100 protein-coding genes and 11 pseudogenes (1 of these 111 only partly in view) are annotated in these 115,343 nt (G+C 58.7%); 71 read left to right on the forward strand and 40 right to left on the reverse strand.

Annotation, left to right across the window (positions count from 1 at the left end; all coding sequences use genetic code 11):
• The 4 genes from CK224_RS25365 to CK224_RS25385 form a co-directional block, all read right to left on the reverse strand.
• Positions 1–507, reverse strand: partial view of a LacI family DNA-binding transcriptional regulator gene (locus CK224_RS25365; RefSeq protein WP_095783654.1) — the start only. 525 nt of this gene lie to the left of the window's left edge; the window shows 507 of its 1,032 coding nt (coding positions 1–507); the start codon lies at positions 505–507; its stop codon lies beyond the left edge, outside the window.
• Between the two features lie 421 nt (positions 508–928).
• Entirely contained in the window at positions 929–2,362 is a 1,434-nt protein-coding gene (locus CK224_RS25375; RefSeq protein WP_095783655.1) for a dicarboxylate/amino acid:cation symporter, read from the reverse strand.
• Between the two features lie 950 nt (positions 2,363–3,312).
• Positions 3,313–3,879, reverse strand: a complete 567-nt coding sequence (locus CK224_RS25380) for a DNA-binding protein (RefSeq protein WP_095783656.1) — start codon at positions 3,877–3,879, stop codon at positions 3,313–3,315.
• Between the two features lies 1 nt (position 3,880).
• Entirely contained in the window at positions 3,881–4,225 is a 345-nt protein-coding gene (locus CK224_RS25385) for a hypothetical protein (protein WP_095783657.1), read from the reverse strand.
• A 552-nt stretch (positions 4,226–4,777) separates the two neighbouring features.
• On the opposite strand from CK224_RS25385, the gene CK224_RS25390 reads away from it, so the two are divergent.
• Positions 4,778–5,071: a transposase gene (locus CK224_RS25390; RefSeq protein ID WP_095783658.1), complete on the forward strand. Its 294-nt coding sequence runs from the start codon at positions 4,778–4,780 to the stop codon at positions 5,069–5,071.
• A gap of 158 nt (positions 5,072–5,229) precedes the next feature.
• Positions 5,230–5,372: pseudogene (locus CK224_RS25395) on the forward strand (acyltransferase); the annotation flags it as partial.
• A 788-nt stretch (positions 5,373–6,160) separates the two neighbouring features.
• Here CK224_RS25395 and CK224_RS25405 read toward each other — a convergent pair.
• The 12 genes and pseudogenes from CK224_RS25405 to nifS all read right to left on the reverse strand — a co-directional run.
• Positions 6,161–7,072 (reverse strand): SIR2 family protein, encoded by a 912-nt coding sequence (locus CK224_RS25405; protein WP_095783659.1) that lies wholly within the window; start codon positions 7,070–7,072, stop codon positions 6,161–6,163.
• Positions 7,073–7,112: 40 nt separating this feature from the next.
• The gene (nifT, locus tag CK224_RS25410) at positions 7,113–7,325 is read right to left on the reverse strand and encodes a putative nitrogen fixation protein NifT (RefSeq protein ID WP_095783660.1); all 213 of its coding nucleotides are present in this window, start codon (positions 7,323–7,325) and stop codon (positions 7,113–7,115) included.
• The gene (locus tag CK224_RS25415; RefSeq protein ID WP_095783661.1) at positions 7,322–7,648 is read right to left on the reverse strand and encodes a nitrogen fixation protein NifZ; all 327 of its coding nucleotides are present in this window, start codon (positions 7,646–7,648) and stop codon (positions 7,322–7,324) included. Before CK224_RS25415 ends, nifT begins: the two co-directional genes overlap by 4 nt.
• Positions 7,649–7,738: 90 nt before the next feature.
• Positions 7,739–7,933, reverse strand: a complete 195-nt coding sequence (locus CK224_RS25420; protein ID WP_095783662.1) for a 4Fe-4S binding protein — start codon at positions 7,931–7,933, stop codon at positions 7,739–7,741.
• A 32-nt stretch (positions 7,934–7,965) separates the two neighbouring features.
• A complete protein-coding gene (nifB, locus tag CK224_RS25425) occupies positions 7,966–9,447 on the reverse strand; it encodes a nitrogenase cofactor biosynthesis protein NifB (protein WP_095783663.1) in 1,482 nt (493 codons plus the stop codon).
• 256 nt (positions 9,448–9,703) lie between these two features.
• Positions 9,704–11,464 (reverse strand): nif-specific transcriptional activator NifA, encoded by a 1,761-nt coding sequence (gene nifA, locus CK224_RS25430; RefSeq protein WP_095783664.1) that lies wholly within the window; start codon positions 11,462–11,464, stop codon positions 9,704–9,706.
• A gap of 143 nt (positions 11,465–11,607) precedes the next feature.
• The gene (locus CK224_RS25435; protein ID WP_067318654.1) at positions 11,608–11,907 is read right to left on the reverse strand and encodes a ferredoxin family protein; all 300 of its coding nucleotides are present in this window, start codon (positions 11,905–11,907) and stop codon (positions 11,608–11,610) included.
• Between the two features lie 12 nt (positions 11,908–11,919).
• The gene (locus CK224_RS25440) at positions 11,920–13,227 is read right to left on the reverse strand and encodes an FAD-dependent oxidoreductase (protein ID WP_095783665.1); all 1,308 of its coding nucleotides are present in this window, start codon (positions 13,225–13,227) and stop codon (positions 11,920–11,922) included.
• 11 nt (positions 13,228–13,238) lie between these two features.
• Positions 13,239–14,345 carry an electron transfer flavoprotein subunit alpha/FixB family protein gene (locus tag CK224_RS25445; protein ID WP_095783666.1) on the reverse strand — a complete coding sequence of 369 codons (1,107 nt, stop codon included), beginning with the start codon at positions 14,343–14,345 and terminating at the stop codon, positions 13,239–13,241.
• A gap of 19 nt (positions 14,346–14,364) precedes the next feature.
• Complete coding sequence (locus CK224_RS25450; RefSeq protein ID WP_095783667.1) at positions 14,365–15,216, reverse strand: electron transfer flavoprotein subunit beta/FixA family protein; 852 nt, start codon at positions 15,214–15,216, stop codon at positions 14,365–14,367.
• 183 nt (positions 15,217–15,399) lie between these two features.
• Positions 15,400–15,783 carry a nitrogenase stabilizing/protective protein NifW gene (nifW, locus tag CK224_RS32055; RefSeq protein ID WP_280952280.1) on the reverse strand — a complete coding sequence of 128 codons (384 nt, stop codon included), beginning with the start codon at positions 15,781–15,783 and terminating at the stop codon, positions 15,400–15,402.
• Positions 15,784–15,843: 60 nt separating this feature from the next.
• A pseudogene (gene nifS / locus CK224_RS25455) lies at positions 15,844–16,986 on the reverse strand (cysteine desulfurase NifS); the annotation flags it as partial.
• Between the two features lie 695 nt (positions 16,987–17,681).
• Here nifS and CK224_RS25460 point away from each other — a divergent pair.
• The 4 genes from CK224_RS25460 to CK224_RS25475 all read left to right on the forward strand — a co-directional run bounded on the left by CK224_RS25460 (position 17,682) and on the right by CK224_RS25475 (position 21,274).
• Complete coding sequence (locus CK224_RS25460) at positions 17,682–19,577, forward strand: ABC transporter ATP-binding protein (protein ID WP_245426227.1); 1,896 nt, start codon at positions 17,682–17,684, stop codon at positions 19,575–19,577.
• Positions 19,578–20,112: 535 nt separating this feature from the next.
• The gene (locus CK224_RS25465; protein WP_095783670.1) at positions 20,113–20,316 is read left to right on the forward strand and encodes a CCE_0567 family metalloprotein; all 204 of its coding nucleotides are present in this window, start codon (positions 20,113–20,115) and stop codon (positions 20,314–20,316) included.
• On the forward strand, positions 20,313–20,624 hold the full coding sequence (gene fdxB / locus CK224_RS25470; protein WP_095783671.1) for a ferredoxin III, nif-specific: 312 nt from the start codon (positions 20,313–20,315) through the stop codon (positions 20,622–20,624). Before CK224_RS25465 ends, fdxB (CK224_RS25470) begins: the two co-directional genes overlap by 4 nt.
• The gene (locus CK224_RS25475; RefSeq protein ID WP_095783672.1) at positions 20,621–21,274 is read left to right on the forward strand and encodes a nitrogen fixation protein NifQ; all 654 of its coding nucleotides are present in this window, start codon (positions 20,621–20,623) and stop codon (positions 21,272–21,274) included. The genes fdxB (CK224_RS25470) and CK224_RS25475 overlap by 4 nt, the downstream gene beginning before the upstream one ends.
• Here CK224_RS25475 and rpoN read toward each other — a convergent pair.
• Both rpoN and CK224_RS25485 read right to left on the reverse strand, forming a co-directional pair.
• Positions 21,271–22,725 carry an RNA polymerase factor sigma-54 gene (gene rpoN, locus CK224_RS25480; protein ID WP_095783673.1) on the reverse strand — a complete coding sequence of 485 codons (1,455 nt, stop codon included), beginning with the start codon at positions 22,723–22,725 and terminating at the stop codon, positions 21,271–21,273. The genes CK224_RS25475 and rpoN overlap by 4 nt on opposite strands.
• 73 nt (positions 22,726–22,798) lie before the next feature.
• Positions 22,799–23,344: a peroxiredoxin gene (locus CK224_RS25485; RefSeq protein WP_095783674.1), complete on the reverse strand. Its 546-nt coding sequence runs from the start codon at positions 23,342–23,344 to the stop codon at positions 22,799–22,801.
• Here CK224_RS25485 and CK224_RS30945 point away from each other — a divergent pair.
• From CK224_RS30945 to CK224_RS25505, 5 genes are all read left to right on the forward strand, one after another.
• Positions 23,334–23,633, forward strand: coding sequence for a hypothetical protein (locus CK224_RS30945; protein WP_141245873.1), 300 nt, complete (start codon positions 23,334–23,336; stop codon positions 23,631–23,633). The genes CK224_RS25485 and CK224_RS30945 overlap by 11 nt on opposite strands.
• Before the next feature lie 702 nt (positions 23,634–24,335).
• Entirely contained in the window at positions 24,336–24,716 is a 381-nt protein-coding gene (locus tag CK224_RS30950; protein ID WP_141245874.1) for a hypothetical protein, read from the forward strand.
• A 102-nt stretch (positions 24,717–24,818) separates the two neighbouring features.
• A complete protein-coding gene (locus CK224_RS25490) occupies positions 24,819–26,036 on the forward strand; it encodes a cytochrome P450 (protein WP_095783675.1) in 1,218 nt (405 codons plus the stop codon).
• 43 nt (positions 26,037–26,079) lie between these two features.
• Positions 26,080–26,325, forward strand: a complete 246-nt coding sequence (locus CK224_RS25495) for a ferredoxin (protein WP_082980413.1) — start codon at positions 26,080–26,082, stop codon at positions 26,323–26,325.
• 193 nt (positions 26,326–26,518) lie between these two features.
• Positions 26,519–27,058, forward strand: a complete 540-nt coding sequence (locus tag CK224_RS25505; protein ID WP_095783677.1) for a nuclear transport factor 2 family protein — start codon at positions 26,519–26,521, stop codon at positions 27,056–27,058.
• Positions 27,059–27,310: 252 nt separating this feature from the next.
• On the opposite strand, the gene CK224_RS25510 is transcribed toward CK224_RS25505, so the two are convergent.
• Positions 27,311–27,919, reverse strand: coding sequence for a DUF6088 family protein (locus CK224_RS25510; protein WP_095783678.1), 609 nt, complete (start codon positions 27,917–27,919; stop codon positions 27,311–27,313).
• Between the two features lie 427 nt (positions 27,920–28,346).
• On the opposite strand from CK224_RS25510, the gene nifH reads away from it, so the two are divergent.
• The 11 genes from nifH to CK224_RS25565 all read left to right on the forward strand — a co-directional run bounded on the left by nifH (position 28,347) and on the right by CK224_RS25565 (position 40,178).
• Positions 28,347–29,240 (forward strand): nitrogenase iron protein, encoded by an 894-nt coding sequence (gene nifH, locus CK224_RS25515; RefSeq protein ID WP_095783679.1) that lies wholly within the window; start codon positions 28,347–28,349, stop codon positions 29,238–29,240.
• Between the two features lie 104 nt (positions 29,241–29,344).
• Positions 29,345–30,850 carry a nitrogenase molybdenum-iron protein alpha chain gene (nifD, locus tag CK224_RS25520; RefSeq protein WP_095783680.1) on the forward strand — a complete coding sequence of 502 codons (1,506 nt, stop codon included), beginning with the start codon at positions 29,345–29,347 and terminating at the stop codon, positions 30,848–30,850.
• A gap of 128 nt (positions 30,851–30,978) precedes the next feature.
• Positions 30,979–32,520, forward strand: coding sequence for a nitrogenase molybdenum-iron protein subunit beta (gene nifK, locus CK224_RS25525; protein ID WP_095783681.1), 1,542 nt, complete (start codon positions 30,979–30,981; stop codon positions 32,518–32,520).
• 62 nt (positions 32,521–32,582) lie between these two features.
• Positions 32,583–34,073: a nitrogenase iron-molybdenum cofactor biosynthesis protein NifE gene (gene nifE, locus CK224_RS25530; RefSeq protein ID WP_095783682.1), complete on the forward strand. Its 1,491-nt coding sequence runs from the start codon at positions 32,583–32,585 to the stop codon at positions 34,071–34,073.
• Positions 34,074–34,082: 9 nt separating this feature from the next.
• Positions 34,083–35,465, forward strand: coding sequence for a nitrogenase iron-molybdenum cofactor biosynthesis protein NifN (gene nifN / locus CK224_RS25535; protein ID WP_095783683.1), 1,383 nt, complete (start codon positions 34,083–34,085; stop codon positions 35,463–35,465).
• Positions 35,431–35,928, forward strand: coding sequence for a nitrogen fixation protein NifX (nifX, locus tag CK224_RS25540; protein WP_095783684.1), 498 nt, complete (start codon positions 35,431–35,433; stop codon positions 35,926–35,928). The genes nifN and nifX overlap by 35 nt, the downstream gene beginning before the upstream one ends.
• A gap of 17 nt (positions 35,929–35,945) precedes the next feature.
• Positions 35,946–36,425 carry a NifX-associated nitrogen fixation protein gene (locus CK224_RS25545; protein ID WP_095783685.1) on the forward strand — a complete coding sequence of 160 codons (480 nt, stop codon included), beginning with the start codon at positions 35,946–35,948 and terminating at the stop codon, positions 36,423–36,425.
• 75 nt (positions 36,426–36,500) lie between these two features.
• On the forward strand, positions 36,501–37,226 hold the full coding sequence (locus tag CK224_RS25550; protein ID WP_280952281.1) for a response regulator transcription factor: 726 nt from the start codon (positions 36,501–36,503) through the stop codon (positions 37,224–37,226).
• Between the two features lie 98 nt (positions 37,227–37,324).
• Positions 37,325–38,167 carry a universal stress protein gene (locus CK224_RS25555; protein WP_095783687.1) on the forward strand — a complete coding sequence of 281 codons (843 nt, stop codon included), beginning with the start codon at positions 37,325–37,327 and terminating at the stop codon, positions 38,165–38,167.
• A 258-nt stretch (positions 38,168–38,425) separates the two neighbouring features.
• Positions 38,426–38,947 (forward strand): hypothetical protein, encoded by a 522-nt coding sequence (locus tag CK224_RS25560; RefSeq protein ID WP_176478019.1) that lies wholly within the window; start codon positions 38,426–38,428, stop codon positions 38,945–38,947.
• A 64-nt stretch (positions 38,948–39,011) separates the two neighbouring features.
• Entirely contained in the window at positions 39,012–40,178 is a 1,167-nt protein-coding gene (locus CK224_RS25565; protein ID WP_095783688.1) for an FAD-binding oxidoreductase, read from the forward strand.
• 565 nt (positions 40,179–40,743) lie between these two features.
• Here the strand turns inward: CK224_RS25565 and pyrE are convergent.
• Positions 40,744–41,340: an orotate phosphoribosyltransferase gene (gene pyrE / locus CK224_RS25575; protein WP_095783689.1), complete on the reverse strand. Its 597-nt coding sequence runs from the start codon at positions 41,338–41,340 to the stop codon at positions 40,744–40,746.
• Positions 41,341–42,632: 1,292 nt separating this feature from the next.
• Between pyrE and CK224_RS25585 the strand changes: the two genes are divergently transcribed.
• From CK224_RS25585 to CK224_RS30970, 13 genes are all read left to right on the forward strand, one after another.
• A complete protein-coding gene (locus CK224_RS25585) occupies positions 42,633–44,129 on the forward strand; it encodes a SidA/IucD/PvdA family monooxygenase (protein ID WP_245426200.1) in 1,497 nt (498 codons plus the stop codon).
• A gap of 200 nt (positions 44,130–44,329) precedes the next feature.
• Entirely contained in the window at positions 44,330–45,109 is a 780-nt protein-coding gene (locus CK224_RS25590) for a phytanoyl-CoA dioxygenase family protein (RefSeq protein ID WP_095783691.1), read from the forward strand.
• Positions 45,110–45,422: 313 nt separating this feature from the next.
• Positions 45,423–47,423 (forward strand): class I tRNA ligase family protein, encoded by a 2,001-nt coding sequence (locus CK224_RS25595; protein ID WP_095783692.1) that lies wholly within the window; start codon positions 45,423–45,425, stop codon positions 47,421–47,423.
• 732 nt (positions 47,424–48,155) lie between these two features.
• Positions 48,156–49,310 (forward strand): TlpA disulfide reductase family protein, encoded by a 1,155-nt coding sequence (locus CK224_RS25600; RefSeq protein ID WP_176478020.1) that lies wholly within the window; start codon positions 48,156–48,158, stop codon positions 49,308–49,310.
• 461 nt (positions 49,311–49,771) lie between these two features.
• On the forward strand, positions 49,772–49,999 hold the full coding sequence (locus tag CK224_RS30965; protein ID WP_280952277.1) for a DUF269 domain-containing protein: 228 nt from the start codon (positions 49,772–49,774) through the stop codon (positions 49,997–49,999).
• Between the two features lie 25 nt (positions 50,000–50,024).
• Positions 50,025–50,228 carry a CCE_0567 family metalloprotein gene (locus tag CK224_RS25605; protein WP_095783693.1) on the forward strand — a complete coding sequence of 68 codons (204 nt, stop codon included), beginning with the start codon at positions 50,025–50,027 and terminating at the stop codon, positions 50,226–50,228.
• Positions 50,225–50,542 (forward strand): ferredoxin III, nif-specific, encoded by a 318-nt coding sequence (fdxB, locus tag CK224_RS25610; RefSeq protein ID WP_095783694.1) that lies wholly within the window; start codon positions 50,225–50,227, stop codon positions 50,540–50,542. Before CK224_RS25605 ends, fdxB (CK224_RS25610) begins: the two co-directional genes overlap by 4 nt.
• 38 nt (positions 50,543–50,580) lie before the next feature.
• On the forward strand, positions 50,581–50,901 hold the full coding sequence (locus tag CK224_RS25615; RefSeq protein ID WP_095783695.1) for an exopolysaccharide production repressor protein: 321 nt from the start codon (positions 50,581–50,583) through the stop codon (positions 50,899–50,901).
• A gap of 1,718 nt (positions 50,902–52,619) precedes the next feature.
• On the forward strand, positions 52,620–53,264 hold the full coding sequence (locus CK224_RS25630) for a hypothetical protein (protein WP_245426202.1): 645 nt from the start codon (positions 52,620–52,622) through the stop codon (positions 53,262–53,264).
• Position 53,265: 1 nt separating this feature from the next.
• Complete coding sequence (locus CK224_RS25635) at positions 53,266–54,282, forward strand: S8/S53 family peptidase (protein ID WP_245426204.1); 1,017 nt, start codon at positions 53,266–53,268, stop codon at positions 54,280–54,282.
• 350 nt (positions 54,283–54,632) lie between these two features.
• The gene (locus CK224_RS31515) at positions 54,633–55,460 is read left to right on the forward strand and encodes a S8/S53 family peptidase (protein WP_245426206.1); all 828 of its coding nucleotides are present in this window, start codon (positions 54,633–54,635) and stop codon (positions 55,458–55,460) included.
• A gap of 403 nt (positions 55,461–55,863) precedes the next feature.
• Positions 55,864–56,877: a 1-aminocyclopropane-1-carboxylate deaminase gene (locus tag CK224_RS25645; RefSeq protein ID WP_095783757.1), complete on the forward strand. Its 1,014-nt coding sequence runs from the start codon at positions 55,864–55,866 to the stop codon at positions 56,875–56,877.
• A gap of 1,132 nt (positions 56,878–58,009) precedes the next feature.
• A complete protein-coding gene (locus CK224_RS30970; protein WP_141245876.1) occupies positions 58,010–58,660 on the forward strand; it encodes a hypothetical protein in 651 nt (216 codons plus the stop codon).
• A gap of 73 nt (positions 58,661–58,733) precedes the next feature.
• Here the strand turns inward: CK224_RS30970 and queC are convergent, their stop codons facing one another.
• From queC to CK224_RS25675, 6 genes are read right to left on the reverse strand one after another with little or no spacing between them, the layout of a single operon-like run.
• Positions 58,734–59,471: a 7-cyano-7-deazaguanine synthase QueC gene (gene queC / locus CK224_RS25650; protein ID WP_095783697.1), complete on the reverse strand. Its 738-nt coding sequence runs from the start codon at positions 59,469–59,471 to the stop codon at positions 58,734–58,736.
• Positions 59,472–59,475: 4 nt separating this feature from the next.
• On the reverse strand, positions 59,476–59,829 hold the full coding sequence (gene queD / locus CK224_RS25655) for a 6-carboxytetrahydropterin synthase QueD (RefSeq protein WP_095783698.1): 354 nt from the start codon (positions 59,827–59,829) through the stop codon (positions 59,476–59,478).
• Positions 59,826–60,461, reverse strand: a complete 636-nt coding sequence (gene queE, locus CK224_RS25660) for a 7-carboxy-7-deazaguanine synthase (RefSeq protein WP_095783699.1) — start codon at positions 60,459–60,461, stop codon at positions 59,826–59,828. Before queE ends, queD begins: the two co-directional genes overlap by 4 nt.
• A 3-nt stretch (positions 60,462–60,464) precedes the next feature.
• Positions 60,465–60,701 carry a hypothetical protein gene (locus CK224_RS25665; RefSeq protein ID WP_095783700.1) on the reverse strand — a complete coding sequence of 79 codons (237 nt, stop codon included), beginning with the start codon at positions 60,699–60,701 and terminating at the stop codon, positions 60,465–60,467.
• Complete coding sequence (locus tag CK224_RS25670; protein WP_095783758.1) at positions 60,698–61,156, reverse strand: iron-sulfur cluster assembly scaffold protein; 459 nt, start codon at positions 61,154–61,156, stop codon at positions 60,698–60,700. The genes CK224_RS25665 and CK224_RS25670 overlap by 4 nt, the downstream gene beginning before the upstream one ends.
• A 26-nt stretch (positions 61,157–61,182) precedes the next feature.
• Positions 61,183–61,503, reverse strand: a complete 321-nt coding sequence (locus CK224_RS25675; RefSeq protein ID WP_095783701.1) for an iron-sulfur cluster assembly accessory protein — start codon at positions 61,501–61,503, stop codon at positions 61,183–61,185.
• Positions 61,504–61,745: 242 nt separating this feature from the next.
• Here CK224_RS25675 and CK224_RS25680 point away from each other — a divergent pair, with 242 nt between their 5' ends.
• The 4 genes from CK224_RS25680 to CK224_RS25695 all read left to right on the forward strand — a co-directional run bounded on the left by CK224_RS25680 (position 61,746) and on the right by CK224_RS25695 (position 65,510).
• Complete coding sequence (locus CK224_RS25680; RefSeq protein ID WP_095783702.1) at positions 61,746–61,931, forward strand: hypothetical protein; 186 nt, start codon at positions 61,746–61,748, stop codon at positions 61,929–61,931.
• A gap of 552 nt (positions 61,932–62,483) precedes the next feature.
• Positions 62,484–63,743, forward strand: coding sequence for a diaminobutyrate--2-oxoglutarate transaminase (ectB, locus tag CK224_RS25685; RefSeq protein WP_095783703.1), 1,260 nt, complete (start codon positions 62,484–62,486; stop codon positions 63,741–63,743).
• Positions 63,733–64,575 (forward strand): hypothetical protein, encoded by an 843-nt coding sequence (locus CK224_RS25690; RefSeq protein WP_095783704.1) that lies wholly within the window; start codon positions 63,733–63,735, stop codon positions 64,573–64,575. Before ectB (CK224_RS25685) ends, CK224_RS25690 begins: the two co-directional genes overlap by 11 nt.
• A gap of 143 nt (positions 64,576–64,718) precedes the next feature.
• Positions 64,719–65,510 carry a LuxR family transcriptional regulator gene (locus tag CK224_RS25695; protein WP_245426207.1) on the forward strand — a complete coding sequence of 264 codons (792 nt, stop codon included), beginning with the start codon at positions 64,719–64,721 and terminating at the stop codon, positions 65,508–65,510.
• A 296-nt stretch (positions 65,511–65,806) separates the two neighbouring features.
• Here CK224_RS25695 and CK224_RS30975 read toward each other — a convergent pair whose 3' ends face one another.
• Together CK224_RS30975 and CK224_RS30980 are read right to left on the reverse strand one after the other, a co-directional pair.
• Positions 65,807–66,049, reverse strand: coding sequence for a hypothetical protein (locus CK224_RS30975; RefSeq protein WP_141245877.1), 243 nt, complete (start codon positions 66,047–66,049; stop codon positions 65,807–65,809).
• Between the two features lie 3 nt (positions 66,050–66,052).
• Complete coding sequence (locus tag CK224_RS30980) at positions 66,053–66,328, reverse strand: hypothetical protein (protein WP_141245878.1); 276 nt, start codon at positions 66,326–66,328, stop codon at positions 66,053–66,055.
• A 733-nt stretch (positions 66,329–67,061) separates the two neighbouring features.
• Between CK224_RS30980 and CK224_RS25710 the strand changes: the two genes are divergently transcribed.
• Both CK224_RS25710 and CK224_RS25715 read left to right on the forward strand, forming a co-directional pair.
• Positions 67,062–67,991, forward strand: a complete 930-nt coding sequence (locus tag CK224_RS25710) for a 2-oxoglutarate and iron-dependent oxygenase domain-containing protein (RefSeq protein ID WP_095783708.1) — start codon at positions 67,062–67,064, stop codon at positions 67,989–67,991.
• A 189-nt stretch (positions 67,992–68,180) separates the two neighbouring features.
• Positions 68,181–68,600, forward strand: coding sequence for a DUF2267 domain-containing protein (locus tag CK224_RS25715; protein ID WP_095783709.1), 420 nt, complete (start codon positions 68,181–68,183; stop codon positions 68,598–68,600).
• A gap of 191 nt (positions 68,601–68,791) precedes the next feature.
• Here the strand turns inward: CK224_RS25715 and CK224_RS32525 are convergent.
• The 5 genes and pseudogenes from CK224_RS32525 to CK224_RS32080 all read right to left on the reverse strand — a co-directional run.
• Positions 68,792–69,068: pseudogene (locus tag CK224_RS32525) on the reverse strand (ATP-binding protein); the annotation flags it as partial.
• A gap of 172 nt (positions 69,069–69,240) precedes the next feature.
• Entirely contained in the window at positions 69,241–70,320 is a 1,080-nt protein-coding gene (locus CK224_RS25725) for a C45 family peptidase (RefSeq protein WP_141245879.1), read from the reverse strand.
• A gap of 1,236 nt (positions 70,321–71,556) precedes the next feature.
• Positions 71,557–71,877, reverse strand: coding sequence for a transposase (locus CK224_RS32070; RefSeq protein ID WP_348628412.1), 321 nt, complete (start codon positions 71,875–71,877; stop codon positions 71,557–71,559).
• Entirely contained in the window at positions 71,793–71,987 is a 195-nt protein-coding gene (locus CK224_RS32075) for a transposase (protein ID WP_245426209.1), read from the reverse strand. The genes CK224_RS32070 and CK224_RS32075 overlap by 85 nt, the downstream gene beginning before the upstream one ends.
• The gene (locus CK224_RS32080) at positions 71,899–72,084 is read right to left on the reverse strand and encodes a hypothetical protein (RefSeq protein WP_245426239.1); all 186 of its coding nucleotides are present in this window, start codon (positions 72,082–72,084) and stop codon (positions 71,899–71,901) included. The genes CK224_RS32075 and CK224_RS32080 overlap by 89 nt, the downstream gene beginning before the upstream one ends.
• 300 nt (positions 72,085–72,384) lie before the next feature.
• Here CK224_RS32080 and CK224_RS31520 point away from each other — a divergent pair, with 300 nt between their 5' ends.
• Positions 72,385–72,531 carry a hypothetical protein gene (locus CK224_RS31520; protein WP_176478016.1) on the forward strand — a complete coding sequence of 49 codons (147 nt, stop codon included), beginning with the start codon at positions 72,385–72,387 and terminating at the stop codon, positions 72,529–72,531.
• Between the two features lie 148 nt (positions 72,532–72,679).
• On the opposite strand, the pseudogene CK224_RS25735 reads toward CK224_RS31520, so the two are convergent.
• A pseudogene (locus tag CK224_RS25735) lies at positions 72,680–72,811 on the reverse strand (oligopeptide ABC transporter ATP-binding protein); the annotation flags it as partial.
• Between the two features lie 99 nt (positions 72,812–72,910).
• On the opposite strand from CK224_RS25735, the pseudogene CK224_RS25740 reads away from it, so the two are divergent.
• From CK224_RS25740 to CK224_RS25750, 3 genes and pseudogenes are all read left to right on the forward strand, one after another.
• Positions 72,911–73,979, forward strand: a pseudogene (locus tag CK224_RS25740) (IS630 family transposase).
• A gap of 605 nt (positions 73,980–74,584) precedes the next feature.
• The gene (alr, locus tag CK224_RS25745) at positions 74,585–75,736 is read left to right on the forward strand and encodes an alanine racemase (RefSeq protein WP_095783711.1); all 1,152 of its coding nucleotides are present in this window, start codon (positions 74,585–74,587) and stop codon (positions 75,734–75,736) included.
• A 259-nt stretch (positions 75,737–75,995) separates the two neighbouring features.
• A pseudogene (locus tag CK224_RS25750) lies at positions 75,996–76,373 on the forward strand (transposase); the annotation flags it as partial.
• Positions 76,374–76,539: 166 nt separating this feature from the next.
• On the opposite strand, the pseudogene CK224_RS25755 reads toward CK224_RS25750, so the two are convergent.
• A pseudogene (locus tag CK224_RS25755) lies at positions 76,540–77,659 on the reverse strand (IS630 family transposase).
• 582 nt (positions 77,660–78,241) lie between these two features.
• Here CK224_RS25755 and ehuB (CK224_RS25760) point away from each other — a divergent pair.
• The 8 genes and pseudogenes from ehuB (CK224_RS25760) (at position 78,242) to CK224_RS25790 (ending at position 86,935) form a co-directional block, all read left to right on the forward strand.
• Positions 78,242–79,090, forward strand: a complete 849-nt coding sequence (gene ehuB, locus CK224_RS25760) for an ectoine/hydroxyectoine ABC transporter substrate-binding protein EhuB (protein ID WP_245426211.1) — start codon at positions 78,242–78,244, stop codon at positions 79,088–79,090.
• A 437-nt stretch (positions 79,091–79,527) separates the two neighbouring features.
• Positions 79,528–80,802, forward strand: coding sequence for an FAD-dependent oxidoreductase (locus CK224_RS25765; protein ID WP_176478022.1), 1,275 nt, complete (start codon positions 79,528–79,530; stop codon positions 80,800–80,802).
• 293 nt (positions 80,803–81,095) lie between these two features.
• Positions 81,096–82,238, forward strand: coding sequence for a Xaa-Pro peptidase family protein (locus CK224_RS25770; RefSeq protein ID WP_095783714.1), 1,143 nt, complete (start codon positions 81,096–81,098; stop codon positions 82,236–82,238).
• Positions 82,239–82,807: 569 nt separating this feature from the next.
• Positions 82,808–82,939, forward strand: a complete 132-nt coding sequence (locus tag CK224_RS32400) for a hypothetical protein (RefSeq protein ID WP_280952279.1) — start codon at positions 82,808–82,810, stop codon at positions 82,937–82,939.
• Positions 82,940–83,023: 84 nt separating this feature from the next.
• Positions 83,024–83,320: a hypothetical protein gene (locus tag CK224_RS31695; RefSeq protein ID WP_210199678.1), complete on the forward strand. Its 297-nt coding sequence runs from the start codon at positions 83,024–83,026 to the stop codon at positions 83,318–83,320.
• Positions 83,321–83,429: 109 nt separating this feature from the next.
• Positions 83,430–83,766: pseudogene (locus CK224_RS32085) on the forward strand (IS21 family transposase); the annotation flags it as partial.
• 288 nt (positions 83,767–84,054) lie between these two features.
• Entirely contained in the window at positions 84,055–85,188 is a 1,134-nt protein-coding gene (locus tag CK224_RS25780) for a hypothetical protein (RefSeq protein ID WP_095783716.1), read from the forward strand.
• Between the two features lie 466 nt (positions 85,189–85,654).
• Positions 85,655–86,935, forward strand: a complete 1,281-nt coding sequence (locus CK224_RS25790; protein ID WP_095783717.1) for an FAD-binding oxidoreductase — start codon at positions 85,655–85,657, stop codon at positions 86,933–86,935.
• A 382-nt stretch (positions 86,936–87,317) separates the two neighbouring features.
• Here the strand turns inward: CK224_RS25790 and CK224_RS31525 are convergent, their stop codons facing one another.
• Positions 87,318–87,470: a hypothetical protein gene (locus CK224_RS31525; RefSeq protein WP_176478023.1), complete on the reverse strand. Its 153-nt coding sequence runs from the start codon at positions 87,468–87,470 to the stop codon at positions 87,318–87,320.
• A gap of 449 nt (positions 87,471–87,919) precedes the next feature.
• On the opposite strand from CK224_RS31525, the gene ectB (CK224_RS25795) reads away from it, so the two are divergent.
• Entirely contained in the window at positions 87,920–89,248 is a 1,329-nt protein-coding gene (gene ectB, locus CK224_RS25795; protein WP_095783718.1) for a diaminobutyrate--2-oxoglutarate transaminase, read from the forward strand.
• An 80-nt stretch (positions 89,249–89,328) separates the two neighbouring features.
• Here ectB (CK224_RS25795) and CK224_RS25800 read toward each other — a convergent pair.
• Positions 89,329–89,985 (reverse strand): annotated as a pseudogene (locus CK224_RS25800) (IS21 family transposase); the annotation flags it as partial.
• A 1,214-nt stretch (positions 89,986–91,199) separates the two neighbouring features.
• Between CK224_RS25800 and CK224_RS25810 the strand changes: the two are divergent.
• Together CK224_RS25810 and CK224_RS32090 are read left to right on the forward strand one after the other, a co-directional pair.
• Complete coding sequence (locus CK224_RS25810) at positions 91,200–91,943, forward strand: class I SAM-dependent methyltransferase (RefSeq protein ID WP_245426213.1); 744 nt, start codon at positions 91,200–91,202, stop codon at positions 91,941–91,943.
• 10 nt (positions 91,944–91,953) lie between these two features.
• Positions 91,954–92,195 (forward strand): annotated as a pseudogene (locus tag CK224_RS32090) (transposase); the annotation flags it as partial.
• 437 nt (positions 92,196–92,632) lie between these two features.
• Here CK224_RS32090 and CK224_RS32405 read toward each other — a convergent pair.
• Positions 92,633–92,854 (reverse strand): MFS transporter, encoded by a 222-nt coding sequence (locus CK224_RS32405; protein ID WP_095783719.1) that lies wholly within the window; start codon positions 92,852–92,854, stop codon positions 92,633–92,635.
• A 1,617-nt stretch (positions 92,855–94,471) separates the two neighbouring features.
• Here CK224_RS32405 and CK224_RS25820 point away from each other — a divergent pair.
• The 7 genes from CK224_RS25820 to CK224_RS25850 all read left to right on the forward strand — a co-directional run bounded on the left by CK224_RS25820 (position 94,472) and on the right by CK224_RS25850 (position 102,474).
• Entirely contained in the window at positions 94,472–95,221 is a 750-nt protein-coding gene (locus CK224_RS25820; RefSeq protein ID WP_095783720.1) for an electron transfer flavoprotein subunit beta/FixA family protein, read from the forward strand.
• A gap of 23 nt (positions 95,222–95,244) precedes the next feature.
• Positions 95,245–96,174: an electron transfer flavoprotein subunit alpha/FixB family protein gene (locus CK224_RS25825; protein ID WP_095783721.1), complete on the forward strand. Its 930-nt coding sequence runs from the start codon at positions 95,245–95,247 to the stop codon at positions 96,172–96,174.
• Positions 96,175–96,241: 67 nt separating this feature from the next.
• Positions 96,242–96,442, forward strand: a complete 201-nt coding sequence (locus CK224_RS25830) for a hypothetical protein (RefSeq protein ID WP_095783722.1) — start codon at positions 96,242–96,244, stop codon at positions 96,440–96,442.
• 188 nt (positions 96,443–96,630) lie between these two features.
• Complete coding sequence (locus CK224_RS25835) at positions 96,631–97,098, forward strand: formyltransferase family protein (RefSeq protein WP_348628413.1); 468 nt, start codon at positions 96,631–96,633, stop codon at positions 97,096–97,098.
• A 648-nt stretch (positions 97,099–97,746) separates the two neighbouring features.
• Positions 97,747–99,045, forward strand: a complete 1,299-nt coding sequence (ectB, locus tag CK224_RS25840; protein ID WP_095783724.1) for a diaminobutyrate--2-oxoglutarate transaminase — start codon at positions 97,747–97,749, stop codon at positions 99,043–99,045.
• 161 nt (positions 99,046–99,206) lie between these two features.
• The gene (locus CK224_RS25845; protein ID WP_095783725.1) at positions 99,207–100,679 is read left to right on the forward strand and encodes an aldehyde dehydrogenase family protein; all 1,473 of its coding nucleotides are present in this window, start codon (positions 99,207–99,209) and stop codon (positions 100,677–100,679) included.
• Positions 100,680–100,752: 73 nt separating this feature from the next.
• Positions 100,753–102,474 carry an FAD-dependent oxidoreductase gene (locus tag CK224_RS25850; RefSeq protein WP_095783760.1) on the forward strand — a complete coding sequence of 574 codons (1,722 nt, stop codon included), beginning with the start codon at positions 100,753–100,755 and terminating at the stop codon, positions 102,472–102,474.
• Between the two features lie 248 nt (positions 102,475–102,722).
• On the opposite strand, the pseudogene CK224_RS32100 reads toward CK224_RS25850, so the two are convergent.
• A pseudogene (locus CK224_RS32100) lies at positions 102,723–102,899 on the reverse strand (transposase); the annotation flags it as partial.
• 25 nt (positions 102,900–102,924) lie between these two features.
• Between CK224_RS32100 and CK224_RS32105 the strand changes: the two are divergent.
• From CK224_RS32105 to CK224_RS25895, 8 genes are all read left to right on the forward strand, one after another.
• On the forward strand, positions 102,925–103,182 hold the full coding sequence (locus CK224_RS32105; protein ID WP_095783727.1) for a hypothetical protein: 258 nt from the start codon (positions 102,925–102,927) through the stop codon (positions 103,180–103,182).
• 644 nt (positions 103,183–103,826) lie between these two features.
• On the forward strand, positions 103,827–104,711 hold the full coding sequence (locus CK224_RS25865; RefSeq protein ID WP_245426217.1) for a transporter substrate-binding domain-containing protein: 885 nt from the start codon (positions 103,827–103,829) through the stop codon (positions 104,709–104,711).
• A 79-nt stretch (positions 104,712–104,790) separates the two neighbouring features.
• A complete protein-coding gene (gene ehuC, locus CK224_RS25870; RefSeq protein WP_095783729.1) occupies positions 104,791–105,462 on the forward strand; it encodes an ectoine/hydroxyectoine ABC transporter permease subunit EhuC in 672 nt (223 codons plus the stop codon).
• Positions 105,459–106,127: an ectoine/hydroxyectoine ABC transporter permease subunit EhuD gene (gene ehuD / locus CK224_RS25875; protein ID WP_095783730.1), complete on the forward strand. Its 669-nt coding sequence runs from the start codon at positions 105,459–105,461 to the stop codon at positions 106,125–106,127. The genes ehuC and ehuD overlap by 4 nt, the downstream gene beginning before the upstream one ends.
• 106 nt (positions 106,128–106,233) lie before the next feature.
• The gene (gene ehuA, locus CK224_RS25880) at positions 106,234–107,010 is read left to right on the forward strand and encodes an ectoine/hydroxyectoine ABC transporter ATP-binding protein EhuA (RefSeq protein ID WP_280952283.1); all 777 of its coding nucleotides are present in this window, start codon (positions 106,234–106,236) and stop codon (positions 107,008–107,010) included.
• A 307-nt stretch (positions 107,011–107,317) separates the two neighbouring features.
• Complete coding sequence (locus CK224_RS25885; protein ID WP_095783732.1) at positions 107,318–107,686, forward strand: hypothetical protein; 369 nt, start codon at positions 107,318–107,320, stop codon at positions 107,684–107,686.
• Positions 107,687–108,236: 550 nt separating this feature from the next.
• Positions 108,237–110,711 carry an FAD-dependent oxidoreductase gene (locus CK224_RS25890; RefSeq protein WP_095783733.1) on the forward strand — a complete coding sequence of 825 codons (2,475 nt, stop codon included), beginning with the start codon at positions 108,237–108,239 and terminating at the stop codon, positions 110,709–110,711.
• A 448-nt stretch (positions 110,712–111,159) separates the two neighbouring features.
• The gene (locus tag CK224_RS25895) at positions 111,160–112,926 is read left to right on the forward strand and encodes a N,N-dimethylformamidase beta subunit family domain-containing protein (RefSeq protein WP_141245881.1); all 1,767 of its coding nucleotides are present in this window, start codon (positions 111,160–111,162) and stop codon (positions 112,924–112,926) included.
• Between the two features lie 813 nt (positions 112,927–113,739).
• Here CK224_RS25895 and ehuB (CK224_RS25900) read toward each other — a convergent pair.
• Positions 113,740–114,618 carry an ectoine/hydroxyectoine ABC transporter substrate-binding protein EhuB gene (gene ehuB, locus CK224_RS25900; RefSeq protein WP_095783735.1) on the reverse strand — a complete coding sequence of 293 codons (879 nt, stop codon included), beginning with the start codon at positions 114,616–114,618 and terminating at the stop codon, positions 113,740–113,742.
• Positions 114,619–115,343 lie beyond the last annotated feature (725 nt).

Genomic DNA, 115,343 nt, shown 5'->3' on the forward strand with positions numbered 1-115,343 from the left:
GAGGCCGATGTAGCCCTCACGAACTCCTTCGGCGAAATCGGAAAGCAGCGAGAAAACGGGGATGCCTTTTGCCTTGAGTTCTTGGACGGCTGCCGTGATCGCCGGATGGTCCGGCGCCACCATGGCGATCGCGTGGCAGCGCGCGCCGAATTCCTTGAGCAGTGGAACAAGGTCGCACGGCATGTGCGACGGCGCGAATTCGATGAGCGAAGTGCCATGGAAGCACTTCGCCGCGTTGACCGCCGCTTCAACCTCACGCGCGAGGCGCTGGTAAAAGTGGTGAGTCGGTTTTCTCAGGATGAAGCCAAGCCGATATTGCGGCAGGTCCCGCTGCAGGCGCTGCTTGATAAGACCTGCGGCGTGATATCCGATGGCCTGTGCCGCCGCTAAGACCCGCTGCGCAGTCTCCTCCCGCACCGGATGACGGGCATTCAGAACTCGATCAACGGTGGCAACACTGAGCCCGGCTTCCCGGGCGATATCAGCAATTGTGGGTCGCTTCGCCATGGTCCCGTCTGATTAAAAGGACATTAGGAAGAAACCCGGTAAAGGTAAGATTCAGTAAAATCTGTCATTCCTGCATTGATCCTGTTCGCTACCGGAACTCTTGTCGTGGCGTGGTGCGAGGCAGAAGCCAAACGTGAACGACGCGCCTTCCGACCGTCTTCGACATCATCGATGCCCATAGATCATTGATCCCTCTATGCCAAGGTCGCTTTCGTTGCGTAGAGCGTGGGCGAATTGTTCAGCCGTGCCTCGACGAGAGCTGACCGCGGGGCCCCCGATCGAGCTCCGCGCCCGGTTCCACGAACCGTCGCAATCTTCGTAAGCATCAAGCGCATCGTCGATGGCTTGTGTGTCGTGACCAGTGCGGGACCTTCGCAAGGCGCACAGATTTTGCACTCACTGCATTTCGGGATTCTTGATTTCATCGGCCGGCGCGAGGCCGTTTGGACCCCGCGGCTCGATTGTCGGGCGTTTGCGACCAGCCAGGCGATTCAACCGGTAGCGATGCTGCCGCCTTGCACGGCGCGGGCGCTGTCAGTGGCTGGCCGGTTGATGTCTCGGCAGGCTGGTGGCCGCAGAAGGCAGCTTGCAATTGCGCCTGATCCAATTCGCCTTCCCAGCGGGCGACGACGAGCGATGCCACCGCGTTACCGATCAAATTGGTGAGTGCCCTGCATTCCGACATGAAGCGGTCGACGCCAAGGATCAGCGCCATTCCAGCAACGGGAACAGACGGCACTACGGACAGCGTAGCGGCCAACGTGATGAAGCCGGCACCTGTGACACCTGCTGCCCCCTTCGAGGAAAGCATCGCGACGAGCAACAGGAGGACCTGATCGCTAACTGACAAATCCGTATTCGTCGCCTGCGCAATGAAAAGGGCCGCCAGGGTCATATAGATATTGGTGCCATCCAGATTGAAGGAATATCCGGTCGGGATGACCAGGCCCACGACCGAGCGCTTGGCCCCGGCCTTTTCCATTTTCTCCATGAGAGAGGGCAGCGCGGCCTCGGAGGAGGACGTTCCGAAAACCAGCAGCAGCTCTTCCTTGATGTAGCGGATAAGAGAAAAGATCGAGAACCCGTTGTAACGGCAGACTGCACCGAGAACCCCGAACACGAAGAGAAAGGCCGTGAGATAGAAGGTCCCGACCAGCATCGCAAGGTTGGCCACCGAAGCGATGCCATATTTGCCAATTGTGAAGGCCATTGCTCCGAAAGCGCCGAACGGCGCGGCTTTCATGAGGATGCTGACCAATTTGAAAACGGGTGCAGTGAGGTCCTGAAGGAAGGAAACAACCGATCTGCCCGATTCTCCGACCATCGCCAGCGCGATGCCGAAGAGGACGGAGAAGAACAACACCTGGAAAATGTCGCCTTCCACGAAGGCGCCGACAATCGTGGTCGGGATCATATTCATCAGGAAGCCGGCCACGGACTGCTCATGGGCCTTCGCGGCATAGCCATTGACGGCCTGGACATCGAGCGAGGTCAGATTGATGTTGAGGCCGGCGCCAGGCTGAATGACATTGCCGACGATGAGGCCGACGAGAAGCGCGAGCGTCGAGAAGGTGACGAAATAGACCATCGCCTTGCCGGCAACACGGCCGACCTTCTGAAGATCGCTCATGCCGGCAATTCCGGTGGCCACGGTCAGAAAAATAACGGGCGCGATGATCATCTTGACGAGCTTGATGAAGGCATCGCCGAGCGGCTTCAGGTGTTCTCCGATTTGCGGATAAAAATGCCCAACTGCAACTCCGAGGATGATTGCGACAAGCACCTGCACGTAAGGCTTGGCACAAAGGGTCTTGCGGGATGCGCGGTTTTCGTTGGGGGCCAGTGGGGTCAACATGTAAGTTTTCTCTCCCTGACCGGTTTGGGGCGGGCTCTTTCTCCCTTCCCGCGCTTCTCCCATCGCGGCGCTCCGGTCGAACGCTGCTTCAATGCTGGTCGCAACAGCCGTGCCAAGCCAAGAAATCGCCGGGTCTCAGGTATTTGCTACAATTGAAGAGCTAGATTTGTGTGGTTTTCTGCATTGATCGCTGGCGGAGACCCAAAGTTCCGAACGAGCCCGCTTGCATTGATCTCCTGCGATTCCAGCCTGGTTAATTCCAGCGACGCAAAGTTCTGACTTTGAGGGAACAAAGTTCCGAACCTGAGGCGTGCACATGCTTCTGCCAGGCGGACAACAGGTCGTCCTTAGACGGTGGTTCGCCACGGTGGGAATGCTCCGGCGTAGAGGCGGGCGAAACTCCGAGCGAGCGCTTCCTCGCTATGCTCGAGATGAGCAGCCCTCAGGTGTTCGCAGTGAGTACGCAGTTGACCGTCCTTCCGCCGCTACTAGCGCACTCCATTCCTTCCAAGCGACAGCCAAGATCGACATCTCCGTCGGAAAACTGGCCTTGCCGCCGTGGATTTGGGCCGCTTGTCCGGGGTCGAACCCTTTTTGGAAACAGACGACAGGGTCCGCGAAGATCATTCTTTGGTTTTAAGGGAGAGCCTGGACGGCCGTTCTCTGCGGGAGATGACAGCGTTACGTGGCTGGAGCATCGCCACGACTGGGCCGAGATTAGACGAGGAAAGCCCAAGACGAATTGCGGAAAATGCGGTAACGACCCGCGGAAAGAGCTGAATCAACCGTCGTCTCGAGGCCCTCCCGTCCCCGTGCTGTCCCCCATCAACGGCAACAAACCTATGGCAAGGATATGGGGCTGAAAACACATCATGCATTAACTTGACCAGAGTCATAAGAGGTAGCAAAAATCGCCAGATTATAATTAGAACCGCTGAGGGGAGCTATATTCAGATTGGCCGATACATCAAAGCCCGACCCGTCGGAATTAGCTGCAGTAGATAGTCGAAGTCGCTGATGTTACCCGTTAGAACGGTAAACCCCAATTTCTGCGCATGCAGGAACAACACACAGTCCTGAAGTGCCCGAAGCCTTGAATCATGCTTGTAGCCTTGGAGGCGACACAGCATTCCAGACAGAAGGGCGGCTCGGCCCAAGACATCGGGATCTGGCGCAAAAACCCGATGGGGAGGCATATCCTTGATCATGGTCCCGATCTGCTTGATAGCCTTGCCCGTGCCCGAATGTTTCGGGTCAAGGACACCGACGGTGTGCATCAGCTCTTGGATCGCTACGGTGGAATGGTTGACTTGCCTGACATCGAGGAGGTCGGCGACTGCTTCAGGCGCCCGGCCTTGCAAACCGTCGATGTAGACGCAGGTGTCCAGCAGCAGTTCTTGCCCCGCCCCGGCGAGGTTGCCGATGATAGGCAGCTCCATGTCGGGGCGGCGGCTTAAGGTTTTTTGGGGATCAAATCGCGACCATGTTACGGCCGCACCAAAGTCGAAATCGGCCAATTCAGAATCCGAGCTTCAGCGTCGGATCCACAGTTCCCCGTGTTTTCCTGAAGGTCTCGGCGAAGTTGTCTTCCAGAGCCACATTAGCCAACGCAAATTCGACGAGTTCGGTATCAGACGTTAATCCGGTTCGAGCTTTGGCCTTCTTGATTAGATCAGCACTCACCCGCCCCGCAATCCTGGCGTCCTTCTCAGCGCGCAGGCCGGATTCTTCCGCCCTCTGCAGGACGGCCTTAATCCTGGCCAAGCGGCGGACCTGCAATTTCTCAGCCAGTTTGGGAAGGGTTCTCGTCCGCTTGCCCACGGACCCTCGGCCGCGACGGATACGTACAGCAGTCTTCGTCATCGGGGTTCCTCACAGGTGCGTTCAACAAAATTCGATTTTAGACAACATAGCAGGCAAGGTGAATTTTTCAAATACCCCGAAATAAAAGGCGGTTGTTGGCCGCCCGGAGGTTGCTTTGCTGAAGCTCTCCAAAAGGGGGAACGTCACGGCTCCAACCGATCCGATGGCTGGTCTACGCGGGAGCACCAGGTCGGTAGGCGCTCCCGGGCCAAGCTCGCAGCGTGAGTTTTCACCTCGTCCGAGCGGCCCGGCAGAACACTACTCGGTGTAAGCGGTGGTCGCGCTTCCCCAACTCCCACATGGATCGTTGAACCAGAGAATGCGATGGCAAAAGAAGCATTGGCAAAGGGCGCCTTCCAGCGAATGTATTGACGCTCCGCATCCCGCCGCTTCCCGAAAGGCGCGAAGCTATCCCGATCCTCTCGCCGCGAGCTGAGGCAAGGCCCGCCGACTGATGCCGGTCAACAACGCCTCCTGGACCGCCAATGGCGAGCGCCGGGGCATCTGATGGAGAACGCACACAGGAGCGGCCGGGCTATCTCTCAGTGATATATGGCCGCACCCCCGTCCCCAGTGCTTGAGCTGCGGGTTCCCCAGGATCACGCCGCCCGTTTCTCCACCGAGTGTTCGAAGCGCCTTGGTGGCCACCCTAGCGGAGATGTATGTGCAGGGGTGTCGACCAGGAAAGTCAAGGCGATCATGGCTGAGCTGTGCGGCCATGCGTCCTGGGCCTCATCAAGCGTGGCCATCAACAAGCGGCTGGATGAGAGCCTGAAGACCTTTGCCGAGCGCCCGCTTCGTGGGCCGTTTGCCTACTTCGACGAGCAGTCTGTCACTTATCCATAGGGTGGATGCTCGCGATCTAAACAATCGATTTTACCAATCCGAGCCTGTCATTCATAGACCGGCTAACTGACATGCATCGCTGCTGCTCTATCGCGTGAGGTGCACAAACGAATCCGAAAAAGAGGAAGTCTTCGCATACGCTCTGACATGGGTGGAGGTTGTGCTGGGAACATGAGTTGCAGCTTGCCGAACACCTCGAACTCTCTGAGTTCTTGAGAACACCTGCGAGCCGACCGGGGTCTTCAACGCAAAACCGTTCGGAGGCTCTCGAAGTTGCCCCGGTGCGGGGCCGGAGGTCCGGTGAAACCATGCTAGCAGACCTGCTCAACTGAACGACGCCGGCAGACCAGGCGTGAAGTTCTCGCAAAGGAGCGGGGGCAATTGCGGAAGCAGTGCTGCGTTCCTGCTCGCATCCATCAACACAGCGGCCAAGGCGAGGTGGCGGAACTCGTCAAGGCGGCGGTCGGCTGGGAGGGCAATTTGGTATTCGACACGACGAAGCCAGACGGTACTCCGCGCAAGTTACTGGACGTAACGCGCATGCGTAACCTTGGCTGGAAAGCCAAAACGTCCCTTGGTGCCGGGTTGCGAGCGATGTATGAGGATTTTCTCCGCGTTCATGCGGCTTGATGATGATGCGCGCATCCTGGTTGGACTGCGTGGCCGAGCGGGTGCAAGCTTGTTCAGTCATGCCAAACAGACGAGAGGGACGCCATACATGCCTAGGCGGCCACAATATTGGCCTGCGCTAACGGTGCAAACCGGACCCTTTTGCGGCCGGCGATGCGCAGAGGATCAGTCGGAACCTTGCCCAAATGGGGAGGCTGCATTACCGGCCGCACCTGGAGGCTGTGCGTGAGCGCAGTTGACTCAAGCCGCCAGTTAGAACTGCTGCCGCAGCTTAGGAACCTGCCATCGGTACGAACGCCAACCGGGGCCCGCCATGCCTCGGGCAGACCTTATCGCAAGGCGGTACATGCGGTAATGGCGGGCGTGGATGTATGCTGCTCGCAGCCGCAGGCGGGATCGTGTCCCCCTAGGTGGTGTAGCTGACGGCTTTGATCGCCGTGCTCTCCGTCTGGGAATGGATCAAGCGATTGCACTTTTGCATTCATGCAATGTCTTGCCCAGTCCGACCAGACGAGCCGCCGCTTGACCCGTAGGCATGTCAATGACCGTGATTGCCCTTTCTGCAAGGAAGCGCCGCTCGTTCCTGGTCAGCGTTGCTGTATCGATTGCCGCAAAATGTGGGCCATGGGAGCGCTTCATAATCTGTCGGGCATAGGTGCGCAGCATCTGATCGTTGAAGCGGCAGCCGAGGAAGAAAAGACCACGGCTGGTTCGCCGTTCCTTCACCAGGTCAGGGATCGGCGTTTGGATGTCGATTTCGCTCAGCACTTCAACGTAGTCGGAATCTGCGACGAGGAAGTTTGCGGCCGGCCTGGCACCGCCGTGAGGGGCGTAGAGAACCGTCTTCGCCGCTGGTGCGGATTCGAGTAATATCCCGGACAAATCGTAGGCTTTCGTCCAAATGTCACCGATCTCGTGCGCCCGTGTCACGCCCTGTATTTCGACGACGTCCATTCGGCGGGCCTGTATTAGAGCCGCGCGCATAGCACCGTCGTACCAGCTGTCAATGATCACGGAGAGCGGCAGCGTTGCAAGCCAGGCATGCAAGATGGTCGGCACCACCGGGCCCGCGAATATTTCGGCCATCCAAACTTGAAGGGTCCGGCGGTGCCGGCGCTGTTCGATATACTGCGCCACCGACCACATGTTGGTGCGAATCTTCGAAGGGGCTGGCGTGCGCTTGTTGAGCGCTGCGGCAACGGCTTCGGCGGTATGCGGTACGGGCGGTCCCGCGGAGCGGATCTCAAGCAGACCTGGGCCGAGATAGGGGATGACCTCGTCGGCCGCGAGCGCTTTCTTCAAAAGGTCAAGCTGCCTTTCGGCAAAACTGTCCCGAACGACCACGAGGTGGCCCGAGGTCATTGTGTTCATGCTCGTATCCCTTTGCCGCTCTCTTGTGTCAACCCGACGGTCAGTCCTCGTCGGAAATCTTTCTTGCCTCCACGGTAATCGGCAAAGCCGTATCCCACGGAAGGTCGGGCAAGACTAACCGCCAGCCGTTCTTCAGCGTCACAGCCCCACCCCACAAGTGTTCGTTGTCGACCTTGATGATCGGCTCTTCGAGATCCTTTTTGGGAATATATGCCGACAAGCCAGCACCGGTCCTGCGGATCATTACCCTCATCCGGTCGTTCCTTCGTCAAACCCAGCACCGATTTCGGCAGTGCAAGGCATCACGGCCGTCTCAAGGCTCATGAGTTCACGCGCACGCATGCCGACAATGGTGCCGCGATCGACCCATTCGACCGCATAGATGTAGAATTGCTGGAGAAAGGTGCCGATGTCGCGCACATAGCCCTCGTCGCCTTTGCGCACCAGGTTTTCACCGATCTCCTTGCCTGGATAGGTGCCGTCATTTTTTATGTGGCGTGTGGCGCGGACCCGCTCACCCGGCATGAATCGTGGGGGTGTACGGATTTCGATGTCCTGTTCGCGTCCGAGGCTCATGGCCGTTCCTTTCTCTCGGCTGCAGCTTTCCAACAGGAGGTGATGGTCCTTCGGAGTGCGCCTCGACCCTGTCGGTTGCCGAAATGGAGGTCAGGCGGGAACGCAAGTCTTCGACACCGGACACACCGAGGCGCATTGCTGCGTTTCGAAGGCCCCCTCGCATTCGGTGCACTTTTTTGGATCGATCACGTAGCTCTCGCTCTTGAACTTGATCGCGCCGGAAGGGCATTCGAACTCGCAGGCGCCACACTGGGTACATTGGGAAGCGATGATCTTATAGGCCATTTTCAACTCCGGTTCGGCTGGAACGAGACGGCTCAGGCCGTCGCAGCCAGTAGTTCACCCCCAAACTCGGCGGCGTAAAGCGCGCCGATGGCGGTCTCGATGTAGTCATACCCGTAAGCATCCGTTGCTCGGATACCGCCTTCCTTGAGTCGATCCTCGGGGCAATTTCCAATTCTCGCGCACAGCACGATGTCTACGCCTTCGAGCGTAGAAATGACGCCGTCGAGGCTCGTGTCCTCGGCGCGGCCGCCGAGGCAATACTGCTCGACCTTACGATGACCGACGAAGCTGATGCCTTTCGGCGAGGCCTCGTAAACCTGGAATTCCTTCGCATGGCCGAAATGCTCGTTGATGCGGCCGCCACCCTTGGTCGCTACCGCGACCAGAAGCGACTTGCCGGAGCCCGCGGTCTTGACCATCCCGAGCGCCTCGCTCTTGGCCGCCGTGCGATCGCCCCGCTCGCGCGCGACCACCGTGCGATAGGCCTCGCGCTTGCTGGCGTCGTAGGTGACCTTGTCGGGAAGCCGGTCGAGCGTGAATTCCTGGCCACGATCCTCGCCGAGCAGGCCGACAGCATCGGCCCGGCACTGCCGGCAGTGGCGCATGAGCTTGGCGCCGCCTTCGAGACGATCCTGAAGGGTCTTCAGCTCCATTGCCGTGGGGCCGCACTGCCCGCTCAGGCCGTAGTGCGTACCGTGTGCCGGGTCGGAAATCAGCGGCATGACATTGTGCAGGAATGCGCCGCGCTCGTTGACCCACTTATTCACCTCGATCAGGTGCTCGTCGTTAACGCCGGGGATCATGACCGAATTGATCTTGGTGAGGATGCCGCGCGCCGTCAGCATCTCCAGCCCCGACATCTGTCGTTCGTGCAGGATCGTGGCTGCCTCGAGGCCGGTATAACGGCGGTGATCATAAAAGATCCATGGGTAGATCTTGGCACCGATCTGCGGGTCGACCATGTTGATGGTGATCGTCACGTGATCGACATTCATTTCGGCAAGCTCGGCCACGTGGTCTGGAAGCGCGAGTCCGTTGGTGGAGATGCACAGCTTGATGTCGGGGATTTCCTTGGCGACCAGTTCAATTGTCGCCTTCGTGTTCTTCCAGTCGTAACAGGCATCGCCCGGTCCGGCGATGCCAAGTACGGAAAGCTGCGGCACTTCGTTGGCGACCTCGATCACCTTGCGTAGCGCCTGGTCGGGCGTCAGCCTCTCCGAGACGACCCCGGGCCGGCTTTCGTTGGCGCAGTCATATTTGCGATTGCAGTAGTTGCACTGGATATTGCAGGCCGGGGCCACCGCCACATGCATGCGCGCGAAATAGTGGTGCGCTTCCTCTGAAAAGCAAGGATGATCTTTGATCTTCTCCCAGACAGCTGTGTCGATCTCGTGCGGCTTTGCGGAGGAGCCGCAGGATGAAGATGCGCAGCCAGCGGACCTTGCTCTCGCCGGCAACTGATCGAAGGCTGTCGTGCCGGAAAGGCCCTCCAGCGAAATCATCGGTGCGGACATTCAAGGGCTCCGTGCGTGGTGTGAACTTCGCACGTCAAAGCGCAAGAGATATGCCAACTCCAAAAGCGGTTTTTGTCCGTCAATGTTGGCTTTTACGTCGGCCTTTGTGCCCCACTGTGTCCGTTTTGCTGCGACACGGTTATGTCGGGCCCCCGACGACGGACAAAACGTGGTCGCGAAACGTACCCGTGTTTGTCTCAGTTTCACCTATTGCGGGGAGCAGCCGTGCCCCCAATGTGGTGTCATCAATGACGTTTTAGAACTTCTTCACGCCGATACGATGCCGGCGCAAAGCATAGCCGACCTGCCGCGGCGTGAGACCGAGGAAACGAGCCGCCTTGGCCTGAACCCAGCCGGCTTTCTCCATCGCATCGATTAGTCGGTCGCGTTCCGTCAGACGCGGGTTCATTGCAGGGCAAGCGGGATGGTTGGGGTCGCAGGTCTTGCCGGGCGATGCATCATTGTGGGAAGCGCCGCTACGCATGGCAGGCAGCGGCGATCCAACCGGCATCATATTGCCACGTGCGAACTCGTCGACGGCATAGCCGCCTTGCGAACGGCCGTCTCCTTTCCACAGAAGCGAAGAAAGGCACTGGCTGTTCTGGCAAGCGAAATCCGCCGGAGTTATTGTCGTTGAACGCGCAAGTGTGGCCGTCCGTCGCACACAATTCTCCAACTCACGCACGTTGCCAGGGAAATAGCATTGCGAGATCAGATCAAGCGCCGACGGCGTGAAGACAAGGTCGCGACGGTTCTCCTTGTTGAATCGGTCGAGGAGAGATTTCGCAAGGCGTGGAATATCGTCCGGGCGTTCTCTGAGGGGAGGCAGGACTATTGGCACCACATTGATGCGGTAATAAAGGTCGGCTCTGAACTCTCCATTCCGGACAGCCGTCTCGAGGTCCTTGTTGGTGGCGCATATGAGCCGCACGTCAACCTTTAGGGTCCTGGTGCCGCCCACTCGCTCCAGTTCTCCTTCCTGCAAGACGCGCAACAGCTTGGCTTGAAAGGCAGGCGAAATCTCGCCGATTTCATCAAGCAGCAGGGTTCCGCCATTAGCCAATTCGAACCGGCCGGCGCGCTGCAGGATAGCCCCGGTGAAGGCGCCCTTCTCGTGGCCAAAGAGCTCCGATTCCAAAACGCTTTCGGGCAGTGCGGCGCAGTTCAATTTGACGAAGGATTTCTCCCTCCTATGCGAAAGCTTATGGATGGCCTGTGCAAAGAACTCCTTTCCGGTACCGCTTTCGCCTCGCAGAAGCACGGTGGAATTGGTCCTGGCCACGACCGAGACGATCTCGAGCACCTGCTTGAGCGCGGGACTTTCTCCGACGATTCCGTCGATCTTGACATGGGGATGCCGGGCCGGATGGGTCCCGTCCTCGTCGAGCGACTGCTCTGGTCTCGGTTGCTTTTCGATAAGTGACTGACGAGCTGTGCTCAAAGTGCGATGGAGGCGGATGGTCCGAGCGACCAGATTGGCGACCATGGCCAGGAAGCGTAGGTCCTCCTCGCAGCGGAACCTGGTAGGACCGTTCTTGACGCGGTCGATCGACAGTGTCCCGAAGATCTTTTCCTCAGCCTTTAGCGGGACACCGATAAAGGCAGTTGCGATCGTATCGCTGCTCGATTGAGGATCAGCCTGGAATAGGTCAGACGAGCTTGTGTCTTGTATGACGATCGGCCCTCCAGTAGCGACGATTTTGTCTATTACGGCCTGGGGTACGACGCTGCCGGCGCCTGATTGAGGTACAGTGCCGCCGCTAGTTGCGCTAATCTGCGGGTGTCCTTCAGCGCCCAGGACTACGATTGCACCATGACGCATATGCATAAACGAGGAGAGGACATTCGCGACATTGGCAAGCGTAATCTCCAGCCGGGCCGGGGCAGTCAGAACCTTCGATATCTCGTAGATTCCCCTGAGCAAGCTGTCCGCATCGCGCACCGCTTCGACCGCAGGTTCAGGCGGAGTGTTTCGTGATGCAATTTCACCGACCTGATCTGGAGGCATGTGAGCCATGCGAACACCTCAAGGTTGTCTAAGGTGTCCCTCCCGAGCCCTTTTTTGTATTTTGAGTTCTAGAAACATAGCAGGTAATTGCGAACAATATTGACGGTCTTGACCGCAATTGCGAACCTTTCGTTTCTCGCACTGTGCGCCAGTCATCCGAACTTGAAGAGAACGCCGAACCCGCCGCGCGGGTAATTCCACACGATCTCACCGCTGGCCTCGCACAGCACGCGACACGTGCCGCATTCCATGCAGCCGTCGGAAGTGGTCTCCACCTGGCCCTTGTCGTTCAACTCATAGCACTTGGCCGGGCAGATGTGTGTCAGCGCGAGCAGGTTCGCGCTCGGCCTCTCGTGCGGCTGCACTTTGATATGCGGGCGGCCCGGATCGACTAGATAGCGATTCTGATAAAGCTTCTCCTCGACGCGTAACTTAGTCACAGCGATCGTCATGCTGTTTCTCCTTCAGCGCCATGCGAGTGCCAGGCGGACCACATCGCTGATCAGCCCCCAGCGCGAACGCGCCTTGATGAAGGCAGCAGTGGTCGCCTTTTCCTTCTCGATTTTCGGAGTGCCGTCGACGCGCATGAAGTTCTGCGCGGCCTGCGACATCAACTGCGGGTAAGTCATGAAGAAATTGCGGGAGTTGGTGTGTATCAGGGCCGGCATGTCCTTATATTTCCTCAGGTCTTTGACTACGAAAGACTTGTCCAGCATGGTCTTGTAGAGGGCTAGGTTCCTCCTGATCATCGGCTGGTTGCGGCCCTTGATCTCAATGATCGCCTCGCCCGCGATGCGACCGGAAGTCATGGCAAGGTTCGAACCCTCGCGGTGAATAGCGTTGTTCAGTTGGGCGGCATCGCCGACCGCGACCCAACCGTCGCCGAAGAGCTGCGGAATTGCCTTGTAGCCACCTTCGGGAATGAGATGCGCGGAATACTCCTTGACTTCCGAGCCCGCGATCAGCGGCCGGATCGAAGGATGGTTTTTAAAGGCATCGAGGAGGACATATGGGCTCTCCATTGTCTTGGCGAAATCGGAGACGAGGCAGCCGATACCCAGAGAGATCGACTCCTTGTTGGTGTAGAGGAACGCAAGTCCAGCCATGCTGCGGGAGATCGTGCCCGCCGCTTCGATCACGCAGCCTTCGTCCCCTTGGAGGCCGAACCGCTGCTCAATGACCTCATCGGGTAGGAAATGCATCTCCTTGACAGCGAGCGCCACGCTTTGTGGCTTCAGCATCTTGCGCAGGCCGGCCCGTGTACCGAGCAGTCCGTTGACGCCTTCTGCGAGCACGACGACGTCCGCGTAGATCGGCCCGCCAGCCCGGTCGGTGCGCACGCCGATCACCTTACCTTTGGCATTGCGGACGAGGTCGGTCACTGTCGTCTCGCACAGAACCGTCGCGCCGGCCTCGCGCACCTTGCGCGAAAACCACTTGTCGAACTGGGCGCGGATGATGGTGTAGCGATTGGGCTTCGCCTCGTTGAAATCATCCGATCGATACTGCATCCCGGTGTGGGAGGTGTCGTCCATCAACCAGAATCGCTGCTCGACCAGATGCCGCTCGAGAGGCGCATCATTCCGGAAATCCGGGATGATTTGCTCCAACATGTCGGCGTACATGATGGCGCCCTGGACATTCTTGGAGCCCGGATACTCGCCGCGCTCCAACTGCAGCACCGTCAGGCCCTGTCTTGCCATAGTGTAGGCGGCCGCGTTTCCGGACATACCGGCGCCGACGACGATGGCGTCGAATTCTTCCTCGATCATGGCCGTCTTCCTTAGCTCGCAAGCTTGTCGTGGCTGTGCGGCGACAGCCGCCGGGTGAAAGCTTCCGTCAATGCCGGCAGGAAACGGATCGCATCGGTGACGATGCCGAGGTGGGCAAAGTCGAAGATCGGGGCATTCGGGTCGGTGTTGATGGCTACGATCAAATCAGCCCCCTCCACGCCAACCCGATGCTGAATGGCGCCCGAAATCCCGGCCGCTATGTAAAGCTTTGGCCGGATGGTCTTGCCCGTTTGGCCAATCTGCCGATCGGCCGGCATCCAGCCCTTCTGGACCAGCGGGCGCGAACAGCCATATTCGGCGCCGATTGCGCGCGCTAAATTCGTCACAAGCTGCAAATTCTCCGCTGAGCCGAGGCCGAGGCCTCCGGCAACCACGATGTCGGCGTAGGCGAGATTTGCCTTTGCCGATTGGCGATCGAGGTTGAAGCCAAGGACTTTGGTGATGATCTCTTCCTCCGTCATCGACAGCTTGTGCCGGATGACGTGCCCAACCGGCTTATCAGTCCGCGGTGGCATGGCCATGACCCTCGGTCGTACGGTGGCCATCTGCGGCCGGTAGTTGAGCGTATAGATCGTGCATAGCAAGGAACCGCCGAAAGTCGGACGGGTCGCGGCGAGCGACCCGTCGACATCCACATCGAGTTCGGTACAGTCGGCTGTGAGCCCTGTCAGCAAGGTCGTCGCTACTGAGCCGGCGAGGTCCCTGCCGAGCGTGGTCGCACCGAGAAGCAGGATCTCCGGTTTGTGGGCATTGACCAGATCCGTCATTGCCTTGGTGAAAGGCTCGTTGCGATAGTCAGCAAGCAGCGGTGCCTCGACGAGGTAGACAAGGTCGGCGCCGTAAGCGAATGCCTCGGCAACGGCATGCTGGGTGGCATCACCCGGCGGTCCGAGCACGATCCCCGCAAGCTGGATGCCAAGCTTGTCGGCGAGCTTGCGGCCTTCGCCGAGCAGTTCGAAGGAGACGGGATGGACCTCGCCGCGTTCCAGTTCGATGAAAACCCAGACGTGCCGATAGTCCTTAAAGTGCTCAGGCAATTCCTTCTTGATGCCGCCACGGCCTGCGGAAGGAGGGGCTTCGCGTTTCGCCTTCAACATCTCTCTCCTTGCCATCCCGTCACTGGCCGCCGTCGAAGGCGAGTTCGTGTTCCAGCGCTGGCTGGCGGGTGAAGATTGCGGCGATCAGTTCGTCAGCGACGCCATGCTGCGTCTTGTCGGTCATGTCGATCTGCGTCGCCTTTTCCGCCCGGGTGGTAGGGGCGAAAACGCGCTTGACGACCGTCGGCGAGCCGCGCAGGCCGCATTTGGTGAGGTCCTCAATGCCAGCTTCGGCCGCGCTCCACTTCACGATTTGGCTGCGTGCGGCGCGCAGGGCGTCGTCGAGCGAGCCCCTGCGGATTTCGTTGGTGCCTTCCAGCATTGTGATGAGGCAAGGCAGCCTGCTTTTCAGCATCTGCATACCGCCTTCCGAACGGCGCTTGACGGTGATCTCGCGCGCGTCGAGATCGATAGAGGCGATCTTCGCCACATAGGTGAACTGCAGGAGACCGAGGCGCTTGGCGATGCCGGGCCCGACTTGGGCGGTATCGCCATCAATCGTCTGCTTGCCGGCGAAGACGATGTCCGGCGCGCCGAAGGTCTCGCCAATTCTCACGATTGCCCGAGAAAGCGCAAAGGACGTCGCCAGCGTGTCAGAGCCGGCAAAGCAGCGGTCGGTCAAGAGTACCGCGCGGTCGGCGCCATAGGTGAGCGCCTTGCGCAGCGCATCTTCTGCCATCGGCGGACCCATGGTAAGCACGGTGACCTCGCCGCCATGGGCGCCGCGCAATCTGAGTGCCTCTTCGAGGGCGAACAGGTCGTAAGGGTTGATGATGGTTGGCACGCCCTGGCGCATGATCGTGTTCGTCACTGGGTGGACACGTATCTGCGCGGAATCCGGCACCTGCTTGATACAGACTACAATGTGCATTGCTTCCCTCTCGGCTCTAGTCCGCAAGCCGCCCTGGCGTTCATCTCCTAAGCAGCATCATTCGTGCCAACCGTTCTACGCTGCTCTGTTCTCTTTGAGATCGGGTTGTTTTCTTCCGAAGGTGCCGTCGTGATGTCCGGTTTTGTCGGCTTTCGTCATTGTCGCGTCGCAACTTTGTCGCGCTCATTCTGTCCCGAACCGCCTCAGGATCGAATCGAACGGGACAAAGGCGCGGTCCTGAGTGGCTGGTTTGTCCGGATCGTGATCTTTGAGCACCTTGAAGACCCGTTGCGTGAGTGGCGAGGATGTCGCGAAATCCTCATAAGCGCGTTCCAACGTCGCACGCGCCCGCGCGGCGATCACCCCGTCGGGAAGACCGGCGAAATCCTCTTCAGCGAGGTACTGGCCCATGCGCTTCATGATATGGAGCCGCGAGACGTTGAGCACCTTCGGATCATAAGAGATGCCAAGGACTGCGAAGAACTCCTCCGCAGCCGACAGCCTCATCAGCCGGGCGAGGATGTCGGTGACATCGATGGCAAGGCTTTCAGCAAAACAGCTGCGCATTGCGTTTTCCTTGGCCGGAAACGGCGGTCGGGGTTGCGCCGTCGCTGGCGGAGACGGGGAAAGGTCTCGCAGCTTCTTAACGATCCCGGGCATGACCTCGAGCACCCGGTCGACGTCCTCCTCGCCGTTGTTGCGCGAAAAGGAGAAACGGATTGCGCCGTGTGCCGCGTTACCGGGGGTATTCATCGCCACCAAGACATGGCTCGGCTCCAGCGAGCCGGAGGCGCATGCAGAGCCGGAGGAGCAGGCGACGCCCTCGCGATTGAGGAAATGCAGTATGCCGTCACCTTCGATATGTCCAAAGGCGATATTTGCAGTGTTCGGCAACCGCGCTCGTAAATCGCCGGCCACGAAGGCGTCTGGGATGCGCTGGAGAAGTTCTTTCTCGAGGCGGTCTCGCAATGCCTTTACCCGTGTGTTCGCGTCGTCCATGAATTTCAAGGCAAGATCGGCTGCCACGCCGAGGGCGACGATGCCTGGCGTGTTCTGCGTGCCCGCGCGGCGATTGCCCTCCTGGCTTCCCCCCTTGATCAGCGGACAGAAGTGCACGCCGCGCTTTACATAAAGTGCGCCGACCCCTTTCGGTCCGTGTAATTTGTGACCGGAGAGAGACAGCATATCGATTGCGGTCGATTTCAAGTCGATCGCAAGCTTGCCCACCGCTTGCACCGCGTCGGTATGGAAAAGGGCGCCGACGTCCTTGGCTAACTCAGCAAGCTCGACCACCGGGAAGATCGTTCCGGTCTCGTTGTTCGCCCACATGATCGAGACGATCGCCACGCGCGGGGTGAGGGCGGCCCTATAGGTGTCGAGGTCGAGCCGGCCGTGGCGATCCACCGGGATCCTATGCACCTTGATGCCGCGCGTCTTCTCAAGGTGGGCACAAAGCGTCAGCACGGCCGAATGCTCGACTGCGGAAGTGACGATCTCGGTGCGCTCAGGCGTCAACTCGAGCGCCGAAAGGATCGCGGCGTTGTCGCTTTCTGTCCCGCCCGAGGTGAAGGTGATCTCGTCGTCGAACTCCGCGCCGATCAGCGTTTGCACCTGCAGGCGCGCCTTTCTCACCGCCGCCCCGGCGGAAGCGCCAAAATCGTGGCTCGACGAAGGGTTGCCGAATTGCTCGGTAAAAAACGGCAGCATTGCTTGAACGACTTCAGGATCGACCCGTGTCGTTGCGTTGTTGTCCAGATAAACAGGCCTCATGGATGTGATCCTTCTCCTGAGGGCAATCACGCAAAGCGCACGCCCGGTCTGTCATGATGATGGCTAGCCGAAGGAGTTGCCGCGGCCATATTCGGCCCGCGCTTCTTGGGGCCGGCGCGGCCGCTCGCCTCGACTTAATGCGCCAGCCCTGCGCCGGCCTGGGAAGGCGCGGTCTTTAGGCCACGGCGGGTTTCGGTGCGCTGGGGCGTGGACCGTTTCTCCTTCAGGCCGGGAGGCGTTCTCGAACAGCTACGCATGGACCGTGCCAAACAAGGAGATCATTTCGAAACAATAAGATGGCTCCAACACTGCTATGTCGCCTGTCCGACATCGGCGGGCATGTTCGACGGTGAACGCCGTTGAATTGGGTGTGAATTCCGCTTTGCGTGAGGAGCAATCCGTCGGCCGGCCGCCAAGGATGCCAGCGTCACCGATGCGTCCTGTCGGGTTTGTCGAGTGCGCGACGCGGCGCTGTCCGCCCAGTTGCCTGCTGAGCTCTCGTTGTCATTGAAGAATATGCAGAAAGTTCTTCTGGGCTTCTTTCTGAGCCTTTGGCACGCCTATTGCGGTTCTCTCCTCGTAAGGCAGCGCGTGCCCGCGGCCGAATATTCATCTCGCTGGTGACATCGCGATCGATGGAACGAAGGAAAGAAAGCAACATGTCAGGTCCAGATCGGCCACCCGCGTTCCGAGCGATGTTTTCGTCCTCACGCAGACCTTCCATTTCAGGTTTCTTGAGACCGGGCGTCCTGGTGCGCTCGTTCAAAGCCAGGCGTGGTTTTCACATCGATCTGCGCGGCGCCGCCTTTCGCGACGTTTTCGCCTTCACCATACGCCACTGGAGCAGGCAGCCGGTCCGGCTCGCGATCATTATGATCGCGGTACTTGGCGCAACGCTCCTTGACGTTCTGACGCCGCTCTATTCCGGACGGCTCGTAGACGCGGTCGCCCAAGGAACGGCAGCCGACGCGGTCGTGTGGGATGCGGCACTCGCGGCCTTTTCAATGTTGATTGCGCTCGCACTCGGCGCCGTCGTCATGCGCAACATCGCCTTCATTGCCGTCAATGACTTCATTCTGAAGATGATGTCCGACATCGCCAGCGACGCGTTCCATCGCGTCCAGCGCTTTTCGGCCGATTGGCATGCGAAAACCTTCGCCGGCTCGACGGTGCGCAAGATCACGCGCGGCATGTGGGCGCTCTGCGCCCTCGACGACACGATCCTTTTCGCGTTGTTCCCCTCGCTCATCATGCTCATAGGGTCGAGCGTTCTGCTCGGCTGGTATTGGCCGACGATGGGGCTGATCATCGCCTGCGGCTCGGTTGGCTATGTGGCGCTGATCATTATCCTGTCGCTCGGCTATGTGGCGCCAGCGGCAGGCCTTGCCAACAACTGGGATACGAGGCTTGGCGGCTCGCTTGCCGACGCGATCAGCTGTAACGCGGTGGTCAAAGGCTTCGGCGCCGAGGTGCGGGAAGATCATCGCCTCGCGAAAGTCATCTCCAAGTGGCTGCACCGCACCCGCCGGACCTGGGTGCGCGGGGTAATCAGTGCTGCTTTCCAGGGAATCATGCTTCTTGCGATGAGAGCGGCTTTGATCGGCTATGCCTTACTTTTGTGGTCGCGCGGCCAGGCTACCCCAGGCGACATCGCCTTTGTGCTCGCGTCTTTCACCGTCCTGTATGGCTACTTGCGTGAGGTTTCCATGCACGTGCGCAACATCCAGCGCTCCGTAAACGAGATGGAGGAACTGGTCAAAACCTGCAGCCAGCCGCCCGACGTGGCCGATGTTGCGGGCGCCAAGCCGATCCGGATCACGAAGGGCCACATCGATTTTGAGAGCGTCCATTTCCACTACGGCAATCATTGGTCGCCATTCTACAGCGACTTGTCGATTTCGATTGAGGCCGGCGCACGGGTGGGTCTGGTCGGCCCCTCTGGCTCCGGCAAGACCACCTTCGTCAAGCTCATCCAGCGGCTTTACGACCTGGATGCAGGACGAATCTTGATCGACGGGCAGGACATCTCGCGGGTGACGCAGGCCTCGCTGCGCTCGCAGATCGCGATCGTGCAGCAGGAGCCCCTCCTGTTCCACCGCTCGCTGGCCGAGAACATAGCCTATGGGCGGCCGGGTGCTTCTCGGTCCGACATCGAGCAGGCGGCACGGCTCGCCAGCGCGCATGACTTCATTGCCCGCCTGCCGAACGGCTACGGTACGCTGGTCGGCGAACGCGGCGTGAAGCTTTCAGGCGGCGAGCGCCAGCGTGTGGCGATAGCGCGCGCCTTCCTCGCCGATGCCCCAATCCTGATTCTGGACGAGGCGACATCGAGCCTCGACTCGGAATCGGAGGTGCTGATCCAGAAGGCGATGGAGCGGCTCATGGTCGGGCGCACCACGCTCGTCATTGCGCACCGGCTCTCGACGGTGCGAGCACTCGACCGGCTGCTTGTCTTTGACCGTGGTTGCATCACCGAGCAGGGCGACCATGCCGCACTGATCCGTCGCGACGGCATCTACCGCCGCCTGTTCGAGCGGCAGGCCTTGGAGCTGACAAAGGGTTGGGATGAGACCAACGTGCAACGTGGTTGAAGGCGGCGTGACTTCAGCTTGCCTTCGCCAGCAATCCTGTCGGGCTGTTCCTGAAAAGGCGGCCGCCAGCTCTCGTCGGATCTTTGGAATCCAAGACAGGCCTGGGGCCGACCTTTCTCCTTCCGCGCTCTCGAGTAAACCGATGAATGGGATGCAGACAATTTTTTATGAGCTTCGTCCTGCGTTCCCGTCGCGGAGGTTGAGACTTCCTCCTAAGACGGCAGCCGCGCGATCATTTAGCTTCTGGTTGATGCGATCAATGGAGCCAAGGAAAGCAACGCGCCGCGTCCGCGCCAGATACGCCTTCTATGGCATAGAGACGCCAAGATCGACGCCCTCCCGGCGATCGCTCACCGCCCGCGTCGACATCGGGCACAAGATCTTGAATGTCGGCTGCGCCCCACCGCTCTTATGCCGAACTCGAGACATTCTGGAAAGTCGCCGAGGCCGGCACGCCGGCGATGCGGTCGCGGCCATCGAAGCGCCTCCCGAGATGGCGCGGGCGTAAGAAAAACCGGCTTGCGAGGAAGGGATCATGTCAGAGCTTGAGATGTTGCAGAAGAAGCTCCGCAAGCTGCAGGCGCGCGCCGGAGACGCCATGATGGACTTGCACGACCTTGCCGAGGACCTGGCGGTCAACTGGACCGAGATCAAGGCGGTCGCTCGGAAAGCCTTTGAGATTTTTGCCGAGTTGGATGCGGCAAAGGAACAACTCGAGGCGTTGGAGAATTCACAATGACGGGCGTCACACGCGACGGCTCTCCCTGGACGCCGCACTATCTTACCGCGATCGATGGCGCGACCTGCATCGGCTGCGGCCGCTGCTTCAAGGTCTGCTCGCGCGAGGTCATGCACCTTCATGGCGTCGATGACGCAGGCGAAATCCTCGGCATTTGCGCCGGCGAGGATGACGACTTCGACGGCGAGCTCAACCGCATGGTCATGGTTGTCGACCATGCCGGCCGCTGCATTGGCTGCGGCGCCTGCGGCCGCGTCTGCCCGAAGAACTGCCAGACCCACCTTGCGGCCGACAAGCTTGCTGCATGAGCTGGGGAGACGACCAGGAGAACGGCGCCACAGTCGCCGATCACCGTGGTTGTATCAGCACCAGCCAATGGCCGCCGACAGGCCTAGGGGCGGCGTTCGACCGGCATGCGCTTGCCTGTGTTGCCTACCTCGCGTTCGAGGAGGTCGAGGCCGGCAAGGCGACCGCGACCGAAGCAACCGGCCTTTCGCGTGCCGACCTGCGAGATATCATGACACGCTATTTCCCGGCTGTGCCCGTCAACGCCTTCGCGCTGGAAAAGCTGGCCGATCCTGAGCCGGATATGGAGGAAGAGCTTCTGCGCGGCCTGCTCATTGGGCATGCCAGGCCGGGCGATCCGGCGAGCACCCTCTTCGCCAAGATCATCGCCAGGCGTAGTTTGCGCAATGACCATCTGTGGCAGGACCTTGGCCTTTTCAATCGGGCCGAACTCAGCCGCTTGATCGCCAGGCATTTCCCGGCGCTGGCGGCCGGCAACACCAAAAACATGAAATGGAAGAAGTATTTCTATCGTAAGCTCTGCGAGGCTGAAGGCTTTTCGCTATGCACCGCACCCAGTTGTCAGGAATGCCGCGATTTCGAAAGCTGTTTTGGCCCGGAGGAAGGCGAAAGCCACTTGGCACGGATCAAGAACGGGTTCGCTTTGGATTAAGAGCCGCGTTCGCCGCCGCCACCGCCTGGGCTTGATTGGCATCGAAGCCGCACGCGCTTTTCGCGGCGACGTCGCGCGGAGGACGGGATGTTCAGCGCCTCACGATATTTCGCAACGGTGCGGCGAGCAATGTCGACCCCGGTGTCCTTGAGCCGGGTGGCGATGTCGTCGTCGGAAAGCACCTCGTCGGGCGATTCCACGGCAACCATCGCCTTGATTTGATGGCGGACAGCTTCGGCGGAGTACGCGTCGCCGCTTTCGCAGGAGCCGATCGCGACGGTGAAAAAATACTTCAGTTCGAACACGCCGCGCGGGGTCAGCATGTACTTGTTCGACGTCACCCGGCTTACCGTCGATTGGTGCACGTTGATCGCATCGGCGACAGTCCTGAGATTGAGAGGCCGCAGGTGGGCGACCCCATGTTCAAAAAAGGCGTCCTGCTGGCGGATGATTTCAGCCGTTACCTTGAGGATCGTCTTGGCGCGCTGATCAAGGCTGCGGATTAGCCAGTTCGCGTTTTGGAGGCATTCGTTGAGAAATGACTGATCTTTGGAATTTTGGGCGCTAAGGCGGGAGACTTCGGCAAAATAGTTTTGGTTCATCAGCAGCCTGGGCAGCGTGTCTGGATTGAGTTCGATTTGCCACCCACCTCCGGGAGAGGGCTGGACCAAGACGTCGGGTATGATCGATTCAGGCCCTCCGGATTGGAATTGGTTTCCAGGCTTGGGATCGAGCGCGCGGATTTCGTGCAACATGTCGAGAAGGTCGTCTTCATCGACACCGCAATGGCGCTTCAATGTTTGAAAATCGCGTCGCGCTAGCGCTTCAAGATTGGCGACCAGCGCTGCCATCGCCGGGTCGAACCTGTCTAGCTGCCGCAACTGTATCTCAAGGCATTCACTGAGAGTTCGCGCAAAAATACCCGGTGGATCGAACTGCTGCAAGGTTCCGAGAACCCGCTCCACGTCAGCCTCCCGGACATTCAGGCTGCGGGCCAGTTCCGAAAGGTTCACCGCAAGGTATCCGGTGTCTTCCAGATGACCGGCAAGCTCGCCAGCTATTCGCCGTTCCAGCGGCGCGAATGCGCTGAGAGCGATCTGACGAGCGACATGGTCGTGCAATGTTTCGATGGACGTGCCGTAATCTTCGAAAGCATGGTTTCCCCCCGGTGCGACATTGTTTTTGCCGCGGATTGATTTCCACTGCGAGGCCCGATCCGACATACCGCCCGTGGTCGGCCCGATGCGCAGGTTCCCGGCCGAAATCGAGGGAATATCCTTCGGCGCCCGGTTTGGTACCCGTTCCAGAAAGGGGTTCTTCTCGATTTCCTTCTCGACGAACTGATGCAGTTCGGGATGGGCCAGTTGCAACAGGCGAATGGATTCCATCATTTGCGGCGTCAAAACCAACGATTGCTTCTGACGCTGAAGCAGGCTTGCTGAGGACTCCATGGTTACGTGAAACTCCTCTCCGAGCGACCCTGGGCTTATGCAAGGGGATGTGGGAGACGTTGACTCCTCTAGCTCATGCAGCCGTCGCGGCTTTGGCTTTCAGCGCTTCAAGGACGTTCTGCGGCGACGATACGCCATAGGGGTCGGTCTCGCAGTTGTCGCAGAAACCGTCCTCCTCAAACCACTGCTCCACCACGCCATTGTTGATCACGGCAGCGTAGCGCCAGGAGCGCATGCCGAAGCCGAGATTGTCCTTTGCAACCAGCATGCCCATCTTGCGGGTGAACTCGCCCGAGCCGTCTGGGATGAGTTGGACCTTCTGCAGCCCCAGGCCTTTGCCCCAGGCATTCATGACGAAGGCATCGTTGACGGAAACGCAGTAGATCGCGTCAATTCCCTCCTTCTCGAACTCCTCGTAGAGCGTTTCGAAATCGGGCAACTGGAAGGTCGAGCAGGTAGGCGTGAAGGCACCGGGCAGCGAGAACAGGACGACGCGCTTGCCGCTGAAACAATCGTCGGATGTCTTGTCTTCCCAGCGGTACGGGTTTGGCCCCTCGATGGAATCATCGCGAACACGCGTGTGAAAGGTGACGAAGGGAACTTTTTTCTTGACGGTCATCAATGTGCTCCTGGAGGAAAACTGGTGCGCTGCTTTTTGGCTTGAGACTGACGCGGCATCGACCTCGGCCGGGAATTCCGCCGAGCGCCGCCACGGCATTGGATCAGCCATGGGAAAACCGCTCGCGAGCGCGTTTGAAGAAACGAGATCTCGATTTGCGGCGGCAACGAGAACGGTTTCACTACGCGCTTGTACGGGGCGTCGCGATGTCAGCAATGGGCTTACTCCTGGCCACCTTGTGATGGGTTCTGCCGAGTACGACGCAAGCGCCATGCCATTTGATTTTTAGGCTGGGGTTCACACTGTTTTTTGCAGCGACACTCTTTGTCTTGAGCGGCCAGTATCCTGCCTTCGCCGAGACCGAGCGCGCCCATAATCACCTGATCGTGAGCTCTGGGTAGAAGGGCATCGCCTTTTTGCGTTCCAAGCCGCGAACCTCTTTGTCCGAAGCTGGACAAAAATGTCGGAACTCGGACCGGAGGGTCGCCGGATCGCACAGAGCATAGGTGGCTCGAATTCGGAGCGAGAATCTGGGCTCATAGTCGGGAGGAGGGACAGGAGTCGATCGGGGCTAACCTGACGAGAGTCCCTGTGGCCTTCGTTCCCGAGGATTGAGACGGGCCTTACGCGCTTCGCCCTATCGACGCCCTCCAGACAGCTTCGAAATCGGCAGTGGGTACAAAAAAGCCAGCACGTCCATTAGCAGCTCGCCATGGGCATCTTCCTGAACTGCGCCTGCGCGAGGCGGGCACGGTGCCGAGGTGACGGGAAACCGCTTTGCACTCGCGCAGCATTTTGAATCTGCCGCGACTTTGCTGTCGGCTTTGTCAGGTCCGCGACACGGCTGCGCGCCGCCAGGCTTGCGGCTGCGCATTCGATCAAACTGTTGAATGATATGTAGAAATCTTCTGCAGGGCTCTTTCCGCGCCGCTGGCACGACTTTTGAAGCTCTCTCGTGAGGCGGCGGCAGCTACCGACTGGGGTTCATGTTGTGGGTACCATCGCGATCAATGCAGCCAAGGAAGACAACATGTCGGGTCCGCGTCGAGCCGATCTGTCCAAAGGCACTGCCTGTGAAAGCCCGACCGGCGTGGCTGGCGTGGACACCAGCAGTTCGCCTGGCACCGGCCAACGGCCATCGATCGAACAGGGCATGAGATTCGACCCGCATGTTTGCTCATGCCCACATCGCGTGCGCTCGCGGAAATCGGCGAAAGCGATGTCGACGGGTACGGCCTCTCGCGTGCCGCGCTACGGACATCCTGAAGAGATGACCGGCCTGAAGCCGTTGTGGGGAAGAGCTTCATTTCCGGCTCGCCGTTCGAAGCTGGAAAATGCCGCGTCTCCGACGATTTCGCTCGTCGCTCTTTAGCGGGCAGGCAGCGGTCTGGCCAAGACGGTTACAAGCTTGCCGGATGGCCAAGATGCCATTCCGAGCCGCCTTAGTCAGTGGTTAGACGGTAGGAGAAGTCCAATGGCGATCAACCCGGTTCCAGATCATGTCCCGCCCGAAATGGTGAGGGACTTCAGCCTGTTCACGTCGCCAGGCATGCCACCAACGCCCAACGGGGATCCACACGCAGCGGTAGCTTGCGCACATGACGGGCCTCCGATCTTCTATTCCCCCTACAACACGCAAGATGGCCGGGGCACCTGGGTCATCACCCGCGCCGCAGACCAGCGTAAGGTGCTGCAGGACACTGAAACTTTTTCCAGCCATCGCAGCATCTTCTCCTCCGTACTGGGCGAAACCTGGCCGACGATCCCGCTTGAGCTCGATCCACCGGCCCATGGCGCCTTTCGCTCGCTACTTAGTCCGCTGCTTTCGCCCAAGCGGGTGACGGCACTGGAACCGGCTGTCCGTGAGCGAGCGATAACCCTGATCGACGGGATCACCGCATCGGGCACGAGCTGCGACGTCATGAAGGATTTTGCCTTTCCCTTCACTGTCGGCATCTTCCTTCGCTTTCTGGGCTTGCCGGATCAGGGCCTCGATACATTTGTCGGCTGGGCGAAAGATCTGCTCCACGGCAACGATGTGGAACGACCTGTGGCTGCCCGCAAGATCGTGGCTTTCATCGATGAACTTGCAAACAATCGCCGCAAGGATCCGGTCGACGATCTCATGACCTTCATCGTGCAGGCACAGGTTGAGGGCCGCCGGCTAACCGACGACGAAATCCGTGGCATCGGCGTGCTTGTCTTCGTCGCGGGACTTGACACCGTCGCAGCAGCTATAGGCTTTGATCTGGCTTATCTAGCGCGCAACATCAAGGATCAGGAACTGCTGCGCAGCGAACCGGACCGCATCGTGCTCGCAACCGAAGAATTGCTGCGGGCCTATCCGCCCATTCAGTTGATCCGCGTGGCTACGAAAGATATCGACTTCGAAGGCGCGCCGATCCGAAAGGGAGACTATGTTTCCTGCGCCACGATGATTGCAAATCGTGACCCGGAGGAATTCGAATCCCCCAACACGGTCGATCTGGCGCGAGAGCACAACCGCCACGCCGCCTTTGGCTATGGTCCCCATCGTTGCCTTGGCTCACACCTTGCCCGGCGCGAGATCGTCATTGGCCTGGAGGAGTGGCTGGCGCGCCTCCCGACCTTCCGGATCAAGGAAGGTACAGCGCCCATCACCTGTGGCGGCCATGTGTTCGGAATCGAAAATCTGATCCTGGACTGGTCATGACCATGGCCGTCCCGAGCTATGGCAAGACAATGGAGGCAGCGCTATGCGCATTATCGTCCACAATGCCAAATGCCAGGGTCACGCGCGATGCTCGGCGCAAGCGCCAAGCATTTTCACGCTAGATGATGAGGGATACGTCCTGCGTGGCGATATCAATGTCGCGCAAGGGGACGAACTGCTCGCGTCACGGGCCGTGCGATCCTGCCCCGAACGCGCGCTGGAAGTCGATAGCTCATCGGCCGCCCGGTTCGATCCAGCCGCCATTCAACCAAAAGCTGGGGAAGCTTAGGAGCCCACACCGCAAAGCAACATGTCCGGCCGCTTGCCTGCCTGCCTCCTCTGCGGCATCGAGGCCTCCATGACTCGCTTGCTACACGTGAAATTCGTCTCCGTTCTGCGTCTTCAGTTGCCGATCGGTTCGTCTTTGGATGCATCTAGAGGCACGAAACGCCTCTTCCAATCTCAGATTTTGCGAGAGAGCGATGGGCCATGCAAAAATCACCGAACTGGGCGACCGCGAGGCGATCCGCGACTGCCTTTATCGGTATTGCCGCGGCGTAGACCGCGCCGATGAGGCTGCGCTGCGCAGTGCGTATTGGCCCGATGCGCATGACAATCACGGCGCCTATTGTGGCTCAGCCGAGGGCTTCATCGAGTTTGCGCTTGGTGTCTTCAACACCGGACCGCGCTTAATCCACCAGATCACGAACGTATTGATCGAATTCATCGACCCGACGGAGGCCTTGGTCGAAAGCTATTTCACCGGGCTGCAACGCGGACCAGACGAAGACGGAGAAGCACGTCAGGTGCTCCTCTGCGGCCGTTACTGCGATCTGTTTCAGAAGAGGGAGGGGGCGTGGCGCATCGCCGAACGCACCGTGGTTTACGATTGGTTCGAAGAGCAGACCCCGCCAGCGGTCCCCGAGGCAGAACGGTTCGGCCTACGGCAACCGATCGGAGCAGCGCATCCCAATGACCCGGTTTACGCGCTCAGAAAGCGCCGCAGCTCGTCATCAAACTGAAAAATGCAACGCATGTCACCACAATGCCTTCCAAGGCTCCCAAACGGGAGCCGCATCGCGGGAGCGGTCCCGGAAGGCAACACGTCTACCCGGTATGGAAACTTGTAGTCACAGGACGCCTTGCAATACCGAGACCGGTCTTGCGGCTGGCTCGCGTCCAGATCGCTAACGCTGGCTGCGGAGAGGTTCATATGAAGCAGGCAGAACCCATCGTCATCCATTAAGGGAGCGGCAGGCGGGATCGGCCGTGCGCTAGTCGATATCGCCTCCGCCATGTGCGGCCTTGCCCACGCTGCGCGCCAGCCAGGTCGGAAGCTGCGGCGCTACCGCGACCAGCTCGCTGAAGGCACCCGGCGGGAGTTTCCGCTTCAGTGTCTGGAGGGCGGCTTCAGCCTTCTCCGGCCCAAGCCAAGCCAACGCTCGCACTGCCTCGCCAGCGGGCCGATGCGCCATGGCGAGCTGCCAACGAGGCGCGTGGCGAAGCTCGACGACCTGCTTGCCGAGGCTCATCTTCCGGGTGCGGCCGGAAGTCAGATAGACCGACCGGACCGGCACCTGTGTCGTGAGACCGAGGATGTTGGCGGCAGCGGCCCCACTCGGGACGATGATCTCCCCGCTCTGGCTGGCAAGCGCCTCGACCGCTTGCTCCACGGAGGGAGCCCGGATGCCGAACCTGCTCGTGACCGGAAGGACATAGACGCCGCGACCCGCCCGGATCAACTGCGTCCGCTCTGCTAGACGCGACAATGCCTGATCCACCGCGGCGCGATTCCCGAGGTGAAGCAAGCTCTTAGCTGCGACCGGCGTGCCCTCTGGCAGCCCTTTCGCGTGGGCAAGAATCTGTTCGGTCAACCTTCTCATAGCCATGCTCCTGTCAAATTTGATTTTTTGACAGCTTTCAAGGCGTGATGGTGCCTCGTTCCATGGGTGCCCTCTCTGTCTTGGTCGATTCTGGCAATCACTAAACTGGCACATCGCCATGGCGTCGGGAGGGGGCTCCATCAGATTTTGACATTTTGCTTCTTTCCGGCCTCTGCGGCCGACGTCTCACTCATCGCCATCCGACATCTGCTGTCGCCTTTGTCAGGTCCGCCACACAAGTTCATTTAGCCAATTTAATATTTTTGCCAAATGTTAAATAGCTGGAAAGCAAACATAAAATTTCTTCTTCGATCCAACAGGCCGAATTGGCACGAGTTTTGAGACGATCGGTGCGAGGCGCCGGGTTCTGCCGACCGGACTTCAAGTCGGATAGCCGCTATGGATGGAAAGAAGGAAGGAAAGCAACATGTCAGGTCTGCGTCAGATCGCATTCTATGGAAAGGGAGGCATCGGCAAGTCCACCACCTCTCAAAATACGCTCGCCGCTCTGGTCGACCTCGGACAGAAGATCCTCATCGTCGGCTGCGACCCCAAAGCCGACTCTACCCGCCTGATCCTGAACGCAAAGGCGCAGGATACGGTTCTGCATCTCGCCGCCGAGGAAGGTTCTGTGGAGGACCTCGAACTCGAGGACGTGCTCAAGATCGGCTACAAAGACATCAAGTGCGTGGAGTCCGGCGGCCCCGAGCCGGGTGTCGGCTGCGCCGGCCGCGGCGTCATCACCTCGATCAACTTCCTCGAGGAGAACGGCGCCTATGACAATGTCGACTATGTCTCTTACGACGTGCTGGGCGACGTGGTGTGCGGCGGCTTCGCGATGCCGATCCGCGAAAACAAGGCCCAGGAAATCTACATCGTCATGTCCGGCGAGATGATGGCGCTCTATGCCGCCAACAACATCGCCAAGGGTATCCTGAAATACGCCCATTCGGGCGGCGTGCGGCTCGGCGGGCTGATCTGCAACGAGCGCCAGACCGACCGCGAGCTCGACCTCTCCGAGGCGCTGGCCGCCAGGCTCAATTCCAAGCTCATCCACTTCGTGCCGCGCGACAACATCGTCCAGCACGCCGAACTGAGGAAGATGACCGTTATCCAATATGCGCCGGACTCCAAACAGGCAGGGGAGTACCGCGCGTTGGCGCAGAAGATCCATCTCAATTCGGGTCAGGGCACCATCCCGACCCCAATCACCATGGAAGAGCTCGAGGACATGCTGCTCGACTTCGGCATCATGAAGAGTGACGAGCAGATGCTTGCGGAGCTTCAGGCCAAGGAAGCGACATTGGCCGTCGCTCAGTAGCGGACCCTACCCGACAGGGGCGCCGACCGTGATCTGGCGCCCCTTTCTACGAAACAAGGCCTCGTTGGCGAGGCGTTACCCGAACCTTGAAAGGGGCAGGTCCCATGGGCCTCGACTATGAGAATGACGGCGCTTTGCATGCGAAGCTTATCGAAGACGTGCTGTCGCAATATCCAGACAAGGCGGCGAAGCGTCGCAAGAAGCACCTCAGTGTCGCAATGAGCAAGGACGAGGCCACAGCGGAGGACAAGGGCCTTTCCGAATGCGACGTCAAATCGAACATCAAATCCATTCCGGGCGTGATGACAATCCGCGGCTGCGCCTATGCCGGCTCCAAGGGCGTGGTGTGGGGTCCGGTCAAGGATATGGTCCACGTCTCGCACGGGCCGGTCGGCTGTGGGCAATATTCCTGGTCGCAACGCCGCAACTATTACGTCGGCACGACGGGCATCGACACGTTCGTGACAATGCAGTTCACCTCCGACTTCCAGGAGAAGGACATCGTTTTCGGCGGCGACAAGAAGCTGGAAAAGATCATCGACGAGATCGAGGACCTGTTTCCGCTCAATGGCGGCATCTCGGTTCAGTCGGAATGCCCAATCGGCCTGATCGGGGACGATATCGAGGCAGTGTCGCGCAAGAAGGCCAAGGAGCACGAAAAGACGATTGTACCGGTGCGCTGCGAAGGTTTCCGCGGCGTTTCACAATCGCTCGGTCACCACATTGCAAATGATGCGATCCGCGATTGGGTCTTCGATAAGAAAGATGGCAAGTTCGAGTCCGGCCCATATGACGTCAACGTCGTCGGCGACTACAACATTGGCGGCGATGCGTGGGCGTCGCGAATCCTGCTTGAGGAGATTGGGCTTCGGGTGGTCGGCAACTGGTCGGGCGACGCCACGCTCGCCGAGATAGAGCGCGCGCCCAAGGCCAAACTCAATTTGATCCACTGCTACCGGTCGATGAACTACATCTGCCGGCACATGGAGGAAAAGTACGGCATCGCTTGGATGGAATACAATTTCTTCGGCCCCTCCCAGATCGAAGCCTCCCTGCGCAACATCGCCAAGCATTTCGGCCCGCAAATCGAGGAGAAGACCGAAAAGGTCATCGCCAAGTACCGGCCCTTGGTCGATGCCGTCACAGCCAAGTACCGACCGCGACTCGAAGGCAGTACGGTGATGCTCTATGTCGGCGGCCTGCGCCCCCGTCACGTCATCACTGCCTATGAGGACCTCGGCATGGTGATCGTTGGCACCGGCTACGAATTCGCACACAACGACGACTATCAGCGCACCGGCCATTACGTGAAGAATGGCACGCTCGTCTATGACGACGTCACCGGGTACGAGCTGGAGAAGTTCATCGAAGGCATCCGCCCTAATCTCGTTGGCTCCGGTATCAAGGAGAAGTACCCGGTGCAGAAGATGGGCATCCCGTTCCGCCAAATGCACTCCTGGGACTATTCCGGCCCGTATCACGGCTATGACGGCTTCGCCATTTTCGCCCGCGACATGGATTTGGCCATCAACAACCCGGTCTGGGGTCTCTACCGCGCGCCGTGGAAGAAGATAAAGGACGCGCCGCCGACGGCGGTCGCCGCCGAATGAGGACTTGGCCTCCCTGCCAGGCAGAGAGGCCGACAAATACTTTGGGCACTCGATCCACGCGGAGGCCCTTAGCGTCTTGATGTCCCTGTGCTGTCGCTTGGCGCGGCCAGATGGAAAAGGTAACCACCATGCCGCAATCGGCCGAAAAAGTTCTCGACCATGCTCCCCTGTTCCGCGAGCCGGAATACAGACAAATGCTTGCCGAGAAGAAACTGAATTTTGAATGCCCGCACCCTGATCAGATCGTCACCGACCAACGCGAATTGACCAAGACTTGGGAATACCGCGAAAAGAACCTCGCTCGCGAGGCGCTTGTCATAAACCCCGCCAAGGCATGCCAGCCGCTCGGCGCGGTGTTCGCGGCCGCGGGCTTCGAGCGGACCATGTCTTTCGTCCATGGTAGCCAGGGCTGCGTTGCTTACTACCGCTCGCATCTGTCGCGACATTTCAAGGAGCCTTCGTCAGCGGTTTCCTCCTCGATGACCGAGGACGCGGCAGTGTTTGGCGGCCTGAAGAACATGGTCGACGGGCTCGCCAATACCTACAAGCTCTACGACCCCAAGATGATTGCCGTCTCGACCACCTGCATGGCTGAAGTCATTGGCGACGACCTGCGCAGCTTCATCGAGAACGCCAAGAACGAAGGCTCTGTCCCGGGCGACTTCGACGTGCCTTTCGCTCATACGCCGGCCTTCGTCGGCAGCCATGTCGATGGCTATGACGGCATGGTGAAGGGCGTGCTGGAGCATTTCTGGAAGGGCAGCGAGCGCTCGCAACTTACTGGCACCATCAACATCATTCCAGGCTTCGACGGATTCTGCGTCGGAAACAACCGGGAACTCAAGCGCCTTCTCGACCTGATGGGTGTCACCTATACCTTCATTCAGGACGCTTCCGACCAGTTCGACACGCCGTCGGACGGCGAATACCGCATGTATGACGGAGGCACAAAAATCGCAGACGTGAAAGGGGCACTCAACGCGGAGGCGACACTGTCGCTGCAGCGTTACAACACCCGCAAGACGCTGGAACATTGCGACGAGGTCGGGCAGGCGACGGCGTCCTTCCATTATCCGCTAGGTGTCCAGGCGACTGACGAATTCCTGATGAAGGTCTCGGCGATTTCCGGCAAGGAGATCCCCGAGACAATCCGGATGGAGCGCGGCCGACTGGTTGACGCCATGGCCGACAGCCAGTCATGGCTGCACGGTAAGAAGTACGCAATCTATGGGGATCCGGACTTCGTCTACGCCATGGCCCGCTTCGTCATGGAGACCGGCGGCGAGCCGACACATTGCCTCGCGACCAACGGCACCTCGGCCTGGGAGGCCGAGATGAAGGAATTGCTTGCATCCTCGCCTTTCGGCCAGGATACCCAGGTCTGGGCGGGCAAGGATCTCTGGGCAATGCGCTCGCTGCTCTTTACAGAGCCGGTCGACCTGCTGATCGGCAATTCCTATGGCAAGTATCTGGAGCGCGATACCGGCACGCCGTTGATCCGGCTGACGTTTCCAATCTTCGACCGGCACCATCACCATCGCTTTGCGCTGATGGGCTACCAGGGCGGTTTACGCGTGCTGACGACGATCCTCGACAAGATATTCGACAAGCTCGATCGCGAGTCGAGCGAGACTGGCGTGACGGATTATTCCTATGACCTCACCCGCTAAGAGCCGGTGCCGGCTTTTCGCCGTGGCCGCCCATCGCCCAATGGACTTCGTAGACTGACGCAATGACCCCGCTCAGTGCCAAGATCCAGGATGTTTTCGACGAGCCCGCCTGCGATAAAAACCGCAGCAAGGATGCCAAGGCGCGCAAGGAGGGCTGCTCGAAGCCGCTGACCCCCGGGGCGGCGGCCGGCGGCTGCGCCTTTGACGGCGCCAAGATCGTCCTGCAGCCGATCACCGACGTTGCGCACCTGGTCCATGCACCCCTCGCCTGTGAGGGCAATTCCTGGGACAACAGAGGCGCAGCTTCGTCCGGGCCAACCCTGTGGCGGACAAGCTTCACGACCGACCTTACCGAGCTCGACGTCGTGATGGGGCAGGGCGAGCGGAAGCTGTTCAAAGCGATCCGCCAGATCAAGGAAACGTATGCGCCGCCGGCAATCTTCGTCTATTCGACTTGCGTGACGGCGCTGATCGGCGACGACATTGATGCCGTGTGCAGGCGCGCGGCCGAAAAATTCGGCTTGGCCGTGGTGCCGATCAATGCGCCTGGCTTGGCCGGCTCCAAGAACCTCGGCAACAAACTCGCCGCCGAAGCGCTGCTCGATCATGTCATCGGCATGGTGGAACCAGACGACGCCGGGCCCTACGACATAAACATCCTTGGCGAATTCAACCTTTCCGGCGAATTTTGGCTGGTGAAGCCGCTGCTTGATCGGCTCGGCATCCGGGTGCGCGCCTGCATCCCGGGCGATGCGCGTTACATCGACGTTGCATCCGCGCACCGCGCCCGGGCGGCTATGATGGTGTGCTCAAGCGCACTCATCAATCTGGCCCGCAAGATGGAGGAGCGCTGGGACATCCCGTTCTTCGAGGGCTCCTTCTACGGCATAACCGACACGTCGGAAGCACTTCGCAAGCTTGCGGAGCTGCTGGTGAGGAAGGGCGCCGATGCGGAGATCCTCGATCGCACAGACACGCTGATTGCTGAGCAGGAGGCGATTGCCTGGAAGAAGCTCGAGGCCTACCGCCGGCGGCTGCAAGGCAAGCGCGTGCTGCTCAACACAGGCGGTGTGAAGTCCTGGTCAGTCGTCCACGCGCTGATGGAGATCGGCATGGAGATCGTCGGCACCTCGGTCAAGAAATCCACCGTCGAAGACAAGGAACGGATCAAACGCATCCTCAAGGACGAAAACCACGTATTCGAGCAGATGGCGGCGCGCGATCTTTACGCCATGCTCTCAGAAGGCAAGGCTGACATCATGTTGTCGGGCGGGCGCACGCAATTCATCGCCCTGAAGGCCAAGACACCCTGGCTCGATATCAACCAGGAGCGACAACATCCTTATGCCGGCTATGACGGCATGGTGGAACTTGTACGGCAGATCGACCTCGCCATTCACAACCCGATCTGGGGCCAGGTGCGGGAGCCGGCGCCGTGGGATTGCCAGCCTGCCGTGAAGGACGATCTGGCGAGCACGAAGAACGGAACCGGGACTGTGAACGCTCTCGATGAATTCGCCGGCGCGACGGCTCAGCGCTTAGGCGAGCGTTGAGGAAATCCGATGGTCCGCATCCTTCGCAATACCAAATCAGCGGCGGTCAACCCGCTGAAGTCGTCACAGCCGCTGGGTGCCGCCTTCGCTTTTCTTGGAGTCGACGGTGCGATGCCCCTGTTCCACGGCAGCCAAGGCTGCACCAGCTTCGCGCTCGTGCTCTTCGTGCGGCATTTCAAGGAAGCGATCCCCTTGCAGACAACGGCGATGGACGAGGTGAACACCATACTCGGCGGAGCGGACCATCTGGAAGAGGCGATCCTTAACCTCAAAATTCGCACTAAGCCAAAGCTGATAGGAGTTTGCACGACCGCGCTGGTCGAGACCCGTGGCGAAGATTGCGCGAGTGATATCGCCAACGTCAAGCTGAAGCACGTGGAAGAGCTCGCGGGGACGGAGGTCGTGCTGGCCAACACGCCTGATTTTGACGGCGCGATCGAAGACGGCTGGGCCAAGGCTGTCGCGGCGATGATCGAAGGGATTACACGGTCGGGCGCACGGACCAGGCAACCGAAGAAGATCGCAATCCTGCCCGGATGCAACCTCACTGTCGCTGACGTTGAGCATTTGCGTGACATGGTTGAAAGTTTTGGCCTCAAGCCGATCATCCTGCCGGACGTCTCCGGCTCGCTCGACGGTACGGTCCCTGACCGCTGGGTAACGACTACCTATGGCGGCACCAGCGTTGAAGAAATCCGCGAGCTTGGCACAGCCGCGCAATGCATCGTCATCGGCGAGCACATGCGCCACCCGGCGAAAATGCTGCACGGGTTGACCGGCGTGCCTTACGTGGTGTTGCAGTCGCTGACCGGATTGAAGGCTGTCGACCGGTTCGTCTCGGTGCTGTCGGCGGTTTCGGGCGCGGCGGTGCCGACCCGGGTGCGCCGTCGCCGGGCGCAATTGCAGGATGCTTTGCTCGACGGACATTTTCATTTCGGAGGCAAGAAAATTGCAATCGCTGCTGAACCAGACCAACTCTATCAGCTCGCAACCTTCTTCGCCGGCATGGGCTCCAAAATCGCGGCGGCGGTCACGACGACCGATATGTCGAAGATTCTGGAAAAAGTACCGGCGGAGTGGGTTCAGATCGGCGATCTCGGCGATTTGGAAGCTCTTGCCGCGGGCGCGGATCTTCTCGTTACTCACTCCCACGGTCGCCAGGCTTCGCAACGCCTTGGCATTCCGCTCATGCGCGTCGGCTTCCCGATCTTCGATCGGCTCGGCAGCCAGCACAAGCTCACAATCCTCTATCAGGGGACCCGCGACCTGATCTTCGAGGTTGCCAACATCTTCCAGGCCAATCAGCACGCGCCGACGCCTGAGGCGCTTGATTCATTCCGGAAACGAGAAATGCCAGATGAGCTCCGTTCGTCGCCTCTCACTCGTCACTGACGAGGTTCGCGCACCGATGGCTGAACGACGAGCAGGCGCATTGCGCGTGGCAATCGCCACGCATGACATGAAGGGTCTCAATGCCCATTTCGGGTCGGCCAGGCGCTTTGCTGTCTACGACGTGACGCGCGAGGAGTGGCATCTCGTGGAAGCCGTGGCCTTCGATGACGTTTCCGATGAGAGCGGAAAGCGTCGGACCGAGGGCGATGACCGCATCACGCCGAAGGTGGAGGCGCTGAAGGGCTGCCATCTGCTGTTTTGTCTGGCCATCGGCGGGCCTTCGGCAGCCAAGGTTGTTTCTGCCAAAATCCATCCGATCAAGGTGCCGCAGCCACAAACGATCCAAGAGGTGCTGTTGCGCACGCAGATGATGCTGAGGACATGTCCTCCGCCCTGGCTGCGCAAGGTGCTGGCCGACGCTGGCGTCGCCGAAAAGAAACCCTCCTTCGAGGACGAGGACTGAAACGAGGAAAGAGCAAAATGTTTGAAGTCGCGATCAGCCCTGCTGCCGATGATGACGAGGCAGCCCTTGCCAGCCCGTTCGTCAAATGCCTCGTGCGATTGATCCGTGCTCAGGATTCGCACGGGTCCTGGGACGGCAAAGCGGACGCCGAGTTGCTGGCCGACTTCATCGTCAGCAAGGAACAGCGCCGTGCGATTCCGATCATCGGCGATCCCGATCCGGACGTGCTGTGGAGACTCGACAAGTTCTACACTGCGGTCGCCCTTGCGATCGAGGAGCGCTCCAGCCTGATGGCATCGCCGATGATCGAAATGAGCCACGAGGGCTTCGGGCGCGTGCTTTTCACCGCAGGGCGGCTGGTCGTCCTGTCCAAGACCCTGCGCGACGTCCATCGGTTCGGCTTCGAGACGTTCTGCAAACTCGCCGCAGCCGGTACGAAACTGGTCGACGATGCGATCGCAGCCATCGAGGCCTATCCCGAGGTGGCGCGGGCATGAAACCCATTTTCGAGCAAGAGGATCATGTCAGGCCTTGAGGAGCCGCGACGGCCAGCCGACGCGTTCGAGGCCAATATGGTTCTCGGGGTAGCGCTGATGAAGCCACGCGTCCTGATCTGTTCGCAAGATGCAGAGTTCTATCTATTCCTCAGCCACATACTGGAGGTGGACGGCTTCGTCAGTGAGCCGGCAGGCGGCGCCAAGGAGGCGCTTGCAAAGGCCGACGAACGGGAATTCCAGGCCGTCGTGCTGGACTGCGGTCCAACAAGCCTTACCGGGTCCGCAATCTGCGCCCGGCTCAAGCGAGAGCCCCGGACCGGGGGCGTGCCAATCATTGCCCTGATCGCGCCCGGCGCAGAGAACCAGCACCTGGATCTATTGAAGGCAGGCATCGACGAGAACTTTGTGCGGCCGATCGCGCCGGCCAAGTTGCTCGACTGTTTGCGGTCGAAGCTGGGGCTGGCGAAGCCGGGTTCAAACGGGGTTGAAAACGGCAGCTGGCTTTCTTTTGGCAACGTTAAGATGAATCTCGATGCCCGCCGGGTTTGCGGCAATGGCCATGACATTCATCTCGGACCGATCGAGTTCAACTTGCTGCGGCATTTGCTCGAGACTCCCGGCAAGGTCTTCAGCCGGGACGAGATGATCGGCGCGGCCTGGCCGGCCAATATCCATGTCGGTGAACGGACCGTCGATGTCCACATCAGTCGGCTCAGAAGGGCGCTGGAGACGGCCTCGACCGATATCGTCATCCGTACAGTGAGGTCGTCCGGCTACTCGCTCGAGAAGCTGGACGGCTGAATCAAGTCCCGGGTGTGGTGCCACTCCCTTTTCCTCGCGCTTTGAGCCGGTCTTGCGGCCTGAAACGCCGTGAACGAATACTCAGGAAGAAGCAGGAAATGGCCTATAGAACCGTACTCTGTTTGACCGGCGCTGACTATTCCGATCAGGACGTCAGAACTGCTGCCGGCTTGTGTGCGGAAATCGGCGCTCATCTTTCCGCACTGATTATACCCCCTCCGACGCTCCTTATGTGGCATCGGATCGGAGATGGTGTCCTCGAGTGGCCGGTAGGAATCGATCGATTTGCACAGGACGCGGTCAGGCTGGAAAAGCGCTCCAGCGATATCCAGAAACTGCTGGAATCTATGTCGCTCACCTATGACGTTGACACCGTCTATTGCGATCCGGCCAGCCTCGGTGAAGTAGCACGACAGCGGGCGCTCTGCGCCGACCTCACGATCATCGGACCAGGGCTCCTCAACGACGAGAATCTCGGACCTCCTGTGGTCAACGGCTGCTTGTTCGATACGGGAAAACCGGTGCTCGTTGTGCCGAAGGGTGCTGAGGCGACGCTGTGGCCACGACGTGTCCTGGTCGGTTGGGATTCGCGAGTCGAGGCGTCCCGTGCGGTTCGCGAAGCGCTGGGTCTGCTATGCGTTGCTGAGGAAGTTCGTGTCGCCCTGGTCGATCCGAAGGCCAACTACAACGGGAACGGGGCGGAGCCCGGAGCCGACATCGCTGCCTATCTCACCCGGCACGGTGCTCGGGTGTCGGTTGATCTACTGCCAGGTGCCGGCAAATCGGCGGCCACGGTGCTTGCGCAGCACGCAATCGACATTTCTGCCGACATGATAGTCATGGGCGCCTATGGCAGCCGTCGGCTGCGTGAGCGGCTCTTTGGCGGTGTGACCAGATGGATCTTTGACAAGCCGACATTGCGGCTGTTTTTGGCCCGATGACGGTTCCGAAGCCGCACCGATGCCGTTCGAAGCTTCACTGTGCCTGTGACATTCGCAATGCCCAATGCGGGTCGCTGCGAACATTCCGCTGAGTTGGAAAACACTCCCACAGGAGCAAGATAAGTGGAGCTCTTTTGCATTGGTATCGGTGCTGGCCCATCCACTTTAAGCCTTTGCGTGTCAGATACACGAAGAGATTGCGCAAGGGGCACTGTTCCTGGATCGGCAGGTCGATTTCCGCTGGCACCAAAGAGCGCAATGGATGAGGCTAAGCGGCGGCGGTGTTCGAACAATATCGTCACCGACGCGGGGCGGCTTAATCTGCTGGTGCCCCGCCTGCTCGACCTGGCGCGCCGAAAATCTCGCGCCAGTAGCGAAAGCAGGTCGATTGGTGCCGGGCTGGCACTGCTGCAGGCCCAGGACAGGCCGGCACTTCGGGTCGAGGCCGGCGGAGAGACCGGCCTGCGCATGTCGGGCGAGAATGCGGCGATCTGCTCGCCAATCTCATCGACAATTCGGCGAGGCATGGCGCCACGCTGGTTTCAATCACAGCGGCGACGGGGACGGCAAGGCCATTGTCCTGGTGAGCGACGAGGGCGGCGGTATTTCGCCCAGCAACCGGACCGGCATTTTCCGAGCCATCTGCACCACACGACGCGATTTCGGCGCCACCGGCATGCCTGTCTCGGCATCGTGCTGGCCCTCCTGAGAGCGCATGGTGGCATGAACCGCCTAGTTGAGCGCGCTACGCGCTTCGAGATCATCGTGCCGGTTATTTGAATGGAGCACGCCTTTCCGAAAACCGGCTTTCGGGATCATGCTCTAGAACTGGAGAAGCGAAAAAATGCTCTACGACATCGCCATCATCGGAGGAGCCATCGTCGGCTCCTCGATCGCTTACTATCTGCGCGAGGAAGGGTTTTCCGGCTCGGTCGCGCTGGTCGAGCGCGACCCGCAATTTGCTCATGCGGCAACGACGCTGTCCTGCGCTTCGATCCGCCAGCAGTTTTCGATTCCCGAAAACATCCGCCTGTCGCAGTTCACGCTGAAACTGTTCCGGCGGCTGAGGGAAACTTTTGGCGCCGACGCCGATATCGGCTTCCGCGAAGGCGGCTATTTGATCCTTGCCGGCGACAACGGATTGCCGATCCTCAAGGCCAACCACGAGACGCAGATGGCCGCGGGCGCCGACATCGTCCTTGAGGATGCGGAGGCGCTCGTCCGCCGCTTTCCATGGCTGTCGGCCGAGGGCATCACCGCCGGCGCCTATGGCCGCAGCGGAGAGGGCTGGTTCGACGCGCATGCTATGCTGATGCTGTTTCGCAAGGCTCTGCGGGAGAAGAAGATCGATTTCATCACGGCCGATGTGACCGGCATCGAACGGCAAGGCGACAGTGTTACCGGGGTAAGCCTCGACAATGGCGAGCGGCTCGACGCGGGCATCGTCGTCAACGCCGCCGGGCCGAATGCCGGCAAAGTTTCAGCAATGGCCGGACTGGCGCTGCCAGTGGAACCGCGCAAGCGCAATGTCTTCATCTTCGAGGCACGCGACAAATATGACGATATGCCGCTGCTGGTCGATACGACCGGCATCTACGTCAGACCGGAAGGCTCGGTCTACATCACCGGCGGCGCCGAGCCGGAAGAGGGCGACGGCCCTGCTGATCCTGCCGATTTCGAGCCCGACTGGCCGCTGTTCAAAGAGGTGATCTGGCCGGTGCTGGCCACCCGCATTCCAGCCTTCGAGGCGATCAAACCGACGCGCGCCTGGGCCGGCCATTACGACTACAACACGCTCGACCAGAACGCGGTGATCGGCCCGCATCCTCAGGTCAGGAATTTTCTCTTCGCCAACGGTTTTTCCGGCCACGGCCTGCAGCAGGCGCCGGCCGTCGGCAAGGCGCTGGCCGAGCTGATCGTGCACGGCGGCTACCGCACGGTGGATTGCTCGGCGTTTGGGTACAGCCGCGTCGCGGAGGGGCGGGCGTTCAGGGAATTGAATGTGATCTAACACTGGCGGGACAGCACCCCCCCTCTGCCCTGCAGCATAATGCTGCGGAATGGCAACGCACCATACTTGGGCACAGGGCCCCGAGCCGACGCCATCGCGCCAATCGGCGTCGTCACGTTCGAGATTCAGCACCGGCTGCTCGGCGCTTTTACGCTCGCATATGCGCCGGCATGCCGCTCGCGATCGATGACTCATTTGCCGACGAGGGCTGCTCGTTCCACGAAAAAGCGATAAGCGCGAGATTAATGGGCAACCTCGTCGGGACCGAAAAGAGCGCTAAACCGGGTTGCTAGATCAATCCAGGGTGCCGCGTCGCCTCTCTCTGAAGCTATTCGAACGACCGCCGCCAGATAGCCGGTAAAAGCCATTCAGTCTGAGGGCGCGTTGCTCTGAGAGGTAGTCAATAGCGTCAAGCCGCTGGTGAACGGCAGCGAGCATATGTTGCACCAAAAGCAGGGAGGATGGGCAAGGGCAATCGCTCTTGCTCGCGAGCCGCCTGCACTCCCTGCAAAGCGGCGGAATGTCCTCCAAGGCTAGATCGCCGGAAAGACGTTGTACGAGATTGTCAGTGGCGTTCCACAAATTCGCTCGCATGCAGTACGGAGTGCAGCGTGACGCCATGTTGGGCTAGCAGGGCCGTAGCTCCCTCGTCACGGTCCACGAGGCAAGCAGCGTCACCCACAATGCCGCCGACGCGGCGAACCTCTTCAGTCGCCTTCAATATCGACTTGCCGCTTGTGGCAACGTCGTCAACGGTCAGGACCACTTTTCCCTGAAGATCCTCCTTAGGCCCAAGACCTTCAATCACATCGCTTGTGCCATGGGCCTTTGGAGCCTTGCGAACGAAGATCGTGTTTATGGGATTGTTCATCACCGAGCTGACAGCCGCCATCGATCCGATTACGGGGACCGCTCCCATTTCAAGTCCGCCGACGTACTCTGCTTTCACTTGCTTAGCTATTTTTAGGAACTCAAGAGCGGCAAGTTGCGCGCCTCGCGCCACCATCATGGTAGGCTTCATATTGAAATAGATGTCGCTCTCTATGCCCGACGAGAGCGTGTAGCGTCCGAATCGAAAAGAGCGCTCACGGACGATCTCGCGGAGTTCGTCCTTGTCGTGTTGGCCGGAATCAACTGGTCTGAATTTCGCCAGTGCCGCCATGGATCAGACCTCGCCCCTAGGGAAAATTTGGGTGCGGCATGCACCTAGTCACTACCGCTATGTGGCTTTTGCAAGTGTTCGCGGGGTGTGTCAATTAATGTCAATACCGGTGCGGCCGTACCCGCGCAGATCCATTATCGTTGTTGGGTGCCTAAAGCGTGATCACGGGCCTCGCGACGGCTGGGTAGCCTTGGCTACCCTTGCCTGATCTCGGCCAGGCACGGGTTTTCTCGACGCGGGCCGTCTCTTTGAGGATTTGGGCGTTTTCATCGTCGTCCCCTGAGTTCCGCCTCGCTCGGCTCCGTTGCGCCAGCTTCTGCCATGTCGGCCCCTCGTGGTGACGATTGGGCAAGGCCGCGCTTATCGTGCAACCTCCTCGTAAGGCGGTAAGTTCGAGCCAGCGAGAATTTCGTTCATCAGCACCGCGGCGCAACATTTGGCTCGCTTGGTCTGACGACCGATCAGCAGGTCCAACCTCGATTGGCCCGAAACAGCGTTTGTCTTTTTGGATCAGCGTCTGGTTATTCCTGCGTTCGCGGCCCAACCCGTCAACACCTTCGCCTTCCCAAAATATCTCCTTCCCGACCCGCCTGGGGCAGCCTCGACAAAGCTGCGGATCGGATGCGTCTCGCTGGTCACACGAGCACCGTCAGGCTCGTGGTCGCCGACCTTTGACCGACTTGGGGATCGGCGAGGGCGCGGTCTCGAATGCGGCGACATTGAACCTGCTCATAGGAGGGCATCCGCTGATGGCTGCAGGACGTGGCGCACGTCCTCGACATAGCGGTGTGACCGCCTTTAGCTGGGTTCTGCGTCTCAAAATCCGGATCTCGTCTCAATCTTCCGCAAGACGGGAGAGACCTCCTGGGACCCGGCTTCCGAAGGCGCCTTTCAGATTCCGGCCGCGAGAAGGGCAAGAGCCTTTTACCGCGCCACGGTCCGTGAACCTGGGTGGCTGGCCATCCTGAGAGAAAATTCGGATGCGGAGCTGCCCGATTAGCCTGCGGCTCATGGCAAGAGGACGGCGACGCGCCAAATCGGCCACCGGCGCAAGGTTTCCCCCTCATTGTCGGATACCCGACAGGAGCACAAACCCGCTATCCGTTGCTTCCTAAAGTTTCCTTCTGGCACGTTTGATGCGGGGGATCTTCCGAAAAACGTATCATTGTGGAGGCGGGCGACTTTGCCGATTGAAACACGGAACAAGACTCGAAAGCATTTCGCTGACCGAGACGCGATTATCGAAGCGGGCGGAGATACGTCGATCCCGTCCACGCCCACAAGTCGTGGACATGAGTGTCGATCGCATCACTTGGCCGGGATCCATGGGCTTCATACCCGACCATATGAAAGCGGGGACAAAATCCAGCAAATCCAGCGGCACCGAAGTCGAGATCGTCCGCGTGGAGACTGAAGCCGATGGCCAGAGCCGATATTCCTCGCGAACATCGCCTATTTGGGAAGCACCTAAAGGAGCAAGACAAGTGGAGCTCTCTTGCATTGGAGTGGGAGCTGGGCCGTCGAATTTGAGCCTGGCGTGCCAGACGCACGAGCAAGTCGGGCAAGGGGCACTGTTCCTGGATCGGCAAGTCGACTTCCGCTGGCACCCAGGCAGCGCATTCGATTCCTCGGAGCTCCAGGTCAGCCACTTCAAGGATTTGATCACGCTGGTGAACCCGCGATCAGCCTATACTTTCGTGAACTACCTGCATGAGAACGGGCGTCTGTACCACTTCCTGAATGCACAGTTCGAAGCCGTGCTCAGAGCTGAGTTCGAGCAATACCTGAACTGGGCCTTCCACAGGAACCCGCTTGTCCGCGGCGGCGAGACCGTGCGCGAAATCCGCTTTGACGGCGAGTTTCGAGTGCGCACCGATAACGCGGTTCTCGGTGCCAGAAACGTCGTGGTCGGCATTGGCAAGCAGGCGCATATTCCGCCTCAGTTTCAGGGCTGGACTGGACGCAACCTTTTCCACTCATCTGAATTGCTGCACATTCATCCTGAGGCGCACAATGGCCATGTCTGCGTGGTCGGCGGAGGACAGTCCGGAGCCGAGGTGCTGTTGCACCTTGTTGGCCTGCCAAAAGAACGGCGGCCTGTCTGGATAACCTGGGTCTCGCAGCGCGAAAACTATCTGCCCATCGACAACAGCCCGTTCACAAACGAGTTGTTCATGCCCTGCTTTTCGGATCGTTTCGCGGCAATGAGCGAGTCGCAGCGCAAGCTGTTCCTGCGGCGCTTCGTGCTTGCTTCGGATGGCATTTCGGAAAGCACGTTGCGCGCGGCCTACCAGGCGCTATACCGTCACGCGTTTCTAGAGCCAAACCGATGCGAAATCACACTGCGGCCGGGCTGCACTGTCTCGCACTGCATCAACGCCGGCGCGGGCCACAGACTCACCCTGCAGCACGGCATGGAGGAGGTCGAAGAAGTCACCGCCGACATCGTCATCCTGGCCACCGGTTACGAGAACGCGGTGCCAGGCTTCTTGGAACCGATCGCGAACCGGCTTGAAAAGATCGACAACGAATTGGCTATTCGCCAAGATTTTTCGGTGTGCTGGGACGGACCGCGTGACAGCCGCATCTTCGTACAGAACGCGAGCCCAGGACAGCGTGGGCTGGCTGATCCGAATCTAAGCCTGCTGGCCTGGCGAGCGCGTCGCATCCTCGACAGCCTTCTGGGGCGCGCGCCGCGTGCCAACCCCGAGCATCCCGGCTTCATCAGCCCTACCTCCGTCGAGTGCTGGTCCGACACCGTCGCAGAAGAAATGGGCAGCGGGATATGACCGGGCGACTGCGGATCACTAGCGGTGGCATCCAAGGAATGATTCCGCCTTCACTGCAGCGGAGGCTGGAGAGCGAGACGCACTTAGCGTCGCCCATAGGCCGTTGAGTACTGTTTCCGTCGACCCACAACCTGACCAGCGCCCGATTGCCCTAGCCGGAATGTTCGACCAACCAGTCTTTCCAACAGGAGGCTTTTCGCATGTTGACTGATGCACAAAGAGAAAAGTGGCGGAAAGACGGATATGTCAGGATCGAAAGCTTCTTCGATCCCGCGGCTGTGGAGCGTATCTCCAGCTTTGTCGATGATATTTCAGGCTGGGGCGTCAGCGATGATAAATGGATGCTGTGGTTCGAGAAGACGACGGACAATCGAAAGATCACCTCTAAGGTCGAGAATTTTCTCGACTTCCATGATCCATTGCGTGATCTACTCCTCGCCGATCAGCGCATTAACTCTGCGGTCGAGGAGCTGCTTGACGAAGGCTCGCGCAGGCTCAAGGAGTTGCTGATTTTCCACTATCCCGACAGCGGCGGCTATCGCCCGCATCAGGACATTTATCACATTCCACACAGGCTCCCGGACCGGATGGTCCATGCGGTCGTCGCCATAGGCATTGACGACTCCGACCCGGACAACGGCGGCCTTTTCTTTAGCCCAGGCAACCACAAGAAGGGAGTATTTTCCATGGATGCCGGTGGGGTGATTGATCCTGAGGTCGCCGAGAAATTCTCCTGGGAACCCGTAGTGTGGAAGGCTGGCGACATCTTCATCTTCGACGATTACGCACCGCATTACTCGCAGCCGAATAAAAGCAATCGTTCGCGGCGAACGCTCTACTTGGTGTTCCAGCGTGCTTCGACCGGCGGACCGACCCGCGCTGAATACAACGTGCTTAAGCGCGCTCTTAATCCGCCCGAGGGCAAAGTGGCCGATCTAGACAATCTCAAGCCGCCAAACGGCATTTTCTATCGCGACTGAGCGAGGCATGCACACGAAACTGATCGACCGCTAAAAATGCGAGGAGCATGGCGTTCTGATTTGTGGGCTGCTGGAGTATCGCCGCAGTCCCGTTACGACGCTTCGGCACGTCGGACGGAGGTAGTCACCGGGCGGTCTTCTTTGACGCCAAATTTCTACTGGCGCGCAGTCTTCGCCCGCCTGTGGGCTAGAGCCGGATTGTTCTCGCGGGGGCCGCCAACCGGTCCGGGCTGCCGCCTCTCTTCGCAACTTGCAACAGAGGCTGTTGCGTTCGCAGCCGAAGATACCACTGCTTCAACGGCTGAGCTTCGTCATGCGCAAATACAGGTTTTCTCGAACGGAGCTGTCGCGAGCGTTCGGTATCGACATGGCCACGCTTGGAACAGGAAGCGCGGGCACCGGGTTTTCATTCGGCAAGGTGGCACCGGGGGTCACATCCGAGCCTCATCGGCACGACGAAATCGAGGCCTTCATAGTCCTATCTGGGGTGGGCAAGGTCAGGACCGACCTTGGGGAAATCCCGGTCAAAGCCGGCGACGTCGTTCTGTTCCACCCCTTTGAAGCGCATGTGCTGTGCAATGATGGGGACGAAGACCTAGATTTCGTCGATGTCTACTGGCGCGACGGCAAGGCCGCCCTCGAAGCTGCTGCACAGGTCGCGGCTCCTCGCAGGCCGATCTTCGTCTTCTCCACGCCGCCGACGCCCAATGGCGATCTGCATCTGGGGCATCTTTCAGGCCCGTATTTTGGCGCCGACGTGTACACGCGTTTCCTGCGCATGAATGGGGCCGAAGCCTACCACCTGACTGGGAGCGACGATCACCAGAGCTACGTCACCACGCGTGCCGATGCCGATCAATCGACGCCCGCAAAGGTGGCGCGCCACTACGCCGACGAGATCAGAGCCACGCTTGCGCTTCTCGACTGTGAGGTCCACAGCTTCCTGCCCACGTTGGGGGATGACGCTTACGCAGAGTTTCAAGCCACGTGTTTCCGCACTCTTCTGAGCAGCACGGCGGTAGATCTGCGCCAGAGCCCTGCGCTATTTGATGCAGTGACAGGCGATTACCTTTACGAACCGGATGTAAGCGGCCTCTGCCCCGATTGCGGCGGCTCCACTAGCGGCAACATCTGCGAGGAATGCGGCGCGCCGAACTTATGCCACGACCTAGGTGCAGTCCGGTCGCGGCACTCGGCCGAGGCGCCGGTGGTCGGCTTCGTGCGCCGTCCCGAACTTGCGCTGGATCGATGCTACGACGACATCGACCGGCATTTAAGGGCGTCGGGCGCTCCCGCTCGGATCATGGACCTCTTCGCGCGTGCACGCCAACGCGGCGACTTTTCCGTGCCCATCACCCACCCCTCGGACTGGGGCCTGCCGGCCGAAGGGCTCCCGGGGCAGGTGATCTGGGTTTGGCCGGAGATGGCTTTCGGATTCCTTTACAACATCCAGGCGCTAGCTCGCTTGCTGGGGCGCGACTGGAATGCGGCGATGCCAAGCAATGACTGGCAGATTGTCCATTTCTTCGGCTTCGACAATTCCTTCTACCATGCGCTACTTTATCCCGCGCTTTACGCTGAGGTGTTCTCCCACTGGAGGCCGCGTATCCGGTATCATGTGAACGAGTTCTATCTGCTCGACGGCCAGAAGTTCTCGACCAGCCGCGGCCATGCGGTCTGGGGCAAGGAGGTTCTGGACCCAAAGACAGTCGACGTCGTGCGTCTCCATTTGGCCCTGACACGACCGGAAGGTCAGCGGACGAACTTCACGCTGGACGCGCTGCGCCGCACCGAGAACGAGATATTTCAGGGGATCTGGCTGAATTGGCTTGATGCGCTATACCGGGACATCCAGCAGGACTTTGGCGGCCGTGTGCCCGACGCAGGCGACTGGGCTCCGGCCGATCGCGCCTTTTTTGCTCAGATAGAGACCCATCGCGCGGCGATGGAACGCGCCTATTCGGACGATGGCTTCTCGCTCCGTCGCGCGGCCGCGCAGGCCTGCGATTTCGTGCGCGATTGCCTAATCTACCGTCAGGCGCAAGACTATGCAGCGACGCGACGTCTCTATCCCGCCCGCACCCGGACTTCGCTCGCGCTTCAGGCTACAGCCGCTGCGATCCTGGCGCAGACACTCGCACCGCTGATGCCCCGATTTGCCAGCATGCTTGCGAGAGGCATCGGCATCTCAACCGAGAAATGGCCTGCGTCCGTCCGGAGCCTTCCGCCAGGGACGATCTTTGATATCGGACCCGTCCTGGGGTTCTACGCGAGATCCGACAATCCTTTGCTCAATGAACCGAAGGCCTTATGACCCATCCGAATCTTGACCAGATCTGTGCGGCATAAGCCGACATCGCTACGGGCCGCCACCAGACAATTGAGACCCACCTGGACCCTCCGATTCAGCGAAGCGGTCGCCGAATGCCCGCAGCAGCGGGTGATCTACGCAGGAAACCTGCAATGCTTCCAAAGCTCTTTCACGAAATATCGGCTGGTGAATGCGGGATTCGCCGTCTAGCGAAACATCATAAGCGGTAACGGCGGCGGGCCTCACCGCCTCACCGACCCGGCCCAAGAAGGAAGGCTCAGCCATCAGCAGGCCAGGACGCAGTGGCTGCAGGCGGGAGCCGGTCGTGGAGATCGCCCGCGCACTTTCGACCGGCCCCGAAATGATGCTGTTAGACGGACCGACGCCAAACATTGCCGCAGGCGAGACAGCCAAGCTGTCTTGGGTTCTCAAGCGTGAGAAGCATGAGTGATGCGTGTCGAAAACCAGACAGCGGCAGGAAACATGTCGGGTTCAAAACAATCGACCGCCTTCGACGCTCAAAGGTTTTCCGAGCTAACCACACACTTACCGCTCGCTAAGCGGGCTGGCACGACCATTGCTGGTTGAGATGCGGCAACAATGGGTGAGGACTAGCCGCATGCGAACGCGCAAGACGAGTGCTGGTCACCGAATCGGTTTCTTCCATTTCTGAGAGGAGAACCGGCTCGTGATAAACGCCCGAAAAGGTGTGAGAATAGAGCTTTGGAGAACAACATGGTGTTGCGTAGGGAGTCCCCGGCTCCTCCGATCAAAGTGGACGACTGGCTGCGTGGCGAGCCCCTCGCCAACTTTCACCCCGGCAAGGTGTACCTCCTAGAATTTTGGGCGACTTGGTGCGGACCCTGTGTGGCGGTGATGCCCCATCTGACGCAGCTGCAGGAGAAATATCAAGACAGCGGATTTGAGGTCGTCGGAGTCGCAGCTAGGGAACAGGGCCCGACCGCGGAGGAGGCGCGGACTAGCTTGGATGCTTGGCTGACAGAGAGGTTCCCGAATCTGAATTATCGTATCGCGTTCGATTACACAGGCGAAATGAACAGACTGTGGATGGAACCCAGTTCATCTCTCGGGATTCCCGCCTCGTTCTTAGTCGACCGCGACGGCCACATCGCTTTCATAGGACACCCGGCGGAACTCGATGACGTTTTGCCGAAACTTCTCAACGGCAGTTGGCGCAACAGCGATGAAGCTCAACGCGCCGATGCAAGGCGGATCGCTACTAACCAATGCACGGCGCGCGAACTAGCGCTGACCGGACCGATTTACGCCAAGCTTCAGCCGGCGATGCAGGCCGAGGATTGGACGGCGGCACTCTCGGCCATCGAAGAAGGCCTCGCCTTAGTGCCCGATTATATCGGGTTCCGAGAAACGCACGCGGATCTAGTGCTTCACAAGCTGCGCGACATGCAGACCGGCTTGCCAGCCATGCGCCAGTTGGTCGAGGACGCCATCGACAAAAAATTCGAGGCCGTCTCTTGGATGGTCATGGCCCTGAACAAACTCTTCGATCCCACGATGGACAACTCTCATATCCCCCGTGCTGAACGCTTCGCGATGGGCGACGAGTTCTCGGAACAGATCCTGACACTGAATCCCCCGCACGGCGAGGGGCCTCTTAAATTCCGGTGGTACGTCCCGGTCGCTCAGTATTATTACGAGAGCGGCAACATGGATCGCGCGATCGAGTTGATCGAGGTGGCGCTGAAATCTCTGGGGAATCCAGGGACGATGCCGGACCATATCAAACAATACTACCTTGCCCCATTGCTCCAAGCCCTGGCCAACTACACGGGTGAGAACGCATGCTCCTGGGATCTTTGCGTGGTTCCGCAAAACAAGGCTGCTGAAAATCAAAGCGCAGTCGCCTGAGAGCGAAGAGACGACAAGTGAAGAATGGTCAATCCGCCAGTTTCTGCGGCGCGCCCGCAGCAAGTATGTCCAGGCAGCACAGGGGTGGATCGTTTGCTCGAGGTCAAGGCTCGAACCTTAGTACCTCTCGCCGGGTCGGCGCGGAAGAGATGTTCGAGGCGAATTTGGCCTATCGGAAGACGTCACGACCCGGGACGTGGTCAGCCCAAGGGATGGCATCGACGTGGGATCGGCCCGGCCAGGTCGGACGTCGGCTGCGCAACCGGGCCCGGAGTTGGCGTACCCGAAAGCACAAATCGAGCACTGAAATCGAGGAAACCAAATGTCGCACGCGGCGCATGGCCTGCTGTCACAAGGACGGCGAGGCCCTTGCCCGCCCGTCCGCCTCCCGCGGTTGATCCGTGCTAGCCTCCCATGGCTCATGCCAAGGGAAATCGGACACCGGGCTGCTGGCCACCGTAGTGGAGCTTGGGATCGAGGAGCGCTCAGACGTGATGACAAAGTCAACAACAGAAATGAAACCGACCGGTGCTCCGGGCGCGTGCTTTTCATGGTCGGGCAGTTCGCCGGTCTGTCGAGGCGTCTATCGATTCGGCTTCGAGACTCTCCGGAAACTCGCGGATACCGGGGCGAAACTGCTCGGCGATGCGACGGCAGCTATTGCCTACCGGGACGTGGCGCGGGCGTGAAGAAACCGATTTTCGAGGAAGGATCATGTCAAATCTGGATGAGATGGCGAAAAAAGTCCGAAAGCTTCAACTGCGCGCGGCAATCGCCAAGACGAATTTGCGCGACCTTGCCGAGGGTCTCCCGGTCAAATGCATTGAGATAGAGGAAGTCGCCGAGAAAACGCACGCCGTTTACGCCGAGCTGGATGGTGCCAGGAGAGAGCTCGCCAAAATGAAGACTTTGCGATGAGCAGCACATTCATCAGCCGGGACGGCTCCTTATGGGTGCCGCAATACCTGACAGCTATAGATGGCAAGATCTGTATTGGCTGTGGCCGCTGTTTCAAAGTCTGCTCGCGCGAGGTCATGCATCTTTATGGCGTCGATGACGCGGGTGAAATCCTCGGCGCCTGCGACGGCAGTGACGACGATTTCGATGGTGAGCTCAATCGCATGGTCATGGTTGTCGACCATGCCGGCCGCTGCATTGGCTGCGGAGCCTGCGGCCGCGTCTGCCCAAAGAACTGCCAGACCCATGTCGCGGCCGACCAGATCGCAGCATGAGCTGCATGATTTGACGAGACGAAATCAGGAGAACGGCATTGCGCTTCATCACCTTTTGTCGGCTCGCCGGGCTGGTCCTGTGCGGCAACGCTGTGACGGTTTACTTCGGCTCGCATTCGTTCCATCTAGCAGTCATCACGACGCTGGGCTGTTCGCTACTTCTTCAGCTGGGCTATTTCGCAAGTGTGCTCTTTCTGATTTGGCGATCCAGCTGCGCTGGCAAAGCCGGGCAAGGGGCTGAGCTTTTCGATAGCGCCCAGGAAGTTCGGTACCAGGCGCGTGACGATGAGCATATGAATGAAACTCAAGATGGGCCACAGCGCAATCAAACGCTCGGCATATCGCTGCTCCTCCCTTGAGGCGCCGTAACAAGATCAGAGCTCAGATTCCTCACTTTGTTCAAGTTGATTCTCGAGGTCAGGAGCACCGAAACGGCAAGCAGGGACGCATCGCTGACTACCTCACCCGCCTTCGTCGTCCTCGACGACTGGGCTATGTCCCCTTCGCCCACACCGACGGGCAGTTTCTTTCCATTTCATCGGTCTGCTCTACGAACGCACCTCCATCAACGCCACCACCGACCTGCCATTCGGCGAATGACCGAGTTCTTTGCCAGCGACGCAAAGTTGACACGGCGCTGCTCGACCGGCTCACCCATCGCTGCGAGATCATGAGCCGGAAACGAATCCTGGCGCTTCAAGAACCGCGCCTGACGCGCCCACCGCCCAAACAATCCGCGCTCGCCGGGGCTGCGCAACCCGACCAGCTCCGCCCGGCGAGCGCTCCTCGTCGCGCTTATGCAAGCGGGGGCTATAAGTCGACGCCGATTGGCAGGTCTCCGCTATGGTGCGTCCCAGAACAGCTGTCCGCATCCTCGGCGACATCGCCGTACCGCCGTTCGAGCTATCGGCATTGCCATGTCGTGCGACGGTCCTGCTGTCGCCCGCTCGCCGTCTCAGGCGAGGATATCTTTCACCCTACTTACCTCCGTGCCGAGGCGACCTGGCCCGCGATGTTTTCGAAGCACCGCCTGAGGTGCGCTCGAGCGCCTCAATCCTCTAAGTCTGGGCTAAGCCGGAAAAACGCGTCTACCCTTCGTTCTTCGTGCGCTCGACGGCTTACTTGCTGGGCGTAACATCGCGAGATCGTGATTGGCCACGGCGCCTCCATGCCGATCGTGGTGATCGCGATCTACTGCCCGACCGCATTCGCCGCGCCATCTCTCGTGGCAGGCCCTCTTGAATTGAAGGTACAGACAGTTCCTCATTACAAAGCCACATCCGCCCTGCCGTCAGCCGGCGAACAGTTCGGGGCTAAAACCTGGTCACCACCAGTTCGCCAGGTCGAAATGGCAGCGAACGACTTTGCGGGTGCGCTCTGGTTCAGACGTAGGTCGATGCCGAGAGGCACGTTCGGCATTGTCCGATAGCCGACAATGTCGGGTACGCAACGTGAGGAAGCTGACTCTCGGGTGATTTTTAGACGCTTTTGGCTTGGCACAGTACATGCTCGCTATTGCGCAAAACGCACGGATTGAGTGGTCCCACCGCGACAGTCGCTAGCTTACGCCACCTCCCAGGGTGAAGCCGGCCCGGCAGAGAGCTCCGTCTCTGCCGGGCATGTCTTTTCAGACGTACTCACGTTCAGAACTTCAAATTAGGCGACGCAATGCCCGGCTGAAGAGGATCGCGTCGAATGAAAAATGATGGCCATTGCGAGGCTCTCCGATGCATGGCCGGAGCGAGAAGGGAGTGTTGCCATGCGGGTGGGTTCACTCATCGTGGTCGTCGACATCCGACAATTGTGTCGGCTTTGTCGGTTTGACGACACAGCCTTGGTTGGCCGGCATCTTGGACGTTTTTGTCTAAGCCGCTGATAACAAACATGCAATTTGTACCCTTCCCCCCGTCATCCAGATTGGCATGAATTACGCTTAATTCCGTTGAGAGGGCGGGAGCAGCTTGCCAGGGAAGAGCGAAGATAGATGGCTCGACAAAATTGAAGGACGGGGATCACAGATTTGTTGCGAATGAATACGTTGCCCGCTGGCGGCCCTGCGTCTGCGGCTAGAGCCTCCGTGCGGTTTGAAGATGCGGCGAGGGACTTCAGTACGCGTGTCGATTACATGATTTGCTCGCGGGTGCAGCAATGGGCGCTGCAGATGTGCATACGGTTGGCGAGCTACGTCCTGTTCGTGATGGCATTCTTCGTCAGCGCTATGACAGCGAACGGACAGGAGACCAGCCTTGTCGGCATTTATCAGGGTTCGGAGCTAACCGCGGCCGCCAACCATCTGGGACAAGGCGGATACGAGCTGTCGGGTGGTACCAAAGTGTCTTTCGACAAGTGGTACCACAGCAAATGGATCGACATGCGATTTGAAATGTTGACGCAGCTGTCGGATGATTTCGGTCTCCTGTGGGGCGCGAGCACCGGCCAACGCGCCGAAAAGGTCCGAATCGACCCAGGTGTGAAACTCGGCTTTATTCTGCAAAAGCGACCGACGCCGTCCACGACGCTTTCTCTCACCGTCAGTTCGATTTTGGGCGGGAATCTGACGGAACGACCTTGCACGGCTGACTATGGCGCCGTCGGCGGCTTCTATACAGTGAATTGCCGTCTGGCCGCCTCGCAACTGCGGCCCTCGGACACGTTGAAATACATGACAAACCTGGAGCCAAGCCGATGGAAACTAGACCTTCGGTTCAGGGGTGAATTTTAGCATGGTGAAAGGCAAGGCCGTAAATTTCGTTGATGAAGAACAATCAGATAGGAAGTTGATTATGCACAAAACACAATTGTCCCCGGTAGGACTCGTTGCCAGTCTTTTCATGGGCCTGCTGACGGCACCCGGTTTTGCTGGTGATCTCGATGCCGGTGTCAGCGGCAAAGGAACGACCGCTACTCCAGCCGCGGAAAGCAGTAGCTCGGGCTGTCCACAAAATGCCGACGGCACGTTTTGCTGGATGAGCCCGGATATTGGTGAAGCATGGACATCAGGCTTTATCGGTTCCGGCGTATCGATAAATGTCATAGATGATTTCAAGGAACAGCCATTTGATGCAGACCTCGGTCGCGGCACGCAGAGGCAGCGACATGGAGAGTGGGTCGCTGAAATTGCCGGCATGGTCGCCCCTGGCGCAAACATATTCAAGTATGACTATCTCGAGGGGTCTTCGATCGGGCTGCAGGACGGCCTCAATATCATCAATGCGAGCTACCGCATCATAGAGCCACTGAGCCAGCATCCGCGCGAGCAGGCGATCGTCGATTCCGCCTGGGCGGGCACTGCCATCGTCACAAAGAGTGCCGACAACCGCAGCAACGAGGTAGGTAGGCCGCACGAAGGGGATTTCGATGAGCTAACCCTCGGGCTGATCGGGGTGCCAACGGCAATCTTCGTGGGTGCGCTCGACCATAATGGCACTCCCGGGAACAAGACGCGGCTGGCCCGATACTCGAATTATCCCGGCTCAAACCCCGAGGTGCGGAACCAGTTCCTGACCGTGGGTGTCGAGGGTGACAAGACTGGCCTATACGGCACGTCTTATGCAGCACCTGTGGTTGCAGGCTATGCCGCCATCCTTGGCAGCAAGTTCACGTCCGCAACTCCGACACAGATTACTAATCAGCTGCTGGATACAGCCAGGACCGATACGCTCGTCGACTACAATCCGGCGACTTACGGCCGCGGCGAAGCCAGTCTTTCGAGGGCGCTGGCACCCGTTTCGATTCACTAGACTGCCACCCTGCCCTCATGCGTCCGAACGTGGGTGGATCGCGGCGCCCAGGCGGTGAATTGCCGTCCGTGGCGTCGCTGCTCCGGCCGGCGGACACATTGAAATGCCTGGCGAACGCTCATCTGAGCCTGCTGAACATCGGTCTCTGGTTCCGAGGTCGTTCTACCCATGGTGAAATGCTTCGTCTTGTTGATGAAGAACAGTTCAAACAGGAGAGTTGAATGCAGATAAAGCGATTGTTGCCGGTGGCGTACCTTGCCAGTCTTGTCCTATGGACGTCGGCACCACCCGGTTTCGCCGATGACCTCCAATCCAGGCTCGCCGGCGATGGCGGGGCTGCGAGGCCAGCCATGGACGGCAGCAGCTCGCGTTGCCCACAAAATGCCGACGGCACCTTTTGCTGGATGAGCCCGGACGTCGGCGCAGCATGGGCCTCGGGTTATAATGGGTCTGGCGTGTCGGTAACTATCATAGATGACTTCACAGGTAACATGGGACAGGTGGGGGATCTCGGCCATGGCTCCCAATGGCGGCGACATGGGCAGTGGGTCGCTCAAGCAGCCGGCATGGTCGCGCCTGGCGCAAACATAACCGAGCTTGACTATTCGGAACAAGTTCCGCTCACGCTGAAGCAGGGCCTCAATGTCATTAATCTGAGGTATGGCCTTGAGGAACCAGTGAGCGGGTACCGGCTTGAGCAGTCGATTGTCGATGCGGCTCGGGCGGGTGCTGCGGTCTTCACAAAGGCAGCCGGCAACGGGTCCGTAGCGGTAGATACCCTTGCCGATGGGGATATTGATTTCCTTGCTCTCGACCTGATTGGGAAGCAATCGGCAATCTTTGTGGGTGCGCTAGAGCGCAATGGCACTCCCGAAAACAAGGCAAAGCTCGCCTCCTATTCGAATTACGCCGGTTCAGATTCGGAGGTGCAGAACCACTTCCTGACGGTGGGCGTCGAGAGCGACAAGACTGGCCTAACCGGAACGTCTGTCGCGGCATCTGTGGTTGCAGGCTATGCCGCCATCCTTGGCAGCAAATTCACGTCCGCAACACCGACACAGATCACCAATCAGCTGGATACAGCCAGGACCGACACGCTCGTCAACTATGATGCGGCGACTTACGGACGCGGGGAGGCCAGCCTTTCGAGGGCATTGGCACCCGTCTCGATCAGGTAGACGAGCACTTCGATCGAGCAGCTGAAACTTCTGTGAGGCGTTGAGCGCCACAAAATCGCCTCGCAGAACTCGGCTCGGCAACTGTGCGGTTCCTGCCGGTCCAATCGCAAAAAAGAAGGCATTGCTTTTTTATCGAAGTCTGTTGATCTGGCGGTCTGGCTGCGCTCGCAAAGACGGCAAAAACGCAGATGCGGACCGGGTGTCGTCGTACGATTCCTGGGTGATGGTCGGCACACCCGCAGCATGCCGACATGTGGATCGCTTCGTCTCAGTCGCAAGGAAAGCGCGGGAAATCCCCAAGGCTCTGACAGGTGGTCGGAGAGCGCGGCCGACTATCCAAGCAGCGCTTATGAGACGAGTTTGGCGTGGCTATTTCACCTGAATGATCATCGCCGGAGAGAATATGCTGGAAAAATTCGAGCGTTACCCGCTCACCTTTGGACCCACTCCCATCGAGAAGCTCGACCGGCTCGGCGAGCATCTGGGCGGTAACGTGGAGATCTATGCCAAACGCGAGGACTGCAACTCCGGTCTGGCGTTCGGCGGAAACAAGCTCCGCAAGCTCGAATACATTATCCCCGACGCGATCGCATCGGATGCCGATACCCTTGTCACCATCGGTGGCGTGCAGTCCAACCACACGCGAATGGTCGCCGCCGTTGCCGCCAAGATCGGCATGAAATGTCTTCTGGTTCAGGAGAGCTGGGTTCCGCATGAGGATGTCGTCTACGACCGGGTCGGCAACATTCTCTTAAGCCGCATCTTGGGAGCAGAGGTGCGCCTGGTCGACGAGGGCTTTGACATCGGCATTCGCCATAGTTGGGAAAAAGCACTCTATGAGGTCAAGGCGAGGGGCGGCAGACCTTATGCGATACCAGCGGGCGCATCTGTTCACCCGAATGGCGGACTCGGCTATGTCGGGTTCGCCGAGGAGGTGCGCGCCCAGGAGAAACAGCTTGGGTTTGCCTTCGACTACATCGTCGTTTGCACTGTCACCGGTTCAACACATGCCGGCATGATCGTCGGGTTCGCCGAGAACGGTCGACGGCGCAACGTGATTGGTATCGATGCCTCCGCCACGCCTACAAAGACAAAGGCGCAGGTGCTTCGTATTGCCCAACATACAGCGATGCTCGTTGAGCTGGGAACGGACCTCGTCGAGGCCGACGTGGTGTTGCTCGAAGACTATGCGTATCCGTGTTATGGCATTCCGTCCGAGGAAACCACGGAGGCAATCCGCCTGTGCGCTCGGCTCGAGGGTATGATTACCGATCCGGTTTATGAGGGCAAATCGATGCAAGGGATGATTGACCTCGTCCAGAGAGATTTCTTTCCAGGCCGATCGCGCGTCCTCTATGTCCACCTCGGCGGCGCGCCGGCGATCAACGGTTACGGCTACACCTTTCGCAACGGCTGACGCTCGACAGGTTTTGACGCGCCGTGTCTGCCGTGACAGCGCTGCGCCAAGTTTGTCCGATGGCCGTTGGCAAACCGCAGTGGGCTGATAACTGCCGCCACCGTGGGGTCTGGCGCTCGCATGCTTACCAGTTTTTGCTTGTGCTCAATGTGGGCTGGAGCCGCATAAGAGACAGCAGACATGGCCGTTTAAGTTATTTGTCATTTAGCGGATGCGGCAATGATCGCCGTGAATCTGATAAATTGCAAACCACGAAAGTGTTGTGCACGCGCTGAGGCATCTACTTGATCTGCTACGGAAGCTGTGACCAAGCGTGCTCGTGGTCGTGCTCGGCGAGCACATCGCCGGACACCCTGGCGCGGAGGTGAACTCGGCCAGCAGGGGCGGGGAAGAGGCGCCCCCCGCGAGCGTGCCAACAGGCAGGTCGATATCCGGCCTCGGCTTAACAGGGCTTGCTTATAGCTATTGCGAGCGTTGACCAGACCGTCGTCCCTTCATCTGTCTTGACCGGAACGGCGCGTTCAGCCGGCGCGTCGTGGCCTTCGAGCGGATTCGTCCATCTGGCGCTCTTTTAGACTCGTGCGGAGCAGGGGTTTGGGGCTACGACTTCACCGAGCCGCTCTGTAGGAAGGGGCGCCCAAGGGGAGGCGACGATGAGATCAAGTTGTCCCCCCATCGCCTCTAAGTAGCTCTCAAGTGCCGACAGTCACATATCGGCCCTGCTTATCCCTCTTCCAGACCCAAGGTGGTTGATCTTGAGGGTCGGAGACAATCTCTGCCTGAGCCTTCCCAGCCACACGGCTCGACTCGCCGAAGCTCTCGACACCTGCATCCTCTAAACCTTCGAAACCTGCCTCGACACGCTCCCGACAATCCTCAGGGAGGCTGCGATCACGTCAAGCTTGCGTTCCATCATTTTCTTCTCTTCTTCGCCACCGCGGGCGGTTGAGATCTCCCCCTGCAAGCGTTTGTTCGATGGTGTGCTGATTGTTGGCCCGGAACGGGAACTCGCATCGAGCCATTGCCATCGCCCGCGCGCTCATCCGCGACGGCGGGCGCCGCCGCTACTTCAAGCGACAACGAGCGCACTGCTCGATCATCCCACATTATTGCGAGATTATCGAAATCGGACATGAATCCTGGCGCTTCAAGAACCGCGGCTGATCACCACATAGTCCAAGACGATCCCGCGCTCGCCGGGCTTCGCAACCCGGACCAGCTCCGCCCGGCGAGCGCTAAGCGCGACGCGCTGCAGCCAATTTTTGCCGGGGATATTCGCGGCGGCCAAGCAAGAGGGATACTCAAAGCAAAACTGGCTTATTATCGGTGTAGCACCGAGAAGGTGCTCTACTGGGCGCATTTGCAGGGCGCGATTGACAAATCCTTCGAGTGGGCCGACCTAGGCCAGAGAGCGATATCCGCAACATCGCTTCGCCGCACGCGCCTGCGCCGCGCCGGCTTACGCAGGCGCCGGCATCGATTGCCGATGAGGTCGTCTTCCGTCGCTTCAATGAATGGTGCCGCCATGCTGGTTATGGACGTGCATGGACGATCTCCACATAAGGGCACGCTGGGGCATCAACCGCCTCTCGTCGAAACCACACAACCTCTCCTTTTTCTCGGCAGTACGCTCTACGCTCAATTCGACCGGGATCAAGGATACAAACCGCAGCCTGCTCGCCATGGTGCTGCCAAAAAAACTCCACCACGCGAACGGCGAAGATCATCAAAGGTCGATGGTATGGAACAGCCCTTCGAAACGGCATCGAAGGCGCGTACCTGATCGTGCTAAACACCATCAAGAGAAGGAAACGATCTATGGAACAGATTGCCACCGTCGGCCTGGATCCGGGCGCTCACGTCAATTCATGGGAGGCCAAGGGTGCCTCTTTGCAGGATCGGAATTGCTCCCATCCTGCTGCGCGAAGATTACACTCGAAGCAGGTCCCGCAACCGAAACCCCAGCTATGTCGATGCTCGCGGTCGCCGCTATAGCAGGTGTGACTTTCTTCGCAGATGAGCTTCACCAGCGGCTCGCCGCCCAGCGAATCCGCCAGCGCCCAGGTCTGCGCCTTGTCCAGCCGCATAAGGGGTGTGTGTATGACGAAACCCGTCTCCATTCCAAGGTTCAGGGCAAGTTGCATCGCTTTAACTGCCTCATCTCGACAATCCGGGTAGCCGAAACGATCCATCTCGGACACGCCGATCACAAGGTGTTTTGCGCCAATCCGGTAAGCTATCGCGGCCGCAAAGCCGAGGAACAGAAGGTTGCGGCCAGGCACGAAGGTATTTGCTAGACCGTTCGCGTTCACTGCGAACTCGACGTCGCGCGTGAGCGCGGTATCACTTAATTGGCCGAGCACGGCCATGTCAATCATGTGGTCCTCGCCTAGTCGTCCACCCCAGGCGGGAAAGTCTTTTCGAATGCGCCCGAGCAGGTATGGCCGCACATCGAGCTCGATCCGGTGCTTCTGCCCATAGTCGAAGCCGATTGTCTCGACGCGCTCGAAGTTCTCCAGCGCCCAGGTCAGGCAGGTTGTCGAATCCTGCCCGCCGGAGAAAAGGACGAGTGCGGTTCCCGAATCTCGTTGCATCAGGTCAACCCTCGTATTCAGCCCAGCACAGCGGCGTCTCATAGACCGTTACCGAGCACATCTGGCCAATAAGCGGCTTGGTTTGGTTCCAGATCCAGACTGCAATGTTTTCCGCGGTCGGATTTTCGAGACCCTCAATCTCATTCAGATACTGATGGTCGAGACGTTGCAGAAGCGGTCCGAACACAGCCTCAACATCGAAGAAATCGATGACAAACCCCGTGTCTGGATCGACAGGCCCTTCCAGGCGCAGTTCCACACGGTATGAGTGGCCATGCAAGCGGTGACAGCGGTGGGTCGCTGGCACGCGCGGAAGACGGTGCGCTGCCTCGAAGGTGAACACTTGCGTAATTTTCATGGGATCCCGAGAAGCTTGTGGGTTTGCAGGCTCAAGCGCCAACGTGGGTTAGCAAGACAATAGGCCACTGCGGCGGCCGTATTCGCATCGCGCCCTGGCCCATCCATTGGCTGAAGCAAAAGGTGCTCAAACGAGAGAACTTCGAAATGTTCGGGCTCTGCGCCAATCTGAGGGTATACAAGCTTTAGCTCGTCCCCTGCCGTGACCACGAGGCGTGCATCGCATTTCGGACTGACGCACAGCCAGTCGATGCCGGCGAGCGCGGGAATGGTACCGTTGGTCTCCACGGCAATCTCAAACGCCAAGGAATGCAGCGCTTCCAGGAGTTGTTTATCGATCTGGAGGAGGGGTTCTCCTCCGGTGAGCACGACGAGACGCTGCCCAGGTCCCCACCCGCGCCAGGTTTGCTCGACCGCCAACGCAAGCTCCCGCGCGTTGGCAAAATGTCCGCCACCGGGGCCATCTACCCCAACGAAATCAGTGTCGCAGAATCCGCAGAATGCTCTTTCCCGGTCGCCTTCACGTCCCGACCAGAGGTTACAGCCGGCGAAACGACAAAATACGGCAGCTCGCCCGGCATTTCGTCCTTCACCTTGAAGAGTGTAGAAAATTTCCTTGACCGCATATGACATTGCTCAGGCGGCCTTCGAGTGAGCAATGGAACATCTGTGCCGGCTTCTGAGACGCGGCAAAAGGTGGGAGATGATCCGCCGCACGCTTTCCAGCTCGTTCCACCGTCGGGGCCTGATGCGGAAAACCCGCTCGGCCGAACTCCACGCGGAATCAGGTTTCGGCGGGTGGAAGCGGTGGGGAAGGGTCTCTGGTTCCTCGAAGCCTGTCACCACGAGAAACGCCGCCATCACGTCGCTCATGGTGATGACGCCTTGACGAGGACCAGGCGTGAGAATCCTGGCGTCTCCTCGAAAGCCTGGCTCACAGCACGGAAGAACTCGCTCATCAGCCGCAAGCCGCGCTCCAGAATGAGGCGGTCGAGCGATGAGTATGGGGCCGGCGGCATGGCGCCGAGAAAATCCGCCATGTCCTCATCGGCGATCTGAAGGGCTTCATCGATGGTCTTGCCGACGATGAATTCGGCAAGCGGCGAGGAAGCGGTTATGTCCGAGCCGCGGCGGAAGGTCTGGAACGTTGCGGCGGAGATCGTCTGCGTCTTACGGTCGAAAGCCATCGTCAATTTCAGCCCATCGCCGTAGGCGACGGCGCCGACCTTGCCGGCCGCTTTGGGGATGTCCAAAGCGCCGACATTGTTGGGGTTGATGAAATAGACCTTGTCGCTGATGAGGCAGACGTCGTCTTTATCATCCCGCACGGCGCCGATCCTTGTCGTTATCGCGCCTAGCCGAAGGACTTGCCGCAGGCGCATCTGTCCCGCGCATTGGGATTGTCGAAGACAAAGCCCGAGGACTCCAGGTTCGTCACGAAGTCAACGGTCATGCCGGCGAGATGGGGCTGGGAGCTTGCGTCGATGAACACCTTGACCCCGTTCGCCTCCATGATGGCATCGCCCTCGCGCGAGACGCTTTCCAGACCCATCTGGTATTTGAGGCCGGCGCAGCCGCCCGGCTCGACCATGATGCGAAAGCCTTCCGATGGTTCGTCGGCGCGGGAAAGCGCGGCCTTGACGGCGGCGACAGCGTTTTTAGTGAGCGTGATCATGGACTATTTTCTCGCTGATGCGTTCGCAAGCCACGCTGCACAGAACGTGCCAGAGAGGAAATTGGATTAAAACAACGGGTTGGCTGATTTTGCGGCCTGTCTCACATCCAACAATTTGTCGGATGTCCGACTGACTGAAACCTTCCGTACAAAAAGCGGCATCGGACAATCGCCAATGTCTCGCCTGAGCCAGCCTGCGTTTACGATCATATGAATGTGGACCGGATGGGAATATTTCAGTCGTGCTGCGCTCCAAAAGCCCCGCCTTCGTCACCACCGGTTCGGTGGCGAACACCGTGTTTGTCGATGACGCTTCGATCGTGCCTTCTCGAAGCAGGCGCTTTCCGCGTCAACTCGTGATGGCGAACAACACTCGCGTGCTCGGCCTGTGGCCGCAGCGCGGCCGTCGCCCCGCGAGGGCCGACTGAGGTATTGTAATTCCCGTCAAGCCAGGTGGGCCAACGCGCCCCCAAGGGAACGGCCCAATCACCGGCACGGCGACCACGGCTTCGATTAGAGGGCGCGCCGGTCAGCTCCAGTTCTGGCGAAATCGCGGTCTGGCTCGTCCGCGCTCCAAAACGAAACTCGAGCGAGCACCGGTCTCGCCGTCACATCGAAGGAGAGAATTCGCTATCTGTTACAGCTACTCGTGGCCAAGGATCCCGTGACGGCCCTGATAGAAAAATACCCAAGCATCGTGTTTTCAATCATGCTGGCAAACCGCGGTGGTTATGTCATTGGCCCCCGTCAACAACCCCGCCGATAGAGTTCCCGCAAGGCGGGTGCCGACTGTCCGCTATCCCTATCCAAAGCGTTGCAACAGATTCGTCAAACAAGTTTACAGACTCTTTGCGAATGCAAGTCGCTGACCATGCTACTTCAAGTCCGAGATTGGCCGTATCGTCCAACTCAACGGTTTGCAATGCGTGAACAGAGAACCTGCAACGTTGATCGCAAGCCGCATACAGAGAGGCCCTTTAATGGATATCGACATTTTTGCAGCTTACGAGTCTAACGTTCGTCGCTATGGACGATCGTTTCCAACGGTCTTTAAAAAGTCACTTGGGGCGACAATCTGGGACGAGTCCGGCAAGCCCTATATTGATTTCCTTGTAGGGTCGGGCGCGCTCAACTATGGTCATAATAACCCGGGTATCATGGCGCCAGCAATCGAGTATCTTGCCGAGCAAAATATTGTCTTGTCTCTTGATATGTATACGGCCGCAAAGCGTGATTTCATCAAAGTTTTCGTCGAGTCGATCCTGAAGCCTCGGGGCCTTTCTTACAAGATACAGTTTCCTGGGCCGACGGGGACAAACGCTAACGAAGCGGCGTTGGCGCTGGCGCGAAAATATACCGGCCGCTCGAGTGTCATGGCCTTCACCAATTCGTACCATGGCATGTCGCTCGGCTCCTTGGCGGTGTCGGGTTCAGCGTCCACCAGGCAGCTTGGCGGCGTTGCTCGCCACGATGTAATCCGTGTCCCTTATGAGAACTATCCGAACCAGACTTTCGATTCCGCGAGTTACATTGACCACGTGTTGGGCGACCCGGGCAGCGGGATAGAAAAGCCGGCCGCAATCATCCTGGAGCCCATCCAGGCCGAAGGGGGCATGAACACCGCATCAGCACCATGGCTCTCAGAAATTCAGCGCATTTGCCGTAAGCACGATGTGGTTTTCATCGTAGATGACATTCAGGCAGGTTCGGGACGAACGGGCGATTTCTTCTCGTTCGAGTTCGCGAAAATCGAGCCCGACATCGTATGTCTTTCAAAATCCCTAAGCGGTTCAGGCAACCCGCTGTCTATAGTTCTGATTCGCCCCGACATGGACATATGGAAGCCGGGAGAACATAGCGGTACCTTTAGAGGGAATAATCTCGCCTTCGTGACTTCGGCGGCCATGTGCACAATGTGGTCCGATAGGCAGTTCACGACAGCCGTCGAGCGGACGGCCGTCAAACTGCAAGAACACCTTGATCGCCTCGTTGCGAAATTCCCTAAGTGCATCGAACAAAAGCGCGGCCGTGGTCTGATGGCCGGCCTCAAGTGCCGTTCACAGGCCGATGTTGGCCGTGTGCACGATGTCGCGTTCGAAAACGGCCTGCTGATCGAATCCTCGGGGCCAAATCGCGACGTCATCAAAGTCCTTCCCCCGATAACCATCTCAGATGATGAACTCGATCACGGCATTGCCATCCTCGATCAGGCCCTACAGGAGAAAACCAATGGCGACTAATCAAGTAGGTCAAACGCCGGCCATCTCGCCTCTCACGATCAAGGAACGAACCGGCTCGATCAGCACTGCGGAAATCATTTCGGTCCTGAAAGGAGAGATCACGGCTCTGCACATCAGCCAAGCTTTCAGCACCGAAGTAGCCGAGGAGATCACCGCGAATTTTTTTGCGAGTCCGGGTCTTAACGAGCGCAAAGATGGTGTCCCCGGACAATATGTCGGCGCTTCCCACTATAGGAAGGATGCAGCCACCTATTTCAGGCAGGCAGAAAATGCGCGGCCGCACGTTGAGGCTCTTTTTGGCAATCTAGTTGACCCGGTCCGAGCATTATTCGAAGCGCTGAAGCGGGAGCTTCACAAACAGGGCATCGAATTGCGGCTGGCCCGTTCGGAACACGGTCAGGCAAACGTCTGTCGCGCTCTCAGTTGGTCTGGCAGCGGCACATTTTCCTTGGACCCCCACGACGATGTCGCTCAAGTGCTACGTGCTGGGAACGATTACGAGCTCTCTGCGGTGGCACACAATACCGTCGCCGCCCTCAACTTCTACCCCAGCATGTCCGAGGAAGGTGGCAATCTGCGGCTCTGGAGCCACAAGCCGACAGTCGACGACCGAGAGTCGCAGGGCGTGGAGACCACGGGCTATCCCTATTCAGCAGTCTATCTAAAGGATGTGCCGTGTCGCGACATTCAGCTCAAGGCCGGGGACATCGCCTTACTTGACGGCGGTTTCGTTCATGGGGTCACTGGCCAATCAGGGCACGGAAAGCGTCGCGTGCTTCTGAACTGCTTTTTCGGATTTGCGCGGCCAGATCTTGTTCTCTGGTGGACCTGACGTGAATGTCTGACCGACACCTCAGCGCATCACATCGGCTGTCAACGGAGCGTCAGCGGGGCGGCAGCAGTGGCGTCAGAGGTGCCGTGGAGGCGGCTCGAGCCGGATCGGCTTGTGTTCGTCGACGAATGGAACCGCGCGCCTTGTCTGACCAGCTCTTTTTGTTACCCGGGATGAATTTCCTTGGGGCTGCCAGGGAGGCGTTGGCGGTCGAATTTGCGCATTTTCTCGACCGGACTGATGGTATCGGAAAACCCAAGCAGTTGTTCGACCTGCTATCTGCTTTTGCCCTGAAGTTTGATTGCCCGTGGGTCTCCTATGGCTCTCTTGCACGAGATCAAAAAGGCTTAAAGCCGATGCGAGGCGATCCGGCGGTCATGCTAAATTACCCCGACGGATGGCGGGAGCGCTATTTCGAAATGGGCTATGACAAGATAGACCCTATTATCAAGAGAAGTCGGAGGCGAATAAAAGCCTTTCCTTGGAGCGAGGTGTACAACGACGAAAGCACGACTGAAGACGAGCGGCGCGTTTTGGACGAGGCTGCCACCTTTGGCTTACGGTCAGGCATTAGCGTCCCATTGCACGGCCCCGACGGCAGCTTTGCGATCGTGAACTTTGCTCAGGCCTTGGACGGTAAATTCCCAAATAGAACAATCACATACTTGCAATTTGCGGCGTTACATTTCCATTTGAGAGTCGCGGAATTCGCTAATCCCACAGGCATCGAGAACACCTCTAATCTTTCTCCAAGAGAAAAAGAGTGCATCCTATGGACTGCGAAAGGTAAATCGTCGTGGGAAATAGGAAAGATTCTAGGGATCTCTATAAATACTGTGAATTTCCACATAAAGAACGTGATCAGAAAAATGAATGCCAATAGCAGAATAACCGCAGCTATAGAAGTGCTAAAGCGAGGAATAATAGAATTATAAGGCCTATAATGAAACACAAAAATATTGCTACACAGCAGGTGGCGTGTCGTACTGGAGAACGGCACTCTTACACTTGGGTATCTTCGGCGGCTTTATCAACGAGGCGCTGGAGGGCCTTGTGGCGGCCAGTCCGAAGAGGAAGTCGAGCGCGTTGTTATCGCACCAGGCCATGACGGCCATAGGTGATCGTCGCCGCGGACCAGGGTTTGGGTTCGGCCAGCGAGCGAATGCGCTCGGACAAGCCGGCGGAGCTGGCCGCGATATCCTTGCCAGGCGGGTCTTGCCAGGAGGCAGGATCACGGCGGTCGCGGCATCACAGATGTGGGTCGGCAGGAAGCGGCGCTCGTCGTAATGGGCTTGAAAAGCGAGAGCTGCTGATGGCCGTGAACGACATCAAACGCGTCGGCGATGTCGAGCGACACGCTGTTTGGTGGCTCGACATAGATCGACAGCCAAAGATCAACCAGCATCCAGCCGAGCCGGATGCGGTGCGTAGGTCTAGCAGGTTCTCTCTGGGCGGCCAGGTCGGCTGCGAGCACAGATCAATCCCGCTCTGAAGGCCGGGTCTGTGGGCGGCCGATCGAGATCGTAGGGCATCCTCGTAGCCGCAGGCCGTCGGCCATGGCGTGCGTCACCGGTTGTGGATCGGGCGATCCTGGATCGCAGCCGCCAAGCCTGTCGACCAGTAACAGGCGTCGCTTGGCCGCGGCCAAAATCATGACGCCGCCATCCGAAGTGTTGCGTCCGCCATCAGCGCGGCTTTGATCTTCTTGCGCGTAACGGCTGGGTGAGAGCGGCAGCAACGTATGGTCGGTCATGCCGGTGAGGCTCCGCCAGACGTGGTGCCAGGGCTGGGTTGACAACCTAATCCAACGCCATCGTTGCCGGCAGGGTCCAGCACGTTTCTCATGACGTGGACGCGGAGGTTGGCATGTCTCCGACCGCCCCTTGCTGACGGCCGCCTTGAGGCCTTCCGGGGCACTATACAATCTGTTGTGAGGTGCAGATCCTGGGAAGGTACGACATCGAGCAAGTTCTGGCTATTTTCGGTGAACCCTGCCGGGCGTTCGGTGATCATTACTGGAAAATGCCTTTACCGCCGCCTTCTGAAATCGCACTGCAAAAAGACAAATGTTAAGCAGTGGTGGCCCGGAATTAATGACTTTGCAACAAATCCTTACCAAAATCTTGTATTGATATAGTTGGGGATTCGGTGGAAAGATAGGTAAAGACGCCGAACGCCACCAGTACATTATGACGAAGGACGCTTATCGTGGATGCCCTGAAAGGAAACCCGCTGCAACCGCCATGTCCAGGTCAGCGTCGATCCTGATGGACCGGCCAGGAATACGTCTGGTGGACGCGTCTTTCGCGCAGCGACGTCCGGCTGGATTGACAGTGCGAGCCGGTTAGCGGCGGCGTCGCTCTCCGAGGATGTGAGCACGTTGTGCCGGGACACTGTCGAATCGACCGCAGATACGTCCCGATATACTGGTGGACTACTGAGTTTGCGACGAATTTCATAGGCCAATGGACCAAGGATGAACAATTATGACCATACTACCACAAATCTCACTGGCAAATCTGGTGGCCGATAAAACGCGGCCTGAAGAGCGTAAGCGCCTACGCATGGCGTGCGAGGATTGCGGGTTCTTCTACCTTGTCCAGCATGGCATCCCGAAAGAACAGATCGCGCAAGCAATCGAGGCCTCCCGGCGCTTCTTCGCGTTGCCACAGTCAATGAAGGAGCGCTTTGGTCACGCCGCTCAAGGGATCTATCCCACTATCGCCCGTGGATACAGTCCATTGCACGGGGAAATCCTACATCCCGACGCTGGCCGCGATCCGAAGGAAGTGTTCGATCTCGGAATCGACAACGAAGGCGATCGCCGTCCGTTTGGCGGGAGCACGCTTTTTCCGGATGAGGCCTTGTCTCCTGGTTTCGCGCGAAGCCTGCTTGACTTGCAGGCTACCGTGCTCCGCGAAGTCGTCCCCCACCTCGGAACCGCGCTTGCCGACATGATCGGCATGGAACAGGACTGGTTCCAACGGTATTTCAGCCCGCCGACGCTCGAGCAACGCGTAATTCGGTATCCGGCTCGCGGTGGCACGTGCGCCAAGCACACCGATGGTGGCTTCTTCACGCTGCTGCTGCAGGAGGAACTCCCCACCCGGTCGTTGCAGGTGTGGTTGCGTGGGCGCTGGATGCCGGTGCCGAGCCTGCCCGACAGTCTCGTAGTCAATTTGGGCGATATGCTTCAAGCCTTGAGCGATGACCGCTTCAAAAGTACGCCGCATCAAGTCGCGCACAATGGTCTGACCGACCGAATTTCGCTTCCCTTCTTTATCTATCCCGACGTCGACGCGCGCCTGACTTCGCGGGGAGGGCGCCACACCTTCAATGTCGCGGAAATGATGCTGCACAATTACGAGTCAGTCGAAACCGGGAATGGCGCCGGACGCGCGCGAGAGTTGCAGTAAATGTCCGGTGTTCTCAGGCGTGCGTAAACTTATGGCAACGACCCGGAGCATCCAGGTGATGCGCTGAACGAACTCACCCAAGTTTTATCTGTCGCACGTCGCGCGAAATAGCGCGGCGGCCGGCGGGCGGAAGCCATTTTTAGTTATGTTCCTTGTTCCTTGACGACCTTCAAGAACAGAAAAATACCCATGCCTGTCCGTCATGAATTCACCTACGCGTTGCAGGCGACCCAGAATTGGGTCAGCGATCTGGCATGGAGACTTCGTTGGCAGGATCGCGAGCGGGTTTTCCTAGCTTTGATTGCGACGCTGCACGCGCTACGCGATTGCCTGGGCCGCGACGAGGCCGTGTACATGGGTGCGCACCTGCCAGCCTTACTGCGCGGCTTCTACTACGAAAGTTGGCACCCCGGCCGCCGCGCCATAGCCAGAAACCGGAACTCGTTTCTCGATAGGATCCACGACGGCGTCCATCGCGACCCGGCAGTGGATCCGGAAGAGATTGCTCGCTCGGTCCTAGGGCAATTGGCGGACCGTTTGTCTGCAGCAGAGATTGAAGAGGCCAAGGCTGCAACTCCCAGAGTTCTGCATGACCTTTGGCCAGCCTGAGGCAAACGTCTGCCCGTGACTGTCCCACGAAGCCGCCGCTAGCCCATGACGATCTGTCTGACGGGTCGCCGGATGTAGCTTAAGAGGATAGATTTGGGGAGGAGTCGTTGCTTAGTATCCCCACGGTAACGGGTCGCCTTGCTGAGGTCGGCTGAAGGCTGCAAGCCCAGTGCAAGCGCTAGAGTTCGGGGTTCAAGCGTCGGTCCGGTCTTCAGCAGTAGGCCGGACCGACGCCTTTCGCGGAGACGGTAGCTATCCCCGCGGATGGATCACCGTGGAGTGGTGAAGCAGGCGGTCCGATCGCCGTGGCCACAATGCGGTCGCCAGAAACTTTCCCCATTCGCCCACGGAGCGGTTGGAGGTGATCGGGATCGATCCCTTCTCGTGGCGCAGTGACACGAGTTGGAGGAACAGGTGGGCGGTGGCTTGGAAGGGCAGATAGCCCAGTTCGTCAATGATGAGCAGTTCGGCCGCGACAGGTCGCCAACTGCTTGTCGAGCGAGCGTCGCTGTGGGCGACGGGCGTGCGCGGCGCAGTTACGGCCACGGAAAGCCGATCGGGACTTGGGGCGTGTTGATCAAGGATCACCACGGAGGGTAACGTTGCTTAGGCGAACCCTTCCACCGCATATCGCGAGATCCTATGAGAACTCCGCGCTCTCGGCGACAACGTCTGGCAAGTGGAAGCGCTGATAGCGTCCTTCGGACGGCGGGCCTGCGCACAAGTACAACTCCCGCTGCCCGCAATCGATTATGATTGAAAAGGCAGTTCTGGTATTCTCGCGGTCGGAGACGGTTTTAGATACTGCGTCTGGGGCGTTCGTGCGGTCCGCCAAAGCCCGCATAAGGTCACCTACACCAGTTGCGTCCTCCCCGGCACGCTTCAACTCCACGAGCCGAGAATGGCTTGAAGGATAAAAACCTTGTAACTGCCCTTCATCTTCAAATGCTCGGGTAGCCGCCAGAAGTGCGTGGTTAGTATGAAAAATTCTCGACGCGTTAGGCAGTTCGCACACTCCGGCGCTCGGAGACAACTCGACGCCAGTAATGAACCCTTCGCAATCACCTAACAAATAGCTGCGCCCCCCCATAATTGGAAGCTGCTTTAGCGTCTCGACCGCTGATGAGACATTACCTTCCGCAAGTAGCAATCGCCTTACAACCTGACTTGGCATGCCGCTTGTAGACTTGTCTAGCATAACATCATTGGTCAAGAGACCGACACCTGACCGGTTCACGCCAACCCATCCGAGGGTTCCAATTGAGGCCACCACAGCGAGATCGAGACCCTTGCCTCCCACGTGTAGGAAGAAAGCCAAGTCGCTGTGCATCTCGGGCGCTGCATCCCAGTTCTGCCCAAGAACTGCGCCTCGTGTTGATGTAATGGCAAGGCCACTGCAGCCACTCGCTGGACAGATGTCAAAAAATTCGAAACCAATATAGCAGTAGATATCTATAAAATCGCAGTTCGCACCACTCGCGATTCCCGCAATCTCCTCAGCAACTTCTGGCGTTCGATCTCGAAGATTCGTCCATGAAATATACGCATTTTCGCGGGCGCGATTTAACGCTGCAGGAGAATAACTCTCCTTCATTTTAGCAATTAGAATTGAAATACGACCCGCGAACATGCGGCCATGCTGTTGGCCGCGTTGGGAGGCGGTCCCCGAAAGGACTACCACAGGCAGGGTTGCGAGTGGTGATCCATTTATCTCGGCCATGGTCACAATCCAGCTGAGGCTCCCTTCGCACTGCAACGCGCGCGAGCACACATCCTTGATAGCGGACTCCTCAGTGCAGTGCCCGCTTCATAAATATAGCAGCGTCAAATGAGCTGCTTTGCGCGAATGACGACTTATGAATGCAGGAAACCGGCGTTGTATTTCGGTATGTGCATAAAAGCGCCGAGTTTCACCGGTGGGGAGTGGGAGGGTCTCTGCGTTCAACCTGATCGACTGTGACCTGCCACTGAACATTCATCCAGCGGCGATTTGAGCCTCGACCTTTTCTGTTACGCCGTGGGGCGCGGGTTGAGCAACCGGCGAAGACGCCGAGCCTTTCGGAGCCGGGTTGCGGCGATGGCCTCGGCATAGGCCGCCGGGGTCTGGTAGCCGAGCAAGAAATGCGGTCTTGCAGTGTTTGAACAACTCAGCGACGCACCCCCCCCCCGGGGACCGGCCCGGAGCGCGAGCTTCTCTATCCATGGCATCCTTGGGTGGGTCGCCAAGTCCATATTCACGAAGTGATCGATCGGGACGACGCAACAGTCTTCCGCAGTAACGTTTTCGGCTAGGCCTCGGATCGGTGGTTCGAGGTCCCGGCTCGGATGTTCGATCGGATCCTCAGTAAGAGTTGGCGCATCACGACTGCTTCGGACGTCGACCTTATGTCGTCAGCCCTCTGAATCAGAAGGCCGGGAAGGAGAGACAAGAGAGTTCCGCCGCTGGCGGACGGACGTCCTTCGCGGGACGATGAATGAGGCGAGTTCGTTGTGGCGCTAGTACCGGTCCCACCCCTGACCAAGACGATGTATAGATTGTGCCGCCTCATTCTCCTGACCCGATACTGGGAGGGCGAAACGCCGATCCCGGAGAGAAGCAAGGCCCTGCGAAAGCAGAACTCCGGAGACACGGAAAAGCTCGATAGCGCTTGACCTCAACACGCCGAATAGAGAAGCGCGACTTATGTGGAACGGCCACGCGGGCAAGGGCTTTTTTCAGACATTTCATCCAGCGGGACCGGTGCGGTCATATGTCCGGCCTTTCAGCGCGGTCTAAGACCGCTGGCCTCGATGAAATTCGCGACGCGGGGGGCTGATCAATCTGACTCGCTATAAGGCATTGTCGCGCCGGCCTCTCTCGCATCGGGATTTCGTCCCGTGGATCATCGTCTAATTTTGCACCTCGCCTCTGTCCGGCGTCGCGCCGGCAAGTGCTCCGTCCTGGTCGTCGTTCGGCTCAGGTGTGTGCTGTGCCGCTCGCCGGGCCAGTATTTCGGTATGTCCCGCCCCTGGTGAGCAGCGCCCAGATGATTCTCGCCATCTTGTTGGCGAGCGCGACTGCGACGACCTTGAAAGGCCGCCGCGCTAAAAGCGCGACGAGCCGTCGCGGCGCTTTTTCGTTGCCCTTCACGCGTCGCAAGACCGACGTCGCGCCACAAACAAGCAGCGAGCGGAGCGTTGCGTTGCCCATTTTCAATATGCCGCCGAGCCGCTCCTTGCCACCGCTCGAATGGGCTTTGGCGTCAGTCCTAGCCAGGCGGCAAAGTGACGGGCGGATTTGAACCGTCGAGATCCGGGATCAGCGCTTTGACGGGTAGCCGCCGTGATCGCTCCGACGCCCGGAATTGTCGTCAACCCGTCGCATGTCCTCGTCGCGCTTCGCCTCACCGACGATCCCTCGTTCGAGCTTGTCGATTTGACGCGTCAGCGCCTCGATCTGATCGGCGATTTCAGCCAAAGCCAATCGAGCGGCTTTGGCAGGCACACGTCCTTCTCGTCCCGCACGATCTCGATCAACGCAGCCACTTTGGCCGTGCCGAGGGCGGCAACAACGCCCAACTCCGACAAATGCCCGCGAAGTGTTGATCGCCTGAGTTTTGCTGGCGGATCAAAAGGGCGCGCGTCCTCAGCAGCATGGCCGCCGCTTGTTGATCAGCCGATTTGATCGGAACGAAACGCATGGTCTTGCGGGTGACGGATTCGCTGATACTTCGGCGTCGGCGGCGTCCGTCTTGCGTCGTTTCACGAAGGGCTTCACATAAATCGGCGGGATCAAACGAACGTCGTGACCGACCGCCGCAATTTCGCGCGCCTGACGGCTGCGGTTTCAGAGCGTCGACTGAAGGTCTGGCGCAGCGAACAGGCGGACGCGTTGCTGTTGGGCCCCTTGAACAAGGAGCCGCCGATCCTGGAGACCGCAAGGCTACACTGAGGCGCCGTGGCGCTCGCGAAGGAAGCCGGCCTCTGCGAAATCCGGCCATCTCCGCGCCCGGCCTCCTTCGCCCCAAGCCGGGAGCAAAATGGACGAGGCAACGCTTGAATCTAGGGACCATCGTTTCGTGGGCAATACGCGTTGCGGCCAACTGAATTCGCGTGGGTTCCGGAACCGGCGCTGCCGCAATCAGAGCCTCGGTATAGGGATGGACCGGTTTCGCGAACAGCGCCTCGCTCGGGGCGAGCTCCACGATCCGCCCCAAATACATGAGGTCGACGCCGAAGACGTCTAATACCAACGGTCTCGGGCGCTGACTCTTTCGTGATTTTGTGTCGCAGGTGGACCGTGATTCCCTGATGCCGAAGGAGATTCGGCGATGGGTTCAGCGGTGAAATTACGGGATGACTATTCGGCGAGCGAACTTCGGCGCCTTGCGCGGGCTTCGAAGGATGTGCGGCAGAGCAGCCGGCTGTTATCGATCGCAGCGGTTCTGGACGGGATGAACCGAACCGATGCGGCGCGGATCGGCGGGATGGATCGGCAGACGCTGCGCGACTGGGTGCACCGGTTCAATACCGCAGGCCCCGACGGTCTTCTCGATCAGTGGTCGCCTGGTCCGCTGTCGCGGCTGTCGCCAGAGCAGCAGAGCGAATTAGCTGCGATGGTCGAGACGGGGCAGGACCGTGCCGTTGACGGCGTCGTGCGCTGGCGGTGCATCGACCTGAAGCGCGTCATCAAGGAGCGCTTCGGCGTGGACTACGACGCGCGCTATGTCGGGAAATTGCTGCACAAGCTCGGCTTTTCGCACATCAGCGCGCGCCACATCATCCGGGCCAGGACGCCCATATTGTCGAGGAGTTCAAAAAAACTGGCCACGCACGCTGAAGGCGCATCTTTGCGACCTACCGCCGCGTACGAAGGTGGAGCTTTGGTTCCAGGATGAAGCCCGCATCGGCCAGAAGAACGGCATCGTGCGGCAATGGGCAAGGCGCGGCACCCGACCCCGCCAGCCGGCCGATCAGCGCTACAAGAGCGCATATCTGTTTGGCGCGATTTGCCCGGCGCGCGGCGCCGGTGCCGCTCTGGCTCTGCCCTTTGCCGACACCGAGGCCATGCAACGCCATATCGACGAGATCAGCCGCCATGTTGAAAAGGGCGCGCACGCCGTGCTCGTCATGGATCGGGCCGGATGGCACACTACCGCCAATCTCAGGATGCCGAAAAACATGACGGCGATCTTCCTGCCCTCGCGCTCCCCGGAACTGAACCCGGTCGAAAACGTCTGGCAATATCTGCGGCAGAATTGGCTCTCGAACCGCGTCTTCGACGATTACGACGCCATCATCGACGCCGCTTGCGAGGCTTGGCAGAAACTCCTCGCAGCGCCCCAAACCATCAAATCAATCGGAATGCGGGAGTGGGCGCATGTCGGTCAAACTCCATGACTCTTGGTATAAGCAGCGGGATCGCGAGTTGGTGGCCAATTGCGCGGAGGTCCTGCTTAGTGAGTCAAGATGATCGAGAGGCGGCTTGTGGGCGCGATGCGGAGGTGCACAATGTCGGCGAGGTGAGGGTCATACGCTGGAGCTCCATCGCCCCCCTTGTGGGGAGGGTAAAGTCTCTTCTCGAGGACGGCGTTGAGGAACTGTCCGTTCGGTTTGCGGGTTGGCCAGGAGCTCGTCGGACGTGCCTGCTCGACGAATCTTGCAGCCGTAGAGGCCGCATGGCGAGCGCACGGGCGATCGCCACGCGCTCCTGCTGTATCCGCAGGAAAACGTTTTGTGACGTTCTCGAAGCGGACGACGGGCAAGTATCAAAGGTTTGTGCGATGACTTTTAAAAAAATTTATAGGCGGTTGATCGATACTTATCACAGCTTAACGCAGTCCAACCCTATATCTATGCGGCCCGCGATAAAATGATCGCTCTTTTTTGCGTAAGGCACTGAAAGGCAACGCGTCCGAGCTTTGTCGGCGTGATAGTTAACGTGCCGCGTCGCGAAACTGCGAGTAATAAGAAGCGAGGTCCCGGACACTGGAGAAGAGCAGAAGATGTCGTCTCTATTACGTCCTGCCGATGTTGTATTCGAGATCGATCTCGCAGCGCTTCAGGCGAACTTCCAGACCATCTCGGCCCTCGTTGGGCCCGGCGTAAGGGTGGCGGCTGTAGTTAAAAGCGACGCCTACGGGCTTGGTCTTGTAGAGATTGCAAGGGCGCTCATTCAAGTGGGCTGCGATCTATTCTTTGTCGCCAATCTGGATGAAGCGCTGCTTCTAAGATCGTCCCATATAGGCGCGGCAATTGCGGTATTTTGCGACGAGTTTGCGAAATTTGGTCAATATTACCGGTCCATGGGCCTCATACCCGTTGTGAACAATTGCATTGAATTACACGCCATTAACGCCGCACGCGAGACCCAGACATACTTTCTCAATGTTGAAAGTGGGTTCTCTCGCCTTGGGCTCGCTTTTGTCGACGTGCGGCGCACTTATCTTTCTGGTACCTTCGAACAACATCCCCCTTCGGTTGTACTCAGCCACCTCGCATGCAGCGAGCGCGCTGAGGACCCGATTAACGTGTTGCAAAGAAACCGCTTCCGGGCAGTTTATGATCTGCTTAGACCCAGCCGTGGCAGTCTCGCTGCCTCCGCCGGTGTGTGGCTGGGTAAATCCTATCATTTCGACATCGTGCGGGTGGGTTCAGCACTGTACGGGCTCAACAACGCTGGCATTGAACCAAATCCGCTGCAGCCCGTTGCAAGCCTCCGAGCAAAAATACTCGACGTGCGCAACGTCGCGAGGCGGGAAGCTGTTGGATACGGCGCGACATTTCGGACGATCCGAACCAGCCGAGTTGCCATCGCCGCGATCGGTTACAAGCATGGCCTTCCATGGACATGCGCGAACAAGATATCCGTTCGGTTTGGTGGATATTCGGCCCCTCTGATCGGAAGAATCTCTATGGAATACGCAACAATAGATTTAACGGATGTTCCTGCAGCACTTTGTGGTCCAGGTTCCTTTGTGGAATTGCTCGGTAAAGATTTCAAAGTCGATGACTTAGCAGCGGCCGCTGGCGTTAATCCACAGGAGGTGCTGACACGCCTTGGTGCCGGTTGCGCAAGGCAGTATCTGACTTCTTCCTCTCCATCCGCAGCTCAGGCCAATGCAGGCGAAAGACACGAACCGCTCGCGCTAGAGTAAAGACGCGAGCGATGGAGAGCCTTTTTTTCAGGAGCAATCGGCCCGGGAGCCAGAGGCGCGTTCCTATGCACGGTACGGCGCAAGCACTAGCGGATTCCCAATAGGCCTGCGAACTAGGGTTAATGTACTTAGCCCGTCTTATGCACGACGATGGGCCTTGAGGCTGGCGGATGTGGCTTAACGACTGTTTTCTGGAAGCTTGAGCGGCGCGTCTGCGCCCCGCATCGACGCAACCGCGATGGCCTCGACATCCGCTTTCACCAATCTCGACAAAGGCTCCGCCGAGCACATCTATGACGTGATCTACTGCGCCCGCGGTCAGGCCGAAAACCTGATCAAGATGCACAAGAGCCAGCTCGCCTCAGACCGCACCTCCTGCCGCTCACCCATTGCCAACCAGGTCCGCCTTGTCCTGCACACCGCCGCATACTGTTGATGCTCACCCTGCGCGAGGAGCGGTGCCCACGACCCATTATCTGCGCAACGCGGAGTTCGCTACGCTGCGGCTCAGGCTGCTCAAGCTCGGCGCTCGCGTCATCGAAACCGTCTCGCGCATCCGTCTGGCCTTCGCCGCTGCCTTTCCCGAGCAAGTCTGCTCCGGGCGCTCGCCAGCAATCTGCTACCGGCAGGACCGTGACCGCCGGGCCAGCAGGCCCCGCCGAACCACACAACTTCCACCCTCCAGTGCGTTCACAAGTCCAGACACAGCCACGGTGAAAAAGACGCCGCGCCGCCACCTGTCCACCGCTCCGCGGCAAACAAACCCAGATGCGTCATGAATAAGACGGGCTAGTCACGTGAATCTAAAGTTCGCCACATAAGGTCTGCTCTGTTTTTTGGCAGAAGCGTTTGACTGATGAGAGGATCTCGTCGGCAGACTTGGTTCACTTTTTGAGTTGCCGCTCGATGAAGGTGCGGATATCGGCTTCGAGTTGGCTGGTCGAGGTGTGAACGCCGCGCCGTAGCTGCTTGCGGGTAAGCTTGGCGAACCAGCGTTCGACCTGATTGATCCTGGAGGCCGACGTCGGCGTGGAATGCACATGCTAGTGCGGCCGCCGCGCCAGCCAGGTCCGGATCGCCTCCGTCTTTGGGGTGGCATAGTAATCCACGATGATGTGGACGTCGAGATCTTGCGGGACATGGGCGTCGATCTGCTTGAGGAAGCGAGAAGCTGGGCCGCGCGGTGCCGCTTGTAGCATTCGCCGATCACGAAGCCCGAGGCGATATCGAGGGCTGCGAACAAGAAAGTGGTGCCGTGACGGACATAGCTATGGGTCCGGCGCTTGGGAATGCCGGGCATACAGGACGGGCTGTTCGCGGTCGAGCGCCTGGATCTGGCTCTTCTCATTGACGCGGAGAACCAGCGCCCTGTAGGGGGACAGTTAAAGGGCCACGATATCGCGGACTTTGTCGACCAATAGCGGATCGCTGGAAAGCTTGAACGTCTGCGAGCGATGCGGCTGCAAGCCGAACGGTCCAGATCCTGCGGATCGTCGTGTGCGAAAAGTCAGTCGCAACTGCCCATGGACCCGATCCACCAGTGGGTAGCGTCCCGTCGGGGTCGATCGCAGCGTGCGCTCGATCACGGCAGCGACCTGATCGTCATTGATCGTGCGCGGCCTGCCAGGCGCGCTTCATCCAGCAGGCCGTCAACGCGCTCCTTCAAAAAGCGCCGCCGCCACTTGCAGACGGTATGCTCATGAACACGCCGAGCTCGGCTTCTACGGACTTGCTGGGAAGGCCATCTGCACACCGCAGAATGATCCGGCATCGTTCAGACATAGACCGTGCCACACGACGCCTGCGAAACTGACGCTCAAGATAGATCCGCTCATCCGCACTCAACACCAGCGGCGAAATCGGCTGACCCGTCGCATTGACCTTACACTCCTTCTTTAGTCGCGAGCACGACCTATAATACAAGAACTTCAGATGACTTGGCGGCAAACTCATCAGCTGAGTTCGTTTTGTGACGAGCTCTGATTCACGGCTTCTTGTGGAGAATTGAATGCGTCGTTACGAACTTGATCCAACCGCATTTGCTGAACAAGGTTAGCGGTGTGGCGCGTCTTGATGACCGCAAGGTTCAACGGCATCCTGCGGCGCTTCCGAACCGGCTCGCGATCGGCGGATGTGCCGGATAGCTATGGCGGCTGCGGCTGATCCCGTTGATCAGTGCAAGAAATCCCACTCCCGAGCACCAGATCGTCGCCTTTCTGCGAATTCGGAAGCACAACGCCGAATTGCTGCATTAATAGGGGTTCTTTGCGCCTACGGCCCCATTGGAAACTGCTAGCTTGATGAAGCGGGCAATGAACGGCCCGGTATCAGATAGGCTGGTACCAGGGAGTCCAACCTCGATTTGAAGACCGCATAACAAAGAGGAATCGCCGCGCGACAGCTACTGATCGAGATGTCGTTCCACGGCGTGTCCGATGGGGCCAGCGGGGAAACAAGAGGAATAACTCGATGCACAACTCGACACACATCTACAGGAACGGACCCGTGAGACGTGCAATCCTCCGGGGGATGGCTGCACTAAGCATCGCGGCGATGGCCAGTATCCCATTTGCAGGCTCAGCTTCTGCCCAGTCGCTGCTCGACAAGATCAAGAACGGGGAGACGATCCGAATCGGCTTCGCGAGCGAGGTTCCCTGGGCTTATCCCGGCGAGAACAACGAGCCACTCGGTTTTGTCAATGCGATGGCGATCGATCTTCTGAGGAAGCTGGGCACGACCAAGGTCGAGCCGGTCCTGACCGAGTGGGGCTCGCTCATCCCTGGGCTGCAGGCGGGTCGCTTCGATATCATCACCGGCGGCATGTTCATCCTTCCAGAGCGTTGCCGTAACGTGCTGTTCACTAATCCGATCGTCACGTCCCCCGATGGGCTGATTGTGCAGAAGGGCAATCCCAAAGGTGTCCATTCCTATGAGGATTTGCGCGCGAAGGGACTCACTTTTGTCACCGGCGCTGGCTGGAGCACGGTGGCAATCGCAAAAAAAGTCGGCATCGCCGACGACAAGATCATGCAGGTCGCCGGAATGGCGGAGATCGTGCAGGCAGTGAAAACCGGGCGTGCTGCTGCCGGCGCCGGCGACATCTTCGTCATCACGAATATTGCCAACAAGGATAACAGTGTCGAGCTGGCTGACCCATACACCTCGTCAATGCCGCCCGCCTACGCAGGCTTGGCCTTCGCGCCTAATGAACAGGCAACTGTTGACGCCTTTAATGCCGCGTTGAAGGACTACCTAGGGTCCGACGAGATGATGAACTCCGTGACGAAATACGGCTTCACCAAGGCGATGGTGCCGTCCGGCACGATTTCGGCCGCGGAAGCTTGCAAAGGTTGAAAACGGACGGCCTTCCATGCACGACTGCGCGCTCTCCGGCTACGGCCGGAGAACGACCCTCAGGTCCCATATCTGAGCAGTTTGGGCTCAAATTCGACCTGCTTGCAATCGGCGTGTGCCGCGCCCGCCGCCGTGGCGCCAATAGCAGGATGATTGTGGTCTCGAAGATCTAGTTCCGCACCTCGCCATCGAGTTCTTGCGCGCATGATCGATGCAGCGACCAACCATGACGGGCAAATGCGCTTGTGCGCTCGATACGTTCTCCACTTCAACCCTGAAACTCTCCACTTTAACCACGGACACTCGCGATATTGGTTGCGCTCTCGGCAGTGGAGCGGGAATGTCAAAATCGGCTCGCTTAGAGCAAGGGTTCTGGATCGTTGACGTGGTCGACAGCTATGCTGTTTTGCTACGAAGGAATGACAGGTAAGCGCCAAATGTCACAGAGATTCGCGAAAGCATCTGGCCTCAAAATTGCGGACGTCGTTGTTGTGGGGGCGGGCATTGTCGGTGTTACCACGGCGCTTGAGTTGCAGCGGCGTGGTCATAACACCCATTTAGTCGATCGGGACGGTCCAGCAGCCGGCTGCTCTTTCGGCAATGGAGGTGCCATAGGGGCCGACGCATGCACACCTTTCGCCTTGCCTGGAATTATGCGCAAGATTCCGAAATGGTACTTCGACCCGGACGGTCCAATAACCATCAATCCCGGCTGGGCACTGCGTTCGGTACCGTGGATTCTGCGCTGGATTAAGGCAAGCGGCATGGGGGCAGCGCGTCGCTCCGCTCAGGGATTGCGCTTTATACAATACGACTGCCTGGGGAGCTATCGCGACCTGCTCGGCCCTGTCCGCTTTGCCGATCTCATTCGCGAACAAGGCTCTCTTTACGTGTATGAGTCAGCGACACCGAGTCGCAACGAACTGGTTGCAGAGCAATTCCGACGTGAGTTGGGCATCTCTTCTCGAATGGTCAGTATTGGTGAACTGCGTGAAATTGAGCCATCGCTAAGCCGAAAATTTCAACGCGCCACGCTCTTGCCCGGCATCGGACATACCGTTAATCCGAAGAGGTTAGTCGACACTCTGTTCGACAACTTCACCGCAGCAGGCGGATCGTTTCATCAGGCCGAGGCAACCGGCTTCGAAGTCGCGGATGGTAAGGTGCGTGGGTTGCGAACGCGTAATCAGTCTCTCCCTCTAAATCGTTTGGTTCTCTGCACCGGCGTCTGGTCGCGCGAGTTCGCAGGGCAACTCGGCGTACGTCTACCACTTGTTGCGGAACGCGGCTACCATGTCATCTACACCGAGAGCCCCATCCGACTGAACCACAAGATCGCCAATGGTAGTCGCGGCTTCGGTGTGACCTCCATGGAGACTGGCTTGCAGATAACAGGCACAGTGGAACTTGCCGATGCCGATGCGCCGCCAAACTGGCGCAGGGCCGATGCTCTTTCTCGTGCTGCAGCCTCAATGTTCCAGGAGCCGCTCGTCGGGAATCGCACCCGATGGATGGGCGCGCGTCCATCACTCCCTGATAGCCTTCCTGTGATCGATCGCGCGCAGCGGTTCGAGAATGCGTTCCTTAATTTCGGTCACAGTCACTGGGGACTGTGCGGTGCACCGCGCTCCGCCAAGCTCATCGGAGATCTGATCGAGGGGAAATCAGTGCCGCTTGAAGCCGCCTCCTATGCGAGCGCTCGATTTAGATGAAGCGGGACCAGGAAAGGCCACTAGCCAAGAAAGGGGACAGGAACGCAGAATCTGGAGTCCTCACGCGCCCGCAACGGGCATCCTCGCGGAGGAAAAATCTGTTCCATGGCGCGAAATGCTGCCCAGGTGAGCGGGGGTGAAGCAGCAGCGCGCTTGTCCGGCTAGAATCCCTGGGGCGTCAGGATCTGGAAATCAGGTCTTGCGAATATCCGACTTTACCGGTTTGACGGTGAGGCCGGTAGAAGGAGTTTCCTACTCAAACCTCACGACCTATGTTGAAAGGACATCACCCCATGGCGGGCCGCATACAAGCCTTCTCGACCGAAGAATTTCAAGCTCGACTCCGCAAAACTCAGAATGAAATGCGCTGCCGCGGCGTCGATATTCTGCTAATCCACTCGCCAGAGAACATCTACTACCTGACGGGGTATCAGACCTCAGGCTACTTCGCATATCAAACCCTCGTTGTGACGGAGAGCGCAAAAGAGCCGACAATTCTTGTTCGCTTCATCGAGCGAGGCAATATCAATGAGTATTCTTGGTTGAGCCACTATGAAACTTGGAAAGAAGGCGACGACGTTGTTCAGCGAACTGTAGATATTGTTCGGAAATTGAGCGGCGAAAAAGCCATTATCGGTCTGGAAAAGTCGAGTTGGTTCCTGACGGCAAAAGTTGCGGAGGAACTGGTCGGGAAGCTTCACCCTTCACGCTTCGTTGACGTCTCCTACCTTGTAGAACGAATTCGCCACGTTAAATCTCCGAAAGAACTGAATTACATTCGGCAGGCCGGATTAATTGCCGAGGTGGAAATCCGCGCTGCGGTTGCGGCGATGCGTCCTGGCATCACTGAAGCCGAAGTTGCGGCTGCCGTGTTCCAGGCTGGCGTCTCCGCCGGCTGTGAATATACGGGCCTTCCGCATCACATCGTATCGGGGCACCGCGCCGGCGTCGGCCATTCCAATTGGACGAACAAGCAAATCGTATCTGGCGAACTATGCTGGTTCGAACTATATGGCTGTGTTGAGCGATACCATGCGACACAGATTCGAACGATCTCTGTTGGCGAGCCCAGTGCTGAAAAACGCCGGAAAGTGGAGCTCGTAATCCGAGCTCAAGATGAATCTTTGGCTGCATTGAAGCCAGGTGCATCTAGCCGAGCCGTTGATGCCCTTGTGCGCGGGCCGATCAGGGCAATCAAGCCGGTCTTTCCTAACCGCAGCGGATATTCAACAGGCATCGGCTTTCCCCCTAAGACAGCAGAATGGGAGACGCTGGATTTCAACGACACCCACGACTGGGAGGTCAAAGAAGGCATGGCTTTCCACATGCTAGCAGATGATGGTGGTGGCTTCTGTCTCAGCGAAACGGTTGTGGTTACCGCGAATGGCGCAGAACGTGTCACACCAAACAATGAACGAAGCCTAATCGTCATCTAGGGCGCCGCGCCACTCGCTATCTTTCTAGCACCTCAGAGAGCGACATGTTTATGCATTGTGACCATGCCGAAAAAAACTCTAAGAACTCTCCCTGTGGTAGGTCAGGTCCTTGGGACTAGTTGAACAGCATGGCAGCATGTTCCGCAAGATGTAACGACTTGGGACTTCGTTAGCACTGTTGAGTGCCGCACCGTAAGAGGCTGGGCGGTTCTATTGGCGTATCAGAGCGCGGTCCGTGGCGGACATACAGAAGACCTCGGCCGGATCGTGGCCCATCTACTTCGCAGATTGGTCTCGCCCGTCGCCCTTATGTCGATTGTCGGGTCCGCGCATGCCGATCAGGCGGCTTTGTCACCCGCTTCCTACCGATTCTCGGCGGCGCTGGTCTTACGGCTGTCGTCGGCGATGAATATTCCCTGATTGTGGGCATCGGAAGTTCCCTAGTTGGCGCTGCTGTCGCCAGTTCCGGGACGCGTCCCGGAACTGGCGGCTTCGTCCGGTGTCGATAGTCCGTCCCGAACCTTTATGGGACGGGAGCGGCGCTCGTGGTCCAACCTGGAGAACCTCTGATGATATTGGATCTACACCGTCAGGGCCTGTCCGTGACTGCGATCGCCCGGCGAACGGGCCGCGATCTCAAGATGGTCCGCAAATACGTCGAGCGCGGGCTCGAACTCCCCGCCTTTGGCCGCGACTGGTGAGGCGGCCAAACAAGATTGCACTGTTCGTCGACTATTTGCGCGAACGGGACAGCCTCTGGGCCGTGCGCCTGACGCGCGAGATTCGTGAGCGCCGCTGAAGGCGCCTACACCGCCGTGAAGCGCTTCGTCGCCGCGATCCGACCGCAGGAGCAGGTGCGTCCTTTCGAGGTGCGGTTCGAGACCCCGGCCGGATATCAAGCACAGGTCGACTTCGCGCTTCGTCACAGAGTTCACCGACGCGCCGGGCGTGATGCGCATGGCGTTCTCGCTCGTGCCTGGCCACTCGCGTTACGCATCGCCCGCTACGTCATGCACCAGGATCTGCGGTCGCTGCTGCGCTGTCATATACAGGCTTTCGACGCCAGCAGCGGCCGATTGTAGATGATGTGGCCGTCGTTATCTTCGCCGGTAACCGCCGTCTTCATCCTGTCGTAGAGGATCTCGATCGGCACTCCTCCAATGGCGCTGGCCAAGCACTGGGCTTCCAACCCAGGCCTGTCGGCCGTATCGCGCCAAGAGGAAAGGCAACGTCGAGCGACCATCCCGGTATGTCCGCGAGGACTTCTTCCTGGCCCGTAGGTTCCGCATTCTCCACGACCTGAACGAGCAATTGCAGGATTGGCTCGACACCGTCGCCAATGCTCGCCCGCAAGGCACCACGCAACGCATCGTCAGCGAAGCCCTCGCGGCGGAGCAGCCGGAACTTCAATCTCTCGGCACTTCGACGCGCTTCTCAAGCTGGAGCGTCGCGTGAGCCATGATGGTCTCGTCTCGATCGGCGGCAGTACTACAGCGTTCCCGATCGGACACGGCGGCTTGTCGAGGTTCACCAGTTTGCCGACTGCGCGCCGGGCCCAACGAGGGCCGAGATTTGTCTGGAAGTTTCGCGACGCGGCACGTTATTATAACGCCGACAATTGGATGCGACAAGCCGGCAGACGGACCGAAAAACACTTATAATTTTTTGTAACAGACATCACACAATATTGTATCATTTACTTATTTGATATTCACAAATCAACCATTGCTTTTTCTATTTGGACTACGAAATATTATCTGATGATGGTATTTATTAGAATGTCGCCTGATTCGACAATAACGTTTGGAGATTCGTGATGCAGGACCGCGTAAAAATCCTAATTGTCGGGCACGGCGTGCTTGGGGTGGATGTTCTTAATTTTCTTAGTCAAAGCGGCAAACCCTACGATCTGCACGTAGGAGCAAGAGATGTGCCGAGGGCCTCTTTAAGGGCCAATCAGGCGATGTGCACGGCCTTAAACCTCGGCCACCATCCGACCATCGAGGTTGCGGCCATGGATCTCATGAATGTAGAGGCTACAGCGGAGCGACTGGCAGCTCTCCGTCCTGACATCATATTTAATGCAACGACATTGCATTCATGGTGGGTCATAACGCAATTGCCACCCGATGCTTATCAGCAGATCGATCGAGCATGCGGTGGCGTATGGACACCGATGCATCTCGTTCTCGTGCGACGCCTAATGAAAGCTGTGCGAGAGGCCGGCCTTCAGAGCGTGGTCGTGAATGCATCCTACGCTGACGTGACGAATGCCGCCCTTGCCGCCGAGGGTCTCTCGCCGACGATCGGAATCGGTAACGTCGCGAATGCCGTACCGGGCATCAGGTTGGCGGCCGCGCATCTTCTGGGTTGCGAAGTGAAAGCGATCGACGTGCGGTTCTTTGCCCAACATTACGTCAGTGATCGTATTCAGAGGACCGGTTCCACGAACGGAGCGCCCTACCATTTGACCATATATCGCGATTGCCAGAAAACTAGGCCTGAGGAAGTAGATCACGATCTAATCTTCGCGAACGTTGTCGAACGTTTTCGGCGGGTGGGAGGCATCGAGGGAAATTCGGTTACTGCATCGTCGGCGACAGCTGTTCTTCGCGCGTTGGCCGATCGCGTCGAACGAGTGGTTCATGCGCCGGGCCCATTGGGTCTCGTGGGAGGCTACCCCGTTAGGGTTGCTCCAAGAGGCATCTCGATCGATCTCCCTGAAGGGCTTTCATTGGACGATGCGGTGGAGATCAACAGGAAATGTCAGAAATACGATGGTATTGAAGCCGTGGAAAGCGACGGGACGGTCCGCTTCACGGCGGAGTCGGCAGAAATTATGCGGGAGTTGCTGGGCTACGATTGCGACGCAATGGCGCCGGACGAGTGCGAAGACCGTGCGAACGAACTAACAGCAAAATATGCTGAATATCGTCGTCGCTTCGAGTAGCCGGGCGCTGTTGCCGCCTGGTAACAGGGCACATCGGCGGGCGCAGTGGCAAAGCTAACCTCAGCATACACGAGTGGCGGCCGTAGAGGCCGCCTTGGTGGTGTGGCGGACGTCATGACTCGATGCTGCGCTGCTGTGGGGAGGCGCAAGCTTCACCCATTCGAGCACGCGAGTGACTTCAAATGCCGATCGCCGTGGCTCTCGCGGAGCAACGAAGCTCCTCAAAACCGTGTGCTGAACGCGGAATTTGAAGACAGCCGTGCGCTGGAGACCCGCGTATCGCGCGATTCCTGGCTCAGCTCCTCTCTGCCATTGGCGTCCTGGCTGAGAGGTGGATGCAATCACCACGATCTTTATCAGACTAGAGGCGCGTTAGTCGACGCTCACGTCCCATCCTGATCGTCGCGCTAAAGCTGCGACAGCACGGCAGTGCGATTTAAAGATGGCAGCGAGAGGAGCGGAAAGAATGCTGAATGATCGACGGTCGCATGGGCTTTGGGAGCGGACAGCTCCGCCGGCGCCTGCAACGGAGAGGCTGACAGGTGACCTCGTCGCCGATGTCGCGATCGTCGGCGCCGGCTACACCGGGTTGTGCACTGCGCTGTACCTTGCCGAGCGGGGCCTGGGCGCTGTCGTGATCGAGGCAGCCGAAATTGGTTTTGGCGCCGCCGGGCGAAGCACCGGGTTGGTGAATGCGGGCCTCTGGGTGATGCCCTCGGCCCTCAAGGAGACGCTCGGTCCGCTCTATGGCGATCGTTGGCTTAATTTGCTGCGCGATTCCCCACGCACCGTCTTCGAGATCATCGACAAGCACAACTTGCCGTGCGAGCTGAAGCGGGCCGGGACGATCCATTGTGGAGCCGACAAGAAGGGTGTTGCCGAGATCGCGGAGCGAGCTCGGCAATGGCAGGCGCTCGACGCCCCGGTTCAGATCCTCGATGCAAACGAAACACGTGCCAAGACAGGCAGCTCGGCCTTCCCCGCAGGCCTCCTCGACCTGCGTGCCGGGACTATCCAGCCGCTCGCCTATGTGCGCGGCCTCGCTGGTGCGGCGATTGCCGCCGGCGCAACCGTCTTTACGGCGAGCCCAGTCGAGCACATCGCGCGGGAGGGCCGCCTCTGGCGGCTCGGCACGCAAGGGGGAACCGTCCGGGCCAAGTGGGCGGTTCTTTCGACCGACACCTACACGTCGCGCATCTTCCCCGACCTGCGTGGCGAGCAAGTGGTGCTGCCGGTCTTCCATGTTGGGACTGTGCCGCTGAGCCACAGCATCCGTGCCACGATCCTGCCCGAGGGGCACGGCGCGTGGGACACGCGCACCGTGCCGACCGCCTTTCGCACAGATGATGCCGGCCGCCTCATCGTCGGCAGCGTTGGCGCGCTCCGCGGCGCCGGAACCGTGATCCATCGCAACTGGGGGCGGCGGCGTATACGGGCGCTCTTCCCGCAGGTCGGCGAGGTCGAGCTCGAGCATGAGTGGTACGGTCGGATCGGCATGACGAACGACCATCTACCCCGCCTTCACGTCCCAGCGGAAAACATGATCGCGCTGACACGCTTCAACGGACGAGGCATCGCGCCGGGCACGGTGTTCGGCCGCGAGCTCGCCCGCCATATTAGCGGCGAGCTGCGGCTCGATGGCATGTTCCTGCCCGTGTCCCCGGCGCAGAGCGCACCCTTCCGGGCCATCAGAGAGGGCTATTATGAGCTCGGCGCGCAGATCGCGCATCTGCCGCCGGTGCGCTGATTCGCCTTGGGCCGACCGCCCGAAAAACTCTGCGTGCATCTTCTTCAATCACTTATGTTCGTCAACCCCTGTAGTGGCAGTATGCGCGCCAAATTTCGACTTTGTTACAGAACCAATAGATGTGGAGTGGTCGCGCTCGATCCGCGTTGCAGAACCTGGCGACGACAGGATCGTCGTCGGGAGCATTCACGGCTGGGAACGCAACCAGACGATGAAGCCAACTGGAAAGCAGACACAAAGTGTTCCGCTGGCTTTGCAAAGCTCAGATGCGCGGCAGCGACCGCCTGTTCGGCGACGAGCTTGATCATTGGATGTTTCTCCTCAGTGCGTGCCGCAGCACGCTTGCTGGTGAACCGCATGCATCGTGCAAAATGAAAAAACTTCAAAGACTGCGGTCGCTGTGATTGCGCTGTATCTCATGTCCGACATTGGCGAGATCCGGCAATACGGCGATCGGTCCCGGATCGGTGACACCTGCAGATAAAGGAGTGAAGTTCACGTTGGGACGCAATGCCATCGTTGCAAGACGCGCCATGCTACACCGCCTTGGCTGTTGCTGCGTGGTCTCGACGCTGTAGTTGCTGTTTGCCTGCGTGTCCTGTCCTCGACAGTGGTCGATGGCGCATGGTTTGAGGAAACGGCGACGCCTAACTCGGCACCGGCGCTCTTCAAGTAGTATGGCCTTCGAGGGCCATGCGCCAAGGGAGCACAGACAGGTCAACGCGCTTTCAAGCGGCACCCACTCGGCGGTTTGTCCGATCCTGGCTCGACGTCGGGACTGAAAACAAGACCGCATGGCCTACAACGACCAGCGGTCCACCGTGTTATAAAAAATCGTGAATCTTTAACTCGGCGAACGCTCATTTTGGGAGATCATGGGGCAGTCTCTGACCACCCAAGAATGCCGACTAGCGCCGTTATCCTAAATTTGCGCCGGGGGTGCGAACCAGCTTACCGATCAGACTTATCAAAGGAATTAACATTATGAACAAAAAGGTTGCCGCTAAGGAAATATTCGCGCCTTCGAGCGATGTGAGCATCTCGATTTTTGAGCGTCTCGAATCGGAGGTGCGCGGCTACATCCGGTCATTTCCGGTCCTGTTCGATCGCGGGGTTGGCACCAGCCTTATTGCTGCAGACGGTCGCGAATATCTTGACTTTTTCGCGGGCTCAGGTGCCCTCAATTACGGGCACAATAACCCGGCCTTTAAGAAACCGGTGCTGGATTATATTGAGCGGGATGGAATTCTGCACGGGCTCGACTTCGCCACCAGCGCAAAGAAGGCGTTCATCGAGGCGTTCGAGAGGTACATTCTGAAGCCCCGTGGTCTGAATTACAAACTGCAGTTTACTGGTCCCACCGGTACGAACGCGGTCGAGGCGGCACTGAAGCTCGCTCGCATAGTGACCGGCAGGTCAAACATCGTCGCCTTTGCCAATTCGTTCCACGGTGTCAGCGCTGGATCGCTGTCGGCGACCGGAAATAAGAAGTATCGAAGTGCCGCGGGCTACCCGCTCGCGCACGTCACATCTTTGCCTTACGATGGCTATCTCGGCCCGTCCGTTGACACACTCGACTACTTCGAGAAGCTGCTCAACGACCCTAGCAGTGGCCTTGATAAGCCCGCCGCAGTCATTTTGGAAGCAGTCCAAGGTGAGGGGGGGATCTATCCCGCTAGCTTCCAGTGGCTCCATCGGCTCCGTGATCTGACCGAGCGGCACGAAATCTTGATGATCATCGACGATATCCAGGCCGGCGTCGGTCGAACGGGAAGATTTTTCAGTTTTGAAGCGGCTGAGATCGTGCCGGACATCGTCACTCTGTCGAAGTCGCTGTCGGCGATCGGCACGCCGATGTCCCTCGTTCTTCTGAAGCCTGAACTGGATGTCTGGTCACCTGGCGCGCACAGCGGCACCTTCAGGGGCAACAACCTCGCTTTCATCGCTGGTCGTGCGGCTCTTGAGACTTATTGGGCAGACTCCAAATTCGAGGAAGAAATCGGACGAAAATCCGCCATTCTGGCTGAGGAACTCGACTCAATCATAGAGGATTTCCCCAGCCTTGGCCTGAGTGTACGGGGCCGCGGACTGATGTACGGCCTCGTGTTTCAGCAGCACCACTCACTACCTGTGCAAATCTCGCGGGAAGCTCTTCGTCGCGGCTTGGTGATCGAGACCTGTGGCGGGCAGAATGAGGTACTGAAATTCCTTGTTGCTCTCACCATTGCGGAGGCGGACCTGCGCCGTGGTGTGTCAATCGTTCGTGACAGCATCGCCGCGGTGCAGAACAGCATGCCGAAAGGCTCGCCATGACGATCGCGAGAAACACGCAGGTGCGTCATCGCGGACTTACTTATCGGCTGTAAAGCCGCTCCCGGATACGCGCCCCGCGCCTTTCCCTTCGTCTTGGCCCGATATGGTTTACAGGCCTTGGATGAAAAGCCGAAATGGGGGCGAGATCGAGCAGAGCGCGGTTATAACAATGCCGCCGTTTCACCTTCTCCGAGGACCGCAGTCTTCATTCGGTCGTAAAGGATCTCCGGTGGGTCGCCGATCGCATCGAACGCCGCGGCGTGGCATCGCAAAAAACGCGCCCAGATGAGGCGGCTATAGCCCAGCACCACAGAAAACAGCCAGACGATCCTGGGGGTCGCCGGCTCATCGGTGAAGACGACATGGAATTGGGCGAAATCCACCTTGGCCCGTTCGCCGGGAGCTGTTTCGAGCGCAACTTCAAGGCCGGGTTCTGAGGTTGGACGAACGTCTCTGAGAAAGTCCATGACGGCAGTGTAGCTACCGGCGTACCCACGATCCTTCAGTTCTCGCAGGAGCCGCCGACCGCTAAGGTCGGGATAGGCAGCAACCCGTTCACGCTAGGCGTGAATGGATCTATCACTGTCGTCCGCGGCTTCCTTGGTCCGTAGGCAGGGGCCTCAAGGGCCATTGCGGATTGTCTTTCGATCGACGCCGGTCTGCCTGGTTACCGCTGGCACCGACAGGCCCTGCCGGTGCATGTCCAAGATCATGACTATCTCCCGAGTTTGACTCACTCCCCTCTCGACCGTCGAGAGCAGTATCGGTGATGACGTGCGGCCGGTCCTCCGGGGCGCGCCCGGAAGACCGGCGGCAACGCTAAACTGGGGAAGATTCAAGCGGCACTTATGGGGAGTGTTGATCCGGTATCGACAGACCCTTTTCCGCCCCAGCTACGGACAGCCTCTGGCAGCGATATCGACATATTCGCGAGCCGCGCTCGAGAGCGTCGCGGCTGAGCATCTTGCCAGCCTGTGGGGGAGAGGGGATCGGCAGGTTCACTGGCAAAGCGGCCAGCCAGACGCGCAGCGCGGCGGCCATGCGCAGGGTGATCCGCTGCTTTCGTCCCTTTCCTATACAGCTGACGTAAGCGCCGGGACCGAGATGGAATCGGCGCTGTGAAGGCGATTAGTTCAGACGCCCGGCCGTTTTGCGCGGCGAGTCGGAGCAAGCGATGGTCGCACGCCCGGTCCAGGTTGACCGCGCGGGAGTGGACGGCAATGCGTCGAGGTCCTCCTCCGTCACGAGGGCACAAGCCTTCGCTCAAGGCGCTTGTGCGGAAGGGCAAGCACCCGTTCGATCGTCGCGGCATGCTCGGGGTGACGAAGCGCGGCAAATCGAAACAACGGTCGGATTGCCCGCGGATTCCGCGTCCGCGCGCTGTTGCCCAGGCGTTCTTCGAGATGATCGAGGAAGCCGCCGACACACGCGGCCCGCCGCCCCAATCGAGCCCACCCGCCGTCAGGCTAGCCATCCTCACCGCGCTCGCGCAGCCGCTCCCAATCCCGTTGTCCCCACTGCCGCGGAAGCCTCTCCGCTAATAAACTGCCAAAGTAGCGCTATTCCATGCATTCCGACTGACCGGCAAATCCCAGACTTTCAACTATCCGAATCACTTACCGATTGTCGGGAGCAATACAATATGTGCGGTTGCCAACCAGACGGATCGACGCGAATAGCCAAGGTTTTGAAGTAAATGGGTTTCCAAATTGGCATAGCGCTTGCGTTTTTAGTGTCAGGTTCACCCAGGCACGGAGGCGCTCAATGCCCATACAGACCTGAGACCCCGAGCGCCACCTCGCCTATTTGTTGGCGACGAAACCGGACTGGAATCTCTGCAATTTATGTAAAGAGTGCAATCATTCGGCATGCGGCACTAGGACAGCGAAGACCAGCTACAGTTAACCGCGACGAGTAAAGTCGTATATAACGCGTAAAGGAAGGATGAAAAATGTTGTCCGCCGAATTAAGCTATAACACATTTGCCCCGGTTTACGAGAGATATACCGCTATGGTAGGCAAAATCGCCGAGGCACAAGAAACTGCCGCTTTCCTCGAGCAATTTTGTAATGGCAGGAGTGCTCTCGAACTTGGAATTGGCAACGGGCGAGTGGCGGTACCTTTGACCGGGCGCGGCGTCACGGTCGAAGGTATCGATACTTCGGACAATATGTTGAAGCTTCTAGCCAAGCGTACCAGCCTCATCAAAGCTTGGAAGGGGAACATTGCCGATTTCAACTTAGGGCAACGCTACCGTTTGGTATATTGTGTTTACAACTCATTCATGGTGCTCGCCACGCGCGAAGAGCAAATAGCTTGCCTCCGCTCTGCCGCGGGTGCGTTAGATGAAGATGGAGTATTAGTAATAGAAGTGCGTGTCCCAGACTTCGAAGGATTCGTCGGCGGCCAAAAAACCACCACTATGTTGGTGGATTCGGAGAATACATTTGTCAATGCGGAGATACACGACCCAATAACCCAGAATTTAACTCAAACCCTACTCTGGTTTACCGGTACATCGGTCAGACGCATTCCAGAACGCCTTCGTTACGTCTATCACCAGGAGCTCGATACCATGGCCGAATGCGTGGGGCTGGAGCTGGCGGAGCGGTGGGGAGATTGGAAGAGAGGTGCGTTCACCAGTGCGTCAAAACGTCATGTCTCGGTTTACCGTCGAACAAGACTGAAGTGTTGATTCAAAGTGGTCTAACCAAGTTCGTCTTGTCCTGGCTGGCGCCGCATCCTACTTGATGCTCACCCTTCGCGAGCCGGTGCCCACGACCTATCATCTTGCGCAACGCCGAATTCGCTAGGCTGCGGCTCAGACTGTTCAAGCTCGGCGCGCGCGTAGTCGAAACCGTCTCGCGCATCCATCTGGCCCTCGCCACCGACTGTTCCCGAGGCAAGTCTGCTGCGGGCGCTCGCCAGCAATCTGCTACCGGCAGGAGAACCGTCGGGGCAGCGGGCCCCGCCGAAGCTCGTCGCCGTGGTTTGGCGAACAATATCGCGCGCATTGCCTGGAAGATGATGGTGACCGGCGAAGCATACCGAACCGACACCGTGCCGCCTAGGTCTAGTATGGCGTGCGCGGCTTATATTAGAAGATCAGCCAAACATGGGATCAGACGAAATGCGACCGTGTTTGTTGATGTCGAACTTGCAACGAATGAGCAGGTAGTGTGATCGATTGATCCACGACGCAAGACTATCCGGATGACCCACTGGCCGTTGTAGGTCGCAGTCATGTTAGGAACTCGCGTTGCGGAAACCATCTTGGCCCGCGGTCATGTGCGCCGCACAAGACAGAGGCCGCCCAGCGCTCCTGGGTGGATCAGAGCCCCCACACAGCCACCATTCCACATGGCAGGTACTCGCCAGACACGCTTAAGGTTTGAGGCATAGAAGTAGATCGTATAGCGTGTCGAGGATGTGGCCAACGGAAGCATGCCAGGCTGGATCATTCAATCCGAAGCCGCGGCCAGCCACGAAACTCAGACCGAGTATCAGCCAAGGATGGACGACTCCCATGCCAGCAGAAATTAACCTGTTTACCTCCGGCGACGCGCGCGTTCTCGTCGTTGTCTCCATAACCGGTCCTGCGACCATGCTCGGCAATTCCCGCGTGCCGCGAACGGGGTCTTCATGTCCGGCCGCGAACTTGAAGGCGCTTGAAATGCGTCGGGATTGCGGGTGGCGCTGCCCGCTAGTCCGGAGCGTGCTGGCCGATCAGTTTATCTCGTCGACCATCGGGTGAGGAAGCCTACGCTATGTCGCCGCTTTTCTGCATGGATCAGGTGAGAAACGCCGATCTTCTGCTGAGATATGCCCAGGAATGGCGGGAATAGCGAACCAGATCCGCTACAGTCTCACAGAGAGGACATTAGCAGTCGCTTTCTTGTTCATGCGCCCTATAAGCGGGTAACCCGGACCATACGCCTCCTCCCAGGCGCTCCGGCCCGGCAGGAGCTCAGTTTCCTGCCGGGCGTTTCCGTGCCTGCGTGGGAGTAGCGGAAACGGTGACTCCACCTGTGTCACTCCGCGTCGATCTTTCCGAACATTGCCTTCGACCTTCTTGTGTCTGGACTTGCACTCGCCACCTCAACCATAAATGATCCCGGGAAAAAATTGCCTATTATCGATCTCACCTTCGAAAATGCCGGGAAGATGAAACTTTCTTCATGACAGAAAGGCTTTGCAGAAGCAGCTGATGAAGGCGTTCTATTGTGTGAGTTAATTTTTTAAAGAGCTGCTCTTCATCGCTACCGAGGAGGAACAAGTGCCCGAAGTTAAACTATTCAAGCCTGCCGAGGTCGAGCAAAAGTATAAGGAAAGGGGCACGTCGTGGCATGAGTTTGTTAACGGCGCACCTATAGCGTCCGGTTCGCCTATTTCGAGCGGACGCTACGGTATGACGAGATGATGATTTGTATTGATCCTGGCCAACTGCTCGAGTGACGGTGGATGATCGAGCATATTCTCTCGCAAGGGGCGTGTCGATATGGCTCCCGAAAGGTACCGTCGCAAAGTATCGGTCGGTTGGTCTTTCCTTAATGTACTATGCAATATCGCCGGCTGATTGGAGAACGATGCAAAATGCGCTCGGTATGCTCAGTCGCAATAATCCATAAAGTCGGTTTGGGAATGTTCGGTGAGCCCTGTAGGCAATGGCGTGGATGGCTGCGGCAGGGTGCACTCGGATCGAGTTGGGTTTCGGACTGAGGAGCATCTTCCCGCGCTAGTGCGGCACAATAGGGATCGGTTTTGCGCCGCCAGAACGGGCCGGGGTTCTGCCTCGCTTGACCGCGTGCTGCTGGCGCGATCGCATGGGGTGCAAATCAATTTTCAAACAAATGCGTATTCGTGACTTAGACCCAGCGCGCTACCGGGAACGCGCAGCTATTCGGCGGCCAAAGGAATAATTCGCAGAATTGCTTCGTGAGTGATCAAAGCTTAGCACATTTCCCGCGAGGCTCGTCACTTATCCTGTCTGGAGTGGCATTGACTGTGGCTCGTTGTTCGGCTGCAAATGCACTGACGCAGAAGCTCCTGCTGACCGAACTTTAAAGCACGCTGCCTGGTGCAGACAAGAGATAAGGAGCACCACGAGCTCGCCTTTTGCGCCTCGGAGCGATCAATTCGCGCGCTCAGGATTGCCGCGAAACGGGAACGATCGCAGGTAAGGGGCAAACAAATATCGATCCTAGAGTGAAAACGAGATATAAAATGAAGATCCTTGTGCCCGTGAAGCGGGTTGTGGATGCCAACGTCAAGGTCCGGGTGAAAGCCGACGGATTGGGCGTCGAGCTTGCCAACGTCAAGATGGCGATGAACCCGTTCGACGAGATTGCGGTCGAGGAAGCGATCCGCATCAAGGAAGCCGGCAAGGCGGAAGAGATCATCGTCGTCTCTGTCGGCCCGCAGCAGGCGCAGGAAACGCTGCGCACCGCGCTCGCCATGGGCGCCGACCGGGCCATTCTGGTCAAGACCGACGAGCAGACCGAGCCGCTCGGCGTCGCCAAGGTGCTGAAGGGCGTGGTCGAGGCCGAGAAGCCCGGCCTCGTCATCCTCGGCAAGCAGGCGATCGACGACGATTCGAACCAGACCGGCCAGATGCTGGCCGCCCTTCTGGGCTGGGCCCAGGGCACCTTCGCCTCGAAGGTCGAGCTCGCCGGCGACACGGCCAAGGTGACGCGCGAGGTCGACGGCGGCCTGCAGACGGTCGAGCTGAAGATGCCGGTGATCGTCACTGCCGACCTTCGCCTCAACCAGCCGCGTTACGCCTCGCTGCCCAACATCATGAAGGCCAAGAAGAAGCCGCTCGACGAGAAGAGCCCGGCCGACTACGGCGCCGACGTCAAGCCGCGCCTCAAGGTGGTCAAGACCGAGGAACCCGGCGGCCGCAAGGCTGGCGTCAAGGTCAAGTCGGTGGCCGAGCTGGTCGAGAAGCTGAAGAACGAAGCCGGCGTGCTCTGAGCGGTCAGGAAAGGATAAAGAAAATGGCAATTCTCCTCATCGCCGAACACGATAACGCAACCCTTTCCGATCAGACGGCCAAGGCGCTGTCGGCGGCCCTCCAGATCAGCTCGGATGTCGACGTGCTGGTGGCCGGCAAGGGCGCCAAGGGCGCTGCCGACGCCGCCGCCAAGCTGAAGGGCGTGCGCAAGGTGCTGCTCGTCGAAGCCGACGAGCTTGCCGAGCGCCTCGCCGAGCCGACGGCAGCTCTCGTGGTGTCGCTTGCGGGCGGCTACGATACGATCGTCGCGCCGGCGACCTCCGCCGGCAAGAACATCGCGCCACGCGTGGCCGCACTCCTCGACGTCGCCCAGGTGTCGGAAATCATCGAAGTGGTCTCGCCTGATACTTTCAAGCGGCCGATCTATGCCGGCAACGCCATCCAGACCGTGCAGGCGACCGACGCCAAGAAGGTGATCACGGTGCGCACCGCCTCCTTCCAGGCTGCGCCCGAGGGCGGCTCGGCTTCGGTCGAGACAGTCAACGCTGCCGCCAATCCCGGCCTTTCCACCTTTGTCGAGAACAAGCTTTCCGAGACCGACCGTCCGGAGCTGACTTCGGCCAAGATTATCATCTCGGGCGGCCGCGCGCTGGGCTCGGCGGAGAAGTTCCAGGAAGTTATCCTGCCCGTCGCCGACAAGCTTGGCGCCGCTGTCGGCGCCTCGCGCGCCGCGGTCGACGCCGGCTACGCCCCCAACGACTGGCAGGTCGGCCAGACCGGCAAGGTGGTCGCCCCCGACCTCTACATCGCCGTCGGCATTTCCGGCGCCATCCAGCACCTAGCCGGCATGAAGGACTCCAAGGTCATCGTCGCCATCAACAAGGACGAGGAGGCGCCGATCTTCCAGGTTGCCGACTACGGCCTGGTCGGCGATCTCTTCGTCATCCTGCCGGAGCTGCAAAAGGCGCTTTGACGCCCCAAATCTAAATCGCCGGCACCAACGGAAAACAATCCATGAATCAATATGTTCTGACGGTCTCATGCCCGGCCGCACGGGAATCGGTACTGCGATATCGAGCCTCCTCTCAGCTCAAGGCTGCAACATTGTCGACAGTTCGCAGTTCGATGACCTCGATACGGGTAAGTTCTTTATGCGCGTCTATTTTATCAGCGAGGAGGGAGCTGAACGGGAGGCAATCGAAGAGGGTTTGCAACCGTTTGCGGACGAGTTCCGCATGTAGTGGAATATGCACGACGGCACGCATCGCATGAAGGTTCTGTTGATGGTTTCGAACCTCGGGCACTGTCTGAATGATCTCCTCTACCGTTGGAAGATCGGTGCGCTGCCGACCGACATCGTCGGCGTTGGTCTCCAGCCACCTGACTTAATCAGAAACTGGTCGTCAACCACGATATTCCTTTCCACCACATCAAAGTCACGAAGGAAAATAAGCCGCAGGCCGAGGCCCAGCTGATGTACGTCGTTGAACAGACGGGGACAGAACTCGTCGTGCTCCCCCGATACATGCAGGTAACTCCAATGGATCTGCAAGAAGATGTCCGGCCGGATCATCAACATTCATCATTAATTCCTTCCATCCTTCAAGGGCGCGTACCCGTGCAAAAGGCTTTCGAGCGCGGTGTGAAGCTGATCTGCGTGACGGCGCACTACGTTACAGCTGATCTCGACGAGGGTCCGATCATCGAGCAAGACGTTGCCCGTATCACACATGCGCAGAGCACCGAAAACTACGTCTCCATCGGCCGTGATGCGGAAAGCCATGTATTGGACCGCGCAATCCACGCGCATACCCACTATCCCACCTTCATCAACTGGAACCGAACCGTGGTCTTCCCGGCAAGCCCCGGTTCTCACCGTTCCGAAAGGATGGGCTGAGATGGCGTCCGGGTCGACGCAAGCGAGTTCCGGTTTGCCCTTTCAATAGCCACCATAGACGCCGCGTACCGATTGACAGCGGGACCAGCCTCACGCGTGCTCTGTCCCGAGTCGGGAATTATCGACCAAGGATACGCCTTTCTAACATCGTTCGTGGATCCTCGCCTGATCGAATCCGGATAGCTTCGGCAGTTCGTCCGCCGTTTCAACCGCACTCAGCTCAGCGTGCTATTTGAGGCTGGGAGCGCGGCGGCCGCCCCTGACGGCCGCGCAATCCACCACATCGCTCGATAGCTACGCTGAACGCGCCGCTTGCCGCGCCGGCATGCCTTTGGTCCGCAGCCTTCAAGCCCCAACCCCCACAACTCTCCCCTGCGTCCACCCCCATTGAGGTGGATATTGGATCAGGACGAAACGCGGCTATCGCAGCTGCCCGTTTTTTAGTTGAACAACGAGGGCATAACGCCCGTCGTGCGAATTCTGCGCGAGCGGCTTCAGAACGCTGATTTCCTGCGGATGGGGGCGGATATTTCGCTCAAGCCGGGCTGTGGGACGAGCTAAGTTAAAAGAACCGGCACCGGCCGTCCTCTCGCGTTTGAAACCGGCCACTAAGCCTTACAGGCTGCCCAACTTGAAGGAGTCCGCCTTATGAACCAGATCGCCAAAGATGTGAGCCTCGCACTTTTCGACCGCTTGGAGTCTGAGGTGCGTAGCTACGTCCGCTCGTTTCCGGTCCTATTCGACCGGGGAGTTGGTACGACGCTCACAGCGGCGGACGGTCAGGAATATCTGGACTTTTTCGGTGGCGCGGGTGCGCTCAATTACGGCCATAACAACCCAGCATTCAAGCAGGCGCTGTTAGACTATATCGAGCGCGATGGGATCGTGCACAGCCTTGACCTGGCTACAACAGCCAAGAAGGGATTTATTGAAGCTTTCGAGCGCTATATTCTGAAGCCCCGTAGTCTGACGTACAAACTGCAGTTCACGGGTCCTACGGGTGCCAATGCCGTAGAAGCGGCGCTGAAGCTGGCTCGCCAGGTAACCGGTCGGTCAAATATTGTCTCCTTTACTGGGTCCTATCATGGGGTCAGCGCGGGATCGTTGGCGGCGACCGCGAATAACTACATGAGGGCAGCGGCAGGCTTCCCGCTCGCTCATGTGACATCGTTGCCATTCGAAGGTTACATAGGGGACTCGTTTGACACGATAGCCTACCTCGAGAAGCTTCTCGTGGATCCGTCAAGCGGGTTTGATTCCCCTGCCGCGGTGATCCTCGAGGCAGTTCAAGGCGAAGGGGGAATTAACGCCGCCAGCGTTGAATGGTTGCAGCGGTTGCGTGAGCTAACTTCGCGGCACGGGATTTTACTGATCCTGGATGACATCCAGGCTGGTGTCGGACGCACGGGGAAATTCTTCAGTTTTGAACCATCTGGCATCGTGCCAGACATCGTTACCCTGTCCAAGTCGTTGTCGGCATACGGCACGCCGATGGCTCTTGTTCTAATCAAGCCCGACCTGGATGTTTGGAAGCCGGCAGCGCATACTGGGACCTTTCGGGGCAACAATTTGGCCTTCATTACTGCTCGCGCGGCGCTTGAAACTTACTGGTCTGATTCAAAGTTCGAGGATGAGATTGCGCGGAAATCTGAGATCCTGGCTGCGGAGCTTGCATCTATTGCCGCCGATCACCAAGCTCTCGGGCTAAGCGTGAGGGGCCGCGGCCTGATGTATGGGCTCGTTTCACCAAAGAATCATTCGTTGCCTGCGCGTGTTTCGAAGGAGGCCTTCGCTCGCCGTCTGCTCTTAGAAACCGCTGGCTCATACGGTGAAGTGCTAAAGTTCATGCCGGCCCTCACTATAGCCGAGGCTGATCTGCGTCGGGGCTTGTCAATCATCCGTGACTGCGTACGAGCGGTGCAGGACGGCGCGGCGGCAAGTCGCTGACAGGAGAGGCGTACGACAAAAGCAGCACCGATCGGTTTGCATTTGTCTTCGCAGGGAAGTTCCGTGCCTATGCAATCCGAACGGGTTTCCGCTACAGCTCGAGAACCCACGGATTTGCCGCATGTCAGTACTTCTGCGTGATGATTAGTTTGGAGGATTTGATGGCTGGGGCAGAAGTTAACAGAAATTACATAGACGGAGAGTGGAGAGATTCTTCGTCCGGCGGACGGATCGAGGTTGACGACCCCTCAACTGGGGAGACCATTGCGGTCGTTGCAGAGGCAGGACCGGAAGACGTTCATCTCGCCGTTGCCGCCGCCAACCGAGTTTTTCGTGACCGCGTTCTGATAGACATGCATCCCTACGACCGGGGACAGATGCTCTTTCGTGTGGCAGACGCGATCGAGGCGCGTAGCGAGGAGATCGCGACCATTAACTGCATTGAAACGGGCAAGGCGTTGGATCTTGCCCGGGGGGAGGTCCGCACCGCTGTACGCTACCTGCGCTACTATGCTGGTTTGGCCGATAAGCTTGAAGGCCGATCGATCCCTCGCGGGGCCGAGTTCGTCGATTACACCGTCAGGAGCCCCTTCGGTGTTTCGGCCCAGATCGTGCCCTGGAACGGTCCTCTTGAACTAACGGCTCGTTCGCTTGCTTGCGCCATCGCTACCGGCAACTCAGTCGTAGTTAAGTCTCCCGAATTAGCTCCCCTGTCTGGGGTGGAGTTTGCGCGCGCCTGCGAAACCGCAGGGTTGCCTGCAGGGGCCGTCAACGTAATCACCGGTTACGGGCAGACCGCCGGCCGAGCGCTGATCGAACATCCCGATGTTCGTCACATCGTGTTCACGGGATCCACAGCAACCGGACGATCGGTGCTCAAGGCCGCGTCGGAACGCATCGTCCCCTGTATCATGGAACTGGGCGGCAAGTCAGCGGCAGTCGTGTATTCCGACGCAGATCTAGATGCTGTCGTAGACGCGGTGCGTGTCGGAACCTATCTGAATGCAGGTCAGAATTGCAACAACTTAACAAGACTGCTCGTCCAACGATCGATCGCAGACGAATTATTGGAGAAAGTGAAAGTTTGCGTCGAAGGACTAACCGTTGGCCCAGGGCGAGAAAATTGCGACATCACTCCCATGATCTCGCAGAAGCAGCGCAAGGGGGTCACGGAGGCCTTTGAGATTGCCGCTTTGGAGGGGGCACGGGTGGTAACCGGTGGGGCCTCACTTTCGGATCGGAGCGGCTATTTCATGGCCGCTACGGTTTTTGCAGATGTCACGCGAGACAGTAATCTCTTCCAGAAAGAAGTATTCGGTCCCGTTCTTGCGGTAACCGCTTTCGATGACCCAGCTACGGGGATCGAATTAGCCAACGACACCGATCAAGGGTTGGCAGCTGGAGTGTTCACGCGGGATATCGACCGTGCTCTTTGGTGCGCCGATCGCCTTTGGGCTGGCCAGGTGTACGTGAATGGATGGTACGTCGGCGGAGTAGAAACACCATTCGGCGGCGTGAAGCAGTCTGGCTACGGCCGGGAAAAGGGACAGGAAGCACTTGACGGATACGTCCAGACAAGAAATATCGGCATCCGGATCTCGCAGCCATCATCCGCTGAAGGCAGAAGGCACTAAGGTCGCACCGTCACGTGCGATGAGGTATTTTCTTGCTTTCCGGTGCTTTGCTCGTGGGGTGCCTGCCGCGAAAATGCGTCGTGCGCACGCGCAAGGTAGGAGGAGGTCATTGCTTTTCGACTATATAATTGTGGGTGCCGGTTCGTCGGGATGCGTCATGGCGAACCGGCTATCGGCCAATGGCAGTCACGTCATGCTCATAGAGGCTGGTCCTGATTTTCCTCCGCACGCTACCCCTGATGATATCCTTGATGGGAACCCCACGCGTGCTTACTACAATCAACGGTACCAGTGGCCATCGCTTACCGCAGCCGTTGCGCGAGATAGGAACCGACGAGTCCACTATGAGCAAGCACGTGTCATCGGAGGAGGCTCCAGTATCAACGCCCAAGTCGCAAACCGGGGCGGCGCTGCCGATTATGATGAGTGGGCATCTACCGGCGCAACGGGTTGGGATTGGGAAGGTGTCCTCCCATATTTCCGCCGGCTTGAATGCGATATGGATTTTCGCGATCGCTTCCACGGCGATAGTGGGCCGCTGCCGATAAGCCGCGCGGACAGAGCTGAGTGGTCGGGGTTCGTCAACGCGGTGTCGACGGCTTTCGAAGATGAAAACATACCTTTCTGGCCAGACTTCAACGGTGAGTTCCGCGACGGCCACTCAGTTGTTCCACTCACAAACCTTAACCGTCGTCGCGTGTCGGCTGCGATGGCCTATTTGCCAGAGAGTGTGCGAGCTCGACCCAACCTAAAAATATTGTCTGATACAACCGTCCTAAAGTTAACCTGCTCGGGTCGCCAGGTGACGGGCGTTGATATCGATAGCAAAACTGGACCAAAGCCATATAGCGCTAAAACGGTGATCCTATGCGCAGGGGCAATACATTCGCCAGCGATATTGCTGCGATCTGGGATTGGGTCGGGTAAAGCCTTATCTGAACTCGGTATTCAAGTTGTCGCAGACCTTGAAGGGGTTGGAAAAAATCTGCAGGAGCACGCCGGGGTCGCCATATCGGCATACTTGAAGCCGAAGGATAGGATGCTGCCGACCGCGACAGGATATATCCAGATGCATGCTCGATATTCTTCCGGTCACGACGGTTGCCCTCCCACCGACATGGCCGTCTCGATTCTGGCAAAGTCTGCTTGGCATCCCGTTGGCAAGCGTCTAGGGACGCTCAATTTCTGGGTCAATCGCGTCTACTCGACAGGAACTGTCTCCCTCGTAAGTCCCTCTCATCTCGCTGAGCCGGAAGTGAATTTTGACATGTTGAGCGACGAACGCGACGCTGAGCGGTTGAAGAGCGCGTTTCGATTCATTGCGAGACTGATCAATCATAAGGCTCTGGTGAGCACTGCGCTCGACCCTTTTCCGTCTACGTGGACGGGACGAGCAAAGCGCATAAGTAAGTACAACCGTTTGAATTACGGTATCACATCCTTTCTCGCGGCGCTCATGGACAGTTCCGCGTCACTCCGTCGAGGCCTTATCAGATTTGCAATCACCGATGGCCGCAGCATCTCAGACCTTCTAGACAATGACCAACTCCTTGATCGCTTTGTACGACAAAACGTTTTCGGGAACTTTCATCCAACGTCAACCTGCAGAATGGGATCTCCTCAGGATCCGGCCAGCGTTACCGATCCGTCAGGCCGCGTTCATGGAATGTCGGGCTTGAGAGTAGCCGATGCGTCGGTGATGCCATTCTGTCCACGAGCAAATACGAATATCCCTACCATTATGGTGGCCGAGAAGATGTCTGATGCCCTGCTGTATGACCGACAGCAGCAATAGAGGGGATCGGTTGTCAGGCAAAGATCGCCGGATTGCGTTGCTAGTTTCGCGCGAAATATGATGACAAACCCGCGGTGATCGACGGCCCGCTCGTTTAAGGAACATCTCGCATTCCGCGAATAACAATTGCCAATGAGCCCCGGCCAGAGTGGCCATCGCCACGCATCAGGATACGGGTGGTCGGCCAACGGGATGCGGCGCAGATAGCCGCGGATCTCCTCGCCCGTCTTGCCGGGGCGCAGGATCATGGCGACCGGGCGCCGGTGGCGGTGTCTTAGACATGGATCGGAAGGAAGCAACGCTCGAAAGGCATTGAAGAGCGACAGCTGCTGATGGCCGTGAACGACATCGAGCGTATCGTCGACGTCGAGCGTGACGCTTTTCGGCGGCGCGGCGTAGCTCGACAGCCACAGATCGACCAGCACGCGGCCGAGCCGGACGACGGTCCTGATGTCGGTCAGGTTTTCTGGCCGCGAACATGTTCGCTACGAGAACAGGTCGAGCCCGCTGTCGGGCAATCGACCGCAGGCGAGCGAAGGCTGGATCGGTGCACGGCCGATCGAGATCGTTGGCATCCTCATAACCGCAGGCGATGGCGAAGATACGGACGCGCAGAATGTCGGACATGGCGTGCGTTACGCGCGCTCGATCCAGTGGATCGTGGATCGCAAGCCGGTCGACCAGTCGCATCGGCCGCCAGAAGCATGACGCCGCCATCCGATGTGATGCGGCCGCCGTTAAACGCAGCCGTGATCTCCTTTCGTCCCACGGCTGGAAAAGACAGCGGCAGTAACGTATCCTCGGTCATGGCGGTGTGGTTCGCGAGATGCGGTTGAAAGGTTGGCTTAAGCAACCGAATCCTAAGCACCACCAGCCTCAAAGGCCCATCGTCGTGCATAGGCGGGCTAGGTAGGTCTTCGAGCTGGGCAATGACTGGCCGAACGCACAAACGGCGGCCCGCGGTCGCCCTCGGTTTCTGATCGGCCGGATCTGACGGCGCAGTCCCCTGAAAACGTTCGCCTCGCGCCTTTAGCCTGGCATCAGGGCGTTGCTGGCACGACGCGTGCACTGCCTCTATTTCGAACGACAGTCGGGCCTCCGATACACCACAGCCATTAACTTCCTGTGAGAGAGAACGTGGAGCTTAATTTTCCAACAGATGTGGCACAGTTGGCATGGCAGCGCGGGAATCGCCGGATTCCTGCGCCTGCAAACCAAATTTGCCCGAAATGCTGCGCCTTAACTGGTATTGTAATCGTCCTAGAAAGAGGAAACCACACATCAAATCGTATAAGAATGTTAGGGTGTCACCCTGTCTTTGGCGAAACAGCCCGAAGCACAAGGAGGAATCTATGATCAAGCATCAACACCAAATAGGCCGAACCGATCCCTTGAGACGTTCAGTTCTGAGGGGAATGGCCGCACTCGGCATCACGGCAGCGGCGATGGGCTCGCTGGCGGGCTCCGCCTCTGCAGGTGAGTTACTGGAAAGAATCAAAAGTGGCGGCCCGGTCCGGATCGGTTTCTCGAGTGATCGCGTGTGGGGGTTCAGAGGCGGCAATAACGAAATGCTTGGAATCGGCAATGTCTTGGTTCTGGAGCTTTTCAAGAAGTTGGGTGCCACGAAATTCGCGCCCGTTGATATGGAATGGGGGTCCCTTATCCCTGCTATGCAGGCCGGGCGCATTGACGTCATAACCGGCGGAATGTTTATCTTGCCGCAACGTTGTCGCAATGTCCTTTTCACTAATCCCTACGGAACTGTTTATGGCACGATTGTGGTCCCGAAAGGGAACCCGAAGGGACTGCATTCCTTGCCCGATATCCGTGACAAGGGGCTGACGTTCGTGACCGGTGCCGGGTATGCCGACGTGAAAAGAGCGCAAGAGACAGGCATCCCGGACGATAAAATCATGCAGGTTGCCGGCTATGTAGAAATAGCTCAGGCAGTCAAGTCCGGTCGCGCCGATGCCGGGGGTGGCGAATATCTGGGAATAAAAGGCGCGATCCGCAACGACGACTCATTGGAACTGGCCGCCCCCTTCATACCAAATTATAAGCCCGGCTATCCTGCGTTCGCATTCCCTCAAGGCGAGCAGGACACAGTCGATGCCATCAATGAGCTGATGATGGACTATATCGGCTCTGACGAGATGATGTCATTGGTCAGCGAGTACGGATACGATAAGTCGCTTTTGCCGGATGGGAGCAAAACCGCCGATCTCTGCAAATCGTGAGGCTTAGTATCACCGTTCTTCCCCGCTCCTAATGCGTGTCCCTTGCCCTCGGCCGGGGAACGTCAAATAGGATAGAAACATGAACGAATTCCCTTTAACCTTCAGCGTGTTGGCGCTCGCTCACGGTCTTCTGATTACCATTATTGTCACCATTGGGGCTTCTCTGGTGGCAGTAGCGCTGGGGCTTATCGCAGGTCTAATTCGGGTCTCCTCCCTTTGGCCCCTGCGATGGTTAGCCGTTGCCTATATCGAATTCTTTCGCGGGACTTCGCTGCTTGTGCAGGTCTACTTGTTGTTCTTTGTTCTGCCATTCTTTGGCGTAGCCCTGTCCCCGTGGGCAGTTGCCATCTTTGGCATTGGGATGAATTATTCCGCCTATCTAGCCGAGGTGGTGCGCGCTGCAATCCAGGCTGTCGACCGCGGCCAGTACGAAGCTAGTATCGCCCTCAACTTCCCGCGGCTCACCATGATGCGCCGCATCGTGGCGCCGCAGGCGATCCGAAGTATGCTGCCGCCGTCGGGCAACCTGCTTATCGAGCTGCTTAAGTCGACCTCGCTTGTATTTTTCATCACTATCACCGAGTTCACCACCGCATCGAAGCTGGCAGCAGACGCCACCGGCAACTATCTGCTGTTCTTCGCGGTGGCGCTGTTTGGCTACTACTTCCTCGCCCGTGCCTTGATCACTCCCCTGGTGCGAGGGCTGGAGCGCCGGCTCTCAAGTGGCTTCGTGCGGGAGGCGCTGGCATGAGTATTTGGGATTGGTCTTACGTCTGGGAAGCGTGGCCGTACCTTTATCGCGGCGCGATCGTTACGATTCAGGCCACCGTGCTCAGCTTCGTGATCGCAGTGGTGCTAGGCCTGATCGTGGCGCTGATCCGTCAGTCGCCGAACCGCTATGTTTCCACGACCATGACGGAGCTCGTGGAGTTCATCCGCTCCACGCCTCTGCTGCTGCAGGTGTTCTTCGTCTATTTCGTCGGACCGCAATTCGGGATCCTCATCCCCGCCTGGACTGCCGGCATCGGAATGCTCGGCATCCACTACGCTGCTTATTGCTCAGAGGTGTTTCGCGCCGGCATCCTGGCGGTTGAAGAAGGCCAGTGGGAGGCCTGCACGGCACTTAATCTGTCGCGAATGCGAACTTGGCGCACCATCATTCTGCCGCAGGCGATCCCTCCCATCGTGCCTGCTTTGGGCAACTACTTTGTCGGAATGTTCAAGGAAACGCCCATCCTGGCGGCCATCGCGATCCTGGAGATGTTGCAGCAGGCGAAGATTTTCGGCGCCAATAACTACCGCTACACCGAGGCCATCGTCATGGTCGGCTTCTTCTTTCTCGTATTCAGCCTGGTCGCTTCCGCAATCGTGCAGTCGGTGAGCATCTGGCTCAATCGCCGTTATCGGCTGCAATAGGAGGTGCGTCATGAACGAACCCATGCTCCGCTTCGAGAACGCCGCAAAAGGTGATGAGGGGCTGACCGTGCTGGACAAACCTGACACAGCGTGCAACGACAAAGTCATGAACGAACCCATGGTCCGCTTCGAAAACGTTACAAAACGCTATGGCTCGCTAACCGTTCTCGACGAGCTTAATCTCGACATCGCGCGTAACGAGAAGGTTTGCATTATCGGGCCTTCCGGCTCTGGCAAGACCACGGTCTTGCGTATGCTCATGACGTTGGAACAAATCCAGGGAGGAGTGATTTGGGTCGATGGAGAGCCGCTCACGCATATGCAGGAGAATGGCCAGATGGTCCCGGCGAATGACCGGCATCTCAGGCGTGTCCGCAGCAAGATCGGCATGGTCTTTCAGCACTTCAATCTCTTTCCCCATATGACGGCGTTGCAAAACTGCATGGAGGCTCCGGTTTCCGTGCTCGGGCTGCCGAAGAAGGAGGCGGAGGCGCGGGCCTCCGAACTGCTTGATATGGTGGGGCTCGGCGACAAACGAAATCACTTTCCGATCCAGCTTTCCGGCGGGCAGAAGCAGCGCGTGGCGATCGCTCGTGCGCTTGCCATGCGCCCCAAGGTGATGCTGTTCGACGAGGTGACTTCGGCACTCGACCCAGAGCTGATCGGGGAGGTACTCAATGTCATCCGCAAGCTTGGTGCCGAGCATGACCTCACCATGCTGATGGTCACGCACCAGATGGGCTTTGCCAAGGAGTTTTCAGACCGCGTCTGTTTCTTCTACGGAGGTAAGATCGTCGAGCAGGGCCCGCCCGACCAGCTCTTGGGTAACCCGCAGAACGAGCGGACGCGTCAGTTCCTCAGCGCCGTGCTGGAGGCGAGATAGGGAGCGCCGCCTACTCTTAGTGCTGGTGGTCAGTAAAGCCGACATTGGTGAAAGTATTATACTATCAGTATGAGGCCTGCCATGTCATCCGTCCTCTGACGCTCCGTTGTTTCACACATCTCGCACTCTTTCGCGGAAGTCGGTGTAGACCCTGCTCGGGAGCAGCTAAAGTGCCCGATTCGACTGACCTACGTCCCTGGGAGTGGCCTGAAAGCCATTGGCGCGGGCGCGTCAACAAAGTCCGAGCATCCGAACACCATCATGGGACTATTCAGACGCCACTCTCCAGATCATACGTGAGATGGGATTGACCTACGACACATCCTTAATGGCCGATGATAGCTGCTATGAGCTACTGGAAAACGAGGAACCAACAGGAACCATTGAGATACCTGTAGAATGGATTCGCGACGATGCGACGTATCTGTGGATGAGTCCGGACGGGTCGTTGCGTCCAAATCTATCGCTTGACGACGTGCTGTCTGTGTTCATCCGGGAGTTTGAAGGGGCATATCAGGACGCCGAGTTATTCCAGCTAACTCTGCATCCACACGTGGTGGGATATCGCTCGAGGATCTGGATCGTGGAAGAACTCATTCGATGCGCTAAAGCAAAGGGCGACGTTTGGTTCGCCACACATCAGCAGGTCGCGGAGCGTGCGGCCTCGTGCCTGTGAACGCAAGCCACCACCGAATAGCCAGGTGCAGCACGTAAAAGAACAAGATCACGGAATCCAGAACGCCATTGCTCAGCAACGGAAAGCCTGAAGGATGCTTCTCTCAAAACGATGACGCCCGGCCAAGCGATGTGCGCTGGCCTACGCCTCAATTCAGGTTCCGATGGCAGCCCGAAAAGACCGGTCCTTATCCTCGGATGTGTGGCATCCGATGTGCGCGCCATGCGCTTTGAGCGATCTAATCTAACGACACGGCCATAAGCGGCAACGCCAACAGTAAAATTGTCCGCTTGCCGCCTTCTCGATCGTCGCGCAAAAGGTAGCCGGCCACGTTTAGCAGCGGGGTGCATACCTTCGGCGGCGATCTGGTCAATTATGCAGAATAACATCGCCTGCCGTCCCAAGTAGCACGATCTAGACGCGGATTGTCCCCTAAGCTGTCGCACGAAAGAATTGCGATCACCGGTGCGGCAGCAGCCTCCGGCGCGCAATCTGCCTGGACGATGGACATAACTTGGCGCGACACGCCTCAATGGAAACAAGGACGCATATGATCACCAGCTCGCCCATTCGCCCTCGTGAACTGTCCATTCGCCATCATGATGTCGTCATCATCGGTGGAGGAATTGCCGGGTCCAGTCTCGCCTTTCACTTGGCGAAAAACGGCAAGACAGATGTTGCGGTGCTGGAGCGCCACACCCTAACGTCCGGCACAACGTGGCACGCCGCAGGTCTGATTACGCAGACGCGCAGCACGCATACGATGACCGAGATGGCGAAATACACTGCGGAGCTTTACTCCTCGCTCGAAGCGGAGACGGGGCAGGCGACGGGCTTCAAGCGGAACGGTACGCTTGGCGTGGCCAGAACCAAAGAGCGCCTTTGCGAAACTGTGCGCACTGCATCAATTGCCAAGAGTTGCGGACTTGAGGCCCATATGATTTCGCCAAGCGAGGCGAAGAGGCTCTATCCAGCACTCAACCAGTCCCTCATTGAAGGTGCAGTGTTCCTCCCCGGCGACGGCCAAACCAACCCGGTCGACACATGCGTTGCGTTGGCGATGGGGGCCAAGCAAAAGGGCGTGAAGATCTTCGAGAATTCCGAAGTCCATGACCTCTGGCGAACTCCGGATGGCTATTATCAGGTTCGAACCGGCGAAGGTGTCATAGAAGCTGAAATCCTCGTGCTTGCCTGCGGGCTTTGGACTCGCGATCTTGCGTTCAAGTTGAGTGCGCGCGTTCCCTTGTATGCGGCAGAGCATTTCTATGTTTTCACCGAACCCATGGATTTTGTGACCCCGACCTTGCCTGTGCTGCGCGATACCGATGGCTATGTATATCTGAAGGAAGACGCGGGGAAGTTGCTTGTTGGCGCGCTCGAGCCTTGGGGGAAACCGCTTCCAATGGAAAAGCTCCCGAAAGACACTCCTTTCATAGAGCTTCCGGAAGACTGGAACCAGTTCGAGTTGCCAATGACCAAGGCCATCGAGATCGTTCCTGAACTGGCAAATACCGGTATCGCCAAGTTCTTCAACGGCCCCGAGAGTTTCACGCCCGACCTTCTGTTTATGATTGGGGAAGTCCCAGGGATGAAAAACCTGTTCATCTCAGCGGGTTACAATTCTGGGGGCATTGAGGCTGCCGCCGGAGCAGGGCGAGCACTGGCAGAATGGATCATCGCTGGCCAGCCCCAGATGGATGTCACTTCCGTGGATGTCGCCCGGTTTCATCCCTTCCAGATCAATAAGCGTTATTTGCACGATCGCACAGCCGAAGTGATGGGCCTGCATTACAAGATACACTGGCCGGCTTACCAGGCTGAGACGTCCCGAGGGGTTCGCAAAAGCCCGCTTCACGACCGTTGGGCGAGGCTTGGCGCCAGCTTTGGCGAAGGCATGGGCTGGGAGCGTCCCATTTGGTTCGCGGGAGAAGGAGAGCCGACGAAGAACGTCTATTCCTACGACGAGCCGAACTGGTTCAAATATACTAGTCAGGAGTGCAAGGCCGCCCGTAACGGAGCCATCCTGGTAGACCAAAGCTCATTCGGCAAGCATTTGGTGCAGGGTCGCGATGCATGCCGCTTCCTGCAGTGGCTTTGCGCCGGCAATGTGGATGTACCGGTCGGGAAGCTGGTCTATACCCACATGCTCAATGAAAAAGGCGGTATCGAAACAGACATCACAGTAAACCGCTTGTCAAAAACAGAGTTCCTCATCATTTCATCGTCCACTGTCCACCCGCGGGATAAAGCCTGGATTGCGCGGCACATCACAGACGAATGGAATGTCACACTAACAGACGTCACCTCGGCCTATGCGGTTTTGTCATTGCAGGGCCCGAAATCTCGCGACGTCTTGTCCCAAGTTACCGACGCAGATCTTGGAAATGCTGCATTCCCATTTGCTACCAGTCAGGAAATCGATATCGGATATGCGCGCGTTATAGCCAATAGGCTGACGTTCATCGGAGAGCTGGGCTGGGAACTGCATATCCCAACCGAGATGGCCCAGCACGTCTTTGATGTCATTTGGGAGGCGGGGCAGGCTTACGGACTGAAGCCTGCTGGGTACCATGCGCTCGAATATCTGCGATGCGAGCGCGCTTATCGAGAATACCAGCTCGATCTTACGCCACTCGATACGCTGCTTGAGGCGGGTCTAGGATTTACGATTGACTGGAATAAGGACGGAGGTTTTATCGGGAGAGAGGCGTTACTTTCCCAGAAAAATTCAGGTCCGCTCGAAAAGCGATTGGTGTCGTTCAAGCTTCGCGATCCAAATCCTGTTCTTTTCCACGAAGAACCCATTCGGCGTAACGGCGAGATTGTCGGGTATATTTCCTCAGGAGCAAAGAGCTTCACTCTGGGCCCGTCAGTGGGACTGGGATATGTGAACCACTCCGCAGGGGTCACGAAGGAGCTGATTGAAAGCAGTCGGTGGGAAATCGAAATTGCTGGCAAACTCTACGAAGCGGACGCGTCGCTTCGGGCGTTTTTCGATCCAAACGGGGAGAGGCTTGGGCGATAGGTTAGTGCCCTGTGCTGATCGGGCGAGAACGGTTGCGTCCGGCGGAAACAGGATATTGATCTCATGCGCGGATGCCGTGAGCCCAGGTAGGCCGGCGACCTTGCTGCACGCGAAGTGCTGGGTGACTTTGCGGCCGCACGGTTGCGGGACTTGGCGCGGACAGCGGGGGTTCGAGTGTAGGCGGTCGCGACGGCTACGACCCAAGCACATCGAGCGCTGCGCTCGATGTGCTCTTGGCGCGACGACCGTCAGTGGAGCAGTCCGATTTAGCCAGTTTGGAAGCGCAAGCCGCGTTGCTCAGTGTCGCAGCGGTTATCCAGAACTGAGCCGCTATAAGCCCATTTCCTGCGCTGAAGGCGTCAATACGTCGAAACAGTCGTTCTATCGCTGCTACACTGTATTCAGGGGCCATCTGGCCTGCCCGGTTCGAATTCCTGAGGAGCTTGCAATGAGTTTGACCCGACCCATGACTCGTTTGCCAGAACCGCCCGTCATTCTGCGGCGGAGGGTCCCGCCTCAAACTGAGGAATTCCTGCCCGGCGTTCATCCTTCACTAACGTCGGGATACCGCTATGTCGCGTTCCCGGCGACCGGTCGAGAAGCCGTACCGTACTTCGCGGGCTATATGGCGGCTGTCAGCGTTGCCCCTGGAGAGGAACTCGCGGTGCACGTGGCAACGCGGTCTTTGGAACGCTGTTATGTCGACATCTATCGCGTGACGGGGTGCGAGGATGCGCATCTTCATCCGAGGCTTTCCCTCGTTCATCGCTTTGGCCCCGTCGAACCACACCGTCTGCCGCAGTCGGCGGGGGGGCGCCTCCTAGGCCCTGGTGACGCCGACTCCGAAGGATGCCGCTGGCCGAAGGTGAAGCTCCTCGACAGCGTTCCTGATGAGTGGCCTAGCGGCGTGTACGTGGCTCAGTTCTGCGCGGACGAAACGCCACGGGAGCACGCCGCCGATCGGGCAGGCGAAGATGCGCTGTTCATCGTCCGGCGCGGCAGCGGCCGCGCAGGGGCGCAGATACTCTGTCAAGTTAACGTTGCAACCTGGCTCGCCTACCACATCTGGCACAACCGAAGCTTGTACCATGGGCGGTCGGATGATGGCCAGTACTGGGAAGAACTGAGGAATTCAAAGGCATCGGTTCATCGGCCAGGTCTCGGCCTATGTTACCCGAACGGAAACATTCTGGGTCCGTACCCCCCGAAATCAGGGCACACGTCTGCCTTCATCGACTGGTTGGGACGCGAAGGAATTTCCGTCGACTTTTGCTCGGGCCTGGACATATCTAACGGGCATGCAAACCTTTCTGATTACTCTGCTCTCGTCACGATTGGCCATGACGAGTACTGGACAGGAAAACAGCTTGACGCCGTCCGCGCCTTCCGGGATTCCGGTGGCGCCACCATTTTTCTTGGTGGCAATCTTGCCTGCTATCTTGTCCGGGAGACTTCGGACGGTACTGCAATCGAGTGCTATAAGGCCTCGGGCGATCACGCTGACAGCGAGCATGGCGACGGCGGGGAATCGCTTGATCCGCTACACGCCGCAACACCGAACCCTTTGATTACTGGGTTCACTTGGCATCTGCGGCCAGAGTCAACGACAACCACGACCGGCGTATACAATTACACGCGTCGACCTGGAGCGCCGCAGGAGGTACTGACCGGCGGAATTTTTTGGTATTGGGAGCTCTTCGGTGGGCCATCGCGCCCCAAATGCGGCTTTACCGTGTGCGATCCCGAGCATTGGGTTTTCGCAGGTGCAGAGGTCGAGGACGGAGACACCTTCGGTGCAGAAATAAAGCTCCTTGGGCATGAGGCGGATGGTCTCGAAGTCGAGTCTGATGCCCAGCGTCCAAAACTCACATTCGCCGACGGAGCACTACCAGGAACTCGCTTGCTCGCCCTCGCCGATTGTCGGCGTTGGGGTGAGTGGGACTTTAGCGGCTGGCCAGCGGCTCACAAGCAAACTTCGGGCCCGCGTGAAACGCTTGGAAGCCTGGGTGGGTTCGTCACAATGGTTGTCCACGAAGAGCCCGGCAAAGGCATACTGTTCAATGCTCCGACAGCGGACTGGGTGTTTGGACTTGTGGAGTCGATTGACTGGACCGCGACGCGCAGCCTCGAGCCTCCAGTTTTGCCGGCAGACCCCGTAGTCGAGCAGGTTACCCGAAATGTCTTGCTCCGCTGCAGCACTCGACAAGCTGGCTGATTGCCGGTCCTGGCCCTAGCATCAATAACCCGAGTCATGTGTTCGCCGACAATGTAATGCCGAGGAGCGCATCTCGAGCGCGCCCGTACTCAACGCGCTGGCCGCAAATTTCGGTATCAGCCAGGTAGCCAATTGCGCCCCACGACATCGCAGGTTGCTGCCCATGCCCTACATGTGTGATGCGCCCGGCTATGCAGGCGTGTGCAGGCCGTCTCTTCCCTGGCAGACGGTTGAGTTTGCAAATGCTTACGGGACGGTTGCGACAATTGGATTGAAAGCTGCCGTGCGATCGTTGCGCCGTTGCGCCGCCGACGCGTGCCTCCCCGAAGCCCGCCACATCTCGCCGCACCGCACCCATTCGCACTGTCGCGCAACGACGACCCCCGACATTCTTGGCTGGCAAAAGCCTAGCTGTTTGAGATGCGCGCGAATCTCGCGCGCCAGAAAACAATGTCTGAAAGGAGTTCGGCGACACGGTTTTGGGTGGGCACCGGAACTTCCGTACTCGGGTAACGCTCCGTCGCGACGCCCTCGAGGCAACATGGAACACGTATTCCCCCCGCGTCAGCACAGCGGCAGGTCCAGAGCATCCCTCGATAGTCCGGGCCTGGCGTCAGGGAACGGTGAGCGAAATCGCAAGCTGACCAGAACATCCAGTTGCGGGCAACTATGACTATTCCGGCCACCCTTCTGCACCTCGGCAAGTCCAGGCGCAGCGGGCCCGTGAACCAGATAATTGCCCTGCGCCCACTGAGCGCCTCCCCGCCCTCGTCGAGGTGGCGCTCAGCCCATTTGCAAATCCCGCTTGGGCTTTCAGCCCTTGCAGAGCTGGGCTGCCGTCGTGCCGTCCGGCAGGTTGGTTTTCGTGTAGCCGTATTTACCGACGGACTCCATCATTTCTTTGGACGCCAGATAGTCTTTCAATACCGCGTTGAAAGCGTCGACGGTCGCCTGCTGGTTGGGTAGGAAGGCGAGAGCCGGATACCCTTTGGGACTATCGGGAAGCAGATCGGTCACATCCATGCTGGCGTCCTTGGCGGCGAACTCCTTCATGGTGAAGTAGTCGCCTACACCTGCGGCCGCGCGACCAGCCTTCACGGCCTGCAGGACCTCCGCGGATCCGGCCACCTGCAAAATCTTCTCGTCGGGGATGCCGGCCTTGCGAGCATTCTGAACGTCGTCCCAGCCCGCGCCGGTGGCAACCGTTAGCCCCTTATCGCGCAGATCCTTATAAGAACGGAGGTTCTGCGGATTGCCCTTCGGCACGATTAGAGCTGCGCTGAGAACAGCCAGTGGCTCTGTGAACAGCACGTTGCGGCAGCGGTCTGGTAGGATGTACATGCCGCCGGTAATGATGTCGAGGCGACCGGCATGCATGCCAGGGATGAGCGAACCCCATTCGGTCACAACCGGCTCGACCTTGGTGGTGCCCAGCTTTTTGAGTAGATCAAGCGCCATTGCATTGACCCAGCCGAGAGGCTCGTTGTTTGGGCCCGGAATGGAAAAAGGAGGTTCGTTCGAGAAGCCCAGCCGGACGGTTTCTCCGTTTTTGATCTTGTCAAGCAGCGACTGAGCCGACGCTGACCCAGCGAATGATACAGCTGCGAGGACCGCCATAGCAAACGCAGCCACATTTAGAAATACACGTCCGCAAAGATTGCTTCTGGTTTCCAGGCATTGCCATATGTTCATGTGAAAGTTCCTTCCATTGCGCTTGGCCGCTGGTCCCGCCGGATGACGTTCGTGAAGAGGACGTCAAGCCAGTGCTCTTTACATGACCAGCGGCAGTTTCCCGTCTCTGGCAGGCTGAAAGTCACGTCGCGGCATTTGGAGAAATTTTTCTCGGGTCAAATGGTACGACAGCTTTTCCCGCCTGGCAAAATTAGCAGCGTCGCGATCAACAATTATGCGGAAATTTGCTGTTGCGCGCAGAAAATCGGCGATTTGAAGGCTGCGAGACACTCTTGAACGCCTGAGGTGGGCTACGTTGACATTGATTACTTTTAAAGGGCAGGGCCCTGAGTAGTCCCCAGAGCGTGGATGGGTCACGCCCCTGCAAGCCGGCTCAACGGACGAAATAAGCGCAGCCACCTTCGGCCGGGAGCTGCCGCGGCGTGGCAGCATATTGACCAGCCGCGTGGCAGGACCGTTCCGGGTAGCCCAGCGCCGCTTCGTAACCTTCCACCAGGCTTAGCATACGGCGCGCATTCCTTGGTGTTCGTGGGGGCGAGGAATTCGATCGCTCGCATGTAACCGGCGGGCGATGGGAAGGTACTCAGCTTTCACAGTTGGGGTTGCTGATCCCACCGTGGCGCGTCGAAACACGTACGACGCACGGTTAGGGTGGATTTCCGTGGCGACCCTAGCGAGCGCAGATCCGCCTGAACGCGGAAATTATTTTGATGCGGTGGCGTGAG

Origin of the sequence: Mesorhizobium sp. WSM3862 (assembly GCF_002294985.1) — a bacterium.
In the GTDB taxonomy this organism is placed as follows: Bacteria; Pseudomonadota; Alphaproteobacteria; order Rhizobiales; family Rhizobiaceae; genus Mesorhizobium.

Coding starts and splice junctions, on each gene's coding strand:
- CK224_RS25375 (WP_095783655.1), bottom strand. CDS start 2,362: ATGTTGACCCCACTGGCCCCCAACGAAAACCGCGCATCCCGCAAGACC.
- CK224_RS25385 (WP_095783657.1), bottom strand. CDS start 4,225: ATGACGAAGACTGCTGTACGTATCCGTCGCGGCCGAGGGTCCGTGGGC.
- CK224_RS25390 (WP_095783658.1), top strand. CDS start 4,778: ATGGCCGCACCCCCGTCCCCAGTGCTTGAGCTGCGGGTTCCCCAGGAT.
- CK224_RS25405 (WP_095783659.1), bottom strand. CDS start 7,072: ATGAACACAATGACCTCGGGCCACCTCGTGGTCGTTCGGGACAGTTTT.
- nifT (WP_095783660.1), bottom strand. CDS start 7,325: ATGAGGGTAATGATCCGCAGGACCGGTGCTGGCTTGTCGGCATATATT.
- CK224_RS25415 (WP_095783661.1), bottom strand. CDS start 7,648: ATGAGCCTCGGACGCGAACAGGACATCGAAATCCGTACACCCCCACGA.
- CK224_RS25420 (WP_095783662.1), bottom strand. CDS start 7,933: ATGGCCTATAAGATCATCGCTTCCCAATGTACCCAGTGTGGCGCCTGC.
- nifB (WP_095783663.1), bottom strand. CDS start 9,447: ATGTCCGCACCGATGATTTCGCTGGAGGGCCTTTCCGGCACGACAGCC.
- nifA (WP_095783664.1), bottom strand. CDS start 11,464: ATGGCTCACATGCCTCCAGATCAGGTCGGTGAAATTGCATCACGAAAC.
- CK224_RS25435 (WP_067318654.1), bottom strand. CDS start 11,907: ATGACGATCGCTGTGACTAAGTTACGCGTCGAGGAGAAGCTTTATCAG.
- CK224_RS25440 (WP_095783665.1), bottom strand. CDS start 13,227: ATGATCGAGGAAGAATTCGACGCCATCGTCGTCGGCGCCGGTATGTCC.
- CK224_RS25445 (WP_095783666.1), bottom strand. CDS start 14,345: ATGTTGAAGGCGAAACGCGAAGCCCCTCCTTCCGCAGGCCGTGGCGGC.
- CK224_RS25450 (WP_095783667.1), bottom strand. CDS start 15,216: ATGCACATTGTAGTCTGTATCAAGCAGGTGCCGGATTCCGCGCAGATA.
- nifW (WP_280952280.1), bottom strand. CDS start 15,783: ATGCGCAGCTGTTTTGCTGAAAGCCTTGCCATCGATGTCACCGACATC.
- CK224_RS25460 (WP_245426227.1), top strand. CDS start 17,682: ATGTTTTCGTCCTCACGCAGACCTTCCATTTCAGGTTTCTTGAGACCG.
- CK224_RS25465 (WP_095783670.1), top strand. CDS start 20,113: ATGTCAGAGCTTGAGATGTTGCAGAAGAAGCTCCGCAAGCTGCAGGCG.
- fdxB (WP_095783671.1), top strand. CDS start 20,313: ATGACGGGCGTCACACGCGACGGCTCTCCCTGGACGCCGCACTATCTT.
- CK224_RS25475 (WP_095783672.1), top strand. CDS start 20,621: ATGAGCTGGGGAGACGACCAGGAGAACGGCGCCACAGTCGCCGATCAC.
- rpoN (WP_095783673.1), bottom strand. CDS start 22,725: ATGGAGTCCTCAGCAAGCCTGCTTCAGCGTCAGAAGCAATCGTTGGTT.
- CK224_RS25485 (WP_095783674.1), bottom strand. CDS start 23,344: ATGACCGTCAAGAAAAAAGTTCCCTTCGTCACCTTTCACACGCGTGTT.
- CK224_RS25490 (WP_095783675.1), top strand. CDS start 24,819: ATGGCGATCAACCCGGTTCCAGATCATGTCCCGCCCGAAATGGTGAGG.
- CK224_RS25495 (WP_082980413.1), top strand. CDS start 26,080: ATGCGCATTATCGTCCACAATGCCAAATGCCAGGGTCACGCGCGATGC.
- CK224_RS25505 (WP_095783677.1), top strand. CDS start 26,519: ATGGGCCATGCAAAAATCACCGAACTGGGCGACCGCGAGGCGATCCGC.
- CK224_RS25510 (WP_095783678.1), bottom strand. CDS start 27,919: ATGAGAAGGTTGACCGAACAGATTCTTGCCCACGCGAAAGGGCTGCCA.
- nifH (WP_095783679.1), top strand. CDS start 28,347: ATGTCAGGTCTGCGTCAGATCGCATTCTATGGAAAGGGAGGCATCGGC.
- nifD (WP_095783680.1), top strand. CDS start 29,345: ATGGGCCTCGACTATGAGAATGACGGCGCTTTGCATGCGAAGCTTATC.
- nifK (WP_095783681.1), top strand. CDS start 30,979: ATGCCGCAATCGGCCGAAAAAGTTCTCGACCATGCTCCCCTGTTCCGC.
- nifE (WP_095783682.1), top strand. CDS start 32,583: ATGACCCCGCTCAGTGCCAAGATCCAGGATGTTTTCGACGAGCCCGCC.
- nifN (WP_095783683.1), top strand. CDS start 34,083: ATGGTCCGCATCCTTCGCAATACCAAATCAGCGGCGGTCAACCCGCTG.
- nifX (WP_095783684.1), top strand. CDS start 35,431: ATGAGCTCCGTTCGTCGCCTCTCACTCGTCACTGACGAGGTTCGCGCA.
- CK224_RS25545 (WP_095783685.1), top strand. CDS start 35,946: ATGTTTGAAGTCGCGATCAGCCCTGCTGCCGATGATGACGAGGCAGCC.
- CK224_RS25550 (WP_280952281.1), top strand. CDS start 36,501: ATGGTTCTCGGGGTAGCGCTGATGAAGCCACGCGTCCTGATCTGTTCG.
- CK224_RS25555 (WP_095783687.1), top strand. CDS start 37,325: ATGGCCTATAGAACCGTACTCTGTTTGACCGGCGCTGACTATTCCGAT.
- CK224_RS25560 (WP_176478019.1), top strand. CDS start 38,426: ATGGATGAGGCTAAGCGGCGGCGGTGTTCGAACAATATCGTCACCGAC.
- CK224_RS25565 (WP_095783688.1), top strand. CDS start 39,012: ATGCTCTACGACATCGCCATCATCGGAGGAGCCATCGTCGGCTCCTCG.
- pyrE (WP_095783689.1), bottom strand. CDS start 41,340: ATGGCGGCACTGGCGAAATTCAGACCAGTTGATTCCGGCCAACACGAC.
- CK224_RS25585 (WP_245426200.1), top strand. CDS start 42,633: ATGAGTGTCGATCGCATCACTTGGCCGGGATCCATGGGCTTCATACCC.
- CK224_RS25590 (WP_095783691.1), top strand. CDS start 44,330: ATGTTGACTGATGCACAAAGAGAAAAGTGGCGGAAAGACGGATATGTC.
- CK224_RS25595 (WP_095783692.1), top strand. CDS start 45,423: ATGCGCAAATACAGGTTTTCTCGAACGGAGCTGTCGCGAGCGTTCGGT.
- CK224_RS25600 (WP_176478020.1), top strand. CDS start 48,156: ATGGTGTTGCGTAGGGAGTCCCCGGCTCCTCCGATCAAAGTGGACGAC.
- CK224_RS25605 (WP_095783693.1), top strand. CDS start 50,025: ATGTCAAATCTGGATGAGATGGCGAAAAAAGTCCGAAAGCTTCAACTG.
- fdxB (WP_095783694.1), top strand. CDS start 50,225: ATGAGCAGCACATTCATCAGCCGGGACGGCTCCTTATGGGTGCCGCAA.
- CK224_RS25635 (WP_245426204.1), top strand. CDS start 53,266: ATGGTGAAAGGCAAGGCCGTAAATTTCGTTGATGAAGAACAATCAGAT.
- CK224_RS31515 (WP_245426206.1), top strand. CDS start 54,633: ATGGACGGCAGCAGCTCGCGTTGCCCACAAAATGCCGACGGCACCTTT.
- CK224_RS25645 (WP_095783757.1), top strand. CDS start 55,864: ATGCTGGAAAAATTCGAGCGTTACCCGCTCACCTTTGGACCCACTCCC.
- CK224_RS30970 (WP_141245876.1), top strand. CDS start 58,010: ATGAATCCTGGCGCTTCAAGAACCGCGGCTGATCACCACATAGTCCAA.
- queC (WP_095783697.1), bottom strand. CDS start 59,471: ATGCAACGAGATTCGGGAACCGCACTCGTCCTTTTCTCCGGCGGGCAG.
- queD (WP_095783698.1), bottom strand. CDS start 59,829: ATGAAAATTACGCAAGTGTTCACCTTCGAGGCAGCGCACCGTCTTCCG.
- queE (WP_095783699.1), bottom strand. CDS start 60,461: ATGTCATATGCGGTCAAGGAAATTTTCTACACTCTTCAAGGTGAAGGA.
- CK224_RS25665 (WP_095783700.1), bottom strand. CDS start 60,701: ATGAGCGACGTGATGGCGGCGTTTCTCGTGGTGACAGGCTTCGAGGAA.
- CK224_RS25675 (WP_095783701.1), bottom strand. CDS start 61,503: ATGATCACGCTCACTAAAAACGCTGTCGCCGCCGTCAAGGCCGCGCTT.
- ectB (WP_095783703.1), top strand. CDS start 62,484: ATGGATATCGACATTTTTGCAGCTTACGAGTCTAACGTTCGTCGCTAT.
- CK224_RS25690 (WP_095783704.1), top strand. CDS start 63,733: ATGGCGACTAATCAAGTAGGTCAAACGCCGGCCATCTCGCCTCTCACG.
- CK224_RS30980 (WP_141245878.1), bottom strand. CDS start 66,328: ATGACCGACCATACGTTGCTGCCGCTCTCACCCAGCCGTTACGCGCAA.
- CK224_RS25710 (WP_095783708.1), top strand. CDS start 67,062: ATGACCATACTACCACAAATCTCACTGGCAAATCTGGTGGCCGATAAA.
- CK224_RS25715 (WP_095783709.1), top strand. CDS start 68,181: ATGCCTGTCCGTCATGAATTCACCTACGCGTTGCAGGCGACCCAGAAT.
- CK224_RS25725 (WP_141245879.1), bottom strand. CDS start 70,320: ATGGCCGAGATAAATGGATCACCACTCGCAACCCTGCCTGTGGTAGTC.
- alr (WP_095783711.1), top strand. CDS start 74,585: ATGTCGTCTCTATTACGTCCTGCCGATGTTGTATTCGAGATCGATCTC.
- CK224_RS25765 (WP_176478022.1), top strand. CDS start 79,528: ATGTCACAGAGATTCGCGAAAGCATCTGGCCTCAAAATTGCGGACGTC.
- CK224_RS25770 (WP_095783714.1), top strand. CDS start 81,096: ATGGCGGGCCGCATACAAGCCTTCTCGACCGAAGAATTTCAAGCTCGA.
- CK224_RS32400 (WP_280952279.1), top strand. CDS start 82,808: ATGATATTGGATCTACACCGTCAGGGCCTGTCCGTGACTGCGATCGCC.
- CK224_RS25780 (WP_095783716.1), top strand. CDS start 84,055: ATGCAGGACCGCGTAAAAATCCTAATTGTCGGGCACGGCGTGCTTGGG.
- CK224_RS25790 (WP_095783717.1), top strand. CDS start 85,655: ATGCTGAATGATCGACGGTCGCATGGGCTTTGGGAGCGGACAGCTCCG.
- CK224_RS31525 (WP_176478023.1), bottom strand. CDS start 87,470: ATGGCGCGTCTTGCAACGATGGCATTGCGTCCCAACGTGAACTTCACT.
- ectB (WP_095783718.1), top strand. CDS start 87,920: ATGAACAAAAAGGTTGCCGCTAAGGAAATATTCGCGCCTTCGAGCGAT.
- CK224_RS25810 (WP_245426213.1), top strand. CDS start 91,200: ATGTTGTCCGCCGAATTAAGCTATAACACATTTGCCCCGGTTTACGAG.
- CK224_RS32405 (WP_095783719.1), bottom strand. CDS start 92,854: ATGGTCGCAGGACCGGTTATGGAGACAACGACGAGAACGCGCGCGTCG.
- CK224_RS25820 (WP_095783720.1), top strand. CDS start 94,472: ATGAAGATCCTTGTGCCCGTGAAGCGGGTTGTGGATGCCAACGTCAAG.
- CK224_RS25825 (WP_095783721.1), top strand. CDS start 95,245: ATGGCAATTCTCCTCATCGCCGAACACGATAACGCAACCCTTTCCGAT.
- CK224_RS25830 (WP_095783722.1), top strand. CDS start 96,242: ATGCCCGGCCGCACGGGAATCGGTACTGCGATATCGAGCCTCCTCTCA.
- ectB (WP_095783724.1), top strand. CDS start 97,747: ATGAACCAGATCGCCAAAGATGTGAGCCTCGCACTTTTCGACCGCTTG.
- CK224_RS25845 (WP_095783725.1), top strand. CDS start 99,207: ATGGCTGGGGCAGAAGTTAACAGAAATTACATAGACGGAGAGTGGAGA.
- CK224_RS25850 (WP_095783760.1), top strand. CDS start 100,753: ATGCGTCGTGCGCACGCGCAAGGTAGGAGGAGGTCATTGCTTTTCGAC.
- CK224_RS32105 (WP_095783727.1), top strand. CDS start 102,925: ATGTCGGTCAGGTTTTCTGGCCGCGAACATGTTCGCTACGAGAACAGG.
- CK224_RS25865 (WP_245426217.1), top strand. CDS start 103,827: ATGATCAAGCATCAACACCAAATAGGCCGAACCGATCCCTTGAGACGT.
- ehuC (WP_095783729.1), top strand. CDS start 104,791: ATGAACGAATTCCCTTTAACCTTCAGCGTGTTGGCGCTCGCTCACGGT.
- ehuD (WP_095783730.1), top strand. CDS start 105,459: ATGAGTATTTGGGATTGGTCTTACGTCTGGGAAGCGTGGCCGTACCTT.
- ehuA (WP_280952283.1), top strand. CDS start 106,234: ATGAACGAACCCATGGTCCGCTTCGAAAACGTTACAAAACGCTATGGC.
- CK224_RS25890 (WP_095783733.1), top strand. CDS start 108,237: ATGATCACCAGCTCGCCCATTCGCCCTCGTGAACTGTCCATTCGCCAT.
- CK224_RS25895 (WP_141245881.1), top strand. CDS start 111,160: ATGAGTTTGACCCGACCCATGACTCGTTTGCCAGAACCGCCCGTCATT.
- ehuB (WP_095783735.1), bottom strand. CDS start 114,618: ATGAACATATGGCAATGCCTGGAAACCAGAAGCAATCTTTGCGGACGT.